The 115,343-nt window shown below is 40.0% G+C and carries 119 protein-coding genes, 2 tRNA genes, 1 other RNA gene, 3 pseudogenes and 1 riboswitch (1 of these 126 running past the window's edge); of the genes and pseudogenes, 71 read left to right on the top strand and 54 right to left on the bottom strand.

Features of this window, described 5'->3' with window-relative positions; translation table 11 throughout:
- Positions 1–735, top strand: the 3' portion of a protein-coding gene (locus tag L655_RS1000000126355) for a hypothetical protein (protein WP_024606397.1). Its footprint begins 621 nt before the window's first position; only the last 735 of its 1,356 coding nucleotides appear in the window; its start codon lies off the left edge, out of view; the stop codon is at positions 733–735.
- Between the two features lie 251 nt (positions 736–986).
- Here the strand turns inward: L655_RS1000000126355 and cadR are convergent, their stop codons facing one another.
- Positions 987–1,376 (bottom strand): Cd(II)/Pb(II)-responsive transcriptional regulator, encoded by a 390-nt coding sequence (cadR, locus tag L655_RS0123025; RefSeq protein ID WP_024606396.1) that lies wholly within the window; start codon positions 1,374–1,376, stop codon positions 987–989.
- Between the two features lie 79 nt (positions 1,377–1,455).
- Between cadR and L655_RS0123020 the strand changes: the two genes are divergently transcribed.
- The 4 genes from L655_RS0123020 to L655_RS0123005 all read left to right on the top strand — a co-directional run bounded on the left by L655_RS0123020 (position 1,456) and on the right by L655_RS0123005 (position 5,819).
- Positions 1,456–2,073: a cation transporter gene (locus L655_RS0123020; protein ID WP_010554767.1), complete on the top strand. Its 618-nt coding sequence runs from the start codon at positions 1,456–1,458 to the stop codon at positions 2,071–2,073.
- Positions 2,039–2,455 (top strand): hypothetical protein, encoded by a 417-nt coding sequence (locus L655_RS0123015; protein WP_225741067.1) that lies wholly within the window; start codon positions 2,039–2,041, stop codon positions 2,453–2,455. The genes L655_RS0123020 and L655_RS0123015 overlap by 35 nt, the downstream gene beginning before the upstream one ends.
- Positions 2,456–3,256: 801 nt before the next feature.
- Positions 3,257–4,423, top strand: coding sequence for a nucleotide sugar dehydrogenase (locus tag L655_RS0123010; RefSeq protein WP_024606394.1), 1,167 nt, complete (start codon positions 3,257–3,259; stop codon positions 4,421–4,423).
- A 391-nt stretch (positions 4,424–4,814) separates the two neighbouring features.
- Entirely contained in the window at positions 4,815–5,819 is a 1,005-nt protein-coding gene (locus L655_RS0123005) for an NAD-dependent epimerase (protein ID WP_024606393.1), read from the top strand.
- A gap of 280 nt (positions 5,820–6,099) precedes the next feature.
- Here the strand turns inward: L655_RS0123005 and L655_RS1000000128290 are convergent, their stop codons facing one another.
- From L655_RS1000000128290 to lptD, 9 genes are all read right to left on the bottom strand, one after another.
- Entirely contained in the window at positions 6,100–7,005 is a 906-nt protein-coding gene (locus L655_RS1000000128290; RefSeq protein ID WP_241764545.1) for a capsule assembly Wzi family protein, read from the bottom strand.
- A 47-nt stretch (positions 7,006–7,052) separates the two neighbouring features.
- A complete protein-coding gene (locus L655_RS1000000128285; protein ID WP_241764544.1) occupies positions 7,053–7,541 on the bottom strand; it encodes a hypothetical protein in 489 nt (162 codons plus the stop codon).
- A gap of 299 nt (positions 7,542–7,840) precedes the next feature.
- Positions 7,841–9,856: a methyl-accepting chemotaxis protein gene (locus L655_RS0122990; RefSeq protein ID WP_024606392.1), complete on the bottom strand. Its 2,016-nt coding sequence runs from the start codon at positions 9,854–9,856 to the stop codon at positions 7,841–7,843.
- Positions 9,857–9,992: 136 nt separating this feature from the next.
- A complete protein-coding gene (locus tag L655_RS0122985) occupies positions 9,993–10,811 on the bottom strand; it encodes a symmetrical bis(5'-nucleosyl)-tetraphosphatase (protein ID WP_024606391.1) in 819 nt (272 codons plus the stop codon).
- Between the two features lie 8 nt (positions 10,812–10,819).
- Positions 10,820–11,209 carry a Co2+/Mg2+ efflux protein ApaG gene (gene apaG / locus L655_RS0122980; RefSeq protein WP_002960839.1) on the bottom strand — a complete coding sequence of 130 codons (390 nt, stop codon included), beginning with the start codon at positions 11,207–11,209 and terminating at the stop codon, positions 10,820–10,822.
- Positions 11,193–11,999 carry a 16S rRNA (adenine(1518)-N(6)/adenine(1519)-N(6))-dimethyltransferase RsmA gene (gene rsmA, locus L655_RS0122975; RefSeq protein WP_002960838.1) on the bottom strand — a complete coding sequence of 269 codons (807 nt, stop codon included), beginning with the start codon at positions 11,997–11,999 and terminating at the stop codon, positions 11,193–11,195. The genes apaG and rsmA overlap by 17 nt, the downstream gene beginning before the upstream one ends.
- Complete coding sequence (pdxA, locus tag L655_RS0122970; RefSeq protein WP_024589800.1) at positions 11,996–12,988, bottom strand: 4-hydroxythreonine-4-phosphate dehydrogenase PdxA; 993 nt, start codon at positions 12,986–12,988, stop codon at positions 11,996–11,998. Before pdxA ends, rsmA begins: the two co-directional genes overlap by 4 nt.
- A 2-nt stretch (positions 12,989–12,990) precedes the next feature.
- Entirely contained in the window at positions 12,991–14,286 is a 1,296-nt protein-coding gene (gene surA, locus L655_RS0122965) for a peptidylprolyl isomerase SurA (protein WP_002960833.1), read from the bottom strand.
- A 30-nt stretch (positions 14,287–14,316) separates the two neighbouring features.
- Positions 14,317–16,569 carry an LPS assembly protein LptD gene (gene lptD / locus L655_RS0122960; protein ID WP_024606390.1) on the bottom strand — a complete coding sequence of 751 codons (2,253 nt, stop codon included), beginning with the start codon at positions 16,567–16,569 and terminating at the stop codon, positions 14,317–14,319.
- Positions 16,570–16,669: 100 nt separating this feature from the next.
- Here lptD and L655_RS0122955 point away from each other — a divergent pair, with 100 nt between their 5' ends.
- The 3 genes from L655_RS0122955 to djlA are packed head-to-tail and all read left to right on the top strand — an operon-like array spanning position 16,670 to position 19,222.
- Entirely contained in the window at positions 16,670–17,671 is a 1,002-nt protein-coding gene (locus L655_RS0122955; protein WP_024606389.1) for a phosphotransferase, read from the top strand.
- The gene (gene murU / locus L655_RS0122950) at positions 17,668–18,324 is read left to right on the top strand and encodes an N-acetylmuramate alpha-1-phosphate uridylyltransferase MurU (protein WP_024606388.1); all 657 of its coding nucleotides are present in this window, start codon (positions 17,668–17,670) and stop codon (positions 18,322–18,324) included. The genes L655_RS0122955 and murU overlap by 4 nt, the downstream gene beginning before the upstream one ends.
- Positions 18,325–18,355: 31 nt before the next feature.
- Positions 18,356–19,222: a co-chaperone DjlA gene (gene djlA / locus L655_RS0122945; RefSeq protein ID WP_024600316.1), complete on the top strand. Its 867-nt coding sequence runs from the start codon at positions 18,356–18,358 to the stop codon at positions 19,220–19,222.
- On the opposite strand, the gene L655_RS0122940 is transcribed toward djlA, so the two are convergent.
- From L655_RS0122940 to rsuA, 3 genes are all read right to left on the bottom strand, one after another.
- Positions 19,205–20,155, bottom strand: coding sequence for a DUF3530 family protein (locus L655_RS0122940; RefSeq protein WP_024606387.1), 951 nt, complete (start codon positions 20,153–20,155; stop codon positions 19,205–19,207). The two genes, djlA and L655_RS0122940, sit on opposite strands and share 18 nt — an antisense overlap.
- 81 nt (positions 20,156–20,236) lie before the next feature.
- Positions 20,237–20,890, bottom strand: a complete 654-nt coding sequence (rluA, locus tag L655_RS0122935; RefSeq protein ID WP_024606386.1) for a bifunctional tRNA pseudouridine(32) synthase/23S rRNA pseudouridine(746) synthase RluA — start codon at positions 20,888–20,890, stop codon at positions 20,237–20,239.
- A 119-nt stretch (positions 20,891–21,009) separates the two neighbouring features.
- A complete protein-coding gene (gene rsuA, locus L655_RS0122930; RefSeq protein WP_024596710.1) occupies positions 21,010–21,708 on the bottom strand; it encodes a 16S rRNA pseudouridine(516) synthase RsuA in 699 nt (232 codons plus the stop codon).
- Between the two features lie 59 nt (positions 21,709–21,767).
- Between rsuA and zapE (L655_RS0122925) the strand changes: the two genes are divergently transcribed.
- Entirely contained in the window at positions 21,768–22,877 is a 1,110-nt protein-coding gene (gene zapE, locus L655_RS0122925; RefSeq protein ID WP_024606385.1) for a cell division protein ZapE, read from the top strand.
- A 340-nt stretch (positions 22,878–23,217) separates the two neighbouring features.
- Here the strand turns inward: zapE (L655_RS0122925) and L655_RS0122920 are convergent, their stop codons facing one another.
- From L655_RS0122920 to L655_RS0122910, 3 genes and pseudogenes are all read right to left on the bottom strand, one after another.
- Positions 23,218–24,645, bottom strand: coding sequence for a tetratricopeptide repeat protein (locus tag L655_RS0122920; protein WP_024596708.1), 1,428 nt, complete (start codon positions 24,643–24,645; stop codon positions 23,218–23,220).
- Positions 24,646–24,664: 19 nt separating this feature from the next.
- Positions 24,665–25,321: an energy transducer TonB gene (locus tag L655_RS0122915; RefSeq protein WP_024606384.1), complete on the bottom strand. Its 657-nt coding sequence runs from the start codon at positions 25,319–25,321 to the stop codon at positions 24,665–24,667.
- 1 nt (position 25,322) lies between these two features.
- Positions 25,323–25,475 (bottom strand): annotated as a pseudogene (locus L655_RS0122910) (biopolymer transporter ExbD); the annotation flags it as partial.
- 3 nt (positions 25,476–25,478) lie between these two features.
- Here L655_RS0122910 and L655_RS0122905 point away from each other — a divergent pair.
- On the top strand, positions 25,479–25,736 hold the full coding sequence (locus tag L655_RS0122905) for a TonB-dependent receptor (RefSeq protein ID WP_241764543.1): 258 nt from the start codon (positions 25,479–25,481) through the stop codon (positions 25,734–25,736).
- Between the two features lie 89 nt (positions 25,737–25,825).
- Positions 25,826–26,503, top strand: a complete 678-nt coding sequence (locus L655_RS0122900; RefSeq protein WP_024606382.1) for a Fe2+-dependent dioxygenase — start codon at positions 25,826–25,828, stop codon at positions 26,501–26,503.
- 175 nt (positions 26,504–26,678) lie between these two features.
- On the opposite strand, the gene L655_RS0122895 is transcribed toward L655_RS0122900, so the two are convergent.
- Both L655_RS0122895 and galE read right to left on the bottom strand, forming a co-directional pair.
- Complete coding sequence (locus tag L655_RS0122895) at positions 26,679–27,662, bottom strand: IS110 family transposase (RefSeq protein ID WP_024599096.1); 984 nt, start codon at positions 27,660–27,662, stop codon at positions 26,679–26,681.
- Between the two features lie 254 nt (positions 27,663–27,916).
- On the bottom strand, positions 27,917–28,933 hold the full coding sequence (gene galE / locus L655_RS0122890; RefSeq protein WP_007585049.1) for a UDP-glucose 4-epimerase GalE: 1,017 nt from the start codon (positions 28,931–28,933) through the stop codon (positions 27,917–27,919).
- 275 nt (positions 28,934–29,208) lie between these two features.
- Here galE and L655_RS0122885 point away from each other — a divergent pair, with 275 nt between their 5' ends.
- Entirely contained in the window at positions 29,209–29,700 is a 492-nt protein-coding gene (locus L655_RS0122885) for a DUF3016 domain-containing protein (RefSeq protein WP_024606381.1), read from the top strand.
- A gap of 47 nt (positions 29,701–29,747) precedes the next feature.
- On the opposite strand, the gene L655_RS0122880 is transcribed toward L655_RS0122885, so the two are convergent.
- Positions 29,748–30,038 carry a hypothetical protein gene (locus tag L655_RS0122880; protein WP_002960798.1) on the bottom strand — a complete coding sequence of 97 codons (291 nt, stop codon included), beginning with the start codon at positions 30,036–30,038 and terminating at the stop codon, positions 29,748–29,750.
- A 71-nt stretch (positions 30,039–30,109) separates the two neighbouring features.
- Between L655_RS0122880 and L655_RS0122875 the strand changes: the two genes are divergently transcribed.
- Complete coding sequence (locus L655_RS0122875) at positions 30,110–30,319, top strand: hypothetical protein (protein ID WP_002960797.1); 210 nt, start codon at positions 30,110–30,112, stop codon at positions 30,317–30,319.
- Here the strand turns inward: L655_RS0122875 and epmB are convergent.
- Entirely contained in the window at positions 30,316–31,329 is a 1,014-nt protein-coding gene (gene epmB / locus L655_RS0122870; RefSeq protein ID WP_024606380.1) for an EF-P beta-lysylation protein EpmB, read from the bottom strand. The genes L655_RS0122875 and epmB overlap by 4 nt on opposite strands.
- A 41-nt stretch (positions 31,330–31,370) precedes the next feature.
- Here epmB and efp point away from each other — a divergent pair, with 41 nt between their 5' ends.
- Both efp and epmA read left to right on the top strand, forming a co-directional pair.
- Complete coding sequence (efp, locus tag L655_RS0122865; RefSeq protein ID WP_024596699.1) at positions 31,371–31,937, top strand: elongation factor P; 567 nt, start codon at positions 31,371–31,373, stop codon at positions 31,935–31,937.
- Between the two features lie 56 nt (positions 31,938–31,993).
- The gene (epmA, locus tag L655_RS0122860) at positions 31,994–32,968 is read left to right on the top strand and encodes an elongation factor P--(R)-beta-lysine ligase (protein ID WP_024606379.1); all 975 of its coding nucleotides are present in this window, start codon (positions 31,994–31,996) and stop codon (positions 32,966–32,968) included.
- Between the two features lie 387 nt (positions 32,969–33,355).
- Here the strand turns inward: epmA and L655_RS0122855 are convergent, their stop codons facing one another.
- On the bottom strand, positions 33,356–35,473 hold the full coding sequence (locus L655_RS0122855) for a TonB-dependent receptor (protein WP_024606378.1): 2,118 nt from the start codon (positions 35,471–35,473) through the stop codon (positions 33,356–33,358).
- An 84-nt stretch (positions 35,474–35,557) separates the two neighbouring features.
- Here L655_RS0122855 and L655_RS0122850 point away from each other — a divergent pair, with 84 nt between their 5' ends.
- The 8 genes from L655_RS0122850 to L655_RS0122815 all read left to right on the top strand — a co-directional run bounded on the left by L655_RS0122850 (position 35,558) and on the right by L655_RS0122815 (position 43,267).
- Positions 35,558–35,956, top strand: coding sequence for an acyl-CoA thioesterase (locus L655_RS0122850; protein ID WP_010555268.1), 399 nt, complete (start codon positions 35,558–35,560; stop codon positions 35,954–35,956).
- Between the two features lie 126 nt (positions 35,957–36,082).
- Entirely contained in the window at positions 36,083–36,481 is a 399-nt protein-coding gene (locus L655_RS0122845) for an META domain-containing protein (RefSeq protein ID WP_010555269.1), read from the top strand.
- A gap of 107 nt (positions 36,482–36,588) precedes the next feature.
- A riboswitch (TPP riboswitch) is annotated at positions 36,589–36,703 on the top strand.
- A 142-nt stretch (positions 36,704–36,845) separates the two neighbouring features.
- Entirely contained in the window at positions 36,846–38,798 is a 1,953-nt protein-coding gene (gene thiC, locus L655_RS0122840; protein WP_024606377.1) for a phosphomethylpyrimidine synthase ThiC, read from the top strand.
- A gap of 128 nt (positions 38,799–38,926) precedes the next feature.
- Complete coding sequence (locus L655_RS0122835) at positions 38,927–39,937, top strand: FAD-dependent oxidoreductase (RefSeq protein WP_024606376.1); 1,011 nt, start codon at positions 38,927–38,929, stop codon at positions 39,935–39,937.
- Positions 39,938–39,944: 7 nt separating this feature from the next.
- Positions 39,945–40,139 carry a sulfur carrier protein ThiS gene (gene thiS / locus L655_RS0122830; RefSeq protein ID WP_024606375.1) on the top strand — a complete coding sequence of 65 codons (195 nt, stop codon included), beginning with the start codon at positions 39,945–39,947 and terminating at the stop codon, positions 40,137–40,139.
- 5 nt (positions 40,140–40,144) lie between these two features.
- Positions 40,145–40,936, top strand: a complete 792-nt coding sequence (locus L655_RS0122825; protein ID WP_024606374.1) for a thiazole synthase — start codon at positions 40,145–40,147, stop codon at positions 40,934–40,936.
- A gap of 10 nt (positions 40,937–40,946) precedes the next feature.
- Positions 40,947–42,482 carry a thiamine phosphate synthase gene (thiE, locus tag L655_RS0122820; protein ID WP_024606373.1) on the top strand — a complete coding sequence of 512 codons (1,536 nt, stop codon included), beginning with the start codon at positions 40,947–40,949 and terminating at the stop codon, positions 42,480–42,482.
- Between the two features lie 35 nt (positions 42,483–42,517).
- A complete protein-coding gene (locus tag L655_RS0122815; RefSeq protein WP_024606372.1) occupies positions 42,518–43,267 on the top strand; it encodes a HesA/MoeB/ThiF family protein in 750 nt (249 codons plus the stop codon).
- Between the two features lie 147 nt (positions 43,268–43,414).
- On the opposite strand, the gene asd is transcribed toward L655_RS0122815, so the two are convergent.
- Positions 43,415–44,281: an archaetidylserine decarboxylase gene (gene asd / locus L655_RS0122810; protein WP_024606371.1), complete on the bottom strand. Its 867-nt coding sequence runs from the start codon at positions 44,279–44,281 to the stop codon at positions 43,415–43,417.
- A 15-nt stretch (positions 44,282–44,296) separates the two neighbouring features.
- Positions 44,297–45,355, bottom strand: a complete 1,059-nt coding sequence (gene rsgA, locus L655_RS0122805) for a small ribosomal subunit biogenesis GTPase RsgA (protein WP_024606370.1) — start codon at positions 45,353–45,355, stop codon at positions 44,297–44,299.
- 121 nt (positions 45,356–45,476) lie between these two features.
- On the opposite strand from rsgA, the gene orn reads away from it, so the two are divergent.
- The 3 genes from orn to L655_RS0122790 all read left to right on the top strand — a co-directional run bounded on the left by orn (position 45,477) and on the right by L655_RS0122790 (position 46,399).
- Positions 45,477–46,022, top strand: coding sequence for an oligoribonuclease (orn, locus tag L655_RS0122800; RefSeq protein ID WP_024606369.1), 546 nt, complete (start codon positions 45,477–45,479; stop codon positions 46,020–46,022).
- 105 nt (positions 46,023–46,127) lie between these two features.
- A tRNA-Gly gene (locus L655_RS0122795) sits at positions 46,128–46,203 on the top strand.
- Positions 46,204–46,323: 120 nt separating this feature from the next.
- Positions 46,324–46,399 (top strand) — tRNA-Gly (locus tag L655_RS0122790).
- A 223-nt stretch (positions 46,400–46,622) separates the two neighbouring features.
- On the opposite strand, the gene L655_RS0122785 is transcribed toward L655_RS0122790, so the two are convergent.
- The 3 genes from L655_RS0122785 to L655_RS0122775 all read right to left on the bottom strand — a co-directional run bounded on the left by L655_RS0122785 (position 46,623) and on the right by L655_RS0122775 (position 48,028).
- Positions 46,623–47,051 carry a secondary thiamine-phosphate synthase enzyme YjbQ gene (locus tag L655_RS0122785; RefSeq protein ID WP_024606368.1) on the bottom strand — a complete coding sequence of 143 codons (429 nt, stop codon included), beginning with the start codon at positions 47,049–47,051 and terminating at the stop codon, positions 46,623–46,625.
- Positions 47,048–47,515, bottom strand: coding sequence for a chemotaxis protein CheX (locus L655_RS0122780; protein WP_007580265.1), 468 nt, complete (start codon positions 47,513–47,515; stop codon positions 47,048–47,050). Before L655_RS0122780 ends, L655_RS0122785 begins: the two co-directional genes overlap by 4 nt.
- A gap of 75 nt (positions 47,516–47,590) precedes the next feature.
- Positions 47,591–48,028: a transcriptional repressor gene (locus tag L655_RS0122775; RefSeq protein WP_024599240.1), complete on the bottom strand. Its 438-nt coding sequence runs from the start codon at positions 48,026–48,028 to the stop codon at positions 47,591–47,593.
- Between the two features lie 95 nt (positions 48,029–48,123).
- Between L655_RS0122775 and L655_RS0122770 the strand changes: the two genes are divergently transcribed.
- From L655_RS0122770 to L655_RS0122730, 8 genes and pseudogenes are all read left to right on the top strand, one after another.
- Positions 48,124–48,744 carry a MarC family protein gene (locus L655_RS0122770; RefSeq protein WP_024589771.1) on the top strand — a complete coding sequence of 207 codons (621 nt, stop codon included), beginning with the start codon at positions 48,124–48,126 and terminating at the stop codon, positions 48,742–48,744.
- Between the two features lie 123 nt (positions 48,745–48,867).
- Complete coding sequence (gene dusA, locus L655_RS0122760; RefSeq protein WP_024606367.1) at positions 48,868–49,800, top strand: tRNA dihydrouridine(20/20a) synthase DusA; 933 nt, start codon at positions 48,868–48,870, stop codon at positions 49,798–49,800.
- Positions 49,801–50,041: 241 nt separating this feature from the next.
- A complete protein-coding gene (locus L655_RS0122755) occupies positions 50,042–50,722 on the top strand; it encodes a PspA/IM30 family protein (protein WP_024606366.1) in 681 nt (226 codons plus the stop codon).
- Between the two features lie 10 nt (positions 50,723–50,732).
- A pseudogene (locus L655_RS01000000126100) lies at positions 50,733–50,938 on the top strand (PspC domain-containing protein).
- 171 nt (positions 50,939–51,109) lie between these two features.
- Positions 51,110–51,436, top strand: coding sequence for a hypothetical protein (locus L655_RS0122745; RefSeq protein WP_024595804.1), 327 nt, complete (start codon positions 51,110–51,112; stop codon positions 51,434–51,436).
- Between the two features lie 76 nt (positions 51,437–51,512).
- A complete protein-coding gene (locus L655_RS0122740; protein WP_029752334.1) occupies positions 51,513–52,025 on the top strand; it encodes a copper chaperone PCu(A)C in 513 nt (170 codons plus the stop codon).
- An 8-nt stretch (positions 52,026–52,033) separates the two neighbouring features.
- Entirely contained in the window at positions 52,034–53,020 is a 987-nt protein-coding gene (locus L655_RS0122735) for a DUF2333 family protein (RefSeq protein WP_024603343.1), read from the top strand.
- Positions 53,021–53,023: 3 nt separating this feature from the next.
- A complete protein-coding gene (locus L655_RS0122730) occupies positions 53,024–53,794 on the top strand; it encodes a TIGR04219 family outer membrane beta-barrel protein (protein WP_024606364.1) in 771 nt (256 codons plus the stop codon).
- A gap of 33 nt (positions 53,795–53,827) precedes the next feature.
- Here L655_RS0122730 and L655_RS0122725 read toward each other — a convergent pair whose 3' ends face one another.
- Positions 53,828–54,715 (bottom strand): TIGR03899 family protein, encoded by an 888-nt coding sequence (locus L655_RS0122725; RefSeq protein ID WP_024606363.1) that lies wholly within the window; start codon positions 54,713–54,715, stop codon positions 53,828–53,830.
- Positions 54,684–55,265: an SRPBCC family protein gene (locus L655_RS0122720; protein WP_024606362.1), complete on the bottom strand. Its 582-nt coding sequence runs from the start codon at positions 55,263–55,265 to the stop codon at positions 54,684–54,686. The genes L655_RS0122725 and L655_RS0122720 overlap by 32 nt, the downstream gene beginning before the upstream one ends.
- Positions 55,266–55,376: 111 nt before the next feature.
- On the opposite strand from L655_RS0122720, the gene L655_RS0122715 reads away from it, so the two are divergent.
- On the top strand, positions 55,377–57,566 hold the full coding sequence (locus L655_RS0122715; RefSeq protein ID WP_024606361.1) for an EAL domain-containing protein: 2,190 nt from the start codon (positions 55,377–55,379) through the stop codon (positions 57,564–57,566).
- Positions 57,567–57,966: 400 nt separating this feature from the next.
- On the top strand, positions 57,967–60,144 hold the full coding sequence (locus L655_RS0122705; RefSeq protein ID WP_002957933.1) for a YgiQ family radical SAM protein: 2,178 nt from the start codon (positions 57,967–57,969) through the stop codon (positions 60,142–60,144).
- A 168-nt stretch (positions 60,145–60,312) separates the two neighbouring features.
- Here L655_RS0122705 and L655_RS0122700 read toward each other — a convergent pair whose 3' ends face one another.
- The 13 genes from L655_RS0122700 to L655_RS0122640 form a co-directional block, all read right to left on the bottom strand.
- Complete coding sequence (locus L655_RS0122700; RefSeq protein ID WP_024606360.1) at positions 60,313–60,864, bottom strand: protein disulfide oxidoreductase; 552 nt, start codon at positions 60,862–60,864, stop codon at positions 60,313–60,315.
- A gap of 57 nt (positions 60,865–60,921) precedes the next feature.
- The gene (mgtE, locus tag L655_RS0122695; protein WP_002957935.1) at positions 60,922–62,280 is read right to left on the bottom strand and encodes a magnesium transporter; all 1,359 of its coding nucleotides are present in this window, start codon (positions 62,278–62,280) and stop codon (positions 60,922–60,924) included.
- A 132-nt stretch (positions 62,281–62,412) separates the two neighbouring features.
- Positions 62,413–62,685: an HPr family phosphocarrier protein gene (locus tag L655_RS0122690; RefSeq protein WP_002957937.1), complete on the bottom strand. Its 273-nt coding sequence runs from the start codon at positions 62,683–62,685 to the stop codon at positions 62,413–62,415.
- Positions 62,686–62,727: 42 nt separating this feature from the next.
- Complete coding sequence (rapZ, locus tag L655_RS0122685) at positions 62,728–63,573, bottom strand: RNase adapter RapZ (protein ID WP_024606359.1); 846 nt, start codon at positions 63,571–63,573, stop codon at positions 62,728–62,730.
- Between the two features lie 18 nt (positions 63,574–63,591).
- Positions 63,592–64,044, bottom strand: a complete 453-nt coding sequence (gene ptsN / locus L655_RS0122680; RefSeq protein ID WP_024595797.1) for a PTS IIA-like nitrogen regulatory protein PtsN — start codon at positions 64,042–64,044, stop codon at positions 63,592–63,594.
- 4 nt (positions 64,045–64,048) lie between these two features.
- On the bottom strand, positions 64,049–64,336 hold the full coding sequence (hpf, locus tag L655_RS0122675; RefSeq protein WP_024606358.1) for a ribosome hibernation promoting factor: 288 nt from the start codon (positions 64,334–64,336) through the stop codon (positions 64,049–64,051).
- Positions 64,337–64,362: 26 nt separating this feature from the next.
- Positions 64,363–65,862: an RNA polymerase factor sigma-54 gene (locus L655_RS0122670; RefSeq protein WP_002957941.1), complete on the bottom strand. Its 1,500-nt coding sequence runs from the start codon at positions 65,860–65,862 to the stop codon at positions 64,363–64,365.
- A gap of 69 nt (positions 65,863–65,931) precedes the next feature.
- Entirely contained in the window at positions 65,932–66,657 is a 726-nt protein-coding gene (gene lptB / locus L655_RS0122665; RefSeq protein WP_002957942.1) for an LPS export ABC transporter ATP-binding protein, read from the bottom strand.
- Entirely contained in the window at positions 66,654–67,199 is a 546-nt protein-coding gene (lptA, locus tag L655_RS0122660; protein ID WP_002957943.1) for a lipopolysaccharide transport periplasmic protein LptA, read from the bottom strand. Before lptA ends, lptB begins: the two co-directional genes overlap by 4 nt.
- Positions 67,189–67,743 (bottom strand): LPS export ABC transporter periplasmic protein LptC, encoded by a 555-nt coding sequence (lptC, locus tag L655_RS0122655; protein ID WP_024606357.1) that lies wholly within the window; start codon positions 67,741–67,743, stop codon positions 67,189–67,191. Before lptC ends, lptA begins: the two co-directional genes overlap by 11 nt.
- Complete coding sequence (gene kdsC / locus L655_RS0122650) at positions 67,740–68,291, bottom strand: 3-deoxy-manno-octulosonate-8-phosphatase KdsC (protein ID WP_007580311.1); 552 nt, start codon at positions 68,289–68,291, stop codon at positions 67,740–67,742. Before kdsC ends, lptC begins: the two co-directional genes overlap by 4 nt.
- Complete coding sequence (locus L655_RS0122645; protein WP_024606356.1) at positions 68,292–69,263, bottom strand: KpsF/GutQ family sugar-phosphate isomerase; 972 nt, start codon at positions 69,261–69,263, stop codon at positions 68,292–68,294. It abuts the gene before it with no gap.
- Positions 69,264–69,266: 3 nt separating this feature from the next.
- On the bottom strand, positions 69,267–70,235 hold the full coding sequence (locus L655_RS0122640; protein ID WP_024606355.1) for a calcium/sodium antiporter: 969 nt from the start codon (positions 70,233–70,235) through the stop codon (positions 69,267–69,269).
- A 255-nt stretch (positions 70,236–70,490) separates the two neighbouring features.
- Here L655_RS0122640 and L655_RS0122635 point away from each other — a divergent pair, with 255 nt between their 5' ends.
- The 7 genes from L655_RS0122635 to murA are packed head-to-tail and all read left to right on the top strand — an operon-like array spanning position 70,491 to position 75,155.
- Positions 70,491–71,306 (top strand): ATP-binding cassette domain-containing protein, encoded by an 816-nt coding sequence (locus tag L655_RS0122635; protein ID WP_076915323.1) that lies wholly within the window; start codon positions 70,491–70,493, stop codon positions 71,304–71,306.
- On the top strand, positions 71,306–72,085 hold the full coding sequence (gene mlaE, locus L655_RS0122630; protein ID WP_002957949.1) for a lipid asymmetry maintenance ABC transporter permease subunit MlaE: 780 nt from the start codon (positions 71,306–71,308) through the stop codon (positions 72,083–72,085). Before L655_RS0122635 ends, mlaE begins: the two co-directional genes overlap by 1 nt.
- 13 nt (positions 72,086–72,098) lie before the next feature.
- Positions 72,099–72,647, top strand: coding sequence for an outer membrane lipid asymmetry maintenance protein MlaD (mlaD, locus tag L655_RS0122625; protein ID WP_002957950.1), 549 nt, complete (start codon positions 72,099–72,101; stop codon positions 72,645–72,647).
- A 5-nt stretch (positions 72,648–72,652) separates the two neighbouring features.
- Positions 72,653–73,333: an ABC transporter substrate-binding protein gene (locus tag L655_RS0122620; protein ID WP_024606353.1), complete on the top strand. Its 681-nt coding sequence runs from the start codon at positions 72,653–72,655 to the stop codon at positions 73,331–73,333.
- Positions 73,326–73,619 (top strand): STAS domain-containing protein, encoded by a 294-nt coding sequence (locus tag L655_RS0122615; RefSeq protein ID WP_002957952.1) that lies wholly within the window; start codon positions 73,326–73,328, stop codon positions 73,617–73,619. The genes L655_RS0122620 and L655_RS0122615 overlap by 8 nt, the downstream gene beginning before the upstream one ends.
- Positions 73,620–73,624: 5 nt before the next feature.
- Complete coding sequence (locus L655_RS0122610) at positions 73,625–73,882, top strand: BolA family protein (RefSeq protein ID WP_002957953.1); 258 nt, start codon at positions 73,625–73,627, stop codon at positions 73,880–73,882.
- A gap of 13 nt (positions 73,883–73,895) precedes the next feature.
- Entirely contained in the window at positions 73,896–75,155 is a 1,260-nt protein-coding gene (gene murA, locus L655_RS0122605) for a UDP-N-acetylglucosamine 1-carboxyvinyltransferase (protein ID WP_024606352.1), read from the top strand.
- 86 nt (positions 75,156–75,241) lie between these two features.
- Here murA and L655_RS0122600 read toward each other — a convergent pair whose 3' ends face one another.
- The 3 genes from L655_RS0122600 to L655_RS0122590 all read right to left on the bottom strand — a co-directional run bounded on the left by L655_RS0122600 (position 75,242) and on the right by L655_RS0122590 (position 78,352).
- Positions 75,242–76,324: a trypsin-like peptidase domain-containing protein gene (locus L655_RS0122600; RefSeq protein ID WP_024606351.1), complete on the bottom strand. Its 1,083-nt coding sequence runs from the start codon at positions 76,322–76,324 to the stop codon at positions 75,242–75,244.
- 102 nt (positions 76,325–76,426) lie between these two features.
- Positions 76,427–77,779, bottom strand: coding sequence for a Do family serine endopeptidase (locus L655_RS0122595; protein ID WP_024606350.1), 1,353 nt, complete (start codon positions 77,777–77,779; stop codon positions 76,427–76,429).
- A 129-nt stretch (positions 77,780–77,908) separates the two neighbouring features.
- Positions 77,909–78,352 (bottom strand): YhcB family protein, encoded by a 444-nt coding sequence (locus tag L655_RS0122590; protein ID WP_024606349.1) that lies wholly within the window; start codon positions 78,350–78,352, stop codon positions 77,909–77,911.
- Positions 78,353–78,486: 134 nt separating this feature from the next.
- Between L655_RS0122590 and zapE (L655_RS0122585) the strand changes: the two genes are divergently transcribed.
- The 8 genes from zapE (L655_RS0122585) (at position 78,487) to L655_RS0122550 (ending at position 85,002) form a co-directional block, all read left to right on the top strand.
- Entirely contained in the window at positions 78,487–79,575 is a 1,089-nt protein-coding gene (zapE, locus tag L655_RS0122585; protein WP_024606348.1) for a cell division protein ZapE, read from the top strand.
- 282 nt (positions 79,576–79,857) lie between these two features.
- Positions 79,858–80,286, top strand: a complete 429-nt coding sequence (rplM, locus tag L655_RS0122580) for a 50S ribosomal protein L13 (RefSeq protein WP_002957960.1) — start codon at positions 79,858–79,860, stop codon at positions 80,284–80,286.
- Positions 80,287–80,294: 8 nt separating this feature from the next.
- Complete coding sequence (gene rpsI / locus L655_RS0122575; protein ID WP_024595789.1) at positions 80,295–80,687, top strand: 30S ribosomal protein S9; 393 nt, start codon at positions 80,295–80,297, stop codon at positions 80,685–80,687.
- Positions 80,688–81,268: 581 nt separating this feature from the next.
- Positions 81,269–81,847 (top strand): ubiquinol-cytochrome c reductase iron-sulfur subunit, encoded by a 579-nt coding sequence (gene petA, locus L655_RS0122570; protein WP_024606347.1) that lies wholly within the window; start codon positions 81,269–81,271, stop codon positions 81,845–81,847.
- Positions 81,847–83,112 (top strand): cytochrome b N-terminal domain-containing protein, encoded by a 1,266-nt coding sequence (locus L655_RS0122565; protein ID WP_002957963.1) that lies wholly within the window; start codon positions 81,847–81,849, stop codon positions 83,110–83,112. The genes petA and L655_RS0122565 overlap by 1 nt, the downstream gene beginning before the upstream one ends.
- Complete coding sequence (locus L655_RS0122560; RefSeq protein WP_002957964.1) at positions 83,109–83,858, top strand: cytochrome c1; 750 nt, start codon at positions 83,109–83,111, stop codon at positions 83,856–83,858. The genes L655_RS0122565 and L655_RS0122560 overlap by 4 nt, the downstream gene beginning before the upstream one ends.
- An 80-nt stretch (positions 83,859–83,938) precedes the next feature.
- On the top strand, positions 83,939–84,565 hold the full coding sequence (gene sspA, locus L655_RS0122555; RefSeq protein ID WP_002957965.1) for a stringent starvation protein SspA: 627 nt from the start codon (positions 83,939–83,941) through the stop codon (positions 84,563–84,565).
- Positions 84,565–85,002 carry a ClpXP protease specificity-enhancing factor gene (locus L655_RS0122550; RefSeq protein WP_024606346.1) on the top strand — a complete coding sequence of 146 codons (438 nt, stop codon included), beginning with the start codon at positions 84,565–84,567 and terminating at the stop codon, positions 85,000–85,002. The genes sspA and L655_RS0122550 overlap by 1 nt, the downstream gene beginning before the upstream one ends.
- A gap of 57 nt (positions 85,003–85,059) precedes the next feature.
- On the opposite strand, the gene dolP is transcribed toward L655_RS0122550, so the two are convergent.
- The 4 genes from dolP to L655_RS0122530 are packed head-to-tail and all read right to left on the bottom strand — an operon-like array spanning position 85,060 to position 88,518.
- Positions 85,060–85,626 carry a division/outer membrane stress-associated lipid-binding lipoprotein gene (dolP, locus tag L655_RS0122545; RefSeq protein WP_024606345.1) on the bottom strand — a complete coding sequence of 189 codons (567 nt, stop codon included), beginning with the start codon at positions 85,624–85,626 and terminating at the stop codon, positions 85,060–85,062.
- On the bottom strand, positions 85,619–86,212 hold the full coding sequence (locus tag L655_RS0122540) for an SIS domain-containing protein (RefSeq protein ID WP_002957968.1): 594 nt from the start codon (positions 86,210–86,212) through the stop codon (positions 85,619–85,621). The genes dolP and L655_RS0122540 overlap by 8 nt, the downstream gene beginning before the upstream one ends.
- A 32-nt stretch (positions 86,213–86,244) precedes the next feature.
- A complete protein-coding gene (locus L655_RS0122535; RefSeq protein WP_002957970.1) occupies positions 86,245–86,616 on the bottom strand; it encodes a YraN family protein in 372 nt (123 codons plus the stop codon).
- A 24-nt stretch (positions 86,617–86,640) separates the two neighbouring features.
- The gene (locus L655_RS0122530) at positions 86,641–88,518 is read right to left on the bottom strand and encodes a penicillin-binding protein activator (RefSeq protein WP_024606344.1); all 1,878 of its coding nucleotides are present in this window, start codon (positions 88,516–88,518) and stop codon (positions 86,641–86,643) included.
- 61 nt (positions 88,519–88,579) lie between these two features.
- Between L655_RS0122530 and rsmI the strand changes: the two genes are divergently transcribed.
- Both rsmI and rnpB read left to right on the top strand, forming a co-directional pair.
- Positions 88,580–89,437 (top strand): 16S rRNA (cytidine(1402)-2'-O)-methyltransferase, encoded by an 858-nt coding sequence (gene rsmI, locus L655_RS0122525; protein ID WP_024595588.1) that lies wholly within the window; start codon positions 88,580–88,582, stop codon positions 89,435–89,437.
- Positions 89,438–89,478: 41 nt separating this feature from the next.
- Positions 89,479–89,824: RNase P RNA component class A (rnpB, locus tag L655_RS1000000126360), an RNA gene on the top strand.
- Positions 89,825–89,898: 74 nt separating this feature from the next.
- Here the strand turns inward: rnpB and L655_RS0122520 are convergent.
- Positions 89,899–90,978, bottom strand: a complete 1,080-nt coding sequence (locus tag L655_RS0122520; protein WP_024606343.1) for a mechanosensitive ion channel family protein — start codon at positions 90,976–90,978, stop codon at positions 89,899–89,901.
- 127 nt (positions 90,979–91,105) lie between these two features.
- Here L655_RS0122520 and L655_RS0122515 point away from each other — a divergent pair, with 127 nt between their 5' ends.
- Complete coding sequence (locus tag L655_RS0122515) at positions 91,106–92,059, top strand: YihY/virulence factor BrkB family protein (protein ID WP_024595416.1); 954 nt, start codon at positions 91,106–91,108, stop codon at positions 92,057–92,059.
- Between the two features lie 3 nt (positions 92,060–92,062).
- On the opposite strand, the gene L655_RS0122510 is transcribed toward L655_RS0122515, so the two are convergent.
- Entirely contained in the window at positions 92,063–92,947 is an 885-nt protein-coding gene (locus L655_RS0122510; protein ID WP_024603535.1) for a LysR family transcriptional regulator, read from the bottom strand.
- A gap of 88 nt (positions 92,948–93,035) precedes the next feature.
- Positions 93,036–96,140: an EAL domain-containing protein gene (locus L655_RS0122505; RefSeq protein ID WP_024606342.1), complete on the bottom strand. Its 3,105-nt coding sequence runs from the start codon at positions 96,138–96,140 to the stop codon at positions 93,036–93,038.
- A 201-nt stretch (positions 96,141–96,341) separates the two neighbouring features.
- On the opposite strand from L655_RS0122505, the gene L655_RS0122500 reads away from it, so the two are divergent.
- Both L655_RS0122500 and L655_RS0122495 read left to right on the top strand, forming a co-directional pair.
- Entirely contained in the window at positions 96,342–97,184 is an 843-nt protein-coding gene (locus tag L655_RS0122500; RefSeq protein WP_024606341.1) for a pirin family protein, read from the top strand.
- A gap of 20 nt (positions 97,185–97,204) precedes the next feature.
- The gene (locus tag L655_RS0122495; protein ID WP_024606340.1) at positions 97,205–98,179 is read left to right on the top strand and encodes a glutathione S-transferase family protein; all 975 of its coding nucleotides are present in this window, start codon (positions 97,205–97,207) and stop codon (positions 98,177–98,179) included.
- Positions 98,180–98,182: 3 nt separating this feature from the next.
- Here the strand turns inward: L655_RS0122495 and L655_RS0122490 are convergent, their stop codons facing one another.
- Genes L655_RS0122490 through L655_RS0122480 form a run of 3 tightly spaced genes read right to left on the bottom strand, consistent with a single transcriptional unit; the run spans position 98,183 to position 99,227 of the window.
- Entirely contained in the window at positions 98,183–98,425 is a 243-nt protein-coding gene (locus tag L655_RS0122490) for a hypothetical protein (RefSeq protein WP_024606339.1), read from the bottom strand.
- Position 98,426: 1 nt separating this feature from the next.
- The gene (locus tag L655_RS0122485) at positions 98,427–98,882 is read right to left on the bottom strand and encodes a hypothetical protein (RefSeq protein ID WP_024596382.1); all 456 of its coding nucleotides are present in this window, start codon (positions 98,880–98,882) and stop codon (positions 98,427–98,429) included.
- Between the two features lie 6 nt (positions 98,883–98,888).
- A complete protein-coding gene (locus tag L655_RS0122480) occupies positions 98,889–99,227 on the bottom strand; it encodes a hypothetical protein (RefSeq protein WP_002957982.1) in 339 nt (112 codons plus the stop codon).
- A 496-nt stretch (positions 99,228–99,723) separates the two neighbouring features.
- Here L655_RS0122480 and mraZ point away from each other — a divergent pair, with 496 nt between their 5' ends.
- From mraZ to L655_RS1000000127335, 15 genes and pseudogenes are all read left to right on the top strand, one after another.
- Complete coding sequence (mraZ, locus tag L655_RS0122475; protein ID WP_007582904.1) at positions 99,724–100,182, top strand: division/cell wall cluster transcriptional repressor MraZ; 459 nt, start codon at positions 99,724–99,726, stop codon at positions 100,180–100,182.
- A gap of 28 nt (positions 100,183–100,210) precedes the next feature.
- Positions 100,211–101,149 carry a 16S rRNA (cytosine(1402)-N(4))-methyltransferase RsmH gene (gene rsmH, locus L655_RS0122470; RefSeq protein WP_024606338.1) on the top strand — a complete coding sequence of 313 codons (939 nt, stop codon included), beginning with the start codon at positions 100,211–100,213 and terminating at the stop codon, positions 101,147–101,149.
- Positions 101,146–101,472, top strand: a complete 327-nt coding sequence (gene ftsL / locus L655_RS0122465; protein ID WP_002957986.1) for a cell division protein FtsL — start codon at positions 101,146–101,148, stop codon at positions 101,470–101,472. The genes rsmH and ftsL overlap by 4 nt, the downstream gene beginning before the upstream one ends.
- A complete protein-coding gene (locus L655_RS0122460) occupies positions 101,469–103,286 on the top strand; it encodes a penicillin-binding transpeptidase domain-containing protein (protein WP_024606337.1) in 1,818 nt (605 codons plus the stop codon). Before ftsL ends, L655_RS0122460 begins: the two co-directional genes overlap by 4 nt.
- Positions 103,279–104,757 carry a UDP-N-acetylmuramoyl-L-alanyl-D-glutamate--2,6-diaminopimelate ligase gene (murE, locus tag L655_RS0122455; RefSeq protein WP_024606336.1) on the top strand — a complete coding sequence of 493 codons (1,479 nt, stop codon included), beginning with the start codon at positions 103,279–103,281 and terminating at the stop codon, positions 104,755–104,757. Before L655_RS0122460 ends, murE begins: the two co-directional genes overlap by 8 nt.
- Positions 104,754–106,136, top strand: a complete 1,383-nt coding sequence (gene murF, locus L655_RS0122450; protein ID WP_024606335.1) for a UDP-N-acetylmuramoyl-tripeptide--D-alanyl-D-alanine ligase — start codon at positions 104,754–104,756, stop codon at positions 106,134–106,136. The genes murE and murF overlap by 4 nt, the downstream gene beginning before the upstream one ends.
- Complete coding sequence (gene mraY / locus L655_RS0122445; protein ID WP_024606334.1) at positions 106,136–107,218, top strand: phospho-N-acetylmuramoyl-pentapeptide-transferase; 1,083 nt, start codon at positions 106,136–106,138, stop codon at positions 107,216–107,218. Before murF ends, mraY begins: the two co-directional genes overlap by 1 nt.
- On the top strand, positions 107,219–108,553 hold the full coding sequence (murD, locus tag L655_RS0122440) for a UDP-N-acetylmuramoyl-L-alanine--D-glutamate ligase (protein ID WP_024606333.1): 1,335 nt from the start codon (positions 107,219–107,221) through the stop codon (positions 108,551–108,553).
- Positions 108,550–109,725 (top strand): cell division protein FtsW, encoded by a 1,176-nt coding sequence (ftsW, locus tag L655_RS0122435; protein ID WP_024606332.1) that lies wholly within the window; start codon positions 108,550–108,552, stop codon positions 109,723–109,725. The genes murD and ftsW overlap by 4 nt, the downstream gene beginning before the upstream one ends.
- Positions 109,722–110,798, top strand: a complete 1,077-nt coding sequence (gene murG, locus L655_RS0122430; protein ID WP_024596376.1) for an undecaprenyldiphospho-muramoylpentapeptide beta-N-acetylglucosaminyltransferase — start codon at positions 109,722–109,724, stop codon at positions 110,796–110,798. Before ftsW ends, murG begins: the two co-directional genes overlap by 4 nt.
- Positions 110,799–112,250 (top strand): UDP-N-acetylmuramate--L-alanine ligase, encoded by a 1,452-nt coding sequence (gene murC, locus L655_RS0122425; RefSeq protein ID WP_024606331.1) that lies wholly within the window; start codon positions 110,799–110,801, stop codon positions 112,248–112,250.
- A complete protein-coding gene (locus L655_RS0122420; RefSeq protein WP_024606330.1) occupies positions 112,247–113,167 on the top strand; it encodes a D-alanine--D-alanine ligase in 921 nt (306 codons plus the stop codon). The genes murC and L655_RS0122420 overlap by 4 nt, the downstream gene beginning before the upstream one ends.
- A 1-nt stretch (position 113,168) precedes the next feature.
- Positions 113,169–113,954, top strand: coding sequence for a cell division protein FtsQ/DivIB (locus tag L655_RS0122415; RefSeq protein WP_002957996.1), 786 nt, complete (start codon positions 113,169–113,171; stop codon positions 113,952–113,954).
- Positions 113,951–115,183 carry a cell division protein FtsA gene (ftsA, locus tag L655_RS0122410; protein ID WP_024606329.1) on the top strand — a complete coding sequence of 411 codons (1,233 nt, stop codon included), beginning with the start codon at positions 113,951–113,953 and terminating at the stop codon, positions 115,181–115,183. Before L655_RS0122415 ends, ftsA begins: the two co-directional genes overlap by 4 nt.
- Positions 115,184–115,204: 21 nt before the next feature.
- Positions 115,205–115,343, top strand: a pseudogene (locus tag L655_RS1000000127335) (cell division protein FtsZ); the annotation flags it as partial.

Genomic DNA, 115,343 nt, shown 5'->3' with positions numbered 1-115,343 from the left:
CCTGATTTCACCTTAAATACGCTTAACGGAAACCTAATTAACGTTGAGGCGGTTACTGCTAACCATGCTCATGATTCTATACCAGAGTGGGATGGATATGGGGCAAATCTACTTGAGGATAAAGAGTTCCTTAATTTTTCGTGTGTACGATTGTTGAACGCAATTGACTTTAAAAGTAAAAAATATTTCGAAACCTACGAAAAACACGATCATGTTAAATCCAACCCTTACGTAATAGCCGTTGCACCGTATGAGCAGCCATTGTTCTTCATCCAAAATAATGAGGCTATTATCCGAGTTCTATATGCACAGGGTGTAGATAAAAATAATGGGTTTTCTGAAGTTGAAGTGAATCTAGCGATAAAAAATGGCAAAACTCCATTGGAACTGGGGCTCTTCACAACGGATAAGTTTAAACATATTAGTGCAGTTATTTTCTCAACTACAGCTACTCTTGGAAAAGCGATCACTCAAAGCAACCTTAAACGTGAAATTCGTTCCAGTTGGTATCATCCATCTCAAGGTCTAGTGATGGAAATGAAAAGTAATGAAATTCACTTTGAAACTCATTTAGATGGGCTTCAAATTCACCATAATCCTTTCGCCGAAAAACCCTTATCATTAGATGAGTTTAGAAATTACGAAATCACTCACTACTTCTATGATCCAGAAACTAAAACTATAGACAATCAGCAGAAGCCGTATACTTTGATTTCTCGAAACATTTGGGGCTAAGCTGCTACAATTGTTTAAGGTCTCCAAGATATTTTTACTAATCTATTAAGGTTGAGTTAGTGCCATTGCACTAACCAACTTTTGTCCAGAGGCGGGTTATGTATTTAACTCGCCTTTGCCCCAAAGTGAGTTAACATAAATACCCTAAGGGCAGGTTTAATATTAAATAGCTCTATACAAATGACGAATGTTAGCCGATAGATACAAGTTAAGGTGAGCGCGCACAGTGAAATTGTGTTCTTCTTACAATTTTAAGTGTGTAAATAATTTAAAATACCACAGTCCCTAATGGTTTTGTCTTGGTCACACGATGACGCCATATTTTCGAGTGATGACTTTAATACGTTTAGCTCTTCAATGCGAATAATGACGTCTGATAAATGCTTAGCTATTAACGTATTGATATTTGAACAGCTCTGATCTGGCCTCGAACGACTGTCCATTAGCGTTTTTACTTCCATGATAGACATATCTAATGAACGACACTGTTTGATAAACAGGAGTTGTTCAATAGTCCCCTTGTCGTAGACACGATAATTTCCACTTGAGCGCTTAAGCTCAGGCAAGAGCCCCTTCTTTTCATAAAAACGAATGGTCTGAATACTACAACCTGTCGTCTTTGCGACATCACCAATTTTCATTTTTTTCTCCTAACCGTTGACTCTATACCAAGTATAGACTTTATACTCATACTATTCATCAGTAAAGAGTGTGTTTCTAATGAGCGGATGTGGGTGCGAAGTTGAAATAAAAGACCAGTCTCAACGACAGGTTTTGTATTGGCTTTTGGGAATAAACGCGACAATGTTTGTTATAGAAATGGGGATCGGGTTGCTTGCTAATTCAACCGCATTAATAGCCGATTCACTTGATATGCTCGCCGACGCAGTTGTCTATGGTGTTGCCCTTTATGCTATTGGTAAATCGCTATTGCACAAAGCCAATGCGGCTAGAATTAGCGGCTTTTTTCAGATGGCACTGGGTGTGTTGATTATCATTGATATTGTAAGACGGTCAATTTACGGTAGCGAACCTGTATCGGGACTAATGATGGCTATGGGGGCAGTTGCACTGGTTGCTAATGTCATTTGTCTTGTGATCATACGCAAACAAAGAAATGAAGAAGTGCATATGCGGGCAAGCTGGATATTTTCAGCCAACGATGTGATTGCCAACTTAGGTGTTATCTCTGCTGGCGTTTTGGTGTTTTGGCTCGATTCTCGATGGCCTGATCTGGTTATCGGTGTGATAGTTTCGTGCGTTGTGTTGCGCGGGGCAAAAATGATCCTCGAAGATGCTGGAAATGAAAGACAGCGAGCGCTTAATGCGCAAAGTTGATAAGAAAATGCCAATTTTTAATTGCACATCAAAACTGCGTAGGTTGGCATGGCTACTTATTACTTTGCTCATGTGTCAATCGGGCTTTTCGTTCGCCGCTCAATGCGATGACTACCCTGCGGAGGTATCGTCAGTCCCTGAACAATCAAAGTCGATAGGCACTTATGATGTTCCCGAAAAAAATGTAAATGCTGGTGATAATACGTCGAGTGAAGAGTCTAAGTCTTTCCATTGTGTACTGTGTCAATGTGGACAGATTAAGTTTCTGGCACAACACCCAATAAATGACGTATCTAAACCGTTATATACCAATCAATACAGTTATTCCCGCAACGTCACTGACGGCCTAGTCGAAGGCCTTTTGCGCCCACCTCAACATTAATCCATTCCCTCCTATATGTTTGCATGGGTGCTTTCCATGTATGTCGTGATACAGAATGGGGATAGGGTAGCAAAAAGTGAATTTTTTCACATTTTCATCTCAGCTTTTTAGCTGCTAAGACTCTATGAAATAGCCACATTGAGACACGGTGAATCCTTTTTTATGGGCATTAATTGATACGTTGGTATATTAAAAAGTGAATTTTTACACTTTTTTATCTCAGACTTTTAGTGTGTTAGCGTGTCGTAAATGGCCAGATTGAGACACTTTTTACTCGCATTTTGCCCGATTAAAACTGTCTCAAATGTTAAAAATTAGACGTTTTCCTGTCTCATTTAAAAAGGTAAATCGCGCGCAAGGCCTTGCTGTGTAAGGGTTTGAGGGGAGGGGAGTGTTTTCTTCTAATAGAGGGAACTATTAGATAAAGAACTTACATAACTAAATTGAGGTATTGACTTCATGAGGAATGGCTTTGTTTTTCACTTTGACTATTTAGGTGCTTTTACAGCCTCTTATATTTAGACCGATATTTATAAAATTTTGAAGTTGGTAACTTGTTTTTCCTACAAAACACGTCAATAAATAAGCTACTAGTTTGTTACTGCCCAATCAATTTTTGCCAGTCATTAAGGGGTCTTTGTGTGCATAATACCTACAGTAAAAAACTGAGAGCATTTTCACTTGATTGAATTCACTCTGCTAGGTGTGGTTGCTCGGATGTTTACGAAAATAATAAACTTTTCGTTTTCTCTGCTCCCTCTGGTAAAATAATAAAAATATTTTTAAATATAAAGGATTAATATGAAAATTGCTGTGGTCGGTACAGGCTATGTAGGCCTTTCTAACGCTATGTTGCTAGCACAACACAATGAAGTGGTCGCATTTGATATAGACGAACACAAAATAGCACTGTTGAATGATAAAAAATCACCAATTGTTGATACCGAAATTAATGAATTTTTAACACGTAGTGACTTAAACTTTACAGCAACTACCGACAAAGTAGCAGCGTACAAAAACGCTGATTTTGTAATTATTGCTACACCCACTGATTACGATGTAGAAAACAATTACTTTAATACAAGTTCTGTAGAAGCGGTAATTAAAGATGTGACAGCGCATAACCCAAATGCAGTTATGGTTATTAAGTCGACTATACCCGTTGGTTTTACGCAAGGTATTAAAGAGACGTTAGGCGTTAGTAACTTAATATTTTCGCCAGAGTTTTTACGTGAAGGTAAAGCACTACACGATAACCTATACCCATCGCGTATTGTTGTTGGTGAGCAAAGTGAGCGCGCGAGTGTATTTGCAAGCTTACTTAAGCAAGGCGCTATCAAAGAAGATATTGAAGTACTGTTTACTGACTCAACTGAAGCCGAAGCTATTAAGTTGTTCTCAAACACTTATTTAGCAATGCGTGTAGCTTACTTCAATGAGCTTGACAGCTACGCTGAAGCGCATGGCTTAAACTCTAAGCAAATTATACAGGGCGTTAGCTTAGACCCTCGCATAGGTGATCATTACAATAATCCATCGTTTGGATATGGCGGCTACTGTTTACCAAAAGACACTAAGCAATTACGTGCAAATTATGCAAATGTACCAAACAACATTATTGGTGCGATTGTTGATGCTAATACTACACGTAAAGACTTTATTGCCGACTCAATAATAAAGCGTAGCCCTAAAGTGGTTGGTGTATATCGTTTAGTAATGAAAACAGGGTCTGATAACTTTAGAGCCTCTGCTATACAAGGCATAATGAAGCGTATTAAAGCGAAAGGTATTGAGGTTGTAGTTTACGAACCCGTGCTTGAAGAAAGTGAGTTTTATCATTCTCGTGTCATTAAAGACTTAAATGAGTTTAAGCAAATATCTGATGTTGTTGTATCTAACCGTATGGTTGAAGAGCTCAGTGATATTGCTGACAAAGTTTATACTCGCGATTTGTTTGGTAGTGATTAATAAACAAAGTTTAAAGACTAAAAGTTAAAGGTTACAGGTTAAAGGCTAAAGGCTAAAGGCTAAAGGTTAAAGGCTAAAGGTTAAAGGCTAAAGGTTAAAGGCTTATAGTTGAAATTAGTGTTTTTTGTGCGTGAGCAAGCTTCACGCCTCAGCCGTATAATTGCGATGTTATTGTTGTAGGCGCCTTGCTTGCTGGCGCGTTAGCAAATAAGCATAGCTTTAAAAAGTTAAAGGCATTGAGGTAAAAGTACGGACCTGAATAGAAGAGTCTAGGCAGTTATCAAAAATGATATCTGCCTTAATGAAAACTATTGAAACTTGGGATTAGGCTTTTAGTCTTCAACTTTCAACTTTCAACTTTCAACTTTATTAGCTTAAAGATTAGGAAATTATGAAATATTTAGTAACGGGTGCTGCTGGTTTTATTGGCGCGGCAACATGCCAAAAATTATTAGCGGCTGGCCATGTAGTAGTCGGTATTGATAACCTTAACGATTATTACGATGTAAATTTAAAACTAGCTCGTTTAGCGCAGTTTGAAAGCCATGAAGCGTTTACATTTATTAAGCTTGATATAAGTGAACGCCCAGCAATGAGCGAGTTATTTAAAACACAGCAGTTTGATAAAGTAATACATTTAGCGGCGCAAGCCGGTGTTAGGTATTCAATAGAAAACCCTGATGCTTATGCAGACTCTAATTTAGTAGGGCACTTAAATGTGCTTGAAGGGTGTCGTAATAATAAAGTTAAACACTTGGTTTATGCTTCATCTAGCTCTGTATATGGCTTAAACGAAAAAACACCGTTTGAAACAACCGATAGTGTTGATCACCCAGTGTCGTTTTATGCTGCAACTAAAAAAGCGAATGAGCTAATGGCGCATAGCTATTCTCATTTATATAGTTTACCTACAACAGGCTTACGCTTTTTTACTGTATATGGGCCATGGGGTCGCCCAGATATGGCCCCGTATATTTTTACTAAAAAAATACTTGCCGGCGACACTATTGATATAAACAACAATGGCGATATGTGGCGTGACTTTACTTACATAGATGACATAGTCGAAGGTGTTGTTCGTGCTGCCGATGTTATACCTGTTGCAAACCCAGATTGGAAAGTTGAAACAGGTTCACCAGCTTCTAGCTCTGCTCCGTATGCGGTTTATAATATTGGCCACGGTAGCCCAATAAACCTAATGAAGTTTATTGAAGCCATTGAAGCTGAACTAGGTACTGAAGCTAAAAAGAACTTCCGTGAAATGCAAGCTGGCGATGTTTATAAAACTTATGCTGATACTACAGATTTATTTAATGCAACAGGCTATAAAGCGCAAGTTGGTGTTAAGCAAGGCGTGAGTGAGCTTATTAAGTGGTATAAAGACTTTTATAAATAAAGGTTACAATTTGTAAGTCATTTAAAACACTGTTTTAAATTTAAGACAGTGCTTTTTTTTGCTTTTAATAAAGTTAATTTAGATGAGCGCGAAGTAAATTTGCGCCTACAGGGTGTGTGTATTGTAGGTGAGGTTTTATACCTCGCTTTTGGTAAAGTTAAATCACATGAGCGCGAAGTAAATTCGCATCGATAGGGTGTATATTGTAGGTGAGGTTTTATACCTCGCTTTAGTAAAGTTAAATTACATTAGCGCGAAATAAATTCGCCCCTACAGGGTGTTAAAAATTGGCAAATACACCTAACCTAGCAAATGCTTCCCCGTATACATCCTTTCCTTGATACAGCTCAGCTCCCCAACTTTTAGTACCCATTATTGGTTTACTTAATTTCCGCGTATAGGCTGTTTGTAACTCATAACTAGTTTTATAACCATCACGTTTATTTTCAAGCATGCGAATGGTGGTATTTAAACTTTCTATTTTACTCAATTGCCAATGCCAGTTTACGCTCATTGATTTAGCAGGAGTGTAGTCGCTGTAGTCGTGTTCATCACCCGCCCAGTGGCCAATTACATTGCCTGAATTACGATTCCCGTCTAAGTATAAGTGATTACCATACCAACTAGGCTGCCAATTACTGTGCTCAAAACGTAGACTATGGTTATTAGCAATAAAAGGTAAGTAGAGTCCAAAACTGTAGGCATTATTACGTGAGCCTCCCAATGTATCTTCAAGCGCAATCTCGCCATAAAACTCAAACGGTAGCGCATAAATACTATTGTTGTAGGCGAATGTTATGGATCCTAGTTGATCCCCAAGCTCGTATTCATCACCAAGTTCGTTAGCATCATCAGTTGTTATATTGTCTTTAGCCCCTGGAGTAAAAAAACCCTCTGCAAAGTCTTTTAAGGTAACTGTTCGAGGGCCGCCTCCGAACTGCATTAAACGACTTAAGCCTATTGTTAGATTATCAGTTGCTGCAAAACTCGTGTGTAAACCAAATAAATAGGGCTTACCTGGTTCATAAACCCTATCAACACCTGTTTGTTGACCTTCTTTTAAAATGCCACGTTGCTCGGTCATTTTGCTAATAAACATATCATAACGAATATTAAAGCTGGTTATTGGCTCTACATTACTAAGCGTTATAGAAGGCGTTGTTTTAGCTTGTGTGCTTAATAGCATGGCGCTGTCGTTAAAAGGTGAGTACCAATGCTCTCGGTAACCTACATCTAACTGCGCGTACTTATTACCAAGGTAAAAAAGCTTTGTGTAGGTAATATTTCATCTTCGTTGGCTATGCCAGCAACACTTACACCAAAGTAACGCCCGAAGTTTGCGTAAGCGCCACCTTCAACAATTAAGTTGGTTTTAGTGGTTTGGCCGCGTTGGTTTGGCAGTGTTTTATCTTTTGTGCCAGCAGCAAGCGTTACTTTTGCAAATGTGCCCGCATCGCTTTGAATGTAAGGACTAAGTTGGTACGAAAGTGTTTGATATAGTTCTGGGTAAGTATGCCTTACTGTTTGCAGCACTCTATAAATATCGTGCGCTTTATAAGGCTTGCTCATAATATGTGTGTTTTTACTTACGGCTAAAAGTCGTTGTACTTGGTGCTCAAGTTCTGGGGCTTGATTTAAAGGTAAGTAAGGAGACAGGCCACCTTTAGCAATAGCACTTGCACTGATTGCCATCCCTATAAACAGTGATATTTTTTTGAGCATAATTATTCCGTTAGCAAAAATTTGTTTAAGTAAAAACGTTAACGCGAGGTTAGCAATAAACGCCTAAGTAAGGAAGAAAAAAGCGATATATTAGTAGTTATTAGTTGGTGTATATAAGTTGTAGGTGAGGTTTTATACCCCGCTTTGGTAAAGTTAAATTAGATGAGCGCGAAGTAAATGCGTACCTACAGGGGCGTATATTATAGGTGAGGTTTTACATCTCATTTCTAAAGGTCTTATAAACAAAAACCCCGATGGTACATAGTACCATCGGGGGTTTTTTTATCGTTTTAGTTAACCTAAACTTTAAATTCGTCTACCGACAAGCGAAGCTCTTCAGCAAGTTTTGCTACTTCTGAACTTGAAATATTAGTTTGGTTTGCGCCTTCGGCTGTTTGCTCTGCGATGGCTACAATCGACTCAAGGCGTTCGCTAATTTCTTGTGCTACTTGTTGTTGCTCAAGTGCGGCAGTCGAAATTTCTTCGCTTACGTCGTGTGCTTGCGAAACTGCAAATGTAATCGAATCAAGTGCGCTACTTGCTAGGTCGGTTTGTTCAACACACGATACAGCACGTTGCTTACCTTTGCTCATTGCCGTTACTGCAGCTTCAGCGCCTGTTTGTAGCGACTCAATCATTGATTGTATCTCTTGGGTGGACTCTTGAGTTTTACTCGCTAGAGAGCGCACTTCGTCAGCTACAACAGCAAAGCCTCGGCCGTATTCACCAGCTCGCGCAGCTTCAATTGCGGCATTTAGTGCAAGTAGGTTAGTTTGATCCGCTATTCCGCGTATTACATCTAATATGCTGCCAATTGATGCGCTATCTTGATGCAGTTTATTAATAACTTGTGAGGCGTCGTCTACTTCACGCGCTAGTTGTTCAATCGTTGCTTTATTGTTATTCGAAATACCTTTAACGCGTTCAGCTTCTTTATCAGCATTTTTAATTTCGCTAAGTGCCTGTTGAGCGCTGTTACTAACTGTTTGCGATGTACTGCTCATTTCGGTTGTTGCCGTTGCGGCTTGTTCAACTTGTGCTTGCTGGTTACGAATTGCTTGGCTTGATTCTGAGGTAATGGCTGATGTTTGCTCTGATGCTGCTGCAAGCTGAGTAGAGCGCGAAATAATACCTTTAATTAGGCTGCGTAGGCTGTCAATTAGCGTGTTACAGCTTTTAGATAGTTCGCCAAATTCGTCTTTAGCGCTGTCGTCTAATCGTTGTGTCATGTCGCCACTGGCAACAATATCTAAAATACGGTTAACTTCAGCAAGAGGCTTAGTAATGCGGCTAACAGTAATAATAGCAATCGCGATAGCTAATAGAGTGGCTATAATCATACCAACCCAGGTCCACAAATTAGCTGAATCTACGTCGCTACGTACACCTTGCTGTAATTTGAACGCAACGTCACTTGCTTGTTTAACAAGCTCATCAATTTGGTTAAGTGCCATTTGGGTTGCTTGTTCTGACTGGGCAAGCTCTGATTGCGTAAGCGTAATCGAATCAATTAAACGCTTTTTGTTTGCAGCTAAACCATTACTACCTTTTATATTACTGTCTAGGGTATCAACATATTCTTTTAAGCTTGTGTATAAATCGCTGTGCGTTTGCTCTATAGCGGGCTGAATTAACGCAACGGTACGTATTACTTCTTCTAAGTAATACGTTTGCTCGTTTTTAACGATGTCGAGTGTATTAAGCGTTTTAACAGTCAGCATGTCGGTGCTGTTACTAACTACCGACATAAAGTTGTTTTCTAAATTATTTGCAGCTTGATAAGCACGTGGATAGTTTTGCTCAAACCCATCTATATCAATAATATCAAGTACGACTGAATTGGCATCTTCAGCTGAAAGCTCAATGTTTTCGAGTTGTGCATTTAGAGATTTATTAAGCGCAAGTTGTTTGCTTTTGTCTTCTAATAAATTTTCAACAGTACTTAAAAAACTTAAATAGGTTTTTTCTACGTTTTGGCTGCTTTGATTTAGTGCCGTATCGTTTTTTACTACGTCTTGAAGTTCACGGTGCAGAGTGTTGAATAACTGTTTTTGCTCAAGGACCTGTGATTTTATTGGTGCGAGCTCACTTGCCGATGAGGTATAAAGGCTCGCTTGAGCGGCTTTACTCATTAAAATAAATTCGGCTTGTAGTTCAGAGCTTTTATTTAGTGCAGGAAGTGATAGTTGGTTCACTTTTTGAGTAGAGCGATCGATGTTTGCTATTTTTATTAAGGAGTTACCACCAATTATTAATAATAATAAGGTGATAAATATAAAACCACCCCAAATACGTTGGCTTACTGTCAGGTTCATAAGATTTCCACTCAAAAGTACTTCGATTAAGACTTATCGGCTTTAATTCAGATAAGTTAAGTAATTAAAATCAATTACTTTAACTAATTTTAACTATTAATTGATAAATCTAACAGATGTATTAGTTTTTTTCAGTTTATTTAGATGAAAGGAGGGATTTTTCTACAATTATTTTTTTAGTACTTAGCTCCATTAGGGTCATGGTGTTACCCCATACACAGCCTGTATCTAAGGCATGCACCCGTGGATTACCCGTTTTACCTTCAAGTGCTGCCCAGTGGCCAAAAATAATATTGTGTTTAGTTTTTGCAATATTAGGATGGTTAAACCAAGGAGTTAATGTTTGGCTATCGGTTACGGCGCCCTTTGCATTAAGCTCAAGTTTGTTGGCACTCGTTAAAAAACGCATACGGGTAAAATAGTTAACTATGTATCTAAATTTTTCAAAGTCATCAAGATTGCTTGACCACTCTGCAGGGTGAGGTTGATACATGTGTTCAAAAAATGCTTTAGCGTTATTTGATTGATAACAGCTTTGTGCAAATTGCGCGTGCTTTAGTGCATTTTCAATAGACCAATCGGGGTTTAATCCTGCATGAGATATAAAACAGTCATGTTTCATAAGCTCTAAGGCCAATGGTTGAGTTTGTAAAAAAGCGATGTAATGCGCTAACTTTGGGCTTTCAAATATCGGGTTTAGTTTATCTTTTGGGTTGGTAGGTTTATTAAGAAAGTAGCAGGCAACCATGTGAAGGTCGTGATTGCCTAAAGTGATGGTCATGCTATTTTGATGTTGGTAAATATAGTCTAAGCAGGCTAGGGAGTCTGGCCCGCGAGCAACTATGTCGCCAACTAAATATAGGTGATCTTTACTTGGGTTAAAATCAACCCGTTGTAAAAGGGTGTTAAATTCACTAAAACACCCTTGTAAATCACCTATCGCATAATCTGCCATCTAAGTGCTTAATGCAAAATGTTAGGGCAAGCCAAACGAAACACATTAATAGGCGCCTGAAACTCAGAGCCAAACTCGTTGCGTAACGTGTAATGGCCTTGCATAGTGCCTACAGGTGTATCTAAAATTGCACCGCTGGTGTATTTATAGCTTTCGCCTGGGCCAATATCTGGCATTTCGCCAACAACGCCTTCGCCTTCAACTTCTACTTGTTTGCCATTTGCATCGGTAATTAACCAATAGCGGCTCAGTAATTTTGCACTGCATAAACTATGGTTTTTAATTGTTACCGAGTAAGCAAATACGTATTTTTCAAGCTCAGGTTGAGATTGGCCTTCTACGTAAAATGTTTCTACAGATACCTTTACAGGCGATCCAATGTTACTGCTTGTTGTCATAAATCCAGTTAGCTATATCAATAAATTGTTGTAAAGATAAGCGCTCAGCACGCAGCGTTATATCAATGCCAATGCTAGTTAGTTCTTCTGCGGTAAGTAAGTTACCTAAACTATTTCGTAGCGTTTTACGGCGCTGGTTAAATGCTTCTAAACACACGGTGTTTAAAATTTTAACGCTTTTTGCTGTACGTTGCTCTGGCTTTTTAGGTATTAAACGAATAACAGCAGAGTCAACTTTTGGCGCTGGTTTAAAGCACTCAGGTGGTACTTCAACAACCGGCATTGCATTACAGTAGTATTGAGTCATTACGCTTAAGCGACCAAATGTTTTACTACCTGGGCCTGCTACCATGCGTTTTACTACTTCTTTTTGAAGCATAAAGTGCATGTGCTCAATATGATCTGAAAATTCAAAAAGGTGAAACAATAACGGTGTCGAAATATTGTAAGGTAAGTTACCAAACACTTTTAATTTTTTGTCATCGCGAACCAAGCTTGCAAAGTCAAACGTCATTGCATCGCCTTGGTTAACGGTTAATTTAGGACCCAAAAATGGGTGTTCAATTAATCGTTGTGCTAAGTCTTTATCTAATTCAACAACCGTTAAATGGCCGCTTAAGTCGGCTACTGGCTCAGTAATTGCGCCAAGGCCTGGGCCAATTTCTACTAAGTTGTCTTCTGGTTTAGGATCAATCGCAGAGACTATTTTATCGATGATAGATTCATCAAATAAAAAGTTTTGCCCAAAACGCTTACGGGCGCGGTGTCCTAAATGTACTTTATCGGTCATTGATTTTGTGCTTTTTCTTGGGCGAGCTTAATTGCTTCGCGGATCGCTAATTCAAAACTGCCAACGTCAGCTGTACCAGTCCCTGCTAAATCGAGAGCAGTACCGTGGTCAACTGAGGTGCGGATAAATGGTAAGCCAAGGGTAATATTTACCGATTTACCAAATCCTTTGTATTTTAGCACAGGTAATCCCTGATCGTGATACATAGCAAGTACTGCATCTGCTTCAGATAGGTATTTATGTTGAAATAAGGTATCGGCCGGTAGTGGGCCAATTAAATTCATCCCTTCGCTTCTAAGTATTTCAAGCGTTGGGGTGATTGTTTCTATTTCTTCACGGCCTAAATGGCCATCTTCACCTGCATGTGGGTTTAAGCCACACACTAAAATACGTGGTTTTTCTATCCCAAACTTAGTTTGTAAGTCGTGATTTAAAATACCCGCGACTTTAGTTAAGCGCTCAGGAGTAATGGCACGCGACACATACGCAAGTGGAATATGCGTGGTTACAAGTGCAACGCGTAAACCTTCAGTTGCAAGCATCATAACCACATCTGCAGTATTTGATTGCTGCGCAAAATACTCAGTGTGTCCGCTAAATGAAATGCCCGCTTTGTTAATAATGCCTTTGTGAACAGGGCCCGTAACAACCGCATCGAACGTGCCATCCATGTTTTTTTCGCTTGCTATACGCAAGGTATCTAACACGTATTGGCCGTTACCGTCGTTTAGTACGCCAAGCTCTACATCCGCACCTAAATCAACCTGATGAATATACAAACTGCCCGCAGGTGCTGCTATGGCGGGGGCATTATCATCAAATTCAATTAAATTTATTGTTAAGCCTAAATGCTTTGCACGCTCTTTTAATAGTTTGCCATCAGCAATCGCTATAAGTTGAGCGTCCCACGCTTGCTGAGCAAGCGTGAGTAGCAAATCTGGGCCAATACCGGCTGGTTCACCCGGTGTAATAGCAATTCTTAGAGTCATATTTATTGGTCTATAGGGAAAATTTCAACGTGAGCTTGCTCGCGCATTTCTTGCTGCCAGTTAAAACTTTCTTCCTTAAATTTACGGTTAAACAACATACCGTGAGCACGGTTACGTTTAGCTAGTTCAGTTTTATCAGCTACACGTTTGCCAAGTAACTGCACAATATGCCAACCAAACTGTGTTCTAAACGGTTCGCTTATTTCATTTTCTTTAAGAGAAAGTAATGTATCTTTAAACGCAGGTACGTAGGTAGTTGGATCTGTCCAATCGTACTCGCCACCTTTAAGTGCAGAGCCAGGATCTTCTGAGTACTCTTTAGCAAGTTCACCAAAGTCGGCTGTTCCTGCACGTAAGTCTTTTGCAAAGCCTGCAAGCATTGAGCGTGCTTTTTCTTCACTTAAAATAATTGAAGGTTTAATAAGTATATGGCGTGAACGTACTTCAGTTGTTTCTACAACTTGTAGACCACGAACGTCTTGTACTTTTATGATATGAAAACCAGCACCAGAGCGAAGTGGGCCAACAATAGCGCCTTTCTTTTGCCCTTTTACTGCTTCAGCAAAAAGCGATGGCATTTCGTTAATGCCCATGTAACCAAGTTGTCCACCTTCAAGTGCTTTAGAGCCGCTTGATGATGAAATAGCAATACGCTTAAACTCTTGGCCATCGTTTAATAGCTCAATAACCTTATCTGCACGTGTTTTTGCATCAGCAATTTCGTCAGCTGTCGCATCGTTAGGGATATCTATTAAAATATGACCAATGTCGTACTCTTCAGCACTTTGACCTTGGGTTTCCATAATTTTTAAAAGGTTATCAACTTCTTGTTCGCTAATATAAATACGACGATCAACGCTTGCACGTGTTACTTGCTGCGTTGTGATTTCTTTACGAATTTCTTCACGGTAAGCTTGAAAGCTTTCGCCCGAACCTTCAATAGTGCGGCGTAAGTCGGCGATTGTTCCGCCTTGCTCTTTTGCCATGTTAGCGAGAGTTTGATCGAGTTGGCTGTCTGAGATTTGTAACCCCATACGCTCAGCCATTTGCATCATAAGCGCTTGATTAACTAAACGCTCTACAGCTTGTACACGAAGTGTTTCATCTTTTGGTAATTGCTGGCCTTGTTCTTGTGCTTGCTTTTTAACACGATCAATTATGGTGTCTACTTCGCTTTTTAAAATTACGCCTTGGTTTACAACGCCAATAACTTTATCTATTTCTACTGGTGCAGCCATTACACTTTGACAAAGGCTGGCACTTAAAACTGCTGATGTTAATAATTTTTTTAAATTCATATTCTTTTTACTACTCTTGCTGATAGTACTCTAGTTACTAAGAAAATACGGTCTACGATAGCCAAAAATACCTTGTTGTAATAATTTTTGTGCATCATAACGGCTTTTACTGCCAAGTCCTTTTAATACAAAATTCAAACTAATACCTGAATCAAAAGTTGCTTGTTCTTGTCCTATTGACTGATTTAAATCAGTTTCAATTTGGCGATAGCCAGTAATTTGGATAGCCCAACAGCATGATTCATACTGTAATCCGCTCAATACTTCGATACTTCTGTTGTTTTCAAGATCTCGATGATAACTCGCAATAAATTGCCATTCGTCGCTAATAGGAATACTTGTAAATACACCTGCTTGCTCGATTGTATTTCCTGAGACATCATTTGCATAGCGATGGTTCAATTGTACTAGCTGATTATTATCACCTTTATAATCTAGCGTTACATTTGACTGTACCATTTGCTTGCCATCTGTATCATATTGAATACCTCCAGCGAGGTACCAACGGCGGTGCCAATGTAACATGGTTTGAGCTGCAAATAGTGCATTATAATTAGTGTCTGAGTTTAAGCCTTGCTCTGTTGGCTTGGCATCGTCACTTAAATAAAATATTTGGCCCGCACTAAAGTTAAACACTTCTTCTTGTTTTTTATCAAATAAGCGCGTTGTAGCACCTAAAGTAAACTGATTAGCAGCTGCTATACGGTCAACACCCGAAAAGCGCACGTCTCTAAATAAACCATAATAATCATCTTGCAGTTTGGTTGTATCAAACAAGCCAATATCTGACTGCTCTTTATTAGGTGTATATAAATACTGAATTTGCGGTTCTAGTGTTTGTATACCATCTTCAAAAAAGTAAGATGCGTCACGCTCAAAATTAAGCTGAGAGTACAAACGTACTTTTGGGATAGTACGCGATACAGTATCGCTGTATTGCGTGCCGGTTAAGTTTCCGCTTTGCTTATAATTAGTTTGTAATAAGCTTACTTCAGACAAAAATGACCACGCATGCGTAGCGTAGTTGTAGCGTGCTTTTGGCTCTACGTGTACACGAGTTGCGCTGTCTATGGCCACTTCTGATGAATCATTAGTAAAATGGCTAATCTCGCCCGACACACTAAAGTCAAAATTATCAAAACGCCAAGGCGCTGTTTGCGTAAAATTAACTTGTGGTATTGCAGTGTATGACTCTAAGTGATCGCCGAGTACTTCAAAGTTTTGCACTTTAATATCAGTGCGCCATGTATCACCTAAATGGGTCAGTGAACCAGTACGATACAATTGAGTATCGGTTTTACTTGCGTAGTTTGAAGTTAAGTCGGTGATGTAATTATCATCGCTCACATTGGTTACATCAACGTTTGCGCGCCAGTTTTCACCTAGGTAGCTTTGCTGTTGCCAATGAAACATGTAGCGTTCATTCAAATCAGGCTCAGAATCATCACTATCTAAGTATTCAATCCCTACTAAGCCTTCGTGTTGCTCTGTTAGGTATCTAAACTCTGTCTGTAATTGCAGCCCTTTGTTAGACATATAACGAGGCGTAATTGTGGCATCAAAATTAGGTGCAATATTTAAATAATAAGGCGTAATTGTTTCAAGGCCGTATTTGTCAGAACTTGAAATAGTCGGGGTAAGTAAGCCCGATTTACGGCGTTCATCTAGCGGGAATGTAAAATAAGGTAAATATAAAACCGGTGTATCTAAAATACGCAATACGGCGTTATATGTTTCGCCCCAGCCTTCTTCGCGTGAAAGGTTTATTTCGTCAGCTTCAATTTCCCATGCTGGGGTGTCACTTGGGCAAGCAGTAAAGCTTGCATTCATGAGTAATAGGCCAGACTGATTAACAGTGAGCTTTTCAGCGCCGCCTTTACCTTGTTGTTCGGTTAGGCTGTAGTCGGCGCCTAACAAACTGACTTCTGAATTATTTAAATCGGCATTTAATCCGGTGCTGTTAACTTTGCTTACGTAGTCTTGATAAGTGATTGGCCCCGTTGCATTTAATAAACCACGCTGTTTGTCTATCAACGCAGTTTGTGCGGACAAACTCATCTTAAGGGTGTTAATATCAACATTGCCGGTAAATTCAGCGCTTTGAGTGCCAAGTAGCTCAACATCATCAGCTTGAATATCAACTTCACCAAGGTTAAGGCCTTCAAGTGGTTGCCAAGCTCTGGTTTGCATTGAAATGCCACAAAGGTTGTGTGCCAGTTCAGTTTCGGCAAGCGATGGTGCGCTAACTACGCTTAGCATCAATATGCCCCAGGTTTTGCTCATTTATCGACCTTAATACTTTGTGTTTAATATAATATACACATAATAAAGGAAAATAATGGCAATTACAGTAATTGACCTATAAAAATAGATATCTAATAAAATGACACGCTTTGAGAATTTACAACAATTTATAAACACACACCTTAATGCCAAGTCGCATACTTTAAACGCGATCACGGGGGATGCTAGCTTTCGCCGTTATTATCGTTTAAATCACGATAATAAACATTTAATAGTGATGGACTCAGATCCAAAAAAAGTGAATAACGAACCTTACACTTCGCTAAACCAGGTGTTTGTTGAGCAAGGTTTTTTACTTCCCACTATTATTGCAAGCGATGAAAAACAGGGCTTTTTTATCCTCAGTGATTTAGGCAGTACGCACTTAGCTGACATGCTTGATGATGCAAATCGCACCGAGCATTACCAAGCATTAATTAGTTTAAGTGCTCAGTGGGCAAAAACGCCCACAGCTTCTGCTATGCAAGCGTATAACGAAGATTTTATAAAGCTAGAGCTTGATATATTTAGCCAGTGGTTAGTAAGCGACTTTATTAATGAGTCACTCAGTGCCGAACAAAAAATAATGTGGCAAACAAGTTCAGAGCTATTAATAAAGGCGATGCTTGAGCAACCAACGGTTACCGTTCATCGTGATTACCATAGCCGTAATATTATGAATAGTAACGGCCAGTGGGCAATTATAGATTATCAAGATGCTGTACGCGGGCCGCTTTGCTACGATTTAGTATCGCTGCTGCGCGATTGCTACTTTAAATTGCCAGAGCAAGAATTAACAAGTTTGCTTGATTTTGCTTATCAAGAGTTTACAGCTCAAAATTTAATGGCTAACACTTCATTCGATGAGTTTAAATATTGGTTTGATTTAACCGGATTACAGCGCCACTTAAAGGCTGCGGGTATATTTTGTCGATTGTATTTACGCGATGGTAAAACAGGTTATTTAGATAATATTTTACCGACGCTTGATTACATTATTGAAGTGGCAGCAATTTATCCAGAGCTTAAAGCATTGAGTGAGTGGACAAAAAATACCATAGTGCCAAAAGTGACTGAAAAGTTGGCAAAGGAGCGCTCATGAAAGCGATGATTTTAGCTGCAGGGCGCGGGCAAAGAATGATGCCGCTAACGCAAAATATGCCAAAGCCAATGTTAAAAGTGGCAGAAAAACCACTTATTGAGCACCATATAAATAACCTTAAAGCAGCCGGCATTACCGATATTGTAATAAACCTTGCGTGGCAGGGTGATAAAATAAAAGACTACTTTAAAGATGGCAGTCAATTGGGCGTAAATATACTTTATAGCCAAGAAGTTGAAGGTGGCCTTGAAACTGCCGGCGGTATTATTGAAGCGTTACCGTTGTTGGGCGACTCGTTCATTGTAATAAATGGCGATGTATACACCGACTATGATGTAAGTGCGCTAATGCAACTTCATTTGCAACCCGGTGAGGCGCACATAGTGCTTATAGAAAACCCGCCACACAATCCAGATGGCGACTTTGCGTTGAGCCATTTGTCGCCTGATAGTCAAAAATATACATTTTCGGGGATTGGCCGCTATCAGGCTGATTTTTTTAAAGGATTAACGCAAGGTATTCGCCCCCTAGGGCCTATTTTACGTGAAAAGCTAAATGAACATTTAGTCTCTACTGAGCTCTATATAGGGCAGTGGGATGATATTGGTACACCAGAGCGTTTAAACCAATTAAACACGCGCCTTGAGGCGTAACAACTCAATTTTTAAGAAGGCAGTATTATAGATGTGGGGAAAAATTCTCGGTTTTTGTTTTGGCTTTATGTTTGGCAAAATATTTGGTGCCATTTTAGGTTTATACCTAGGTCATTTATTTGATAAAAGCTTAAAAAATAACTTTGATAAAGCAGGTGGTTTTTCTAGCTTATTTAGTGGTGACGACGTAAATGAGCGCCAAGCTTTATTCTTTTCAAGCTGCTTTGCTGTTATGGGGCATATTGCGAAGTCGAATGGTCGTGTTAGCGAAGTACATATAAAAGCGGCTAACTTGTTTATGGATGAAATGGGCTTAAAAGGTGAAGAACGCCGCGAAGCACAACATGCATTTCAGTCAGGTAAAGAGAGCGACTTTTCACTTAAAGAAACAGTACACGATTTTAAAGAACGCTTTGCTAAACGAAACGATCTAATACAGTTGTTTTTAGAAATACAAATTCAAATGGCATTTTCTGATGGGGTATTAGCCGAACAAGAAAAGCAGCTATTAGCAGAAGTAAGTAAACAGTTAGGTATTTCTAAAACACGTTTTGCATTTGTATTAAAGCGCTACCAAGCAGAGTTTAACTTTAGAAAGCAACAGCAGCAATTTAATCAGCAGCAACAAAACCAAGGTCAAAGTAGTAGTTACCGTGAAGGTTCTGGGCACCATGTACCGCCAAATAATAACATGAACCGTGCGCAAGCATTGGCGTTATTAGGTTTAAATAGCGATGCAACGCAGCGTGATATAAAAGTAGCGTATCGTAAACTTATGTCGCAACACCACCCTGATAAGTTAGTGTCGCAAGGCCTACCAAAACACATGATGGAACTGGCTGTTAAAAAGAGCCAAGATATTCAAGCTGCTTATGAGTATTTAAAAAAATCGGCGTAAAAACCCGTCTATTTCTTTTGTTAGGCGTGCGTGTTGACCGGGTTGATCGCGCAGGCCAAACAATTGGCGTTGGCGGTAATCAAATTTTGCATTTCGCTCAACCCAGCGCTGACGACTTTTAAGGCTCATTAAAATGTCTGTGCTGTCATTTGCGTAGTAAATATCAAGCAAGGCGGGTGTAACAAGTGACGCTGTTTGGCTCAAACTTTCGTTACGCTTAGTATTAGGTAAGTAACTGCTCAAACTTATAAACGCATCTAGTCTCTCATCTGGAAAATCTGCATAGTACTCCAACAACACACCCGCACTAGTACCTTGTGCAATAACCACTATATTACTCGAATCTTCCATAGCGGTTTGATACAGCGCATTAAACCGAGAAATGAGATTTATTTTATAGTTATCAAGTATGTCGTCAGTTACTTTTTCAATTGCATTAACGTAATGAGGTTCTTCTTTTATTTTTACAGGCTGTGATTGTGAGTTTGCTGCTGTGTCGGGTGATGCAGGCTCATCGGCTTTACTAGGCGCTGTTTCTGCTTCATTAGGCGTTGCTTCGGCCATTTTACTTGCTTGCCAATCAATGTCGGGTACTGTCATTGCGTAGGTGCTGTAGCCTAAATTATTAAGCTCTTTGCGCAAGTAACTCATACCTGAATTATTGGTAGGTGAAGAGTGCCAATCGGGTATAAGTATTACGATACCTCTAAAATTACTACTCATATATTCGCTATAAAGGCTTAAAAATTCCGTTTCACCCGCTAATATTGGCTTTATTTCATCACTTGGCAGTAGTCGCTCAATGTCGCTATTTTTAATACTTGATAAACTAGGTGGGGCAATATGTTCAGCCGCGTAGGCGGGGTTAGCTAAAAGTAGCGCACAGCTGAGCTGTATATAAAAAGCTGCTTTTAAAAACCGTGAAAATAGCATAACGCACCTAACTAATGACAATTAGTTAGGTATCGGCAAGGTTATCTAAAAGTTTAATAATTTACGAAGTATTTGCGCCGGTTAAAATTCTGGCTCAGCTTCAAAAGTAAGTACTTGCTCAGTTTTAGGGTGCTTTAACTTCAGCATTTGAGCATGTAATTGTAAGCGAGGAGCGGCAGCAAGTGCCTCTTTGTGGGCGTAAAGTCTATCACCTAAAATAGGGTGACCCAAGCTTAACATATGCACACGTAACTGATGCGAGCGACCAGTGATGGGGGTTAGTTCTACACGGGTTGCATTTTCTTCACGCTCAAGTATTTTAAAATGCGTAAGCGAAGGTTTACCTCTGTCGTGATCAACCATTTGTTTAGGGCGATTAAGCCAGTCACAAATAAGGGGTAAATCTACTGATCCTGTTTCAGCTTCAAGGTGTCCGTATATACGTGCTATGTAACGTTTCGCTGTTTCGCGCTCTTGAAACTGCATACTTAAATGTCTGTGCGCTGCTTTATTCATGGCAAGGCACAGTATGCCAGAAGTCGCCATATCTAAGCGGTGCACTATTCTTGCTGTTGGAAAAACACGATTAACACGATTAATTAAGCTGTCGGCATGTTTAGGATCTTTACCTGGGACAGTTAATAACTCACTTGGTTTATTAACTATCAGTAAGTCGTCATCCTGAAATAGTATCGTTAAATACGGATTCATAGGGGGATTGTAGTTAACTAACACGGCCGACCTTAGTAATTTTGAAGGGCGCTATTTTAGTAGAGCAAGCCAACAGGCTCAAGTAAAAGTTTGGCTATATTGTTTTAACTAATAGTCCAATCCTTAGCTCCTTTAAAGCGCTTTTATAACTTAATTTCTTCGGGTGTTAATAATCGATATTCACCACTGGCCAAGTTTTCATCTAGGGTAATTCCCGCAATCTGCTCGCGATGTAACTCAACCACTTTGTTATCTACCGCGTAAAGCATACGCTTAACTTGATGATACTTACCTTCACTTATTGATAAACGCAGTCCGTAATTAGCAAGTCGTTCGGCAATAGCTGGGCGGGTTAATTCTTTTTCGTTATGCAGCATGACACCTGTACGTAATTGCTCAAGTGCTTCATCGGTAATAGGCTCTTGAGTTTCGACTAGGTAGGTTTTAAATTTATTGCTTTTAGGCGACGTAATTTTATGTGACCAATCGCCATCATTAGTAATAATAACTAACCCGGTGGTATCTATATCAAGACGACCTGCCACGTGAAAATCGCTCATATTTGGCTCATCAAGTAAGTCAAAAACGGTTTTATGAAGCTCATCGCTGTTAGCGCATACATAGCCAACAGGTTTATTTAGCATGTAATAGCGCTTACCTAAAAATACCAAAGGCGTACCTTGGTGCAGAACTTCATCTTGCTGGGCTAGCTGAAAATTATGTGATGTGATTACTTCGCCATTCACGCTTACTTCTTTTCGCTTAATACTAGCGCGAGCTTGCGTGCGCGGTATTTCAGCTAAGTGGCTAATAAATTTATCTAAGCGGCAAGGGAATTTCATTTTGGTTCACATTTTTAGTCGGCTACAATGGGCGCGATTATAGCCGATAGTGAAATACCATGACAGTGCACAGCACACAAATTTTAAGCCTTTACCAAGGAAAAATAGACACGGGAGAACTGTGTTTTGATGCAGCGCAGCAAAATGCGGTGGAAGCTTTAAATACGCTAAGCGAGCAACTTCAAGCTCACACATCATGGTGGCAAAAAGCGCCCTTAATAAAAGGCATTTATTTATATGGACCTGTAGGGCGTGGTAAATCCATGTTAATGGATTTATTTTATAAAAACCTATCTATTGAGCAAAAGCAGCGACTGCATTTTCATCATTTTATAGCACAAGTGCATACCCAACTTTCGCAGCTACAAGGTCAAAAAAATCCACTTATTCTAATTGCAAAACAGTGGGCTAAAAATATTCGAATACTGTGTTTTGACGAGTTTTTTGTGAGCGACATTGGCGATGCCATGATTATGGCCAGATTGTTCAATGCGTTGTTTGAACAAGGTGTTGTGCTGGTGGCCACATCGAACGCAAAGCCAGAGCAGCTTTACTACAACGGCCTGCAACGGGCGCGATTTTTACCTACTATCGATTTAATTAATAACCATTGCCATATAATTAACGTGGCAGGGGAGGACGATCACCGCTTTAGATATGGTAAAAACAGTCGTCACTATTTTATTAATTTATCAAATCACGATTTTGAAAGTAAGTTTTTAGCTTCGTATCCGGTTGTAACATGTAGCAATACAATTACTGTGCATGGGCGTGACTTACCCTATTTATTAAGAGCCAATAATGCCTTGATGATTGATTTTATGGCGCTATGCTCAGGCCCTCGTAGTGCTAACGACTATATGTTTTTAGCAACGCAATTTGATGTGTTATATGTATCGAACGTGCCGCAAATGGGTGTTAAAGCAACGGGTAAAGTTATTGTTCACGGTATAGAAGATAGTTACCAACGCGAAAAACAAACGCTTGATGAGCACACTTTTGACGACGAAGCACGGCGCTTCATTGCCTTAGTCGATGAGTTTTACGATTGCCATAAATTGCTGGTGATAAATGCGCAAACCGACATTGAACATTTGTATAAAGGTAAAAAGTTGAGCTTTGAATATGCGCGCACGCAATCACGTATAGTCGAAATGCAAAATTGGTAACGCTTTAATATATATTGTAAACAAGCTTGCTCACGCGAAAAGCGAAGCGCCCTCTAAACCTCTTTGTGAATAAATCACTTAAGATCTTATTGCACAAAGAGAAGTAAAAGAGGAGTAAATGAGAAGACATAAAACAATAGTAATTTGTATTAGTTCAGACAAGATCTGACACAGGGGGAAAGCGCAGCGCCCTCTAAACCTCTTTGTGAATAAATTACTTAAAACCTTATTGCACAAAGAGGGGTAAATGAGAAAACATCAAAGCATAGAAATTACGAGCTTTGCTCGTCACAGCCAGCAAGCTGTGCTTATACAAGTAAATTTAACCACGGTGTTAAACTTACCCTTCTTGGCGCACTATATTCTCAAGGGCGCGAATATTAGTAATTAAGTCCTGGCGTTGTGGGTTGGCTTGTAATGCTTTTCTAAGATGCTTTAGCGCACTCGGGTAGTCTTTAGAATCAATCGCTATTTGCGATAATCCAAGCCACGCCGATAGTTGGTAATCAGGTAGAGCTTGTGCACGAACATACATAAGTTTAGCTTGGGTAAGTTGGCCTTTACTACGATATATACTCGCTAAACTAAGTAGGGCATCACCTAAATTCGGATTTATTTTAAGTGCATTATTTAAGCTTTTAAGAGCACGTTTAGTATTACCTTGTTGCATAGAAATTTGTGCGCTGTATACAGAAAACTGCGCTTGTTCATCACGGGGTAGCTGCTTAGTTAATCTTTTTGCGCTGCCTATTAGCTCTTTAGCTAAATCCCATTTTTGTTGAGATACAAGCCAGCCTAAAGTTTGCATCGTGGTATTAATAACCTCAACTTGCTGCTGTTTAGTGGCGTGTTTTAAACCTTGCTTTAATAAACTCACTGCGCGTTCAGTGCTGCCTTCAGTTAAATGCAGCTGGGCTGCTAAAAGCTGATTACTGGCATCTTTAGGGTTGAGTTTTAGGGCTACTTCAATAGCAGCTAGCGCTTGCTTTTTTTGATCAAGTTGTAACGCTATTTGCGCACGTTGCAGCCAAAGTTCAGCTTTATCAGGGCTTTTATTAAGTAATTCTTTTAGTAATGCACTTGCCTGACTTAAATCACCCGATTCAATTAACGCAAACAATAGACCTTGTTGATATTGGCTTGTTTCTGGCGCTAGCATAAGCGCCTGGCGGTACGCCGCTACTGCGCTCCAAGGTTGGCTATGCTGCACGTGTATATAAGCAAGTTGCGCATAACTTTGTGCGTCAGCTTGGCCTAGTTCAATACTGTGAACTAGGTGTGTTTGTGCTTTGTCATACTTTGCTTGTTGCATATATAAAAGGCTCAAACCTTGGTGTGCTTTTACTAAATCAGGTGAAGCTTTTAAACACGCTAGGTAAGCTAGTTCAGCGTTATTAAAGTCTTTTGTTGAAAGCAGTACTTGTGCACGTAATAAGTTTAAAGCAGTGCTATCTTGGCTTATATCTCGGCCTTTAAATAGCGCCGCAACTTCACTGTAATTACCGGCTTGTAATAGTGGTTGTACTTGGCGAGCAAAACCGCGCTCGGTCGGCTCAATAAGAACCTCTGTAGGGCCTAGTAATTTATTATTTATAGCCAACTGCCATGTTGGATCGCTAGGTGATAAGGTTACTTTTAGTGGCGCACTTTTCAATGGCGTACTAGCAGCGCTTGCATGCACGCTACTTACACCTAATAAAGGGAGTGAGCACATTAAAGTAGTGATAACTGCGCGAGTTAATGGTTTTAGCGTTTTAAATATATTCATATTTTTCATTTTAATAGGCTTAAGGTTTAAATTCGATTGGCCAAATAAAGCGAGCGCGTACGGTTTCACCTTCTTTTTTAGGTGCACTAAAGCGGCTTTGTTTAATAATTTTGTCGATAGCTGGTTTAAGTTCAGGGTATGGGTTTTGTACTACCTCAATTAAACTTAACTTGCCACTTTCATCAATAAATACATCGAGTTTTACAGTAAATACATCAACACCTCGGCGGGTTAAGCTTTTTGGTAAAACGGCCTTGACAGGAGTAAGTAAAGTGGGGAGACCATCGAGTTGATTTAAGCTAAATGCATCCCAATTTACACTCATTGATTGCCATTGTGGCGCGCTTACTTTTACGTTGGGTGTATCGGGTTTTACAATACTTAAATCACTCTTTATCTTAATTTTTACGGCTTGAATTGACGCGCCTGCACCTTCTACCGCTAAGCTTTGCATTGGCTCACTTGTTTGCTGTTGTGATATTGATGGAGGAGGGGGAGGTGGCAGTGCCACCATGGCAATCTCACGAACAACCACTTTGTCTTGCATATGATGTTCTGCAAGTTGCCCAAGCCATAAAAGCAGTAATGCAGCACTAAGTACAATGAGGCTAAGGCCAAATGCAAACAGCGGATGGCGATTATTCTTTGTTTTTTGAAGCGGGTTAATCGTCTGCATATTATTGTTTCGTAGCTAAGTTAACTTGCGCTGCGCCTGCCAGCTTTGCTTCGTCAATTACTTGAACAAGTAACTCAGTAGGTACTGTTTTATCAGCTTGAATAACCACAGGGCGTTGTTGCTGTTTTAACATTTGCTCGACACTACTACGTACGATATGTCGGATAAGTTATCGTTTGGTTTAGGTGCGCAGTATGTAGGTGAGCGTTACAACGGCACTACGTCAACACGCTCTCGTGCGCCAGGTTATACTATTTTTGACCTGATGGTTGCGTATGACATATCAAAAGATTTGAGCCTGCAGCTTAATGGTGAAAACCTAGGTGATAAAGATTACGTTGATCAGTTAGGTGGTGGACACTTTGTACCAGGTGATGGTCGTAAGTTTAGTTTAACAGCGAGCTACTCTTTTTAATTTTAAAACAAATTAAAAAATAAAAGTAAGCATAAGGGCAGGCCTATTACCTGCCCTTAATTATTTGATGAAAATGTGAGAGGGCGCACATGATAGTTAAAATTCCAGAGCTATTAACGAAAGAAGAAGTGGCGTATTGCCATGAGGTTTTGCTTAAAGCGCAGTGGGCCGATGGCAGTATTACCGCAGGTCATCAATCAACCAAAGCAAAAAATAACTTACAGCTACCTGAAAATAGTCCTGAATGCCAAGAGCTTGGCGATATTATTATGGCAGCACTTGCGCGTAGTAATTTGTTTATGTCCGCTGCGCTTCCTGCAAAAATTTTTCCTCCGTTATTTAATTGCTATCAAGGCGGGCAATCGTTTGGTGTGCATGTAGATAATGCAATTAGACAAGTGCCGGGTACGCCAGTAAAAATTCGTACAGATGTATCAATGACGTTATTTATTAATGACCCTGAAGACTATGAGGGTGAGCTTGTTATTGAAGACACTTATGGCTCACATAGCGTAAAGCTCCCAGCAGGCAGTATGGTGTTGTACCCTTCAACGAGTTTACATCGTGTAATGCCTGTAACGAGTGGGCGCAGATTAGCCTCATTTTTTTGGCTGCAAAGCATGGTAAACAGCGACGAAAAACGTGGTTTGTTATTTGATTTAGATATGTCGATTCAAAGTTTGCGCAGCAAAGTAGAAGATAGCCCAGAGATTATTCAATTAACAGGTGTGTACCATAACTTACTAAGACAGTGGGCACAGACATAACGAATATACTCGTTATTAAATACTGGATATAAGTATTTAAATATAAGTATTTAAATATAAGTAATTAAAAGCTGCGCTTTTCGCGTGAGCAAGCTCAACGCCTACAGTCAAAACTTAACGCTGTGGTTAAATTACCTGTAGATACCATCTCTCATTTTAAGCTTCAAGGTCGTATTTAACTTTCTTGGAGCTTAAACGCTTCTTGGTTTTTTATTACACCAAAACATATATGAATGAGCTTTCGCATATTTGCACACACAGCTTGCATCGGTGTTTTACCATTATTTATTAACGTTAACTTATGTCGTTTTATTGTTTTATTCCATTGCCCTGCAACAATGGCCGCCATATAAAGTTTACATCGAATTCTGGCTGGCCCAAGTTTACTGATTGATGTTCGCCCTTTTAATTTACCCGATTCATTATGCCGTGGAATTAATCCACAATAAGCCGCCGCTTCTTTGGCTTTATTAAATTTTTTAGCCGCAAATAAATACGTCAGCTCTCTCGATAATACGGGCCCTATGCCAGGGATAGACTCAAGTAGTTTCCTGTTTCTTTTTAAATCAGGTTCATTATCTATGTGGTTATCAATGTCAGATTTAAGCTGTTTAATTTCGTCATCTAAAAACGCGATAGTTACTTTTATCGATTGGCAAACACGCGCGGAAACGTTGCTGAATTCACTTGCTTCTAATCGGTTAGCTTCTCGTTGTCGGTTACTCTCAAGCGCATCTAAACGACGGATAAGGGCTTTAAGCTCTCTAACTTCTAATGCATCAGGTTGCCAATAACTAACGACTGCGTGCTTAGCACAGCCGTAATGAGCAAGCATCGTTGCATCAGATTTGTCTGTTTTATGAATTATGTTTAAAGCGTCTGCATACTTTTTAGCTTTACCGGGATTCGCTAAAATAATATTAAAGCCTTGCTCGTGTAAAAAATACATCAGTGCTTCATGATAAACACCCGTTGGTTCGAGGGTGATAACGAGCTCATTAGCAGCGCTTTTAGTTGTATTTAAAAGCCATTTTTCTATTGCTAAAAAGTCTTGATGCTTGTTTTTAAAGACTTTTGTTTTAATTTTGTTTGTAAGCTGGTCTCTCAACCACGATAAATCAATCTTCTCTTTACTAATATCAATGCCGATAAACATCATCTCTACTTACTCCCCTTGTACATACAGCATCTACTTAAAAAAAGTGTGCTTGGATACCATTCAGTTTCTGAGAATAGAAAGTCAGGGCCTTATCTACGGAGCAGTATTAAATACAAGACGCACAGGCAAGCTCACTGACTTCGATGTGATAAATGATAGCTAATCATTTATCAATGAGAGATACAAGACGCGCAGCTTGCTGGCGTAACGAGCGAAGCTCGTAATTTCTATATTTGCTCACTTGCCGTTTTTGCTTAACCTTTATAACCGTTAGGGTTATTTGACTGCCAGCGCCAGGTATCTTGCATCATTTCATCAATACCGCGCACTGCTTCCCAGCCAAGTTCATTAAGTGCTTTTTCTGGCGCTGCATAACACGCTGCAATATCACCAGGGCGGCGAGGTGAAACCTGATAGGGTACAGCCTGATCGCTTGCTTTAATAAATGCATTAACCATTTGTAGTACAGAGTAACCATTACCAGTACCTAGGTTATAAACTAATGCACCCGTACTGCTGGCAATTTTATCAAGCGCTTTTAAATGGCCAATCGCTAAATCTACAACATGTATATAGTCGCGCACACCAGTGCCATCAACTGTGTCGTAGTCATCTCCAAATACAGCGAGTTGCTTTAATTTACCTACCGCTACTTGTGCGATAAACGGTAAAAGATTGTTTGGAATACCATTAGGATCTTCACCAATTAAGCCCGACTCATGTGCACCCACTGGGTTAAAGTAACGCAAAATAGCAAACGCAAAGCGCTCATCTGATTTAGCGATATCTTGTAGCATCATCTCAACCATCAGCTTAGATGTGCCGTAAGGGTTAGTAGTACCGCCTACAGGGAAATCTTCTTTAATTGGTAAGCTAGCAGGGTCGCCGTATACCGTAGCTGACGAGCTAAATACTAATTTAAATACACCTGCGTCGCGCATTGCATCAACAAGCGTAAGCGTACCTTGTACATTGTTTTGATAGTACTCAATGGGCTTTGCAACCGACTCGCCTACTGATTTTAAGCCCGCAAAATGTATAACACTATCAACCGTGTGTTTTGCAAATACTGAATCTAAAAAGAATTTATCGAGAATATCGCCTTGGTAAAAAGTGGCCTCTTTGCCTGTAATATTCTTTACGCGCGCAAGTGATTCTTGTGATGAGTTACTTAAATTATCAATAACAACAACATCGTTACCTTGCTGTAAAAGTTCTAAAACAGTGTGCGAGCCAATATAGCCAGCGCCACCGGTTACTAAAATAGTCATGAAAGCTCCGTGGGTACCTTTTATCAATTGAGTTAATTTCACCATAAATAGAGGTGATTTACATGCTTTATCTGTAATTTATATGATTTTAATCGTATTTTTTTGATATCAGCACATAAAATATTTTTGATTACATTTTGTGCAAAACAAGTAACACTTGATTCGTAAGATTAAGTTATAGTTAATAAACAAGTGCTAAAATAGCTCTAGTAATAGCTATTTTAGGTTTACTCCAATCCACACTTTTGTGATTGGTTACCTCTTTGGAGAAAGATATGAATTTAGTTAAAAAAATAGCAACAACAATGTGTATCGCATTACCTGCGCTTGCCCATGCTGGTGAGTCTGTTGTTAAATGGAATGACTTTAATGATTATCGTGATGTGCGAGCGTCTAACCAAGCTAAGGGCTCGTATCACAAAAGTATTGCGGCAAGTTTTGAAAAACATATGTCTAAATTAGCTGAGCAACTACCAAAAGATTATAAGTTAAACGTAGAGTTTACTGATTTAGATTTAGCGGGAGATGTGCGTTATGGTGGTATGGAGGAAATTCGTGTAGTAAAACCAATATACTTTCCACGCATTAAGCTTAATTATTCGTTAACCGATAACGACGGTACCGTGCTTAGTAAAGATACTGATGTGGAGCTCAAAGATATGGGCTTTATGGATAAAATTAAAATGGGCCGCGACGAATCACTATATTACGAAAAACGCTTATTAACAGAATGGTTTGGTGAGCAAATATTACCAAGTTTAGATTAACTTAAAATAAAAATGCCGCTAAATAGCGGCATTTTTATTTTTAAGCTTTACTTAAAAGTAGCTAACAGCGTGAGTATTTGTTGTAACTTAATAACGGTTGTTTTAAGTTTTTCTTCATCAAAACCATCGTTAGATAAGCTTTCAACGTCAGCGGCTACGTCGAGTACGTAAGGCTTAAAACGTTTAGCTTCAAAGCTAAAACCAGCATCTTGTGCAAATAAGGCTTTAAATTTGCCATGGCCTTGCTGTTGTAGTTCATCGAGTTTTTTGTCGGCATCAAGCGCCTGACGATAAACAATTTTTAAATTAGTATTGAGTTGTTCAATAATTGAATCCATGGTTTTCCTAAAGCTTTGTACTGCATGGCCGACATAATACTTGGATTACATTTAAAAGTCAGGTTTGTTATATGAATATATCAGGCACAAGTTTACCCGCTGTTTCTGGCTCAGGCCAAGGCAGTGAGCTTTATAGCGCTGCTTTATCTAAAAAGCAGCAACTAGCAGATGGCGCAGCAGCACTTGCACTTATTGAAGGTGCTGCACAATCGTCAAGTGCACAAACACCGGCTAAGTCGGTAACTGCATCATTGGGTAACAACGTAAATATATATGTTTAAATTAGCTTAAGATCGATAGGTGTTTTGCTTTTTTGACCACCTATTTCTCTCACTAATTTAGGCACTAAAAATCCAGGCAGGGCTTTTAATAGCTCTGCCATTATTTTTATAGCGTCTTCTTCGTTAATATCAAAGTGGCTGGCCCCTTCAACTTTATCGAGCAAATACAAATAATACGGTAATACGTCTGCGTCAAATAACGCTTCGCTTAAATTTATTTGCGCATTGAGCGTATCGTTCACATCTTTTAAAATTACAGCTTGGTTTAAAAGCGTTACGTTTGCTTGTTTAAGCTTTTGCATAGCTGCTTTAAAGTCAGCGTCTATTTCGTTGGCGTGGTTTATGTGATTAATAAAAATAATTTTTAATGGCGATTTTGCTAATCGCTCACATAGCTCATCGGTTACCCGCGTGGGTATAACTACTGGTAAACGACTATGAATTCGCATTCGTTTAATTTGTGGTAATTGCTCAAGCTCATCTAAAAACCAACTTATTGCATCGTCTTTGGCCATGAGCGGATCGCCACCACTTAAAATCACTTCGTTTATATTGGCATCAGATTTTATGTAGCTTAGTGTTTCAAGCAGGCTTTTTTTATTAAGCTGGTTTTCTTGATACGGAAAATGCCTTCTAAAGCAGTAACGACAATTTACAGCACAGCCGGTTTTAAACATCACCAAAACACGCGATTTGTACTTATGTAAAAGGCCTGGTTGGTCGTTATCTTGCTCAAGTAGGGGATCTTTATTAAAACCCGATTTAGTCAAAAATTCTTGATGGCGTGGCATAACTTGTAGCAAAAGAGGATCGTTTGGATCGCCTTTGCGTATTTTTTTTATAAAAGGGATAGGCACACGTACTGGAAATAAACTACGGGCTTTTAGGTCGTTTTCATGGACTTGGCTCGATAAACCGACCATTTCAAGCAAGGTTTTTGGGCAGGTAACTACATTTGCTAATTCTTTTTGCCAGTTTTTATGCAAATTTGCTTCATTTCTTTGTATCATTGGCATGTAGATTACTCGAAAAAATATAAATAGAGGAAACGATGGCGAATTATAGCACCAACGAGTTCAAGGGCGGCCTAAAAATTATGATGGACGGCGAGCCTTGCAGTATCTTAGAAAATGAAATGGTAAAACCTGGTAAAGGCCAGGCGTTTAACCGTGTTCGTATCCGTAAACTTATCTCTGGTAAGGTGCTTGAAAAAACCTTTAAATCGGGTGAATCAGTTGAAGGTGCTGATGTAATGGATACTGATTTAGCGTATCTATACACAGACGGCGAATTTTGGCATTTCATGAACAACGAAACATTTGAGCAAATTGCTGCTGACGAAAAAGCACTAGGCGATGCAGTAAAATGGTTAGTTGAAAATGATTTATGCACAATTACATTATGGAACGGCAGCCCTATTGCTGTTACACCACCTAACTTTGTTGAGCTTGAGATCACTGAAACAGATCCTGGCCTTAAAGGCGATACAGCGGGTACTGGTGGTAAACCAGCAACGCTTAGCACAGGTGCTGTAGTACGAGTTCCATTATTCGTACAAATTGGCGAAGTAATTAAAGTAGACACTCGTAACGGTGAATACGTAAGCCGTGTTAAGTAAGCTTTAACATTGTTTATAAAATCCCAGCTTACGCTGGGATTTTTTTTGGAGAAAATATGTCAGCAGATCTTTGGGCCCCAAGCGCAAGCATTGAAACACTAAAGCAACGCGCAGCGATATTACGTAGCATTCGTGAATTTTTTTATACACGTGATGTTTTAGAAGTAGAAACGCCAAGCTTAAGTGCTGCCAGTGTAACCGATGTGCACTTAGCTAGTTTTAATACCACATTTGTAGGTCCAGGGCATGCTGGTGGGCTTCCTTTATTTTTACAAACTTCTCCAGAGTTTGCCATGAAACGTTTGTTAGCAGGAGGCTCAGGCGCTATTTTTCAGCTTTGTAAAGCATTTAGAAATGAAGAAGCGGGTAGTCATCACAATCCTGAATTTACTATGCTGGAATGGTATCGCCCAGGCTTTGATGAATTTGCACTTATGGATGAAATGGATGAGCTTATGCAGCTTGTTTTAGGTGTCGAGCCTGCAACTAGACTTACCTATCAGCAAGCGTTTGAACAAGCACTCGGACTTGACCCGCTAACCGCAAATATAGAGCAATTAAGGCAGCTTGCTTGTGAGCAGGGGTTTGCTGATATAGCCCAAAATGAAACGCATAAAGATACCTTACTGCAATTATTATTTTGTATGAAAGTAGAGCCAACAATAGGGCAGGCTAAGCCATGTTTTGTGTATCATTTTCCAGCTTCTCAAGCGGCACTTGCTCAAATTTGTGAACACGATGAGCGAGTAGCAGGGCGCTTTGAGCTTTATTACAAAAATATGGAATTGGCTAACGGCTTCAACGAATTGACAAATGCTAGTGAGCAAGCTAAACGTTTTAATGAAGATAACACATACCGCGCTGAAAACGGTTTAAAGCAAGTACCAATGGATACACGTTTAATTAAAGCGCTGGAGCATGGATTACCACAGTGCGCAGGGGTTGCTTTGGGGATTGATAGGTTGGTAATGCTCGCAACAAACAAAGAGAAAATTAAAGACGTAATTGCGTTTGATGTGCAAAGAGCGTAATGCTTAGCCTGTAGGCGTGCAGCTTGCTGGCGCGTTAAAGCGAAGCTTTAAGGTCTTTTTATTTGGTTAGTTTAAAGCAATCATAAGCTTCGCTTCTCACGTGAGCAAGCTCTACGTCTACAACACAGCCATAAAATTGAACTCGGTGTTTTAAATACCCTGTAGGCGTGCAGCTTGCTGACGCGTTAAAGCGAAGCTTTAAAAAGTTGTTCGATTATATGTCGTTTATGCTTAACTTAAAGTAATTAGAAGCTTCGCTTCTCACGTGAGCAAGCTCTACGTCTACAACAAATTTTTACTTCTTATATAAAAACACCGCGTTTAATTTAAACGCGGTGTTTTTTATTGCTTACTGAAAGCTTTTAGTTGAAAGCCAATTATTATGCCTTACAGATTAAGCGTAAACGTAACACCTGCTACACGAGGCTCACCGAGTTGTGTATAGGTATGCGTTTGGTAACCATCTTGCGGATCGTTACCAAACTCAAAGCCACGTGTAGGGAGCGTTTCATCAAACACGTTACGAGCCCATGCGCGAACTGCCCACATGTCTGCTTCGTAGCCAAAGCTTAAATTAACTAAGTTGCTGCTTGGTGCTTGTGAGTTGTGGCTATCAGAGAAGTAGTAATCGTCTTTACCTTCAATACCCACCATGCCGTAAAATGCGTTAGTAAAGTTGTAACGTGCAGTAAACGCATACTGGTATTTAGGTGACTGTGCTTGCTCACGACCGTCTTGATTTAAGCCTGATTGTGTTACAAAGTCGTCTATTTCAGTATTTAAGTAACCAGCACTACCCGTTAAAAATAGATTATCAGTTAGTTGGTAACTACCCTCAATTTCTAGTCCGTAGTTGCTACCAGAACTTGCGTTATCAACATAACCGGTAAATTGCTGACCTTCTACTTGCCATGCTTTTAACTGAATATCGTCGCGGTGCATGTAAAATGCAGCTAAGCGAAGTGTAAATTTGTCATCAAGCGATGAGCCTTTAACACCAAATTCGCCGCTCCATAAATATTCAGGGTCAAAACTGGTGTGTTGCTGGAAAAAATCAGCGCTTAGGTTCAAGCCTTCATCTTTCGCTTTAGCTAGTGCTTCTGAGTTAATACCGCCAGCTTTGTAGCCACGCGTGATACTGGTGTAGATCATCGTACGGTCAATTACCTGATACTCTAGCGCTATTTTACCGCCAACCATTACGTCGTCAGTATCTTGTATAAAGCCATTGCTATCGGTGTAGTCGCCTTGGTATTGCTCAACACGTAAACCTGTAATTAATGTTGTTTTAGGACCAATTGGAGTAGCTACTTGACCATATACTGCAACGTTACTCGTTTCGTAAGTTGAAGAAAATGGGCTTGCTAGCCATGTGTATTGGCGCTCTAAGTCAACGTCACGGTTTTGGTAATAAATACCCGCAACCCAGTTACCTGTTTTAGAGTTAAACTGTAAATCTACAGACTGATCGTCGCGATCGCGGCTGTAAAGATCGGTTGAGCTGTATCCATCAGGGTGTAAGCCTGCAGCACATAACTTTGGCTCACTTGTATCGTTACATACCCAGTCTTCGTCAAAGCTGTAAAGTAATTCGGTATCGATAGCCGAGAGGTTTAGATTTACATCAAAAGCGTCAAAACCCGTGTAAGTATTATTAACACCGATTGCGTAGCTTTCTTGATTATCTTGCCCTGGCTCATCGGCAACACTATTGCGGCTGTTATCAAGCGTAAATGCATCGTAACCGTTGTTTATATCAATATAGTGAAGGTTTAACTCAGTATTTAAATGCTTTGTAAGCTGACTGTTTATTTTAAAGCGGGCTACTTGTTCGTCTTGATTTTGTGTTTCGTCATTTAAATACAAGTTATCTACGTAACCGTCTGACTTTCTGCGAAAGTAGCTAACGCGTGCGCTAGTGTCATCTGTTAAGCCTGTGCTTGCTGCAATGCCTGCTTCACGTGTGTTGTATGTGCCAGCACCTACTTGTAATTTTAAACTTGGATCGCTCGTGGCTTTAGCTGAACCCATTTGGATCATACCCGCCATGCCGTCTGCGCCAAAGCGTGTACCTTGTGGGCCACGATAAATTTCTACTTGGTCTATATCAAATAATAATGAGCTGCCACCAAGACCAGAATAGTTAATGCCATCAATTACTAAGCCTACAGATGGATTAATAGGGTCTACAAATTGTGAGCGAAGTCCCACGCCACGAATTTGGATGTAACGACCACGCGACGCACCAGATGCAAAATTTACATTGGCGGCACTGCCTAACATTTCGTCTAAGTAACTTGCACCACGTTGATTAATTTCATCTTCGCTGAATAAGCTCGCACTCGCGCTTAAAGTTTGAATGCTTTCGCGCTGAAAATCGCCGGTTACAACAATTCTTTCTAGGTCGCTATCATCAGCGTTAGCTGCAATTGGTGCACCAAGCAGCGGTAAAAGTGCGGCAGTAATTAAAGACAAACGTAAGTTCATTGGGTTACTTAACTCCATTTTAGGGACTCGTATGGTAGCAATTATTTAAACACATGTGCTATAAACGCGGCAATTATACGTTAAATAATCAGGATTACTAATATGACCTTTAAAGTTGACTTCAAAGTACGTGATTACGAATGTGACTTACAAGGTATCGTAAATAACAGTGTTTATTTTAATTATTTAGAGCATGCTCGCCATGAATTTTTGTACGCACACGGTATTGATTTTGCTCAATTAGCGAAAGATAAAATTAACCTAGTCGTGATGCGCAGCGAAATGGACTATAAACATTCACTATTACCTGGGGATGAATTTTATGTGGCTGTAGAGCCGCAGCGTATTAGTCGTTTAAAATTTGCGTTTAAGCAAACGGTTATACGTAAAAGCGATGAAAAAGTAATGCTCAATGCACTGGTTATAGGAACGTCCGTTAATGAAAAAGGTAGGCCGTTTTTACCAGAGCAAATAGATAACGTATTCAAAACTACAACTTAGTGCTTAATTGTATAACTTTTAAACTATCATAGAACAAAAATTTACATTTAAAACATGCATTTTTAACGGATAAAGGGCATAAATATTGTTACAATTATATTAATTAGACAATTAGTTAGTAGTAGCATGAAATTAGCAGCAATACCGATGCTTATAGTCGGTTTATGTGTTGGTTGCGCATCAACAGGGACGGTTACCAGTGAGCAGCTTAAATACACCCAATGGCAATTATCACGTGTTGATGGTTTAGCAATTCCACCTTCGTTTAATGCATCAATGAGCTTTATTGAGGCACTGCAAGTAAACGGTTTTGCTGGCTGTAACAAATTTTTTGGTGAGGGCTCGCTTGAAGAAAGTAACCTTACCGTAAGTAAATTAGGAATGACGCGCAAGTCGTGCGGCGAAGACCTTGATGAGTTTGAGCAGCAGTTATTACAAGCCTTAAAGCAAGGTGCCGAGCTTAAAATGCAAGACCAGCAATTAGTCATGCAAGGCGAGCAAACATTTGTGTTTATCCCTAAATAATTTTAAGTTTTTGAAAAACAGCCCCTTGCGGGCAGTTTTTAACTGACGTACACTCAGTGCAGATTTGTTGGGTAATACCTTCAAATCAATGAACAGAATTTATATATCAATACTTGTCGGAGTGCCAAAGCTAAGTAATTAGTTTGTGGCTGAGATCGCGAAAGCGGGATCCGTGAACCTGATCAGGTTAATACCTGCGTAGGGAACAAGCTGCCTAAATCAGGACGCTTGTGCGTCTTTTTTTATGCGCACAATAAAGTGATTTTGTTTTTTTAGGCTGCAAAGTAGCATGTACGCTACTTTACGATCTTTCTCTATTCCTCGGAATATCTGACAAGACAACCCTTAAGCAATGAGGCAAGTCATGTCAAATACTACAAATAAAGCGTCACGCCGAGAAACTCGTGCTGCCGCGTCTGAATATATTTATAACTTAACGGGTCAACCGTTCCCAAATTCTCATAAAGTATACGTTGAAGGTACTCAACCAGGCGTGCGCGTTGGTATGCGTGAAATCACGTTAAGTGATACGTTTATTGGCGGCACAGATGAAAACCCTGTTTATGAGTCAAACGATCCGCTTCGTGTTTACGATACGTCGGGCCCGTATACCGATCCTAATTTTGAACTAGACGTGCGTAAAGGCTTACCAAAATTTCGTGAACAGTGGATTGAAAGCCGTAGTGACACTGAGGTTTTAGAATCAGTGACGTCGCAGTTTTCGCAGCAACGCATGGCGGATGAAGGGCTGGATCATATTCGCTTTGATCACCTTCCAAAAATTCGCCGTGGTATCGCGGGTAAAAACGTAACGCAAATGCACTACGCACGCCAAGGAATTATTACTCCTGAAATGGAATACGTAGCCGTTCGCGAAAATATGGGACGTGCAGAAATTCGTAAAGAATTACTAGCCGCTCAGCATAAAGGCGAGTCGTTTGGTGCGAGTATTCCTGAATTTATTACCCCAGAGTTTGTACGCGACGAAATAGCCCGTGGTCGCGCTATTTTACCAAATAATATAAACCACCCAGAAACCGAACCTATGATTGTAGGGCGTAACTTTTTAGTTAAAGTTAACGCCAACATTGGTAACTCATCGGTTAGCTCATCTATTGAAGAAGAAGTAGAAAAAATGGTGTGGTCTACCCGCTGGGGTGCAGACACCGTGATGGACTTATCAACGGGACGCTACATTCACGAAACGCGCGAATGGGTTGTACGTAACTCGCCTGTCCCTATTGGCACAGTACCGATTTATCAAGCGCTTGAAAAAGTAAACGGTGTGGCTGAGGATTTAACGTGGGAAATTTTCCGCGATACGCTTATAGAGCAAGCCGAGCAGGGCGTTGATTACTTTACTATTCACGCCGGTGTATTACTTCGTTATGTACCAATGACGGCTAAACGCGTGACCGGCATTGTGTCGCGCGGTGGCTCAATTATGGCTAAGTGGTGTTTGGCGCATCATAAAGAAAATTTTTTATACACGCACTTTGAAGACATTTGCGAAATTTTAAAACAATACGATGTGTGTTTTTCACTTGGTGATGGACTTCGCCCTGGTTCGATTGCTGATGCTAACGATGAAGCGCAGTTTAGTGAGCTACGCACATTAGGTGAACTGACTAAAATTGCGTGGAAGCACGATGTACAGGTATTTATTGAAGGCCCAGGTCATGTGCCAATGCACATGATTAAAGCCAATATGGATGAGCAATTAAAGCATTGCGACGAAGCGCCATTTTATACATTAGGTCCGTTAACCACCGATATTGCACCAGGGTACGACCATATTACCTCGGGTATTGGGGCGGCTCAAATAGCATGGTACGGCTGTGCAATGCTTTGTTATGTAACACCTAAAGAGCATTTAGGTCTGCCAAATAAAGAAGATGTTAAAGAAGGCTTAATTACCTACAAAATTGCAGCGCATGCCGCTGATTTAGCAAAAGGTCACCCTGGCGCGCAAGAGCGCGATAACGCCTTATCAAAAGCGCGCTTTGAGTTTAGATGGCATGATCAATTTAATATTGGTTTAGATCCAGAGCGTGCTCGCGAATATCACGATGAAACCTTGCCGCAAGAATCAGGCAAAGTGGCTCACTTTTGCTCTATGTGTGGTCCTAAATTTTGCTCTATGAAAATTAGCCAAGAAGTGCGTGATTACGCTAAAGATTTAGAAACACGAGGTATTGATCCAAATGATGCTGGCGAGGCTATTGAAATTAAAATGGTTGATGTAGAAGCCGAAATGAAAGCTAAGTCAGCTGAGTTTAAGCAAACAGGCTCAGAGATTTACCATAAAGCGGTATAAAGTAATTATCGCTAGAAGTTAGATATAAATGATAGATGAGATTTTATGCCTCGCTTTTTAATTGATTTTAGAGGCGCGAAGTAAATTCTCATCTACTTATATTACTAATAACTGCTTTGGAGGTTTTCGTGTCTTATAACATTGCGGTGGTTGGGTTTGGTTTAGCGGGCAGGTTAGCTGCCCTTACGCTGAGCAAACAGCACCATGTAACTGTTTTTGAAGCAGATGACGAGCATACTCAAAATAGCGCAGGTAAAGTGGCAGCAGCAATGCTTGCCCCGCTTGCAGAGTCGGTATTGTGCGAGGCTGATTTAGCTTTAATGGGCCTTGATTCAATGAAGCGCTGGCCGGGTATTATTGCTGAACTTGAAAGTGAGGTTTTTTTTCAGCAGCAAGGCACTTTGGTCATTGCGCACCAACAGGACAAAGGCGATTTACAAAGCTTTGCACAGCGTATAAAACCGCTAGCTGATCACACTGCCGAGCATATAAATGCTCAACAAATTACAAAGCTTGAACCTGAACTTGCAGGGCGCTTTAATCAAGGTTTATTTTTACCCTGCGAGGGGCAAATAGATAACCAAGCATTTTATAAAGCCAGCTTTGCACAGCTCAACAAACGCAAAGTAAAGTTTGTATTTAATCAGCGCGTAACCATTAGCGACAACAAAATAAATAATCGACCATTCGATTACATTATTGATTGCCGTGGGCTTGGTGCTAAAAATACTCAAGTTGATAAACCGCTTAGAGGTGTGCGCGGCGAAGTAGCAAGGTTATACGCACCAGAGGTAAGTTTAATCAGGCCCGTGCGTTTAATGCATCCGCGTTATCCAATTTATATAGCGCCTAAACCCAATAATGAATATGTAATTGGTGCGACCGAAATCGAATCGCAAGACAGCGGCGCGGCAACAGTGCGCTCAACCCTTGAATTACTTTCAGCCGCTTATACCGTACATAGCGGGTTTGCCGAAGCACGACTACTTAATATTCAAGCTGGATTACGCCCCGCATTTAGCGATAACCGCCCAGAAGTATCACAAGTTGGTAATGTAATTAGCATTAACGGCTTATATCGACATGGTTATATGTTGGCGCCGGCATTAGTGGCGCAAGCAGTTTCACGAATAGAGTGAGAATAAAATGAACATTACAATTAATGGCGAGCTACTTAATGTTAATAGCAAAGCGCTCGTTGAGGTACTTCAAAGTTTTGGTGCAGCCGCGCCTTTTGCTGTTGCTGTTAATAGCGAATTTATTCCACAAAGTCAGCACAGTAACTATGTACTTAATGAAGGCGACAGTGTTGAGTTGCTATCGCCCATTCAAGGCGGATAAAGCTCATGCAAACTAAAGGCTGTTTAACTATTTATGGAGAGCAAATAAAGAGTCGTTTATTGATAGGCTCTGCGCTTTATCCGTCGCCCGATATTATGACCCAATCGATAGTTGCCTCTGGGGCTGAAATAGTAACTGTGTCGCTAAGACGCCAACAAAGTGCAGCAGCGGGTGATGACTTTTGGCAGTTAATAAAAAATACAGGTTTAAAAATACTGCCTAATACCGCAGGGTGCCACAGTGTTAAAGAAGCGATAACGCTTGCAAAAATGTGCCGAGAGGTATTTGCCACCGATTGGATAAAGCTAGAGCTGATTGGCGATGATTACAATTTACAACCAGATCCTTTTGCGCTACTTGAAGCGACAAAAATATTGATTAATGATGGCTTTAAGGTACTGCCTTATTGCACCGATGACTTAGTACTTTGCCAGCGTTTAAATGAGCTAGGGTGTGAGGTTCTTATGCCGTGGGGAGCACCAATAGGTACAGGCAAAGGCTTGTTAAATAGCTATAATTTAAAAACTATTCGAGAGCGCTTACCCGATACCACATTAATAGTCGATGCAGGTTTAGGTTTGCCATCGCATGCCTGCCAAGCACTCGAAATGGGGTATGATGCGGTATTATTAAATTCAGCCATTGCAGGGGCGGGTTGCCCAATTACTATGAGCCGCGCATTTAAAGCCGCAGTTGAAGCGGGGCGCTTTGCATACAAAGCAAAAGCGATGCCGGAAAAAGACGTAGCAGCCCCATCAACCCCTACAATGGGGATGCCATTTTGGCATCAGCAGTGAAGGAAAAAATATGAATAACGTAGTATGGACAATTGCCGGCTCTGACTCTGGCGGCGGTGCAGGCATTCAAGCTGATATAAAAGCAATGCAAAGTTTTGGTGTGCATGGCTGCACGGCAATTACAGCGCTTACTGCGCAAAATAGTTTAGGTGTGGAGGCTATTAATGCAGTGTCTACGGATATTATTGAATCGCAGTTACTAGCGCTTGAAAAAGACATGAAAGCCAAAGTGATAAAAATTGGTATGTTAGCTAACGTGCAGCAAATTCAGTTAATCAGTGAACATATAAGTCATTATAAAGCTAAGTGGCCAGTGCCTCCCATTATTGTATATGACCCTGTTGCGATTGCCTCAAGCGGTGACTTACTAACAGAAGAAGATACGGTAAGCGCAATTAAAGAATGTTTACTGCCGCTGGTGGATGTAATAACCCCAAACACCCACGAAACACAGTTATTAACCGGTGTGTATTTAATTGGCCCTGCGGCAATAAAAGAAGCGGCTAATAAGCTATTAAGCTGGGGTGCAAAAGCCGTTGTTATTAAAGGCGGGCATTGGGATTACCCAAGTGGTTATTGCATTGATTATTGTGTAAATAATTTTACGCAAAATGGTGAAGAGTATTGGCTTGGTAATCAAAAAATACAAACACCGCATAACCACGGCACCGGATGTAGCATGGCTTCGGTAATAGCTGCGTGTTTAGCTAAAGACTACCCATTAAAAGACGCCTTTATTTTAGCTAAAGCATATATAAACCAAGGGCTAAAACAGTCTGTACGCTACGGCGAGGGAATTGGACCGGTTGCTCAGACTTCATTTCCCACTAATTTAGCAGATTACCCACAAGTGATTGAGCCAGGTAGCTGGCTTGGTGATGAACTCGATTTTGATGTGCCGCTTGATTTTAATATGGCTGCTGATTTTGCAACGTGCGAAAGTAAGTCGCTTGGCTTATATGCAGTTGTAGATAGTACCGATTGGTTAGAAAAGTGCCTACAACAAGGCATTAAAACAGCGCAGTTACGTGTTAAAAATAAAACGCAAGACGAGCTTGATGGGCTCATTAAGCAAGCTGTTGAGCTGGGCAAGCAATACAACGCACAGGTATTTATAAACGACTACTGGCAGTTAGCTATTAAACATGGTGCGTATGGTGTGCATTTAGGGCAAGAGGATTTAGAGATTGCTAATTTGGCAGCAATTAAAGACGCTGGGTTAAGGCTTGGGCTTTCGACTCATGGTTTTTATGAAATGCTGCGTGCGCATAATTATCGCCCTAGTTACATGGCATTTGGTGCTATTTACCCAACCACAACAAAAGACATGACAGGTCAAATACAAGGTCTTGAAAAGCTCATTAAGTTTGTACCACTTATGCAAAGTTACCCAACAGTAGCAATAGGTGGTATAGATTTAAGCCGTGCTGAGCAGGTAACTAAAACCGGCGTAGGCAGTGTTGCCGTAGTGCGTGCGATTACCGAGGCTGATAATTACGTAGAGGCTATAAGCGCTCTGCAAGTGGCCATAAGCAGTGCACATTAATACTAACAAGGCTAATCTTAATATGGTCAGTAAAAGTGAATGAGCTAAGCGATAAAGAAACCCTACGATACAGCCGCCATTTATTGCTTGAAGAAGTAGGGCTTGAAGGGCAATTAACGCTTAAAACTTCAACGGTTGCGGTTGTTGGGGCAGGCGGGTTAGGTAGCCCAGCACTTTTGTATTTAGCTGCGGCGGGTATTGGAACGCTTATTTTAATTGACGATGACGAGGTTGAGCTTTCAAATTTACAGCGCCAAGTGCTTTATAAAATAAATCACTTAGGGCAAAACAAGGTCGCCGCCGCAGGTAAAGTATTAGCGAGTCTTAATAATCAAATAGAAATAGTAACGCATTGTAAAAAATTAGATGAGAGTAATGCAGCCTACATGCTAAAAGGGGCTGACATAGTACTTGATTGCTCTGATAACTTTAGCACTCGCTATTGTGTTAATCGTTATTGTATTGCTAATAAAACACCGTTAATTTCTGGTGCTGCACTCGCAACTAAAGGGCAGTTAATGGGCTTTGACTTTAGGCAAAGTAATAGCCCGTGTTATGGCTGTGTTTTTCCACAAAGCGAAGCTACACCCGTTATAAATTGCAGTAACGCAGGGGTTATCAGCCCGCTACTTGGTGTAATAGGCTCTATGCAGGCGCAACTTACGCTCAATTTATTGCTGGGGCATGCAGAGGGGGGTGTGTTTATAACCTTTAATGCGCTTACTTTAAAACAACAGCACTTTAAAGTGATTAAAGATTTAGAGTGTAAAGAGTGTGGTAAATAGGTTTTTGAGGGGCTTGTGCCTGTTATTACATGTGGCGTTAAGAAACCAAAAGCTGACGCTTTTAACGTGAGCAAGCTCTAGGTCTACAAAATTAAAAAACCGCGTTTAAATAAACGCGGTTTTTTGATTTCTAATTAACGATTGACTTTAGTCGTTAATTTTTGCAAACGCAGTACCTAAGCGAGTAACCACTTCAGGTAATTGATCGTCCAGTATTTCCGCTTTATCAGCACCCCATGCAAGTACCACAGTAGAGCCTAATTTAAAGCGGCCCATTTCTTCACCCTTTTTAAGCGTGATGGCATTATCGCCAGTGGTTGGGTATTTCCAACTAAATACATCGCTACCTGCTGGTGGCGTGACAGTACCGGCCCAAATAGTTTCTATGCTGGCTACAATTGTTGCGCCAACAAGTACCATTGCAAGCGGACCAATTTCAGTTTCAAAAATTGCTACCACACGTTCGTTACGTGCAAACAAGTTAGGCACGTTTTGCGCTGTAAGTGGATTTACTGAAAATAAGTCTCCTGGCACGTAAACCATTTTGCTTAGGGTGCCATCAATTGGCATATGAATACGGTGGTAATCTTTAGGCGCTAAATAAATAGTGGCAAACTTACCGCCTAAAAATGGTGTTGTGTCATCTTGTGAGCCGCCTAGTAGCGCTTGTAAGCTGTAATCGTGACCTTTAGCTTGTATTAGCTGTCCGTCAACAATATCGCCTAGCTGGCTGATTGCGCCATCCACTGGCTGAGTGATGATATTGCTATCTTCTACCATTGGGCGCATGCCGTCTTTTAAAGGACGAGTAAAAAATTCATTAAAGCTTTTATAATGAGCCGGATCTGGGTATTGCGCTTCGCTCATGTCTACTTTGTATTGCTTAATAAATAGTTTAATTAAAGTAGTTGTTAAAGCGCCCGCTTTTGCAGCAGCTAATTTACCTACTACGCGTGAAATAAAATGTTTTGGCATTGCGTACTGCATTGCGATTTTAAATTTGTCTAAACTCACAGTATTTATCCTAAATTATACGCGAGGCGCACGGGCGCCTGCACGGCCATCGGCCATTGTTTCTAAAATTCGGTGGTAGCTGTCAAAGCGCAATTGAGAAATTCTGCCATCGGCTACAGCTTCTTTAACTATGCAACCCGGATCGTTTAAATGTTTACAGTCTCTAAAGCGGCACCCGCCTATAAATTCTCTAAACTCTTTAAAACACCACGTTACACGCTCAACATCTAAATGCCATAATCCAAATTCACGAATTCCTGGCGAGTCGATTAGGTTACCGCCACTTGGTAAATGGTGTAGTCGCGAAACTGTTGTTGTGTGCTGGCCTAAGCCGCTGTTTTCAGATACTTCTTTAGTTAATATTTCAGCGTTAGGCAATACAGTATTAACGAGGGTTGATTTCCCCACACCACTTTGGCCAACAAAAATATTATTTTTATCAACAAGTACTTCTTTTAATTTATCAATACCATCGCCTGATATATTACTAACAAGGAGTACTTGGTAATCAAGTTTACGATAGATATCGAGAACTTTTTGTATTTCGCTAAGGCCTGCTTCGTCAATTAAATCGGTTTTATTGAGCACTAAAATTGGCTCAATACCCATATCTTCACAGGCTATTAAATAACGGTCGATAATACTAGGGGTAAACTCGGGTAATACAGCTGATACCATTAATATTTGGTCAATGTTTGCTGCAATAACTTTTACACCGTCGTAAAAGTCAGGGCGGGTAAGTTGCGAACGACGCTCTTGCGTGGCTTCAATTACACCGGCTAAATCGCCTTCACTTACTTTGGCACGGCGAAACAATACTTCATCACCACATACTAAATTAGACACGGTACGGCGTATATTACAGCGAAGTACATCGCCATTTTCAGTTTCTACATCGGCGTGCTGGCCAAAACGACTGATCACAATTGCGCTCTCGACCTGACCTAAGTTATCGGTTTGCCATTCTTGCGCCCCTTTTTTAGCCGGTCTTGAGTCTGCGCTATTAATGCGCTTTTGGTGATTGGCCTTGATCTGACGCGATTGGCCTTTACTTAATTTTTTTTGTTTTGCCACTGGAGGCCTATAACCTTAATTAAATGTCGCTTTTCCTAAAAAAAGCTTTAGCTCGACGGTTGATGCTAATATGATATATCGAAATGCGTTGGATCTAAAGGAAAGCACCGCTTAGGTAATTATGACTATTAATAAATCAAATTTAATTTGGCTCGATCTTGAAATGACAGGGCTCGAACCAGAGACCGATAAAATACTCGAAATTGCGACGGTTGTCACTGACGCAGACTTGAATATATTAGCCGAAGGGCCAACTATCGCTATTCATCAAAGTGATGAATTACTAAATGGTATGGACGAGTGGTGTACTACTCAGCATGGAAAGTCAGGTTTAACAGCGCGCTGTAAAGCAAGTACTTTCGATGAAGAGTATGCCGTTGCACAAACTTTAGATTTTTTAAAGCAGTGGGTGCCTGCGGGTGTATCACCAATGTGTGGTAATTCAATTGGGCAAGATCGCCGCTTTATGAATAAATATATGCGCGAGCTTGAAGATTTTTTCCATTACCGAAATCTTGACGTAAGTACTATTAAAGAATTAGCACGTCGCTGGAAACCAGAAGTTCTTGCAAAAGTGAACAAAAAAGGCTCGCATCTTGCTCTGGATGATATTAAAGATTCGATTATGGAATTAAAAGTCTATAGAGAAATTTTCTTTAATTTGTAAAAAACACTTGCAAACACATCGGATTATTGTAGAATCCTGCCCCGCTCAAGACGATAACCCACGCGGGGTTAGTGTGTTTGAGTGATTGAATTACCATCAATCAATGCGGTACTAGCTCAGTTGGTAGAGCGCGACCTTGCCAAGGTCGAGGTCACGAGTTCGAGCCTCGTGTACCGCTCCAATTTCTAACCAAAAGAAATTGTAGTGTTGAATGAAAATATAATGCGGTACTAGTTCAGTTGCTAGAATGTTGAACGCGACCTGTCGCGCTTAAGCGTAAAATAACTGAAGAAGTAAAAATGCGGTACTAGCTCAGTTGGTAGAGCGCGACCTTGCCAAGGTCGAGGTCACGAGTTCGAGCCTCGTGTACCGCTCCAATCATTTTATATCCTTTCAAAATTATCTGTATTAAAAAATCATAATTTAAAATATCTCTCATCTACTTTATTCTATGTGTAATATTCAGCATTGAAGTTTTGATTATTAGAAATTATTACTTCGCGCGCCTAAGATTTACGTCTATAGAGTGGCGTATTTTGAATCTATGAGGGTATGACTGAAGAAAAACAGAGGTTAACATTTTAAACCGAGAAGCTTGTGTTAAAACAGCTCCCCTTGAATAGTCGCTATAATTCGCCTTGAGCCACCAGAGTCACGATGCTCCCCCAAGTAAACTCCTTGCCATGTACCTAACGCTAAATAACCATTTGAAATAGGAATACTTAACTCACAGCCTAACGTACTGGTTTTAATATGTGCGGGCATGTCGTCATCACCTTCATAATCGTGACGATAATAAGGTTGACGTTCAGGAATTAATTTATTGAAATGACTCTCCATATCCATACGAACAGTGGGGTCTGCATTCTCGTTTATGGTAAGACTTGCTGAGGTATGCTGAATAAATAAATGTAACAAGCCTATTTTGTAATTTGCCAGTTCAGGAAGTTGAGACAATATTTCGTCATCAATTATATGAAAACCTCGCGGGCGAGGTTTTAATGTAATTTGCTTTTGCTGCCAACTCATAGTTTATCGAAGCTAACTTCAATGTTTGCATTACCAGCGTCACAGCTAAATGGCATGATAATCTTTTTACCTTGGCTTTTATGAGTAATTGTATGACCCTTACCCGACACCACAATAGGCGTTGCCATATCAAAGTCGAAGCCTTTTTCGCCTAGTAAGTTTTTAGCACCGCCGGTTACCATGTTGGTTATCTCGCCAACCATGTCAGTTACTTCTTCATCTATAGTATCTGGCCTTTCGCCAAGCATACGTTCCATAATGGTTAATGCTAGCCCTTCATCAAACGTAATTGAAAATGATCCGCGAGTTTGCGGGCCAACCATACCAATCAAACCTGATACATCACCACAGGCAATCTCATCAGTTTTAATGCGAGGTTTACCCGGTTTTAATTGAGTTTGAGCCATAGTGCTCAAAACATTAATTAAAGATGATAAAAACGGATTGATGAACTCTACATTCATAGTGGGTACTCTTAAATTGGGGCTAATAAATGGCTATATAGTATGAGTATAGCCACTAAGGATAATTTTGGGGGATTATGATGCTCTACAAGACTCACATTTGCCATGTGCTTCGATTGTTTGTCCAGAAACAACGAAGCCACCTTCAGCGGCTAAATTATTTAACTCATGAGAGATAACGGTTGAGTGCAACTCTTTAACAAATCCACAGGTATCGCAAATTAATAACTGTACAGGATGAATATGATCAAAATGATGGCACAGCATAAATGCATTTGTGCTTTCAATTTTATGAATAAAACCTAGTTCAGCTAAAAAGTCTAATGCACGATAAATAGTTGCAGGTTTAGCACCTGTTTCAGTTACTTTTAATTGCTCAAGCAAATCGTATGCACCAACACCACCTTGTGCACTGGCTAATAGACGAAATACTTTCTCGCGGATAGGCGTAAAACGCGCACCACGGTTGTCACAAACTTGTTTTGCTTTACTTACGAGTGATTCTATATTCATCATTACTCTTATCCTTATGCTACCGTGGTATACTAACATACTGTGTTGTAGTTGCAGCGTTTTTATTAAGCGCTTTTTACCTAGGAAACCCAGTAATGCACGAACTATTGGCTATATTTATTTTCTTTTTTGCGGTTATTGACCCCATTGGCACTGTCCCTGTATTTATTGCAGTCACACGTGGTGATGATGAGAAATTTAAACGTAAAGTTATATTTAAAGCGGTAGGTGTATCTGCATTAGTGCTCTTATTTTTTGTTCTCGCAGGTGAGCAATTACTTAACGCAATTGAAATCCCACTTTCGGCTTTTCAAATAGCCGGCGGAATCATATTACTTATTTTTGCGCTTTCAATGATATTTGGTGAAAGTAAACCTGAAGCCGAAATTAAAAGTGTACGCGACAGCACTGAAACAGCTATTTTTCCGTTAGCGATTCCATCTATTGCAAGCCCGGGCGCTATGTTAGGCGCCGTATTAATGACTCGCAACGAAGAATATACATGGGTTGAGCAGTTACTGACGTCTTCAATGATGCTTGCTGTATTAGCGGTTGTACTGGTTTTGTTATTGCTTGCAACGCATGTACATAAATTAATTGGTGACAGTGGTGCAAGTATAATAAGTAGAATTATGGGGCTTATTTTAAGTTCGGTTGCGGTTACCAATATTTTAAATGGCATAGCCCATTATTTTGGCTTGCAGGTGTTCTCTTAACATTGATGCCCGTTAGGCTTTTGTGTAAAATGCAGCGCCTTTTAAGCTGTGCTTAATAACTTTAATACCCTGAGGTTTGCTTTGAATAAATGTACTTTGGATAGACGCTTTTCTGTGGCACCAATGCTTGATTGGACTGATCGCCATTGTCGTACTTTTCATCGCAAAATGACTAAACATACTGTGCTTTATACTGAAATGATAACCACAGGAGCTATCTTATTTGGTCGAGGCGACTACTTACATTTTAATAAACACGAAGGCCCAGTGGCGTTGCAGCTTGGTGGCTCTGATCCTAAAGCGCTTGCGCAATGTGCAAAATTAGCCGGTGAGCGTGGTTATGACGAAATAAATTTAAATGTAGGTTGCCCGTCAGACAGAGTTCAAAATGGTCGATTTGGCGCATGTTTAATGGCTGAACCTCAATTAGTTGCGGACTGTGTTGCAGCAATGAAAAACGAAGTAAACATTCCTGTTACCGTTAAAACGCGCATTGGCATTGATGAGCAAGATTCGTATGAGTTTTTATGTGCGCTAATTGAAGCGTCCCATAAAGTAGGGTGTGATGACTTTATTATTCATGCTCGTAAAGCATGGCTGAATGGTTTAAGCCCAAAAGAAAATCGTGAAGTTCCACCGCTTGATTACCCACGTGTTTATCAACTTAAAAAAGATTATCCGCAACTCGATTTAAGCTTAAATGGCGGTGTTAAAACAATTGAGCAAAGTTTAGATCATTTACAACATATCGATGGTGTAATGATTGGGCGTGAAGCATACAGTAACCCATTTATGCTCAATGACGTTGATGAGAAAATTTATGGTGATGCTGCAAACACACAATCACGCCACGACGTAGTGCGCTCAATGTACAGTTACATTGAAGAAGAAATGCGTTTGGGTGCTAATTTTTGGCATATTGCACGTCATATGCTCGGTATTTTTCAGGGGCAGCCTGGTGCGCGAGGCTTTAGACGCCACATTTCTGAAAGTGGTCATGGGAAGCAAGCTGATTTATCGGTAATGGATAAAGCATTAAGCTTTGTACCAGAATAAAGCTAAGCTTTAAAAATTCTAAATTTAAGCCACTTTCGAGTGGCTTTTTTGATCCTAAAAATTAGTCAAAATCATAATTTATTGGCCAATTACACTCTATGCTGTTCAGCTTGAAGTCACTAAAATTCAGATGGTTTGTTTATCACTTTGATTTTAAACGTTTTACTTCTTTTTTGATGGACTTGGCACAACTCTTGGAATCTTCTTGTTGAAATTAATTAAAAATCAACAGGAGAATACCATGGCAATATTTAACCGCGTAAATGACGTTATTCAATCAAACATTGTGGCTATGCTTGATAAAGCAGAAGACCCTGAAAAACTTTTAAACCTAATGCTTAACGACATGCAAGATGCGTTGAATGAGTGTCGTAGTACAGCTGCTGCTTTATTGTCTGAAGAAAAAATAATTAATCGTCAAATTGATACTAAAAAAACAGAATTAGCAGCTTGGCAAGTTAAGGCTGAACATGCGGTTGAAAAAGGCAGTGATAACCTTGCTAAATCTGCTTTACTTGAAAAGCAACGTGTTAGTGAAAGCATTGTAAATAAGCAAACTCAGTTAGAAACTTTGCAAGAGTCTATCGCAAAAATTAAAGTTGATTGTGAGCGCCTGCAGCAAAAAATAGTAGAAGCTAAAACGAAGCAAGCACAATTAGTTAAACGCCATGATGTAGCAGCTGCAAGAAAAAAGATAAGTACAACGTTACAAAGCGACAAAGTAGCTAATGCATTATCTCGGTTTGAGCAAGTTGAGCAACGTGTAGAAAGTATTGAAGCCCAAATAGAAGCGTATGAGTTAACCGACTCTGCAAATACGACAGCTGCACAAATTGAAGCCTTAGTTAAAAATGAAAAAATAGATGCTGAGCTAGCTCAGTTGAAAACAAGTTTAAAAACTGATTTAAAACAGACTGCTTAAGGAGAAGATTATGAACAGCTTTAATCGCCAACGTGGTTGGTATAAAGATACGTTAAATAAAAAATATCAGGTGTATGTAGTGGTTTGGCGCATCGATTAGATTTTCCGGTGTGGGCAACGCGCTTAGTAACTATTTTATTATTTTTAAGCTTTCCGTTTGCAGTTGCTCTTGGTTATTTTATTGCGCATTGCTGCCTTGAAAATAAAGAGTATTAATACCAATAGGCATAAATATTTGAACAATTTAACGAATTAAATCACTCTATAACGTTGTTAAAATTTATATGTATAACAACTAGATATAAAAACTTTTGCCTAATTATAGCGCAATTTGCTTATCGTTAAATAAACCCCGTATATAAGCCGGTTGGTATAAGGAGAATTACTATGAAAGCTTTGGCAGTATGTGTATTTATCTATTTATTACTGTTTACTGATTTAATAACGTTTGTGCAGATTGATTCTTGGCAGTTGCCGTTATGGATTGCTGACATTAGTTGGGCTGGGCTCGAGCTTGTAGGTGCTTTGGCCGCAATTATTGCTGTAGTTGCGGTAGTGGCTTTAATTACTATGGGATTAGTTGGTGCGGGTGTAGTGGCATTAGCAGGGACTGTTTTAGCGCTTTTATTCGGATCTATAATGATTGCATGGCCGTTACTATTTGTTGCAGTGTTGTGTTGGCTTGTTGCCGATAACAAAAAAGTAGCCTCTTAATCCTTAATTTGACTGACTATTATAGGTTAACTATGTTAAATTTAGCCTGTAATTTAAAGTTTTCATAAGGATAAGAATGATTACGAAACTATGTTTTTCGATGGCTTCTGCATTAATATTTAGTTTTTTTTCGTCATCGTTGGCGGCGCACTCAGGGCATGATCATGGTTCTGATGTGGCTGTGCTCGAAGTAACTAACGCGCAAGTAAGAGAGTTTTTACCTGGCAGTACTTCAACTGTAGGTTATTTAACCCTTATTAATCACAGTGGAGCCGCAGCAACTTTAACTAAGGCAACTATTGATGGCTTAGGGCGTGTTGAAATACACGAGCATTCACATGTAGACGGCATGATGAAAATGCAACAAGTTGAATCGGTTGAAATTAAGGCGCACGAAAGCGTCAGCTTTCAGCCTGGCGGTTATCATTTAATGGCATTTGAACCACAAGAGCCATTAAAAGTAGGACAAGATCGTAAACTCACACTATATTTTAGTGACGGTAATCGCTTATTTACTAATGCTCAAGTCGTGTCGCTTGAAGCGCAAGCTAAGCAGTCAAAACCATCTACTCAACACGCTCATCATTAGGAGTACACATGTCGCAACATAAAGGAAAAATAGCAGGAATAATTGTTTTACTGCTTATCATTTTTTACGCAATTGCTGTTTATTGGAGCACAGAACCTTCACGTTTTGACGTTGTTGCAAACGCGAAAGAGCAAGCGCAGCTTCGTAATGAAAAAATAGTAACGGGTTATGTAACTACTTCTACATTAATTACGGTAGCCAATACCTTACTAGATAAACCGGGTGGCTACTTATCAAATGATGTAATACCACCAAGTATTATTATGGATGATATGCCAGCGTGGGAATATGGCGCACTAGAAATGGTACGTGATTTATCGCTTTCTATGCGAAAAGATTTTAGCCGTTCTCAATCACAATCAACGGAACATGAAGCCCTTAAAAAGGCGCAGCCGCAGTTTAATATAAGCTCTGAGGCATGGGCATGGCCAAGTGCTGAAGGTGAGTACCAAAAAGGTATTGACTACTTAATGGTATATCGTGGACAAATTGCTAACGAGCATGAGCGCGATAGCCAATTTTACGCACGAGCAGATAACTTACGTAGTTGGCTTAAAGAAGCTGAAAAACGTTTAGGTAGTTTAAGCCAGCGTTTAAGTGCCAGTGTAGGCCAGGAAAAAGTGAACACCGATTTAGCGGGTAATTCATCTAATAAACAAGCAACTCTTGCGCCACTGCAGCAGCAAGTAAGAACACCGTGGTTAGAAATTGACGATGTATTTTACGAGTCGCGCGGAGCTACTTGGGCATTACTGCATTTTTTACAAGCGATAGAGTATGACTTTAATGATGTGCTTGAAAAGAAAAATGCACGTGTAAGCTTACAACAAATTATACGTGAACTTGAGGCAACTCAAGAAACAGTGTGGAGCCCACTTATTTTAAACGGGAATGGTTTTGGCTATGTAGCTAACCACTCCCTAGTTATGGCAAATTATATTTCTAGAGCCAATGCGGCTTTAATCGAACTTAGCGAGCTATTAGCTCAAGGATAAAAAATGAAAAAGTATTGTTTAGCAGCAGCCCTTTCAATGGCATGTTTAGCACCCGCAGCGCAAGCTGACACCCTACTAGGTTTATACGTAGGTGTTGATGGGTGGAAGTCAGATAACGATGGTCAATTTTCTTATAAAGATAAATCGTCTCAAGATTTTGATTTTGAAGATGAGACATTTGTAAGTTACTACGCGGCACTTGAGCACCCAGTGCCGTTAGTACCAAATATCAAATTAAAGTATACAGAGCTTGAGTTAAATGGTTCTGCGCTACTTACAGATACATTTAGCTTTAATGGCTCTGATTATGTTGTAGGCTCTACGGTAAATACGGTAAGTGATTTAACACACATCGATTACATTTTTTATTATGAGATTTTTGATAACGATTTAATCTCAATTGACTTAGGTTTAAATGCTAAGCAGTTTGATGGTGATATTGTTGTAAATGGTACTACTCAAAATGGTGGTACTAACTTTACCGAAACAAAAGATTTCTCTGGTTTTGTTCCTCTTGCATATGGCCGTGCCGAAGCCGGCTTACCATTTACTGGTTTAAGTGTATTTTTTGAAGGTAGCTTTTTGGCTATTGACGATAGCAAAGTACAAGATTACCAAGTAGGCGTAGCGTGGGAACTTATTGATAACCTAGCAGTAGATGTTGCTGTTAAAGCAGGTTACCGCTCTATGGTATTAGAACTTGATGATGTAGATGATATTACGACTGATATTGATGCATCTGGCCCATTTGCGGGTATTCAGGTTCACTTTTAATTAGTATTTTCTAATTAAACAAAGCGTGGCATATTATTTTATTGCGTGCCACGCTAAATCAAACTCTCCCTCCAGCGCATTATTAATTAACTGCTTATAAATTTTATTTACAGGAAAATTAATGAGTTTAGATAACTCATCACCTGTTTGCGTGAATTTATAATAGCTCAATACCAAATCACTACTTTTTGCTTTTAACGTTACTTTTTGCGATAAAAATGAAAGGGTAAGTTCTTGCCCCGCTTTAAGCACTGCAGATTCAATTTCTTTTCTATACAGTAAATTAAGATCCATGAGCGTTAAAATATCAGGAAAGCTAATACCCGTTTTTCCTAAATTTAAAGATACTTTATTGCCTTTTCGTAGCAAATCAAACAATGACGGTTTTTTGTAAAAGCCGAGTAATATAAAGTGGCTGTCGTCTTTTTCGTTATAGCCTGAGAGCGACACACATTTTTGTAAAGAGTCAGCTTCTCGCTGTGTCATATGCTTTAATGTTTGCAGACTTTTAATTGAAAACGTACCAGGGTTGAGTGTTTCTCCCGTTAAAATTTTGGCCCATAAAGTTTGCATTGACGCATTTGAAGTATCCTCGCACAGTGCGATAAAATGCTCTACCCAGTCAGCATCGGGTTGTTTAGTACTTGCTACATCGGGGCAAAACCCCATAGCCATTGCTAAAATTGACTCTATATTTTGTTGTTGTTTTATTAGTAATAAATCTTGGCGCTTTTGGGCACGAGCTAAAACAGAGTTTTCACTGTTGATATGATAAAGCGGCTTAACTTGGCCTTTAATATCGTAATTTTGTTCGGGGGTAGGCAGTACTCCGTTACTGCCTATTTTTGTTATAGGGTAACCAAGTAAGGATTCGATAATGTTAGCAAGGTTAATTCTCGCTTGTGCTGTCTTGACTGTCATGGCTGTGCATTGTCCTTTGTGAATGACTAAGCTGAGCAACAGTTTTAAGGTTATTTAACCCCATTGAAACTGTATTACGGAGCACATATTCGCTCAAAATTGCGGTGTAACCCGATATTAAAGGGGCGGTTGTTTGTCCGTTAATCTTACATATTAAAGTGACGATACCGTTTTGCTCACTAAAATTAAAAGTCCCCCTAATAATATGCTCAGCATTTAAAAGTATATTAAAGCTGACCTTATTTTGATTCACCGAAGTTATGATCATTTCACCATACCCCCATTTTCCTTTCCAAGACTGATGAGCACCTAGGCCAGAGCTAGGTTCGCCCAAGGTAAAACGTATACTTGGGTCTACTTTTTCCCATGGAGACCATTTTTGCCATTGATTAAAGTCAGTAATAAGCGGTTTTACTGCGTCAATATTTGCATTGATTTCTATTGTTTTATTTACACTATAACTTTGAGGAAGTATTAGCCCTACCAGTACTAATACCAATAGCAATAACAGTACGCCTTTGATCAATATTTTTAATGGTTTAATAAGCACACCTTTTATTAGTTTTTTGAGTTGAAATACAACAACTTTTTATTAATCGACTATAGTATGAATTAGATTATAAACCAAAAATAATTTATAAATTGCTACCTAGGAGAGCGAATGTCGTCAGATCAAAACGATTTTTTATTTTTTGAACAAGACTATGAAGATGATGCAGTAATTGAGCCGACTAAGTTTTGGGATATTTTAATTGTTGATGACGAACCTGAGATCCACTCTGTAACAAAGTTAGCTTTGTCTGGGGTTGAGTTTTTGGGGGCAGGCTTGCGATTTCATGATGCCTATTCGGGAGCTGAAGCAATAGAGATTTTAGCTGAAAATAACGATATTTCAGTTATTTTTTTAGACGTTATTATGGAAACTGACGATGCTGGCTTGCAGGTTGTAAAAAGGGTGCGTGACGAATTAAATAATCAACATGTGAGAATTATTTTAAGAACAGGGCAAGCTGGTAATATACCAGAAGAAAAAGTAATACGTGAATACGATATAAATGATTATAAAACTAAAACAGAACTCACTCGCTCTAAATTAGTAACATCGCTCATAACCGCTATTCGCTCTTACGAGCAGGTATGCCAGCTTGAATATCAAAGTGATGCAATGAACACGATTGTTTCTGCATCAAAGTCTATTTTAGGGCTTACTGATATTAAGCAACTATGCAAAGAAATCATCAAGCACATGAGTATTATTTTAAAGTGTTCACCTCGAGGGCTTGTGTGCAGCAAATTAGACGGCGATGACTTTATTCAAGTATTAGGTGGTTGTGGGCATTACGAAGACTACTTTGGTGAAAAATTAATTAATGTTGATAGCAAAGTATTTAAACAAGTTGAGTTGTGTTTTGATTTATTAAAGCATCAACATACAGACTCAAGTGCAACATTTGTATTAAAAAGTAAGCATAGAAAAGCGGCTTTATATATAGAATGTGACCATGTTCCTTTGCAAGCACAATTGCAGTTTGCTGAAATCTTCTTAACAAATGTGAGTGTTGCCCTGGATAATATAAGGCTGTTTGTAAAGTTAAGAGATGCAGCTTATAAAGATGTGCTTACAGGTATTTCAAATCGCACCAATTTTATTGAACGGGTAGAGCGTTATCAAAAGCCGCACGTGAATGATTATGTATTTGTACTACTTGATATAGTTAATTTTGCAGATATTAATAATGGCTTAGGGCAAGAGGTCGGCAATAAAGTATTAATTGGCATTGTGCAAAGGTTAAAAGAAAACTACCCAACAGCTAAGTTACTATCTCGTATTGGTGCTGATGTTTTTGGTTTTATTATTCGCCGTGATGAACTCGACTTAAAAAAATTGAATGAGCAGTTAGGTGTTCCATTTTGCGCAGAAGAGCATACATTGCCTATCGATTTTAGATTGGGTTTATGCCAACAGCAAGACTTTCAAAGTAGCGGGATTGATACACTTAAAGTTGCTTATATTGCACTTAATCAAGCTAAAAAAACAAAACACAAAGAGGGAATTTATTACAGTGTAGACATGCAAGATAAAATGGCTTGGCGCATAGGAATTATTAGGCAATTACGTCATGATTTTGCTCGAAACAAGTTAGAGGTATGGTATCAACCTCAACTTTCATTAGATGACTTGTCTTTAATTGGGTGTGAGGCATTACTTAGGTGGCCTACCGGTAATGGGTCATATATATCGCCAGCGGTATTTGTTCCACTTGCAGAAGATGCGGGCTTGATTGTTGATATAGGGCAGTGGGTTTTAGAGCAAGTTTGCCAACAACAAAAGCGCCTAGAAAATATGGGCACCGAAATTTGTATTGCGGTTAATGTGTCTGTTCCGCAGTTTAAAGTAAAAGGTTATGCTCAAAACGTTAAAAATACATTATTAAAATATGGTGTTAAGCCAAAAAACATAGAGTTAGAAGTCACAGAAAGCGTAGTAATGGATGAACTCGAAACTGTTATTAATACACTTAGAGAGCTTCAAGAGTTAGGGATTGAGGTTGCTATTGATGACTTTGGGACTGGCTTTTCATCGCTTAGTTATATACAAAGTTTACCCTTGGATAGATTGAAAATAGATCGTGCATTTATTAAAGATCTGCCAAATGATGACACTGGCGCTATTGCTGCCTTAGTTATTTCTCTTGGTGCTAAGTTGGGTTTAAAAACGATTGCTGAAGGCGTTGAAACACAAGAACAAGCTCAGTTCTTAAAAAATTTAGGCTGTGATGAGGTACAAGGTTTTATGTATGCTAAACCCATGCCTGAGCATGAATTGATAGAATTTATAAATAAACGCTAAAAAAGATTAACTTATTATTATTTAAGTTAGGGCGTGTTGAACTTTTGTGATTAATTGTGCAGCAGATTGTTTGGTATTTAGGCAAGTCAGAGCCTATGTAGTGTGGTTGTTCCCCATAAATAGGCGATAACGCAGCATAAATGCCAAACATGCGCTGCCCTTTGGGTTCTTTCTAGGGACGATTAACTCTTTGTTGCTCGGTTTTTACTTAGCCCGCTAGGTTACAAACCTCGCGCCGCGATTAAATCGCCCCTAGATTGAACAAATTTCAATCCACAAAGATCAACACGCCCTAATGAACGATTTAGAATTTAAAGCGCGATATGCTTTGACTACTTTGTATATATAAAGAATTTAGTAGGGTATAATTCGCGCCTTTTGTTATTCTACGGCCACAATTATGAGCACACTCAAAGCTAAGCGCGCCTTATTTTCATACCCTAAATACTGGGCTGAATGTTATGGCACCGCGCCATTTTTACCAACTACACGTGAAGAAATGGATGCACTTGGCTGGGATAGTTGCGACATAATAATAATTAGTGGTGATGCGTATGTTGATCATCCTAGTTTTGGGATGGCGGTAATTGGCCGTGTACTTGAAGCGCAAGGCTTTAGAGTGGGGATTATTGCCCAACCTGCATGGGACTCTAAAGATGCATTTATGGAGCTCGGCAGACCGAATTTATTTTTTGGTGTAACAGCCGGCAACATGGATTCGATGATCAACCGCTATACAGCGGAAAAACGCATGCGCCACGATGATGCTTACACGCCTAATAACGTTGGCGGTAAGCGCCCTGATCGCGCCGTGATGATTTACTCGCAAAAATGCCGTGAAGCATACAAAGGTATCCCAATTGTTATTGGCGGTATTGAAGCCAGCCTTCGCCGTATTGCTCATTACGACTATTGGCAGGAAAAAGTACGCCGTAGTATTTTGTTTGATGCAAAAGCCGATATTTTAATTTACGGTAACGCAGAGCGCCCGCTAGTTGAAGTTGCACACCGTATTGCGGCGGGTGAAACGATGGATACGATTCAGGATATTCGCGGCACGGCTGTTATTCGAAAAGAGCCTCTACCTGGTTGGCGTGGCAGTGATTCTACCGCTATTGATAAAATTGGTAAAATCGACCCTATTCCAAACCCATATGGCGCGGATGATGTTGGCTGTAGTAAATCAGAATTTAAACAAGCCGGTATTGATTTAAAAGCAGAAGCAGCAAAACCAATCATGGTTCAGCCTGCACGTCCTAAGCCGTGGGAAAAAACCTATGTTAAGTTACCTGCTTATGAGCAAGTAAGTGTTAACAAACCTCTATACGCCCATGCCTCGCGCATTTTACACCAAGAAACAAACCCTGGTTGTGCAAGGGCGCTTTACCAGCGACATGGCGATCGCTCTATTTGGGTAAACCCGCCAGCATATCCATTAGAAACACATGAAATGGATGCTGTATTTGGTTTGCCGTATCAGCGTATTCCTCACCCAAGTTATGGTGATGCTAAAATACCTGCTTACGATATGATTAAAACGTCAGTTAATATTATGCGTGGCTGTTTTGGTGGTTGTTCGTTTTGCTCAATTACAGAGCATGAGGGGCGCATCATTCAAAGTCGTTCGCAAGAATCTATTATTGAAGAAATTGAACAAATTAGAGATAAAGTTCCCGGCTTTACTGGTGTTATTTCTGATTTAGGTGGCCCAACGGCGAATATGTATAAACTACGTTGTACGAGTAAAAAGGCCGAGAGTACCTGTAGACGCTTATCATGTGTGTATCCAGATATTTGTAAACACATGGATACAGATCATACGCCAACAATAGATTTGTATAAAAAAGCACGTGAAGTTAAGGGTATTAAAAAGGTATTGATTGCTTCAGGTGTACGTTACGATTTAGCTGTACGCGACCCGCGTTACGTTAAAGAATTAGTAACGCACCATGTAGGCGGTTACTTAAAAATAGCGCCAGAGCATACAGAGGATGGTCCATTATCAAAAATGATGAAACCAGGTATGGGAGCGTACGATCAATTTAAAGAACTATTTGATAAGTACTCTAAAGAAGCCGGTAAAAAGCAGTATTTAATTCCTTACTTTATATCTGCTCACCCAGGTACAAAAGATGAAGACATGGTAAACATGGCTTTATGGCTTAAATCAAACGACTTTAAGCTTGATCAGGTACAAAATTTTTACCCATCACCTATGGCGAATGCGACGACTATTTACCATACAGAGATGAACTCTTTACGTAATATAAAAAACAACTCAGAAGTTGTTCCAGTACCTAAAGGCGCACGCCAACGTAGATTACATAAAGCTATTTTACGCTACCACGATGCAGCTGGTTGGCCAATGATACGTGAAGCTCTACGTAAAATGGGTAAAGCTAATTTAATTGGTAAAGGGCCTAACTGTTTAGTGCCAGAAGAAGGGCGCGATGAAAAAGCAGGTAAAGGTGGTAAAAAAGGTGGGCGTCCAGCACTAACGCGACATACCGGTTTTAGCCAATTTAAAAAGGCAAACACTAAGCCAAAAGTAGGCGGTAATCGACAAAGCACACGTTAGTAATTTTATTTGCTAATAGATAAGGCTAATTGCGGCACGCGTTTTTTAGCTTTTGTATACGTAAATTAAGTCAGCCTTGCTCTTTATTATCTATATTATTGTAGGTGATATAGGGTGAGGTTTTAGAGCCCCTCTCCTTAGATATCCTGTGCTAAGTTTAGCTTTTTTTTAAAGCATTGATGATAACCACAAACGCAATTTAAGTGACCATAACGGCTGAATGCCGGTGAGTCCTTGCGTCATTTTATTATCTTTTAAGATTATATAAGATGGCGTGACTTGTCCCTGCCAATCGGAAAATATCTCGCCGTGTCGATCGTTAACAGTACTGAAGCTGTAGCCCTGCTCATTTAAATAATCATGCAGCTCTTGATCAGAGCCTGATTTTATCGCGATGCTCACAACGGGGTATTTATTCTCGTTTGCGAGTTCGTTTATGGCAGGGGAGGTAATACTACAAATAGGACACCAAGTTCCCCAAAAATACACAAGCGTGGGTTTATCTTGGCTCATTGCTGCTAAATCAATGTTTTGCCCTTTATAATCGATTAATTGTAATTGAGGATTTGCTGGCATGACAGGTTGCCGCCACCAATTGACGGCGGTATAAAGGACGAAAAATATAGAGCCATATACCAGTACACTTTTTAATATGGATACGCTTTTTTGTTTTAGCGTTTTTTTAGGTATGTCATTTTTATGTTTGGTATCCGTTGCCATAGCTACTGATTTACCCTAAGTATTTTTGCTGTAGTTTTTACATTTAAAGCGTTTAATTTATATCAGCAACCATGTAGCAGTACCTAAAAAGGCGAATATACCAACAATATCAGTCACCGTGGTTAGCACCACACTCCCTGCAAGAGCAGGGTCTATATTCATTCTTTTAAGAATTATTGGAATACTTGCACCAGCAACACCTGCCACCACTAAGTTCATAAACATAGCGAAGGCGAGTACGCCACCAAGCATAAAATCCCATTGCCATAGCGCAATAACACCCGCAATTAATAGTGACCACAAAATACCGTTTAGCGCGCCAATGGCCAGTTCTTTCATCATCAGGAAACGTTGGTTTGTTTGGTTTATATGACCTACTGCAATACCACGGATAACAAGCGTTAATGATTGGCTACCAGCAACACCACCCATAGAAGGGACAATACCGTTAAGCACAGCCAAAATAGGGAGCACATCTAAAGTGCCTTCAAAAAAGCTAGCTACAAAAGCAGCTGCAAGTGCGGTTAGTAAATTAACTCCTAGCCAAACTGAGCGTTTTTTAGAGCTTTTTAGTACAGGCGCGAATGTATCCTCTTCATCATCAAGACCGGCTAGGCTTAATAAGCTATGCTCGGCATCTTCTCGGATTACATCAACGATGTCATCGATAGTAACACGACCGAGGAGTTGGTCGTTATCGTCCACCACAGGGGCCGATATCCAATTATGGCGCTCAAATAATTGCGCTACTTCACTTTCATCCATTGAGATTGGGATAGACTCACAATCTTCATCCATTAAATCGCGCACAATTTTTTCTGGCGGATTAGTTAATAATGTACTCAGCGATAAAGCGCCTATAAAGCAGTTATGTTTATCAACAACATATAAATCATCTGTACCCTCTGGTAACTCACCACGCAGTCTAATATAACGAAGTACAACATCGAGTGTTACATCAGGGCGAATGGTCACCGTATCGGTGTTCATTAGCGCACCTGCTGAACGCTCTTGATATGACAGTGCTTGCGTGGCACGTTCACGGTCTTGAATGTCCATCGCGCTAACAACGTCTTTATAGACGGTATCTGGCAGGCTACGTAATACTTCACCTAAGTCATCGTGGCCCATGTCTTCAGTTGCGGCGGCAATGTGCTTAGGTTCCATTTGGGCAATAATGCCTAAACGAACATCTTCAGATAATTCTTCAAGAACATCACCCTGCACATCAGGATCGACCAATTGCCAAAGCAGTCGGCGAATTTTATGCGGTGATGATTCTAATAATAATGCGGTATCACAAGGAGCCGTTTTTGCGAGCATGCGCCTAACTTGAACAAATTGACCACTATTGAGTGACTTCGTCACCTGTTTAAGTTGCTGTAGTGGGTAATCTTGTTCAAAAGCTTCAGGCATTGGCGTCCTTTATAAATTGTTATATTACTTTATGGGGGGGAGGTGAGTTAACTGGCGTTACTAACCTATCTATTTTATATATCTGTTTTAATTGAAGCATTAGTAATGCGAATATTGTTTTTATAAAACAGGTTATTCTTGTTCATTAAAGCGTTGTGCTATTAATTCTCCAACAGCGTGTAAAGCTTGCTCAGAATCAGGGCCTTTACAAACAACTTTAACTTCTTTCCCTTGGCTACTTTCAAGTAACATTAGTGCAAGTACGCTATCGCCTGCTGCTTCTTTGTCATCTTGGAATAATGTGATTGTCGCATCAAATTGTACTGCTAATTGCGCAAGCACAGTAGCTGCTCTGGCGTGTAAGCCTAATTTGTTTTTTATTAAAAAGGTATCTTCACAATGCATAACTTACTCTACCTAAGCTGAACAGGTGATTATTCAGCTATATTATTTTTCTTGCTCGCGATGGCGAATTTTTACATTGGGATGTGTCATTGCGAAACTTTCACCGATAGTTTGCGCTAAATACACAGAGCGATGTTGCCCGCCTGTACACCCAATAGCAATGGTTAAATAACTGCGGTTATTTCGTTCTAAATGTGGTAACCACGTTTGTACAAATGTTTGAATTTGCCATGTGAATTTTTGCACTATGCTGTGATTAGCTAAATAGTCTTTAACCGGTTGATCTAACCCATTTAAAGGCTTTAACTCTGGTTCCCAGTGTGGATTTGGTAAAAAGCGTGCATCAAATACGTAGTCTGCTTCTTTTGGTATACCGTGTTTAAAACCAAATGATTCAAATGTGACAATCAGTTGCTTATCTTTTTTACCTAAAATCTTTTCACGAATAGATTCAGCGAGTTGATGAACACTTAAATCAGTCGTATCTATCATAAAGTTGGCGCGAGTGGTTAATACATCAAGTAATTCTTTTTCTTTTTTGATGGCTAAATCAAGGGGCAACGAGTCTATTGATAGTGGGTGTAATCTGCGTGTTTCAGAAAAGCGTTTGATCAATGTCTGATCGTCGCTATCTAAATAAAACAACGTAGGGTTTGCAAAGCCAGGCAAGTATTCAAGAATATCGTTAAATTCATCTTGTTCTTTAGGGATGTTGCGCACATCTATGCTAACAGCAATTTTATCGTAGCTATCAGACACACTGCGAACTAATGAAGGTAGTAGGTTTACTGGAATATTATCTACGCAATAATAACCTAAATCTTCTACAACGCGCAAAGCAACCGACTTTCCAGAACCAGAACGGCCGCTTATGATAATTAACTCCATTTAACACCCTTTATAAAACTATGATTGATCGACAATAACTTGGTAAAGCTCAGTATCAGATTTTGCACTGCGTAACTGTTTACAAAAATCTTTGTTGTTTAGTTTATCAGCAATGGTTGCTAGAGTCTTTAAGTGCTGCTGGTTATCGCCATCTGGTACGATGAGTGCGACAAAAATATCAACAGGGCGATTATCGATTGCATCAAAGTTTATTGGAGTTTCGCTAACGAGCACTAAAGCCAAAGGCTCTTCTGCACCGCTCATTCTTCCATGAGGAATAGCAATGCCACGCCCTATACCTGTACTACCTAATTTCTCTCTGCTCATTAAAGCATTAAGAATATCTTGTTGCGGTAAATACGGAAGTTTGTCGTGAGCAAGTTCGCTAATGAACTCTAAAATTCTTTTTTTGCTATTAAAAAGGACCGCAGCTTTGCTGCAGTCCTGGCATATAAGTGAACTTAATTTCATCATATTAGTGTCGAGCAAGCTTCTCTTTGTGTTTGATTACTTGGCGATCGAGCTTGTCGATCAACGAGTCAATAGCGGCATACATATCTTGATGTTCTGTAGAGGCAAATAGCTCAGCACCGCTTACGTGTATTGTGGCTTCTGCTTTTTGATTTAATTTTTCTACATCGAGAATGACATGAACATTATTAATATGATCAGAGTGTCTTTCAAGCTTCGCAAATTTAGTATTAATATAGTCTATTAGTGAATCGGTTAATTCTACGTGACGACCAGTTAAGTTTAGTTGCATAAGCATTACCCTCTTAGTTTAGCGTCTTAAATCAGACTTTTACGCTGATTTGACGGTGGAATAGCAAGAGATTCACGGTATTTTGCGATTGTACGTCTTGCTACTTTAATTCCTTGCTCAGCCAATATATCCGCTATTTTGCTATCACTCAATGGTTTTGCTGAGTTTTCTGCTGCGATTAATTTTCGGATAAGCGCACGTATTGCTGTAGATGAACATTCACCACCGTTTTCAGTACTTACATGGCTTGAGAAAAAATATTTAAGCTCAAATATACCACGGGGTGTATGCATGTACTTTTGAGTAGTCACACGCGAAATTGTCGATTCGTGCATTTCTACCATTTCAGCGACATCATTTAAAACCATTGGTTTCATGGCTTCAGGGCCATGTTCAAAAAAGCCTTGTTGTTGCTTAACAATACAATTAGTAACTTTTAATAGCGTGTCGTTTCTACTTTCTAAGCTTTTAATAAACCATTTAGCTTCTTGTAAATGTGAGCGAATAAACTGGCTGTCGCCACTTGATTTTACAGTGCGAGACATTGCCGCGTATTGGCTATTAACACGAATTTTAGGCATGCTATCTGGGTTTAATTCGACAACCCAGCGGCCTTTAATTTTTTTAACTGACACATCAGGAATAACATACTCAGATTCTTCCCTTACAATAGTATCTGCAGGTTTTGGGTTGAGAGTATGTATTAGTGTCATCACTTCTTTAAGCTCTTCTTCTTTGAGCTTAGTTTTTTTCATTAATGTACGATAGTCGCGAGCTGCTAATAGATCAATATGCTCGGTTAAAATCATTTTCGTTTCATTAATGTAAGGTGTTTCTTTATCAAATTGATTAAGCTGAATACACAAACACTCTTGTAAACTACGTGCAGCAATACCAACAGGATCAAACAGTTGAATGCGTTTTAATACGGCTTCAATTTCATCAAGTTCGACTTCGTTATCATCTTCGTTTTCTTGATTAAAGCTTTCTAAAATCTCTTCGCAGCTTAATGTTAAAATACCTGAATCATCGACGGCCTCTACAATCGCAATAGCGATGGCTTCATCGGTAGGGCTAAATGGCGTTAGTTGTAATTGCCACATTAAATACTCATGGAGCGTTTCAGTAGAGGCGCCTTGGTATATTGATTCGTCTTCAGGCATTGGACCTGATGAGGCTGCAGGAGCGGCACTCATGTACTCATCCCAACTAACATCCATAGCCATGTCGTCACTTAGCGTGTCTTTTGCAAGTGCTTCACCAGTATCTTGTTCATATTCGCTCGGAGCATCATCAGCAGATGCGCTAACAGTTATGTCATCGGTATCAGCTTTTTGCTCGTTTTTACCAGCAGCGTCTTCAGAATAGTCTGCCTCTTCAACCTCTAATAGTGGATTACTGTCGAGAGCTTCTTGTATTTCTTGCTGGAGATCCAATGTACTGAGTTGCAACAAACGAATAGCTTGTTGCAACTGTGGAGTCATTGTAAGTTGCTGGCCCATGCGCAGCTGTAGTGATTGCCTCATGTATCTCTAACAATCCTTTTATGTTGTTATAATTAATACTAGCAGATGCTTAAAGACATGGCGTAAATGTTACAGCCTAAATTGCTCGCCTAAGTAAACATCGCGTACTGTTTTATCATTTAATACGTGCTCTGGAGTACCTGATGCAATCAGCTCCCCATGAGAAACAATGTAGGCTTTTTCACAAACATCAAGGGTCTCTCTTACGTTATGGTCGGTAATTAATACTCCAATCCCACGATTTTTAAGATGTTCTATTATTTTCTTTATATCTAATACCGAAATAGGGTCAACACCGGCAAACGGTTCATCCAGTAATATAAATTTAGGATCTGCTGCCAGTGCTCGTGCTATTTCTACACGACGACGCTCTCCACCCGATAATGCCATACCTTGGCTATCACGAATGTGTTGTATGCTAAATTCATCTAATAAGTTATTGAGCGTGTCTTCTCTGGCTTGTTTATTTAGTTCTTTGCGCGTTTCTAAAATGGCCATTAAGTTTTGATAAACAGTCAGCTTTCTAAAAATCGATGACTCTTGTGGTAAGTAGCCTATGCCTAATCTAGCACGACTATGCATAGGTAAAAGAGTAATATCGTTATCATCAATAGATATTTTACCTTTGTCGCTAGGAACAAGCCCTACAATCATATAAAAAGTCGTTGTTTTACCAGCACCGTTAGGGCCAAGTAAGCCAACTATACTGCCAGCTTGTACTTCAAGGCCGACGTTTTTTACAACTTCACGACCTTTATAGCTTTTTGCCAATAGTTCTGCTTTTAATGTGCTCATGGTTGACCTTTATCGCCTTTTTTACTTTTTTTAGTTTCGATCGGTACTAAAATTGTGTGAACGCGGTCAGTTGAGTTTTCATCTTTTTCGGCACTGATGAGCTGCTGCTCTATGTCGTAGGTAATGCTTTTAGCATTTATTTTTTGTCCGGCTTGCGATACTTGTGCATTACCAACAAGCGTTAAAAAACGCTTAGATACATCATAACGTACTTCGTCAGCACTGGCGCTCATAGTCGTGCCATCTGATTGCTTTTCTTCAAAGTGCGCAGGGCTACCTGTAGCAATTAATAATTGTTTATTATCACCAAGTTCATCGCGTTTATGTACTTCTAAGCGGTCGGCTGTGATACGGCGGTTACCGTGAATAATTTCAACGTTTTTCTCAAAAATTCCGACATTAGCTTTTAATTGACCTTCTTGCTTATCGGCGCTTATTGAAATTTGATTGGCAGCAGGTTGCGTGTTTTGCTCTGCTGCACTACTATTAAACGCTAGTATAAGTGTAGGAATAATAAGTGATTTTAATATTTTATTGGTCATAATATATGGTTCGCGTATGGTTAATTAGTTTTATCACTTCGGTTTTTAAGTCGGCTTCTAGGCCTTTACCGGTGATTTTTAAATTGGGTCCAGTGATAATGACGGGTTGCTCCGAACGCATTGTTAATAACTTTATATCAACCTGAATATTATCAGCATTGATTTTGTCTATCATGGCGTTATCGGTTAAGTTTTTGGCAACCACATTACCTTCTAAAATTAATTGTTTATCTTCGTATAATGTTGCTTCGTCTGCATTTATTTGCCACGTTTGTTGTTCGTTATATAAAGTAAAAATGGGTTTTTCGAAAAACGTGAAACCTAATTGCTGGTATAGCTCCATTTTAGCCGCAGTGACTTTGTGGCTAATTTTACCTTGCTCATCATAGGCTGTCTGTTTGAGCTCAATAGCTATGTAATCAGGCTTAGCAATAACTTCAGGCTCAGCCTGAGGCACAATATTTGTTTGTGTAAAATAAGGGTACCAAAGCCAAACCATACAGCTAATGAATAAAACGCTTAATATTATGCGCGCTGCATTCATGAACTAGTGCCTTGTGTAGTCAATGCTTTACCATTTTCAAGCATGAGCAAATCGGTGAGTTCTCTCACAGCACCAAAACCACCAGGCATTTGCGTTACATAGTGTGACAAACGCTTAATAAGTGGGTGGGCATCATTTACTGCAACGGCAAAGCCTACTAACTCCATAACAGGCATGTCAGGACCGTCATCACCAATATAAGCAATTTGTTCATCGCTAAGGTTGAGTTTATCTTTTAATTCTTGATAGGCAATGAGCTTATTTTCTTGGCCTTGATAAATATGCTGTACGGTTAAGCTGCTCATACGTTGTTGTACTATCTGTGAATGACGACCAGTAATAACAGCTACTTCAAAGCCACTGTTTATAAGTGCTTTAATGCCAAAACCATCTTTTGTATTAAATGCTTTTAGCTCTTCACCTTGATTGCCAAGGTAAATACGGCCATCAGAAAATACACCATCAATATCGCATATAAGTAGTTTTACTTTTTTAGCGCGTGCTTTTGCATCATCGCTCAGCGGTTGATAGAGTTCTTCAAATTGCATTTATAACACTCCTGCTTTCAATAGGTCTTGCATATTTAATGCGCCAATAGGTTGGTTTTTCTCATTGACGACGATTAGGCCATTTATACGTTTACGTTCCATAATATTGAGCGCTTCAGCGGCTAAAATATCTTGCGTAGCTGTAGTGCATGACTTAGTCATAACAACATCTATTTGTGTTGTATGAATATCAATTCTTTGTTCTAAAATGCGACGTAAGTCACCATCGGTAAATAACCCTACGAGTTGCTGATTTTCATCAACAATGGCTGTCATACCTAATCCTTTAGCTGACATTTCTATTAGAGCATCTTTAACTGTTTGTGAAACATCAATAATAGGTGTATTTGCGCCGCTGTGCATAACATCTTTTATAGTAAGTAATAAGCGCTTGCCTAAACTACCACCTGGGTGAGATAGCGCGAAGTCATCAGCTGTAAAGCCGCGAGCTTCTAATAATGCAACTGCCATGGCATCGCCCATCGCAAGCGTTGCAGTGGTACTTGATGTAGGGGCTAAACCCAATGAACAAGCTTCTTTTTCTACTTTAATGCACACATGTACATTAGCAAGGGTTGCCATTGTTGATTGTGTATTGCCAGTCATCGCTATCATTTTGGCACCAAGTCGTTTTAAAACCGGAATGATATTTAAAACTTCGCTGGTTTCCCCTGAATTAGAAATAAGCATAACCACGTCATTTTTAGTGATCATACCTAAATCACCATGACTTGCTTCACCAGGGTGAACAAAAAACGCAGGGCTGCCAGTGCTTGCAAGGGTTGCCGCTATTTTATTGCCAATATGGCCTGATTTTCCCATGCCAATAACAATAATACGGCCTTCACAGTCGTACATTAATTGGCACGCGTTATGAAAATTTTCATCTACATATTGTGCAATATCACTAAGTGCTTGGCGCTCAACATCTAAAACGCGAAGGCCTTGTTCAATAAAGTTTAGCGTTGCCATCATTTACCCTACTTGACTAAAAATATACCCTTGGTAACCCAAAAACGCTATTAGCAATAAGCCGCCTTCTACCCTATTGATACGCTGGGTGCCTCTAAAGTTCAATGACATAATAATAAGAGCAAGTGTTGCACCAATCATAATTAATATATCTCGGCTTACTAACGATGGATCAATTGCTGAAGGATTAATAATACCTGCTAGAGGTAATACAGCTAAAATATTAAATATGTTTGAGCCAACAATATTACCTAGTGCTAAATCATCTTCATTTTTAAGTACGCCTGCAACCGAGGCGGCAAGTTCAGGCAAGCTAGTACCAATGGCAATAATTGTTAAACCAATGACTAAGTCGCTTAAGCCGAAGTATTTAGCAATATCAACAGCTGAGCCGATTAAAAAATGAGAACTAACCGGCAGGAGTATCATGCCGACAATTAACCAAAATACCGCTTTTTTAGTAGGTACATCGTTTGGTACATCGTCGCAGGCTTCTGAGACAAAAGGGTCATCTTGGTTTTTTGCACGCATAGATACAATGATTAACCCACCGATGAATACGATAAAGCCAACTAAAAGCGCAACACCTTCACTAAATGAAAAGTAGTTATCTGAGAACACATACCAAGTAGCTAAAGATACGAGCATCACTAATGGCATTTCACGTTTTAACGTACTAGATGAAACTGAAAGAGGGCGAAATAGAGCAGTGATACCTAACACAAGTAAAATGTTTGTAATATTAGAGCCAACAGCATTGCCAACGGCTGTGTCGGTTTTGTTAGCCAAAGCGGCAGAGGCTGAAACCATCATTTCAGGGGCTGAAGAGCCCATGGCTACAACGGTCAAACCAACAATAAGTGTAGGTACACCAAAGTTTTTAGCAAGAGCCGCAGCCCCATAAACAAACTTATCGGCACTCCAAACAAGAGCTGCAAAACCAAGAATTAAAATAACAAACGAGGTAACCATTGTGTTAAGCCAGTTATACAAAATACGGATGGCGCGAATAGTAACAAAAGCTAAGATGAAAGTATAAATAAAAGAGTAAGGTCAACTGCGTAACAATGCTGCTTTTAAACAGCTAATTTAAAAATTTAAGCCGGGGTTAAGCTGTTTTGAGCGAGTCTTATAATCCTTTTCATGGGTGTATTACAAAATCTTACGAATTGTTTTTTCCATCTTTGACAAAAAAGCTTTAAAATAGGTGCACTAGTGAACATTTTTATGGAGAGCGACTTGTCGCAATCAATAGTAGAAGTCAAGGATGTTAGCTTTTCGAGAGGCAATAGAATCATATATAAAAATATGAGTTTTAGCGTTCCTAAAGGTAAAATTACTGCGATCATGGGGCCAAGCGGAATTGGCAAAACCACTATGTTGCGTTTAATTGGTGGTCAGCTTAAACCAGATTCAGGTGATATTTTATTTGAAGGTGGCAGCATTCCTAAAATGTCTCGTAAAGAGTTATACGAAGCACGTACTAAAATGAGCATGCTTTTTCAAAGTGGTGCGCTGTTTACTGATATGTCGGTATTTGACAATATCGCGTTTCCTATAAGAGAGCACACAAAGCTAAGTGAAGACCTGATTCGATTAGTTGTGTTAATGAAATTGCAAGCTATTGGACTACGTGGCGCTAAAGATTTAATGCCCTCTGAGTTATCCGGCGGTATGGCAAGGCGTGCTGCGCTTGCACGCGCTATAGCACTTGATCCAGAGCTAATCATGTACGATGAACCATTTGCAGGGCAAGATCCTATTTCGATGGGCGTATTGGTTAAGCTAATTAAGTCGCTCAACGAAGTATTAGGTTTATCGTCTTTAATCGTGACGCACGATGTAACAGAGGTAATGAGTATTGCCGAACACGTTATAATTATCGCCGACCAAGGGGTAATTGGTTCTGGTACTCCAGATGAAATGCGTAATCATGAATCTCCTTTAGTTCAACAGTTTTTAAAAGGCTTGTCGGATGGTCCAGTACCATTTCATTTTCCGGCTCAGGCTTATGCAGACGAACTACTTGGAGAAAAAGCATAATGTTGGATTTATTTCAAAAGCTAGGGCATAAAACGCTAGGACGTTTTGCGGCCCTTGGTCGTTCTGCTTATATGCTGTTTAGTGCATTAGCGCATGTTCCTAATTTTAAAAAAGGCACACCTTTACTTGTTCGCCAGCTTTATATGGTTGGTTCGCAATCGTTACTCATTATTATGGTGTCAGGTTTGTTTATCGGCATGGTGTTGGCTCTACAAGGTTACACCGTATTGGTTGGTTATGGTGCTGAAGATAGTTTAGGGCCGTTAGTGGCACTGAGCTTATTGCGAGAACTAGGCCCGGTTGTTACTGCATTATTATTTGCAGGACGCGCAGGTAGCGCTTTGACAGCGGAAATTGGCTTAATGAAAGCAACAGAGCAACTTTCATCACTTGAGATGATGGCAATCGATCCGCTAAAACGTATTATTGCACCGCGCTTTTGGGCGGGTTTTATAAGCATGCCATTGCTTGCATTGATATTTTCAGCTGTAGCAATTATAGGCGCTCATTTAGTGGGGGTAGATTGGCTGGGGGTTGATACAGGTAGTTTTTGGTCAATCATGCAATCGCAAGTGTCGTTTCAGCAAGACATACTAAACGGTATTATTAAAAGCTTTGTATTTGCCATAGTGGTGACCTGGATTGCGCTTTATAAAGGATATGACTGTGTGCCGACCTCAGAAGGGATCAGCAAAGCAACCACCGAAACGGTTGTTCATTCGTCATTAGCAGTTTTAGGTTTTGACTTTATTTTGACAGCGGTAATGTTTACCAGCTAATAGGGTATAGATAATGAATTCACGGAAATTAGAAATTTTAGTTGGTTTTTTTGTAGCACTTGGCATTTTAGCTTTTGCGATGCTTGCACTTAAAGTTGCCAATTCAGGTATTAGTGGCTCTGGCGAAACATATACGCTTAATGCCAAGTTTGAAAACATCGGCTCGTTAAAAGCGCGTGCGCCGGTAAAAGTAGGTGGTGTTGTAATTGGTCGTGTTGAATCAATTTATGTTCACCCACAAGAATTTTTACCAGTCGTTAATATGACCATTGACGCACAGTACTTATGTCGTTTTTCAGACACAAGCTCAATCTCTATTTTAACGTCGGGTATTTTAGGTGAGCAGTACTTAGGTATTCACCCTGTAATTTCTCCAGATTCTGCTAAGCAACGTTGTTTAGGCGAAACAGTGACAGAAAACAAGCAAGATGAAGCAATTGACGATTTATTTGGTGTGGAAAGTAAAGCACTAGGTGATGGCGATTCAATCACTGATACTAAGTCTGCCATTGTACTTGAAGAATTAATCGGGCAGTTTTTATTCAACCAAGGTAGTGAGTAATTATTATGTTGAAAAAGTTTTTAGCTATTGTAGCAATTGGCACAATGACGCTAACTCAAAGCGTAAGTGCAGCAGATGTGAAATTAGTCGATCCTAATAAAATGGTACGCCAAGTTGCCGATAATACATTTGCGCGCATTAAAAAAGATCAGCCATTAATTGTTAAAGATCAAGAATACCTTCGCGTAATAGTCGAAGAAGAATTAATGCCTTATATCGACTATAAATATGCAGCACTTCGTGTACTTGGCAGTGAAGTATCTAAAGTTCGTGCAATTACCGACGAGGCTGAAAAGGCCAAAGCAATTAAAGAAATTCAACGCTTTATTGGTGTATTTAGAGAGTACTTAGTTGCTACTTATGCAGGTGTATTTACTCAATACACAAACCAGAAATTTGAGTTTGGTGCAGAGCAAGCGTTTAAAGGTAAAGACGTCGTTGTTATTAAGACTAAAATTATTGAAGACGGTAAACCTGATATCAGAATCGATTTTAAAGTACGCGAAGACCGCGACGGTGAATGGCGCGCGTACGATATGATTGCCGAAGGTATTAGTTTACTGGATGCAAAGCAAAGCGAGCTGCAAGGTATTTTGCGTCAGCAAGGTATTGATAATGTAAGTAACCTTTTAGAGCAAAAGAGTCAGCTACCAGTTCAGTTTAGAGGCAGTAACTCGAATGACTAAATTGGCAATAAGCCAAGTTGATGGACAACATTTTGGAGTAAGCGGTGAGCTTACTCGAAATTCAATTGGCGATGAACAGCTTCTGAACAATAAGTTATTAACTAAGCATAAAATCATCTATTTCGACCTAAGTGGAGTATCAAGGGTTGACACAGCAGGCTTAGCTTGGTTAATTCACTCTTTTGCAGAATTAAAGCAGCAAGGCATTCGCCTTGAATTGCAAAACCTACCTGAGCAATTGCAAAATTTAATGCAATTGGGTCAGGTTACAACCCTATTTGAGTGAGAGTTATGGAAACTAGCCAAGTCGAAACATTATTACGCGAAGAACTTCAATTAGCTGAAGTACATGTAAAAGCCAATGGTAGTCATTATGAAGTTGTTGCAGTAGGCGAATGCTTTGACGGTTTAAGCCGAGTTAAAAAGCAGCAGCTAGTTTATGGTCCATTAATGAATACAATTTCAGATGGGACAATTCACGCAGTATCTATTCGTGCATTTACTCCTGTAGAGTGGAAGCGTGAACAAAAATTCATTTTACCGCAATAACTAGGGCCTCCTAATGGATCAATTTGTAATTCAAGGTGGCACTTCACTTGCTGGTGAAGTGACTATTTCGGGCGCTAAAAATGCCGCACTGCCTATTTTATTTGCTTCACTATTAGCTGATGGCAAAAGTATATTTACTAATGTACCGCGTCTTCGCGACATAGTGACCACTGAAGCCTTATTAAAAACTTTAGGTGCAGATGTTAATTGGCAGGGCGATACCCTAGTAATTGACGGTGCAACGGTTAATAAAACATTAGCGCCTTACGACTTAGTAAAGCAAATGCGTGCCTCTGTGCTTGCATTAGGACCTCTAGTTGCACGTTTTGGTGAAGCTCAAGTGTCTTTACCTGGTGGGTGCGCCATTGGCGCTCGCCCAGTTGATATTCATATTCAAGGTTTGGAGCGCATGGGCGCACAAATAAACGTTGAAAATGGTTATATTAATGCCAAGGTAAATGGTCGCTTAAAAGGCGCTGAAATTTTTATGGAAATGGTAAGTGTAGGCGCTACCGAAAACCTATTAATGGCAGCGGCCCTCGCTGATGGTAAAACCATACTTGATAATGCGGCACGCGAGCCTGAAATAATTGATTTAGCTAATTGCTTAATTGCAATGGGCGCTAAAATCACAGGTGCAGGAACCAGCCGCATTGAAGTTGAAGGCGTTGAGCGTTTAGCAGGATGCGAGCACAGTATTTTACCAGATAGAATTGAGACTGGTACGTTTTTAGTCGCTGCAGCAATGGCAGGCGGTGAAGTACTTTGTAAAAACACCGACTTTCACTCCCTTGAGCCTGTAATTGAAAAATTACGCGCAACCAATGCACACCTAGAGGTGAATAACGACAGTATTTATCTTGATATGCGCGGCCGAGAACTAAGAGCCGTTAATATTAAAACAGCCCCACACCCAGGTTTTCCTACGGATATGCAAGCTCAGTTTACAGCATTGAATGTAGTAGCGAATGGTAGTGCGACTATTACAGAAACAATTTTTGAAAACCGTTTCATGCATGTACCAGAGTTACAGCGTATGGGCGCTAATATTCGTTTGGAAGGACATACCGCAATTTGTGGTGAGACTGAAAGCTTAACGGGCGCGCAAGTGATGGCAACCGATTTACGCGCTTCAGCTAGCTTAATCTTAACGGGTATAGTGGCACAGGGTGAAACGGTTGTTGACCGTATTTATCACGTTGATAGAGGTTATCAGCGCATTGAAGATAAGCTAAGTGCGTTGGGTGCAAACATTAAACGTAGAAGTAGCTAAGTAGATAACTAGTTAAGCTATTTTAAAAAGGTCGGATACGCAAATTGCTATCCGACTTTTTTATTGACGATTGGTATTACTATTTATTAAAGCTTTGTTTCAAGCTCAGCTACCACCACCATGATTTTTTCTATTTTCCCATCTCTGTATAGCTCAAATTCTATTTCTTTACCGGGCTCCGTATTACCTATTTTTTCAAGCACTTTTTGTGGGTTTGCTACCGAAAGCCCTGCAATTTTAATGACGATATCTTGCTCTTCAATACCCGCTTGCCATGCTGGCCCCAAAGGGTCTAAATTAGTAATGCGCATGCCGGTAACCGGCGTTAGGCTGTCGTTTACTTCTTTACCTGTACTATCTACTGCTGTGCCTTCAAAGCCTAAATAGCCGCGTACAACGCGACCATGACGAATGAGTTTACCCATCACTTTTTTAGCAAGTGAGTAAGGAACCGCAAAAAATATTCCTTGAATATTCAAGTTCTCACGCGTTTTAAACTGCGCAGAAGTAATGCCGACTAAATCACCATTGGAGTTAACTAATGCGCCGCCGGAGTTGCCCACGTTAATAGCTGCATCCATTTGCAATAAGTTATTGTAAGGGCTATCTGTAATTTTTTGCTTACCCGTTGCACTAATAATGCCTTGAGTGATTGTTTGCCCTAAGTTAAGCGGGTTGCCTATAGCAAGTACAACATCGCCTACATTTGATACATAGCTATCGTTTACGGGAATCACCGGGAGGTGATCTGCATTGATTTTAAGTAAGGCTAAATCAGTAATGGTATCAAAACCAATTAGTTGCACATCAAAAAAGCGTCGGCCATCGGTTAAGATAACCATAATTTGGTCTGCATTATTCACAACATGGTAGTTAGTAAGAATATAACCGTCTTGCGACATAATGACGCCAGAGCCTAGCTCTTGTACCGTGTTTTTTCTTTTATAACGAGGTTCTTTGGAAATGCTTTCTGAAAAAATAGTAACTACAGAAGGAGCTGCTCGTTTAACTGCATCAGAAAAACTCAGGTGACTCGCACTCATCGCGCTTGGAAGGAGAACATTAGGGAGTAAGGCGGCTCGCATATTAGGGCTGAAAAAAACCACTAAAAAAGCAATACTTAGACCTGCAAATAAAGGGGGGAGAATAAATTTTATTAATTTCAGCACAGTTTTCTTATTATGTAAGTGAGCAATCTCTTTATGATGACATAAAAAAAATAACAGCGGCAAGTGCCACTGTTATTTTTATTACATTAATAGTGCTATTTATTACTGAATTAAAATAAATATAGACTCACGACCACGTTGTACGCCAAGTACGATATTACCTTTAGTGTTTTCGATAATCTTATTCATATCACGAATAGTCTCTACTCGTTGGCGATTCACTTGCATAATAATATCACCTTCTTCAAGGCCAACACGGGCAGAAGGTGAGCGAGGGTCTACAGACGTAACCTCAACACCTTTATTACTATTTTTTTGCACGTTTTCAAGTGTCGCGCCTTGGAACGCAGGATGCAGCTCTTCGCCAGTCGCTGTAACACCTGATGCACCATCAAGAGTTACTTTTACCGTTTTAATTTTACCATCGCGGTAAATACCAAGTTTTATTTCGCGGCCTTCACCTAGCGTAGCAATTTTGCTGCGTAGTTCATGGAAACCACTAATATCACCGCCATTAATGCTAACAATTACGTCACCTGCTTTTATACCTGCTTTACTTGCGGCAGTGTCGTCCATTACTTGCATTACATAAGCACCTTGTTTAACGTCAAGTTGCTGCGCCTTAGCAAGGCCTGCATCAAGTGGGCGGCCAGAGATACCCAGCGACCCTCGGCGTACTTCACCGTGTTCAACAATTTGATCAACTAAGTTTTTCATCATGTTTGATGGAATGGCAAAACCAATACCCACGTTACCGCCAGAAGCACCTAAAATAGCAGTGTTAATACCAATCAATTCACCGTTTAAGTTAACTAGTGCACCACCAGAGTTGCCTTGGTTGATAGCAGCATCGGTTTGAATGAAATCTTCGTAGCCCTCAATATTTAAACCACTACGGCCAAGAGCGCTAACAATACCAGATGTAACTGTGTGGCTAAGTCCAAATGGGTTACCAATAGCGACGGCAAAGTCGCCCACTCGTAAACTATCTGAATTTGCGAGTTTTATTTCAGTTAAGTCATCAGCGTCTATTTGTAAAAGAGCGATGTCTGATTCTGTATCAGTACCAATTTTAGTTGCTTCAAATTCACGGCCATCTTCGAGGGTTACTACCATTTTTTCGGCATCTTGGATTACGTGATTATTAGTGACTACATAACCCTCATCAGCATCAATAATTACCCCAGAGCCTAACCCACTAAATTGACGCTTTTGACTGCGAGGCTGTTGCTGTCCAAAAAAGTATTCAAGCGGATCTGCACGGCGGCGTACTTCTTTTGAGCCTGAAACTTGGATACTTACAACACCTGGAGATATTTTCTCTAGCATGGGGGCAAGAGTTGGTAGTTGTTGACCATTTACTGCAATTGGCATTTTTGCATAAGATGCTACAGGGCTCATTAATAAGCTTGTAGATAGAATAGCTGCGCTGATAAGTGATAATTTCATTTTCATAGTCAGGGGTAACTCCACTTAAGATAAAGCAAAACAAAAAGGGCTACTTTACAGCAGCCCTTTTCGGTTTATTAAGATAAAACAACAAAGCTGTTATATCTAAAGACTATGGGGTCAAAAAAAAGTTCATCAAGATGCTTTAGAATGTTCTGAAACTTTATTTTGACCAGCAAATAAACCTGATTCACCTGATACATAATCAGCGGGTTGCGCTGCAGCAGATGAGCGATCTGAACTACGTTCTTTTAAAGACGCCTGCAATTGCTCAGTGGTTTCTTTAGAAAAGAATGGTTCAGCTGGTGCTTTATTTCTATCTTCTAGAAGAAGCTGGTTTGTTTCTTCAACGTGACTAAGCAGTTGATCATAGTTTTCTTTCATTTTATTTACGAGCTTACCAGTATTCGCTAAATGATCAGCGACATCTTGGCGATACTGCTCAAGCGCACTTTGTGCTTGTTCCGCTTGCTCTTTTAGTTCATCTTGTTTGAACTGTTTTTTAGTTACAAATGCACCAATAAAAAATGCTACAACAGCAACAATAACAATCAAACCTACCCACATAACTGTGCCCATAAAAACTACCCCTTTGGGAAAATAACTAACGAATGCCGATTCAATTATAAATCATACTAAGTGTAATATACCCCGAGTTATGATGCGTGTTAATATGCTTTGCAAATTAAACTGTGTTTTAACTGTAAATAGATATGACTCCTTGGCAAACATACCAACAAGACTTAAAGCGAGATGACTTTGTACACGACGCAGCACAAGAAAATGCTGTGCGCCATTTACAACGTCTATACGATGACCTAACTCAGACAAAGCCAAAACAAAAAGGCTTTTTTGCTAAGCTATTTAGTAAAGAAGAACCTGCGCCTGTAAAAGGTTTGTACTTTTGGGGGGGAGTAGGGCGTGGTAAAACTTATTTAGTTGACACTTTTTACGAATCATTACCGGGCACACGTAAAATGCGTGTGCACTTTCATCGATTTATGCACCGAGTGCATAACGAGCTTAAAAAGCTAAATAATACGGCTAATCCATTAGAAAAAATTGCTGACACTTTTAAAGCAGAAACAGACATTATTTGCTTTGATGAGTTTTTTGTACAAGACATTACTGATGCCATGCTATTAGGTGGCTTAATGGAAGCGCTATTTGCACGGGGCATAGTACTTGTAGCAACCTCTAATATAGTGCCTGATGAACTTTACAGAAATGGCTTACAGCGAGCGCGTTTTATGCCAGCAATTGAGCTTGTTAAAAAAAATACCGAGATAGTTAATGTAGATTCAGGTATTGATTATCGGTTGCGTACCTTAGAGCAAGCCGAAATTTTTCATAGTCCATTAGATAAAGAAGCGGATAAAAACCTATTTGAATACTTCGATAAGCTATCGTCAGAGCCTGGACAATTAGATGAGCCGATAGAGATAGAAGGGCGAAAAATCAAAACGCGTAAAGTAGCTAAATGCGTTGTGATGTTTGAGTTTAGTGAATTGTGCGAAACAGCACGTAGCCAGGTCGATTACATGGAGATTAGCCGCTTATACAATACGGTGATTATTTCTAACGTAAAACAGCTAGGGCAAACTAATGATGATGCTGCTAGACGCTTTATTGCTTTAGTGGATGAATTTTATGAGCGCCATGTAACTTTAATTATATCGGCTGAAAAACCTATTACCGAACTTTATACCCAAGGTAATTTAAACTTTGAATTTAAGCGTTGTATTAGTCGTTTACAAGAAATGCAATCCTTAGAATATTTAGCTAGAGAGCATTTAGTTTAAATAAGTAAGTAAATGTGTAATAGGGCAACTATAAAAAAGAGGTACATATATAGTACTTCTTATTTCTGAAATTTCTTGTGGAAAAAACAACCGGCGAGTAGCAATGTGTTTTAAGTGCTGGTATACTCCCGCGTCTGCCACGTTGCGTTCTATGTCCTCATATAGTCTAGCCACTTGTGAGCGGCGCAAAAGTCTAAAACTCGAAGGGGTTATAGCAAACTTAGAGCAGTAGTTAATATTAACTACTTGTGGTTTTAATTGAAAAACATTGGATTTTTATAAATGAAAACGTTTGTTGCTAAACCAGAAACAGTAAAACGTGACTGGTACGTAGTTGACGCTGAAGGTAAAACTTTAGGTCGCATCGCTACTGAAATCGCTCACCGCCTACGCGGTAAGCATAAAGCTGAATACACTCCTCACGTAGATACTGGTGATTACATCATCGTTATCAACGCTGAAAAAGTTACTGTAACTGGTAACAAATTCAAAGATAAAGTGTACTACGCTCACTCTGGTTTTCCAGGTGGCCTTAAGTCTACTACTTTTGATAAACTTCAAGCTGCAAAGCCTGAAATGATCATCGAGAAAGCTGTAAAAGGCATGTTGCCACGTGGTCCTTTAGGCCGCGCTATGTACCGTAAACTTAAAGTTTACGCAGGTACTGAGCATAACCATGCTGCACAACAGCCTCAGGTTCTAGACATTTAAGGAGCACCATCATGGCAAATCAATACTACGGTACAGGTCGTCGTAAAAGTTCAAGTGCTCGCGTATTCTTACGCCCAGGCACTGGTAACATCGTAATCAACAAACGCTCTCTAGAAGAGTATTTTGGTCGCGAAACAGCACGCATGGTTGTTCATCAAGCTCTTGAGCTAGTTGATATGACTGAAAAATTTGACCTTTACATCACCGTTTCTGGTGGTGGTACAACTGGTCAAGCTGGTGCTATCCGTCACGGTATCACTCGTGCACTTATGGAGTTTGACGAGTCACTACGTCCACAACTTCGTAAAGCAGGTTTTGTTACACGTGATGCACGTAAAGTTGAACGTAAGAAAGTGGGTCTTAAGAAAGCGCGTAAGCGTCCACAGTTCTCAAAACGTTAATCTATACGTTATCAAGAATTCAAAAACCCAGCTTATGCTGGGTTTTTTGTTTTCAAATCAAAAAGTTTACATTTGCTACTTAATTTAAATTTGTTTATAGCGGTCGCCATACTTGGTATTGCTGTAATTAATGATGATCAAATTTATTAATAACTGCGTATTAATCGAACGAAAGTTAAAAAACACTCAGATAGCTGCAAAAAAGTTAAATAATTATCGTAATTAGTTTAAATCCATCAGTTAATTGGTGGAATTTTTTGCTACAATTGGCGTGGAAGTAAAATGAGTGAGTTTAACGACACTATGTACAGTTTTTACTGTTTCCTCTTAGTGGTGTTGATCTCGGTCAGTATATTGTTTTTACAGAAGCGTTATTATAGTCGTTCGGCTTTATTCTCGAGCTAGCTTAATCAAATTTTTGATCAAGTTAGGTTTATTCGAGCATGGGGCTTTGAATAACCTTGTTTTAATCAAGGGTTTTAATTATGATCGCTTCTATTTTAAAAATTTCGAATAATTAACCTGCTGTAACTGATGTTCTCAATATAGCAAGTGTTGAGAATCATAGTGGAGATAAGTGGATGAGCAATGCGCCTGTAGACAATGGCCGACGTCGCTTTTTAACCATAGCTACCTCTGTTGTAGGNGCTGGGGCTGCTGTTCCTTTTATTGCGTCTTGGAATCCAAGTGAGCGAGCTAAATCTGCGGGTGCGCCTGTAGAAGTAGATATCAGCAAACTTGAGCCTGGACAATTAATACGTGTCGAGTGGCGTGGTAAACCTGTATGGGTTGTATCACGTACCCCAAAAATGCTTGAGCAGATGAAAGAACATGAAGGTCAACTTCGTGATCCGCAATCGCAAGAGCCACAACAATTAGAATCATCAACAAATGATTACCGTTCATTACGTCCAGAAATATTTTTGGCTGTAGGTATTTGTACGCATTTAGGATGTTCACCAGGCTTTTTACAAGGTAATTTTGGTGAGAAAGTAGAAGGGACTGATGACGGTTTCTACTGCCCGTGCCACGGTTCTAAATTTGATATGGCTGGTCGAGTATTTCAATCGGTACCTGCACCATTAAACTTAGAAATACCACCTTATACTTTTCTAGATGACACCACTATTTTAGTGGGCGAAGAAAGAGGGGTAGCCTAATGTTTGGTAAGATTATTGGTTGGATAGACGACCGAATCCCAATGACACGTGTTTGGAACATGCACATTGCACAGTATCCAGCACCTAAAAACTTTAACTTCTGGTACTTTTTTGGCTCACTAGCCATGTTAGTACTAGTAAACCAAATCCTAACAGGTATTTGGTTGACGATGAACTTTGTTCCGTCTGCTGAAGGTGCTTTTGCCTCGGTAGAGTACATCATGCGTGATGTAGAATATGGCTGGTTACTACGTTACTTGCACTCAACAGGTGCATCAGCGTTTTTCATCGTTGTATATATGCATATGTTCCGTGGCATGATCTACGGTTCTTACCAAAAACCGCGTGAATTACTGTGGTTATTTGGTATGTTCATTTTCTTAGCGCTAATGGCTGAAGCATTCATGGGATACTTATTACCATGGGGCCAAATGTCGTTCTGGGGCGCACAAGTAATCATTTCATTATTCGGTGCTATTCCGGTTATTGGTGATGACTTAACACTTTGGATCCGTGGTGACTACGTAATATCAGGTGCAACGCTTAATCGCTTCTTTGCATTACATGTAATTGCACTACCACTGGTTATTGTAATCTTAGTTTTCTTACACATTGTTGCTCTACACGAAGTGGGTTCAAATAACCCTGAAGGTATTGAGATTAAACGTAAGAAAGGCTCAGTAGCTGAAGAAGATAAGCCTAAATTTAAATTCCATGAGTATTACACTAACAAAAAAGACATTGTTGATGCGATACCGTTCCACCCTTACTACACAGTTAAAGATATTGTGGGTGTGGTTGGTTTCTTAATACTGTTTTGTTGGGTTGTGTTCTTTATGCCGGCGATGAATGGCTTCTTTTTAGAAGGTCCAAACTTCGAGGCAGCTAACCCACTTAAGACACCTGAGCATATTTTCCCGGTTTGGTACTTTACGCCATTCTATGCAATCTTACGTGCAATCCCTGATAAGCTAATCGGTGTTGCGGCGATGGGTGCATCGATTGTAGTACTTGCATTACTACCTTGGATTGACCGTGGTAGAGTTAAATCGGTTCGTTACCGTTGTGGTTTCCATAAATGGAACATTGCAGGCTTTGTTGTAACTTTCGTTCTTCTTGGTTGGGTTGGTGCAACTCCACAAACTGATATGAAAACGATTATTTCTCAAATCTGTACTGTGACTTACTTTATGTTCTTCGTACTGTTGTTTGTATACAGTAAGAACGAAAAAACTAAGCCATTGCCAGAGAGGTTAACGAAATGATGAAGAAGCTTATTATTGGTTTATTTGCTTTATCAGTAAACTTGTTGCCTAACATGGTTATGGCAGCAGGTCCGTCGGTTCCTTTAATGGAAGCGAATAACGACCTTACTGATCAACCATCTTTACAACGCGGTGCAAAGTTGTTCATGAACTACTGTCTTGGTTGTCACCAAATGCAGTATCAACGTTATGAGCGTACTTTTCGTGATATCGGTATCCCAACAGAAGTTGGTTTAGAGCAGTTAATTTTTGACGGCTCTAAAGTCGGTAGCCATATCACAAACGCAATTACAAAAGATGATGCAGCAAAATGGTTTGGTGCGGCTCCGCCGGATTTAACTCTTATTGCACGTGTAAAATCACCAGATTATATTTACACGTACCTAAAATCGTTTTATAAAGATGAATCTCGCCCGTTTGGAGTTAACAATATTGTTTTTCCATCGGTAGGTATGCCTCATGTTCTTCAAGAACTACAAGGTTTACCAACGCCTATCACTAAAGAAGTAGAAGAACATGGCCACACTGTGACCAAAGTTATTGCTACTGAAACTGATGGTACGGGTGAATTAAGCGTAGATGAATACGACCAAGCGGCTCGTGATTTAACAAACTTCCTTGAGTACGTGGGTGAACCTTCACGTCTTGAATCGGAAGCGCTAGGTATTAAGGTAATAGGATTCTTAATAATTCTATTTATCTTGGCATTTATGCTTAAGAAAGAATACTGGAGAGATGTTCATTAAGTTGAACATTTTTAAAGGTAATTTTGCAATAGGGGCTTAAGCCCCTTTTGCTGTTTTAGTTATTTAATGGAGGTATAGGCATGGCCGTAGCTGCCAATAAGCGCCCTGTAATGACCCTTTTTTCTGGTGCTAACTGTATGTATAGCCACCAAGTACGTATTGTACTTGCGGAAAAAGGTGTAAGTGTAGATATTCATTTGGCTGAAAAAGATAACTTGCCAGAAGCACTTCACGAAATTAACCCTTACGGCACAGTGCCAACACTGATTGACCGTGAGCTTGGTTTATACCAGGCAAACATCATCATGGAATACCTTGATGAGCGTTTTCCTCATCCTCCACTAATGCCTGTTTACCCGGTAATGCGTGGTCGTAGCCGCTTAATGATGCATCGTATTGATACTGATTGGTACAGCCTAGCTGACAAAATCAGTAACAACACGTCAGATGCTGCTCAAGCTCGTAAAGAGCTAACAGAAGCATTACTTGCTGTAGCACCTATTTTTAGCGAAGCACCTTACTTTATGAGTGAAGAGTTTAGCTTAGTAGATTGTTATTTAGCTCCACTATTATGGCGTTTACCAGAGTTTGGTATTGAGCTGAATGGTGCAGGTTCTAAAGAGCTTAAAGAGTATATGATCCGTTTATTTGAACGTGAGTCATTCCAAGCCTCTTTAACTGAAGCTGAGCGTGAGATCCGTTTATAATGACGCCTAATCGTCCTTATTTATTACGTGCTTTTTTTGATTGGATAGTCGATAACGAGTGTACACCGCATTTAGTGGTAGACGCTGGGTTTGCAAATGTACAAGTGCCAACACAGTTTGTTCAAGACGGACAAATTGTTTTAAACATAAGTCCATCAGCGGTCACACAGTTTTCGTTAGACTTAACTCAACTTAGCTTCAATGCGCGCTTTGGTGGTCAGCCAATGCAAGTGTATGTGCCTCTAGGTGCTGTGCTTGCAATATACGCGCGTGAAAATGGCGAAGGAACAGTCTTTACTACAGATGAGTTTTTAGAGGACGAAGACGATTTTGTGCCTGAGCTTGAAAGTGTTGATTCATCAGCTGAATTTATTGATGAAACACCACCAGAAAAGCCACAGAAGAAAAAAGGCTCTCATTTACGCGTTATTAAATAATAAGTAAATGCAAAAAAAACCGCTTAATAAGCGGTTTTTTTATGTCTGTGTTTAACTTTACATATATTCAAACACTTTAATTACACGCTCTACGCCTGATACATTACGGGCTATATTTACCGCCTGGGTAGATTCAGAGTCAGACACTAAACCCATTAAAAATACTTCAGCGTTTTCTGTAACCACTTTAATATTATTACTGCTAATGTCTTTTGCGGTGAGTAGCTGGCCTTTTACTTTAGAAGTAAGCCAAGAGTCGTGAGTTTGTGTAGTAATGCCAATATTTGAACCAATACGAATTTGGTTATGTATCTTACGAATACCTGAAACGCCCTCAATGGTACGCTGTGCTTCGTTTCTCATTTCTTCATTAGATACTTGGCCTACAAGTAAAACAATACCGTTAACGCTTACAGCGCTTATATTGGCAAACTTTTCAAGGCGTTCTACTTCGCTAAGTGCAATACTCGCTTTTATTTCAATATTGTTATCGTCAATTTGAGAGCCAATGGTACGGCGATCGTTCGCTGCAGTTACTGCACTGGCTGTACCTGCAACAACAGCAGCTGCGCAGCCTTGTAGTAATACAACAGTACCTAAAACAATAAGAGAGCGTTTAAACATAATTTTCATCCTGAGGGAAAAGCGTTAAATCAACAAGTTCGCTTAAACAATGTAAGTTAACTAAATGGGATTCGATAATGCGGCTAGGGCGTTTAGATGGGGATCTAATTTCAACATCGTTAGGGCCAAGTAGGCCAACCAACTCGCCACCATCATCACCAACCATAACTATGACCTTCATATCTTTAGTTAGTGCAGCTTCAACGGCAGAAATAACATGTTTTTCGTTACCGTTAATAGCCAGTACAAGCAATAAATCACCTTGCTGGGCAAAAGCGCGGACTTGACGAGCAAATGTATCGTGATCGTCTACCTGAGTACTTTGTCCAAGGTTAACGTTTTCTTGCGATAGAGCAATTGCCGGCAAACAAGGACGCTCGGTTTCATAGTGATTAACCAATACACCCGCCATGTGCTGGGCGAGCATGTGGCAATTAGCAGTACCGCAGCAAATGAGTTTATTTCCGTTGATCAGACTTTGTGCAATAGTAAATGCAGCTGACTCAAGCGCACTAGGTAGCACTTCACCAGCAGCGATTTGAACTTGAATGCTTTCTGTAAAAATTTCTTTAATTGTGTCTTGCATAGCCTACCAATAATTTATCTTTGTATTTGCGTTTAAAATACATTTTTAAGCCAATTAATATTAGGAGATGCTTCTCCTGTAATGGCTACATAATCAATTCTTAGTGCTTGGTTAGTTAAATTTTTAGCTGCTAAGTAATGATAAATACTACGTTTTAATCGAGCTTGTTTTTGTGGGCTAAGTGCATAGTTGGCACCGCCACGGGCATTATTTTTGCGAAACTTGACCTCAATGAATACAAGGGTGTCGCCTTCTTTCATAATGACATCAAGCTCGCCAAAGGGGCAGTAATAATTACGTTCAATGGGTGTTAAGCCCTGAGTAACTAAGTATTTTTGCGCTTCAAGCTCATAATACTGGCCTTTTTCGCGACTATTGTGCCACAGCTCTTTAAACCACGACATGCCGCCCCCTTAACTTAATAAAGTTTAATTTATAGTTTGTATATCACCCGCTGATTGCATAAACAATGGTACCGGGCGTTGTGTTTCTAATTGCACAGGCTTAATGCGACGGTTTGTATATTGAGCCCAGTCGAGCATACGTTCTATATGGCCGCTGGTATTAACAGATAGCTTACCGCTTAAACCACTATATTGGTTGCCAGGCATTACGCTTAACTGTCTAATGTCATGTAATATTGATACTGCATCGTACGCCATTGCAAATAAGCGTTGGCTAATATCAATTTGCTCAGGCCATAGAGAGTTGTACTGCTGGCGTAAATTATGTTGTTTAATTTGTGAATCAAGCATCCACGGTAATTCAGTGAAGTATAGGCCGTCTAAGTCGCCTTTGTCTGTACTGTCAATTTGCTTACTATGACTTTTAGAGCTTGCATAAAGTGGGATACGATCAGCAAATGTACTGACGTTTACATCAAGGTAAGGTTTAATTAAGCGAGTTTCTATTGCATCACCCAAAATATAAATAACGTCTATATCACTGCGTGAACGCGTTTCGTTTTCTACTTCTTGCCTAAATAATGCTTTAACTGTTTGTATGCGATCTTTTGACTTATCAACTTCTAATAAGCTGGTAATTGTGTTCGGCATATCTTTTTTATCGTTATAAAAACCTATTTGTGGCTTGGTTTCGCTGTAGCGTTGCCACTGTAGGTTAAAATAATCAACTAAACGTTGGCCATTTGCATTATTTGGCGCAAGCAGCATAGGCTTTTGATAGCCCTTAGTTAAAAAGTGTTCCAGAGCTTGTTGTACTTCGTGCTCAGGGTTCAATGCAAAGTAATAATGCTGAAGCGAAATGCGCTCACCATCAAAGGTGTTTAAATGCAGTACCGGAGTATCAATAAGAGTTTGTGCATTGGCTAGTTTATCAATATTTGCTTTAAGTAGAGGACCAATTACAAAATCAGGCTTTATTTCTTCAAGTTGCGCTGCGATTTCCTCAGTGCTTAGGTTTTCATCAATAAAAATAGTGTCGTTGATAGTTCGCGTATCAAGTGCAGCTAACACACCGGCTTTAAGGGCATCACCTAAGCGTTCGTTAGGGCCTGATTGTGGAAACAACACAACTAAACGCTCTATATTGATAGGGGCGAGCTCAGTAAGCATTTCATCCTGTTCAGGTAATACAGAAAAAGCCGGATGCCCAATATAGCGTCTGCGCCAATTATTAATTGCTTGGTCTAGCTCCACGCCGCTACTTGCATATACTTGATAGTATAGACCAAGGTTTACCCAGCCTTGCTGGATAACCGAACCACGGTTAAAACGTTCAAGCGCATATGAAGAGAGCTGTTTTAAGTTATCCCACAAATTTTGATTGAGCTGAGAGATTTCTATATTGTTTTTTGTGGCTGTTTCAGAGGCTCTAAAGAAATAGGGGGCAGCTTTTTTTGGAAAATTTTGCGATGCATAAATACTGGCCGTTAAAAACTGATGCCATGCAAAATGCTCGGGTTGAGTAAGTTGTCCGTCTAGCGATTGCAAAATCACCAAAGCTTGATCATTCTTATTCTGTTGTTTTTGTGCAAATGCAATATAAAGACGGTTTTGGATTTGATCAACACTTGCGGTTAATTCAAGCTCATTACCGATTTTCTCTAACAAAGGCCAGTTTTGCTCACTAATTGCAGCATCGCGGGCGCTATACAATAACTGTATTTTATCGGCACCTTGGCGGTTTTGCGCCAATTGGTAGATAGATTGCGCACTGGTTGCCTGATTTTGCAGTGCATTAGTGCGGTTACTTACGTTATCGCTGTTTTTAGTTGGTTTTTCGGTTGTGCTACACGCCGATAACCCTGACAATATAATTAATAGACTAACTAGTTTAAGTCGCACAATGATTTCCCAATACGTTAACGCGATTTGCTTATATTACTGACTGACGCAGGAGACCTCAATGTTAAATGAGGAGAATTCACAGAAAATTGGCACTCTTTACATTGTTGCCACCCCAATTGGCAATTATGACGACTTAAGTCACCGTGCCATTGCGACATTATCGCAAGTTGACTTAATAGCTGCTGAAGACACTCGCCATACCGGCAAGCTACTTAGCCACTTTGGAATTAAGGCAAAAACGTTTGCATTACACGACCACAACGAAAAGCAAAAAGCACAGCAAATTATTGATCAACTTAATCAAGGTTTAAATATTGCTTTAGTATCTGACGCTGGTACACCGCTAATTAGTGATCCAGGCTACGCTGTGGTAAATCTATGTCGCGAACAAGGCGCTCATGTTACACCTGTTCCAGGTGCATGTGCTGCAATTACAGCCGTATGTTGTTCAGGCTTACCAACTGACCGCTTTCAGTTTATTGGTTTCACGCCAGCTAAAAGCAAAGCTCGCCAAGACTTTTTTACCGAAGCTGTTAACTCAGGCATTACCAGCATAATGTACGAAAGTACGCACCGTATTATGGCAAGCCTTGATGATTTAGCACTAGCCCTTGGAGATGAGCAGCAAGTCGTGTTTGCTAAAGAGCTAACCAAAACCTTTGAAACATTTTTTAATGGTAGTGTAAGTGAGCTTAAACAATTTTTAACTGATGATCCTACCAAGCAGCGCGGCGAAATAGTGCTTATGCTTGCGGGTAAACCAAAGCAAATAGACGATGTTCCGCCAGAAGCGCGCAAAATGCTGGCACTTCTTGAGAGTGAAATGCCAATGAAAAAAGCCTGTGGCGTTGTAGCCGAATACTTTGGTATGAAGAAAAACGCTTTATATAAAACAATTATTGAAGAAAAAGAGTAAATTTTACTGCGCTTAGTATTAGCCTCATGTATACTGCGCGCCGAGTCAGCCAAGATGATCGCTGCCTGTGACGAAAATGATCAGGGGGAGGAAAGTCCGGGCTCCATAGGGCAGAGTGCCAGCTAACGGCTGGGGGGNCCGCCAATCTCGATTGGTAAGGGTGAAAGGGTGCGGTAAGAGCGCACCGGGCCGCTAGTAATAGTCGGTTGCAAGGTAAACTCCACTCGGAGCAAGACCAAATAGGGTTCTATCATTTTAAATAATGAACGCGTGGCCCACGTGAGAACCGGGTAGGTTGCTTGAGCCATAGAGCGATTTATGGCCTAGACGAATGATTATCACTTTCTTCGGAAAGGACAAAACCCGGCTTATAGGCTGACTCACTCATTCAATAAAAAGCCCGCAGTTAATACTGCGGGCTTTTTTGTGTCTAAATTTTAGTTAATACAACTTCAGCATCTTTAAATAATATTTTTACCTTGTTCTGGATCGCGAGATTGCTCTGCTTGTTCACGTATTTCGTCGGTATCACTGCTTACATCATCAAGTGTTTTAGTTTGATCAACTGTTTCATTCTTTTCGTTTTGTATTTGCGATGGTTGTTCTTCCCCGAAACTAGAAACATTTTCATTAGGGTCGGTGAGTATAATTCTCTCTCGTGCGTCATCAGGCATACTGATGCTTTGTTTTGTGAATTCATTGACTAATTCGCGCATAAGCTGGGAAGCTACTTTTAATGGACTGTGTTGCTCGCTATTAACCCAAAAATACAAAACGAAGTTAATAGTAGATGAGCCTAAGTTTTTTATTAAAACTTGCGCGGGTGGATCGCTAAGCACCGCATTTTGTTGATTGGCAATATCTAGGGCGAGGGTTTGTGTGCTGCGTATATCGTTATCATAGCCAATACCAATTTCTACTTTTCCGCGCATTTTTGGATTGGCAGTCAGGTTTTTAATAGTATTTTTATATACCGTCGCATTGGGTATTTGAATATGATTGCCATCGTAATCAACAAGTGTGGTTGCTCTTGCGGTTACTTTTTTAACAACACCTAAACGATTGTCTACTTCAATTACATCGTCGATTTTAAAAGGCCTTTGTATGCTCAGTAATAAACTAGCGATAAAGTTCTCAGCTATGTCTCTAAAGGCAAAACCTAATATAAGTCCTATTAGTCCCGTTCCACTCATAATGGCAACAGCAAACTCGGTAAGCCCTGCTAAGCGCAGGAATAAGTACACGCCAAATAAAATAATTAAAGTGCTTATACTGCGCCTAACAACTAGATGAACTAGTTTACTGTCAGTCATGTAGTCAATAGGCTTTATAAGCAATCGAGAAAGTGGCCCTGCAATTAAATAGCTTAATGCTAAAAGTATTATACCGAGTAATAGTGTGGGTAATATTTGCGCTGTTGCATGAAGTAATTGCACAGCTTGTTCATGAAAAAACTGCCACGTAAACACATCGCCTTGAAAACTTTGTGTGCTGGGAAGCGTATTGATTAAAGCTATAATGTTTGATTGGCTACTAGGCATGGCTTATCGTCCGTGTTTGGTTTTTATAATCGTTAATATTAGGTAACAGCAAGTTTAGTACCAAATACTTTATTTAACTTGGCAAACATTTTGCTGTAGTAATGTAATACAAATATTGAGGTTTAGAATGAAAGAAGCTAAACGAGGACAGCAAGCTGAGCAGCCTGGTCATATCCCTTTTATAGGTTGGTGGGATATTGTTAAGCGCATTTTTAAGCAAATGAGTGAAGATAACTTATCTATAGTGGCAGCGGGTGTGGCATTTTATGCGTTACTTGCTATTTTTCCGGCCATTGCGGCGATGGTATCTGTGTATGCATACTTTTCATCCCCTGCAGATATTAGTGATCATTTAAGTAAAATAGTTACTTTGCTCCCACCAAGTACCAGTGAACTAATCTTATCTCAGGTTTCTAGCCTTGCAAAAACATCAAGTGCCAGCTTGAGCTTAAGTGCAATTGGTACGCTTATACTTACCATTTGGAGTAGTTCTAAGGGCAGCCAAGCACTTATTACTGCGTGTAATATTAGTTATCGTGAATATGATAAACGTTCATTTTTTAAAGCTCAATTAGTACGCTTTTTATTTTCGGTAGGGGCGATTGTTGTCGCAATTTTTGCGTTATTAATTATTGGTATTTTACCTATTGTGCTTAATTTAGTGGGGCTAAAAGAAAGTATAGATTTATTAATTAAACTCATCTCTTGGCCATTATTAGCTTTTACCTTTAATTTTGCATTGGTACTTTTATATCGTTATGCCCCACACCGTAAACCGGCCAAATGGCGTTGGATCACGATGGGTTCGTCTATTGCTACTGTACTTTGGATTTTGGCATCTATAGGTTTTTCTTTTTATGTGTCGCGTTTTTCTAGTTACAACGAAACTTACGGCTCACTAGGTGGTGTAGTGATCATGTTGATGTGGTTGTATATCAGCGCTTATATAATCACATTAGGTGCTGTTATTAATGCAGCTACTGAGCAGCAAACAGGTAAAGACAGTACTATAGGCCCAGCTAAAGAGCGTGGGCAGCGAGGCGCCTATGTGGCAGATCACCTCGATGTAAAAAACGAATAGCTATTAGCTAAAGTTAGTGAGAGCTATAAGCTGCTCTTTAAACTCTTGTGCTGCAGGACCAAGCCTGTCGTTGTCGTTGCACATTAAATATAAATTAAGGGTACGGGTTGTACCTTGGTCTAAATTAAGTGGGATGAGCGTTTTATCTTCAATTAAATGTGCTATTTGTGTTTTTGGCAGCCAAGCGTAACCCAAATTTTGATTAACCATATCAATAGAGTTGCGTAAATGGCTGACTGTCCAGCGCATATCAGCACCTAACCAGCCATCATTGTGACTGGTGTGGGTTGCTGAGTCGCGAACTACTATTTGCCGGTGTAGCTTTAAATCGCGAAAGTTGAGTTGTTCAGTTTGTTGGTGTAATACATGGTCTTTATGCGCAACGGCTATAAACTCTATATCGCATAACGTACTGCAACTAATTCCATAGATAGGAATTGATGAAATGGCTAAATCAACCACTGAGTTATGTAGTAATTCGTTTGCACCGGTTAGCACGCTTTCTACTAAATCAATCTTTAAAAGCGGGTAAAGTTCACTCGTTTTAGCAAGTGCCTGGTATAAAATGGTGTGTGGAAAAACTTCATCAACAGCTATTTTTAATGTGCTTTCTACGCCTTCGCTTAGTGTACTTGCTACCGATTCTATTTTAGTTGCTTCTTCAATTAAAAATTCAGCTCTGCGTAAAATTAGTTTACCGCTATCGGTTAAAAATGCTTTACGACCTTTTACTTCAAGCAACTTAATTTGCAAGGCGGCTTCAAGTTTTTGAACAGCATGGTGTACGGTTGACTGACTTTTATGTACAGCCGCACTTGCGCCTGCAAATCCGCCGTGATCCACAACCGCTTTAAACATTCGCCATTGCTCTAATGTTGCTTTTGCCATTTTTAAATCCTGTTACTACTTATATCTGATTGCTTAACTTGACCGCGCAGACGCATTATTTATTGCGTAACAGTAATTTTTTGTTTATTTATTTTAATAAAGCGACTTTTTTATCAGATAGAAGTGCCGTAAAGCTGCTTTTATTTAAAGGTCTTGAAAATAAATAACCTTGTCCGTAATCACATCCGGCTTCAAGTAATAGCTGCATTTGTAATTTAGTTTCAATTCCTTCGGCGATTACTTTTAAGCCCAGTTGATGCGCCATAACAATTATTGCTTCACACAGTGCAAGTTCTTGACTGCCTACTTGGATATTATCAACAAAACGTTTATCTATTTTTAAATAATCGGTATCCATTTCTTGTAAGTAAGCGAGTGACGAATATCCTGTACCAAAATCATCAAGGGCAAGCTGCATACCTGATTTTACTATTTCTTTTAAGCGACGTTGCGTTAATGCTTCGGGGTTAATCATTAGGCCTTCAGTTATTTCTGCCACAATTGAGGATGCAGGTAATTTTGCAGCTTTTAGCATATCGTACCATTCATCTATACCACTCTCTGGCGTGGATAACTGCACTGGCGACACGTTTACACTTATTTGAAAAGTATCATCAGTTAGGGTTTTTATATCGTTAAGCGTTTGCAAGGTTTGAGCAAATACAAATTGGCCAATTGCATTTATTTGCCTGGTCTCTTCAGCAAGTGAAATAAATGCGACAGGGCTAATTAGGCCTTTTTCGGGATGTTGCCAACGAATAAGTGCTTCAGCTTTATGAATATGTAAATCATTCAAAGCAACAATGGGCTGATAAAACAATTCAAATTGTTCAAGTTCAATGGCACTTCGTAAGTCTTTTAATAGCACCATGCGCGCGTGTGCATATTCGCGCATGTCAGCAGAGAAAAACTCAAAACAGTTACGACCATTACTTTTTGCTTTATACATAGCCTGATCGGCTGCTTTTAAAAGCTGTTCAGTATTTTCACCATCATTAGGGGCGCATGCTATGCCCATGCTGGCGCTAATAAATAACTCTTCGTTTTCAAGATGCAAAGCCGACGATAGGTTAAGCAAAATATTACTGGCAATTTGATTAATATGACGCGTACTTTTTATACGATTAAACACAATAACAAACTCATCACCACCAATACGTGCCACAAACTCAGCATTTTTTGCCGACTGAACTATGCGTTGCGATACGAGTTTTAATAAGTTATCGCCATAGTGATGGCCTAATGTGTCATTAATATCTTTAAAGTGATCTATATCTAAAAGCATGACAACCAATTGATTGTCGGGAGTAACAATGCTTGAAAATCGTTGATTTAATCGCTCCTTTAACTCTAAACGATTTGGTAAGTCAGTTAGGTGATCATAGTGAGCTTGTCGCCAAATTGTTTCATCGGCTTGTTTTTTCTCAGTAAGGTCTGTAAATATCGCGATTCGACGAATAGGTGCGTTGTTTGTATCATAAACCGTATCGATTGTGAGCCACTCAGAGTAAAGCTGCCCGTTCTTTTTACGGTTAATAACCTCGCCTTGCCAGCGGCCTGTTTGCTGTAATTCAGACCACATTTTATTGTAAAAATTCTTATCATGTTTTCCTGATGAAAGAATTGAAGAGGAGCGCCCAATAACTTCTTCTTTACTATATAAAGTCGTTTTGCAAAACGCAGGGTTTACATCAAATATTATACCCGCTGGATCGGTGATTATCATGCCTTCACTACTGTTGTTATACACTAGCAAGGCAAGGTGGAGTGCTTCTTCATTTATTTTTCGTTGTGTTATATCCCTTAGCACAACAACGTATTCATTTTTACTTTGCATTGCACTAATACGTGCTTCAAAGCTACGTTTAGGATCTGATTTTTCGAGTGTAAATTCTAAATTACTCGAAACATCAAGCTTAGATAACTGCGATAACAAAAGCTGCACATTGTTGTGAGAAAGTATTGATGATAAATGAGGTGCTGCAGTGCTGTTTGGGTTTACTTGAGGCTTAAATTGCCCCGTTATGTTGAGAATATCGCCATGGATGTTAATTCTAACGTAACTGTCGGGTAGAGTATTAAGCAAGCTGGTAAGCTCATCGTGCTTGTTTTTTAAATTAGCCTCGGCTGTTAACCTGGTTTGCGCCATTGATTTAAAGCGCTGATAGAGAGTATTTAGCTCTGGATTATTTGGCTGTATTTTTTGTGACGGCATTTCGCCCTTAGCCAACACGTTTGTTGCATTTGTTAGATTATTAATTGGGTCGATAATGCTGGTTTTAAGCAGCTTACGTGCAATTAAACATAGCACTAGCAGTGATAAAATAAACATACCAATCGCTATAAAAAAATTATTATTTATTTGCTTTAAAGCATGTGTAATAGGAAGTGCAATATGTATATTTAAGCTGTTATTACTCGGATCTTTATAAATAATAGAGTGATGAAGCATTCGATCTTCACCCTTAATAGATTTTATTTTTGTTGATGCCTCATTATCAATCGAAGAATCAGTTGCTAATAAAGTCTTTGCAATATTATCGCCAAGGGCTGCAGTTGTTGGTGGGTAACGCGCTAAAATTTTTCCATTAGAATCAGCGATTGCAGCAATAGAGCCAGGTGGCAGTTCAATATTATTAAAAGCATTGTTCCACCAGTCAAGCGCAACAACGATAACTACAACGCCCTGAATTACATTTTTTTTATTAATGATAGGTAACGCAAAGCTAAGGGTGTTTTTTTGCAAGTTTCTATCGTGCTGAAAATAACCTACTGACAATTGGTTACTTTTTAAGGCATTTTGAAAATACGCACGATCTGCAATACTTATTGTTTTGGTTAATCCGCTTGTTGTACACATAACAATGCCATTTGGATCTATAATCCCGATATTGGCAACATGGGCATAAATAGCTCTAAATTGATTAAAATAATTAGGGCATGACGTAGCTAGATCTTCTTTCTTACTTTCCTCTTTAGCCAAATAACGCGCTAAACGGTCAATATCATCGACTAAGTGCTTTTGCTGTAAAATTAATTGCTTAGCAATGTTTTCTACTTTTTTTTCACTTTGCTCAATAGAGTGGTGGCGTTCAAGCAGCAGAGTAAAAATAATTACAGCGGTGCCCGGAATACTTAGCAATATAAGCAAACGATAAAGCTGATGTTTGAGAGAATAAGTAAAAATAACCATTCCTTAGTTTCGTATTTTGCAATAACAATTGTAGCCAAATTCACTCCAAATAACCATAGTAATTATAAGGTTGAAAATGTAACAAATGAATCAATGTCGTTCTATTTTATAGAACCTTAAGCTCGATTTAAAGACATAGTTATTTTGTTTAATGAATGATTTAATAGCCTCATAAACTTATTCTTTAGAGTGAATTAAAAAATGAAAATATCAAAAATACTTACAGCTTATGCAACTCAAGATGGCGATGGCGTGAGCATTAGCCGTATACCTGGGTTTGATGGTAAATATTTAGATCCGTTTTTGATGATTGATGAACTTAAGTCAGACGACAAAAAAGATTATATGGGAGGCTTTCCAGAGCATCCGCACCGAGGAATTGAAACGTTTACTTATATTCTAAAAGGTGGCTTTGAACATCGTGACCAAATGGGTAACAAAGAAGCAATTAAAGCAGGCGATGTGCAATGGATGAGCACAGGGCGCGGCGTCATGCACAGTGAAATGCCACTCGCTGATGCTATAGATGGTCTGCATGGCTTTCAAATTTGGATAAACATGCCAAGCGCAGAAAAAATGCGTGATTCACGTTATCAAGATACGACTAAAAACCCAGCTCCTAGTTTTACAAATACGCAAGGCGTGACGTTAAAAGCACTTGCGGGATCGTGGCAGTTCGAAAGTGAAACGCTTGCAAGCGAGCTGCAAAGTTTAGCTGCTAATGCGGCGCTCGCTGATATTACATTACCTGCTGGTAAAAGCACTTATTTAGAGCCTCTTAGCCAACAAAAAGTAATGCTTTATATTCATAGCGGCTCACTAATAATGAGCGACAATCAAGCAATACCAGCGGGTAAGTTACTTATTTTAGAACCAGGCAGTGATATTAATATTAGCTCTGAGCACGGCGCTGGTGTTTTGGTTTTAGCAGGCGATCCACTTAATCAACCTATTGCTCATATGGGGCCGTTTGTAATGACGACGCAAGCAGAAGTACAGCAAGCAGTGCGTGATTATCAAAACGGTGAGTTTGGCAAAATATAACGGTATTTTAGGAGAGTTTTATGGGATTATTAGTTAACGGCCAATGGCAAGATAAATGGTACGACACAGATTCAAGTAACGGTAAGTTTGAACGCGAAACGGCGCAGTTACGTCACTGGGTAACTGTTGATGGTAGCGCTGGAATAACGGGCGAGGCCGGATTTAAAGCACAAGCGAACAGGTATCATTTATATGTGTCACTTGCGTGTCCTTGGGCGCATCGAACGCTTATATTTAGAGCGTTAAAAGGGTTGCAAGATTTAATTACGGTGTCGGTTGTTAGCCCTGATATGCTTGATAGTGGTTGGGCTTTTGATACGCAAAACCACAGTACTGGTGATGCTTTATTTAATAGTAACTACTTACATCAAGTGTATATAAAAAATAATCCTAAGTATTCCGGGCGAGTTACCGTACCCGTATTGTGGGATAAAAAGCTAAATAAAATTGTCAGTAATGAGTCTGCCGATATTATACGTATGTTCAATAGTGCATTTAATGAATTAACAGGTAATAATGATGATTACTACCCAGAGGCACTACGACCAAAAATTGATGAATTAAATGCGTTGATTTATCCAAATATAAATAATGGTGTTTATCGTACGGGATTCGCAACAACTCAAGATGCATACGAAGAGGCGTTTAACGATTTATTCAAAGCACTCGATAAAGTAGAAGGGATACTGAGCAAGCAGCGTTATTTAACAGGTAATAGGCTCACCGAGGCAGATTGGCGACTATTCACTACACTCATTCGGTTTGATAGTGTGTACGTTGGCCATTTTAAATGTAATTTACGCACAATTGAAAGCTATCCTGCATTAAGTGGATACCTTAGGGAGCTATATCAAGTTAAAGGAGTGGCTCAAACAGTTGATTTTTATCATATTAAGCGTCATTACTATTTTAGTCACACAATGATCAACCCAACACAAGTTGTGCCAAGTGGTCCAAGTATTGATTACTTATCTGATCACGGTAGAAATGTTTAGCGCTTAAGCTATTAAGTTCACTAGCCAGCCGTATTTTCTTACGAAGCTGGTTTCGCTTTTACCCGCTTGTACTGCTGCACCTGCGATAAAGGCACTTGAAAGCCCAACTTTGGTTACGGCAAAACGCTTTAGTCTATATTGGAACGCTGCATGATGTTGGCGTTTCAATTCACTGCGCGTATCCATTTGCTTACATAGAGCATCAACGTTTTCATTAGGTGCTTTAATTAAGTAGTTAACTAACATACTAATTTCCTTGTAGGTTAAATAGCTGCTTTAAACTTTTAAGCGTTTTACTAAAGCCAATTTTATTGCTTAAGTAAACTGTATTTTTCCAAAGCCATATTAAACAAGCAACTTGTAGCAAAGTAGCTGTTGCAATACTTAGCCATACCGACCCAAAAACATCGTATACACCGTATCCAACAGCACCTAGAAATCCTGCCCACAACAAAACCAAACCACTGGCAAAGCATCCTAAAAATATAGTGATCAATGCAAGCGATCTAAGCGATAACCGCCATTCGGCTTTAGCAAGCTGGTGGGTGATCTTTCCTTGAGTTTGGTAATCATCCTTGAGCTGCTTAGAATACTCTAAAAGCATTGCAACATGATCTTGCCAATCGTCCTTTTGGCTATGTTGCTCAGTAGTTTGGTCTTGCGCATTACCATCCTTGGTTGCTGTTGTTTGTGGGTTATTCATCACTAATTACTTACGACGAAGTAGTGATGTGATTAGCATACCCGCAGCAAAAGCAATACCCGCAGTTGCTAATGGATTTTCAGAAGCAAAAGCACGAGTTTTTGCAGTACATTCGCTTAGTTTTTCACGTGCGATAAGTTGTTTTTCGCTCAATGCATCTGCTGAGCTAGAAGCTCCTTTACGCACACTGCTTTCAGCTGTTGCAGCTTTGCTAGAAAGTGCATCTACAGCATCGTGCGCCGCTGATGTTGCTTTCTCTGTAAGAGGAGACTCAGTATTTGTTAGTTTAACGTCAGGCTTAACATCTGAAGTTGTATTTGGTTTAGTATTCGTTGCAGTAGCCATAATCAATCCTTAATAAGTTAAAAATTTAAATAGTGATTTAGATGATGCAATGATTAAACCAAACTTGTTATTTATTTTAACTGACTGAATTTGATAGGTTTTGTTTGTGTTTTTTAATTTTTGATAATTAGTATTTTAAAATAAACAGTAACTATTACTACACGGCTAGGTAAATTTTACAAAGAGGATAAAAACGCCTTAAAAATTGTAAATATTCATTGGTTATTCAGTAAGCAAAGCATGTAAACAGAAAGTTATAAAAGCAAAGCTGATATTTTTCTTTACCTCAATCCCACTTTTTCCCACGTAATTCAAACGCTTCGCTTGAGCCCTTATTTTTTCTAGCTTTGGGACTCACTAAAGCTGGTCAGCTTACTTGACAAAATGGCTTGTCAAGCCCTAAACTGGAGCACTGTGGTAAAAAGTGGTTTTTAGTGGATCTCATTGGATAAAATAAACAAGAAATTGAATAAAACAATTTCAAAGTAGGTTTTTTATGTTTCGTGGCGCGAGTTCACTGAGTTTGGATGATAAGGGGCGTTTTGCGGTACCGACAAAGTACCGAGAATCTCTGTTGTCTGAAGATCAGGGGACAGTTATTTGTACCGTCGCATTAAATGAACCATGTTTATGGTTATATCCATTGGCTGAGTGGCTCGAAATAGAAAGCCGTTTAGCGAAAATATCTAATATGAATCCACGAGCTCGACGAATGCAACGTATGTTGCTAGGTAACGCTACAGAGTATCAACTTGATAAAAATGGTCGAATTTTGCTTGCGCCGTCATTACGTGCCCATGCATCTCTTGGCAAAAAAATCATGCTGGTTGGTTTGATGAATAAGTTTGAAATTTGGGACGAGGCGCGTTGGCACGAGCAAATGCAGCAAGATACTGAGCTTGAAAGGCTTGGTGATTTTGAACCTAACCAAGATTTAGATAATTTTACACTCTAACGGCACAAAAAAAGGCACACAATAGCTAATGACAGCGCAATTTGAACACGTATCCGTATTAATGGATGAGACCATCGATGCTCTTGCAATTAAGCCAGACGGTATATACATGGATGGTACATTTGGACGTGGTGGCCACTCTGGGCAAATTTTAGCACGCCTTGGTGATGAAGGTCGCCTGCAAGCAATTGACCAAGATCCACAAGCAATACAATCAGCTGAAAAATTTGCTGATGACCCACGTTTTGCAATTGCACACACTCGCTTTTCAAACTTATACGAAGTAGCACAGCAAAACGATCTAATTGGTAAAGTCGATGGCATTTTATTAGACATTGGTGTTTCGTCACCACAACTAGATGACGCTGAGCGTGGCTTTAGTTTTATGAAAGACGGCCCACTCGATATGCGTATGGACCCTACAACAGGTCGCAGTGCAGCACAGTGGTTAGCAGAGGCTGAGTTGGATGATATTACCCACGTAATTAAAAAATTGGGCGAAGAAAAGTTTGGTAAACGCATTGCACACAAAGTACTTGAAGTTCGTGAGCACACGCCAATCACAACTACCAAGCAGCTTGCTGACCTTGTTGATGAAGCTGTACCGGTAAAAGATAAGTTTAAACACCCAGCTACCCGTACTTTTCAGGCTATTCGTATTTACATTAATAGTGAGCTTGAAGAAATTCAAACTGCGCTTCAGTCTGCAGTTAAAGTGCTAAAGCCAGGCGGACGTTTAGTGGTGATTTCGTTTCATTCTTTAGAAGACCGTATTGTAAAACAGTTTATTAGAAAACAGAGTAAGGGAGAAGCATTACCCAGAGGTCTGCCTTTAACTGATGCACAAATAAATAAAAATCTGACGTTAAAAGCAGTGGGTAAAGCTATTAAGCCAAGTGCTGCAGAAGTAGAGCGTAATCCACGTTCTCGTAGTTCTGTACTTAGGATTGCACAGAGGTTGGGATGAGTAAAAAAGCGAGCTATCGGCAACCTAATTTATTCTTTGAAATATTAAAAGGCCTAGGAGCTAATAAGCTAACCTCGGCCTTGTTGGTTGTGATATTCGCTTCTAGTTTAGCTGTTGTGCAAACAACCCACTTAGCTCGTGGCCAACTTATACAGCAAGATCAATTATTACAAGAACGCGATGAGCTCGATTTAGAGTGGCGCTACTTACTTGTTGAAGAAGAATTTTATTCGCAACATGCACGCATTGAAGAAGTAGCTACATCACAATTGAAAATGAAAAGACCTACGAGTCAAGATGAGCAGGTAATAATAGTACAATGAGAAATAGAGGCAAAAAACCAGTCACTAATTTAATCACATGGCGCTTTATGCTGGTGTGTGCAGTTGTGTTTATGGTGTTTGTAACACTCGTATCTCGCGCTGCTTATTTACAAGTAATAGAACCTGATAAAGCACGTTCAGAAAGTGACAAACGTACCGTGCGCGTTGAAAAACTACATGTGCAACGCGGGATGATTTTTGACCGTAATGGTAAAGAGTTAGCGGTAAGTGTGCCTGTTGTAAGTGTATATGCTGATCCTAAAGCATTGCACAAGTCGATAGTCTCTAAAGTAATTAAACAAGCACGTAAAAGCGGCGAAGATCATTTATCTTTAGCTGAAAATACCGCTGAGCTTGATAAGCGTACTGCACTTTATTATAAAAACGATTTACGCTGGCGTGAGCTTGCTGATGTATTGCGCATTGATCCTAAGAAGATTAACTCTCGACTATTAAACGATCCCTCGCGTCGCTTTGTTTATTTAAAGCGCCAAGTTACTCCTGCTGTAGCAAATTATATTGGCGATTTACGCCTACCAGGTATTCATTTACTAGATGAATCTAAACGCTATTACCCCGCCGGTGAGGTTAGCGCGCATGTTATTGGTTTTACTAATATAGACGGTAAAGGCATTGAAGGTATTGAAAAGCTATACGAAAACGCTTTAACGGGCGAGGAAGGCCGCCGCACTATACGTAAAGACGCACAAGGGCGTGAAGTAGAAGTGCTTGACGAGCGTGAGCGCGTAGAGCCAGAAAGTATAGAACTAAGTATTGACCAACGAATTCAAGCTATTGCCTACAAAGCTGTAAAATCAGCTGTACTGACTTACAAAGCCACATCGGGCTCAGCTATGGTAGTTGATGTTAAAACCGGTGAAGTGCTGGCAATGGTAAATAGTCCTTCATTTAATCCAAATAACTTAAGCGATGCTGCACCTCATAAGCGTCGTAATCGCGCAATTACAGATTTGTTTGAACCAGGCTCAACTGTTAAGCCTCTAGCCATTTTGGCTGGGCTAGACTACGGCGCCATTCAGGCAGATGACACGATTGATACCTACCCAGGTTGGATGCGTTTAGGTGGTAGTTTAGTTAGAGATACTCGTAATCATGGCGAACTAACACTGCGCGAAATACTAAAGTACTCCTCAAATATGGGGGTTGCGAAGGTTACTCAGTTAGTGCCTAAAGATTACCTTGTTGGCTTATATCAAAAAGTAGGCTTTGGCAGTGACACCGGTACTGGAATGGTAGGTGAAAGCAGCGGTTTGTTTTATCCAAATCGTCGTTGGTCTGACTTTGAAATTGCAACTTTATCATTTGGTTATGCAATTTCGGTAAGTACTGCGCAAATGGCGCGCTTTTATACCATGTTAGGCGCTGGTGGAGTTAATCGACCACTGACTATTTTAAAGCAAGATAATATACCTGAAGGCGAACGTATTTTTAAACAAAAAGACGTAGAAGCCGTAGTCCACATGATGGAAAGTGTATTTGAAAAAGACGGTACTGCTCGCAACATAAAAGTTGATGGGTATCGTGCTGCCGGTAAAACAGGTACATCTAAAAAAGCCGTAGCAGGTGGTTATGGTGATGAATATGTAGGTTACTTTGCAGGTGTAGCACCGGCAAGTAATCCTCGTTTAGCCGTGGTAGTTATGATTAATGAACCAGGTGGTGATGTGTACTATGGAGGTGCCACCGCTGGCCCTGCATTTGCAGAAATCATCTCTAACGCATTAAGAATATTAAACGTAGCGCCTGACAAGGAAGAGGTTGCGTACGTACAAGGTAAAGATAACGATGCGTGATTTAAAGGATATTTTAAAATACATCGAAATAGATGCGCCCTCGCAACTGGTTAAGCATTTACGCCTTGATAGCCGTGAAGTAACGCCAGGTGATGTATTTGTTGCTATTAAAGGCCATACACTTGATGGCGGACAATTTATTAATAAAGCAATTGAAAATGGCGCAATAGCTATCATTGCTGACAGATTATGTGAATTTGAAAGCAGTTTTGAGCCACTGTATTTAGTCTCAGAGCTTGATAAAAAGCTTCCAGAATTAGCTAGTCGCTTTTATAGCCAACCAAGTCAGACTCTTGATTTAATTGGTGTGACAGGTACAAATGGTAAATCGACCACCACAGCAATGATTGCCCACTTAGCACAGTTTTGTAGTACTGAGTCGGCTATTATAGGTACTTTAGGTTATGGCCATCCTGATAACTTAATTCCACTGATAAACACAACGCCTTCAACAGTTGATTTACAGCATATTTTGAGCGATTTAAATTCGCAGCATAAAAAGCTGGTAGCCATGGAAGTATCATCTCATGGGTTAGTGCAACAACGCGTTGCTAAATGTCAGTTTAAAGCGGCTGTGTTTACTAATCTTTCGCGCGATCACTTAGATTACCATGGTGATATGGCAAGTTACGGTGATGCGAAATTAATGCTTTTCCGTGATTTTGAGCCGCAAGTTGTAGTGCTCAATCAAGATGACTTTCAAGCTGAGCAATGGCTTGAAAAGTATGATTTTAATAACCTAATTTGTTATGGCCGCAAAAACTTAGCTCCTAAGAATGCCCGATACGTTTATTTTTCTGATGTTGAATATTCAAGTGAAGGTATTTCGGCGCAGCTGTCGACAAGTTGGGGTGATATTTCAATTAAATCGCCTCTGTTTGGCGAATTCAACTTATATAACTTAACGGCAGCGCTCGCTACATTACTAGGGCTAGGTTATCCGCTTGAGCAACTAGTTGCTGGTTGTGCGCAGTTACAGCCAGTTGCTGGTCGAATGCAAGCTTTTAGTCAAGCTGGCATGCCAACGTGTGTTGTTGATTACGCCCATACACCCGATGCACTTGCACTTGCATTACAAGCATTGCAGTTGCATGTGCCAGGTGGTGTAAGTTGTGTATTTGGTTGCGGTGGCGACAGAGACAAAGGTAAGCGCGCATTAATGGCGCAAGCTGCAGAGCAAAACGCTAATAAAGTGATTATTACCAGCGATAACCCTCGATCTGAAAATCCTGATGACATTATTGCAGATGTAGCAGGCGGTCTAACCCATCCTCAAAATGCACATTTAGAGGCTGATAGAGCAACTGCAATTCGTTTTGCTATAGAAAATGCTACAGCTGATGATGTTATTTTGATTGCAGGTAAAGGCCACGAAGATTATCAAATTATAGGCGATAAGCGCATCGACTTTTGCGATCGCCGCTATGTACAAGAACAACTAAAAAAAGCAGTAAGAGGGATAACACAATGATCCCAATGGATTTTGATTGGTTAGCTAATGTGCTAACAACTGATTATCAAGGTGATAATCAACACGTGCTAAATATAAATACTGATACTCGCACAGTGTGCGATGGCGAAGTGTTTTTAGCACTGAAAGGGCCAAATTTTGATGGCCATAAATTTATAGCTGAGGCTAAACAAAAAGGCGCTATAGGCGTTATTGTTCAGCACAAAGTTGATGTAGATATTCCACAATTTATAGTAAGCGATACACGTATTGCACTAGGTACAATTGGCACCGCTGTTATGGCCCAAGTGGCGCCTAAAACAATTGCAATTACAGGGAGTGTAGGCAAAACCACCGTAAAAGAAATGTGTGCGGCAATTTTGTCGGTTCACGGTGATGTATTAGCTACTAAAGGTAATTTTAACAACGATATTGGCGTCCCTCTTACGTTATTGCGCTTAGAGCCTCAACATCGTTTTGCGGTTATTGAACTAGGTGCAAATCACTTAGGTGAAATTGCTTACACTACTGCAATGACAAAACCAGATGTAGCCGTTGTATGTAATGTTGCAGCAGCCCACTTAGAAGGTTTTGGTAGCTTAATGGGCGTTGCAAAAGCTAAAGGTGAGATTTTTGATGGCCTAAAAGATGACGGCGTTGCCATTGTTAATTGCGATAGTGAATTTAGCCAGTATTGGTTAGATAAACTTGAAGGGCGTAATGTTAAACGCTTTTCTACAATCGAAAAACTAGACATTTGGGCAGAGAACATCACGCTTGATGCCAATGCACGTGCAAGCTTTACGCTTTGCACTAAAAACAAGCAAGTGCCTGTTACTTTGGCACTACCTGGTAAGCATAATATTAGTAATGCACTTATCGCTGCGGCGCTGACCAGTGAATTTGATGTAACCCTTGAAGAAATAGCCAATGCACTTGCCACAATGGGTGATGTAAAAGGGCGCGTTAATTTAATTGAAGTATCTGATTTACTTACCGTGGTTGATGATACCTATAATGCCAATGTTAAGTCGGTAAAGGCTGCGATTGACTTGTTAAGTGATATGCAAGGTCACCGCATTTTAGCACTCGGAGATATGGGTGAGCTTGGTGAAGATGCACGTAAGTATCATCAAGAAGTTGGCGAGTATGCACTTGAACAAGGGATTGATGAGTTATTTACATTAGGCGTGTTAAGTAAATACGCAAGTGATGTGTTTGAACTTCCTAATCGCCACTTTTCGAGCCGCGAACAGATGCAGCAAAAAATTCAAGAAAGTATTAATAAAGTGAATAAAAAAACAACAATAGTAGTGAAAGGATCGCGCAGTTCTCGCATGGAATTATTAGTAACCGATTTAGTTAATGGCCAGCAACAAGCCATCAATGGAGTATCATAATGTTAGTTTGGCTGGCAGAGTATTTAACACAGTATTTTAGTGGTTTTCATGTTTTTTCGTATTTAACGCTACGTGCCATTTTAGGTATTTTAACTGCGTTAATTATGTCTCTTTATTTAGGGCCTAAGTTAATTCGTGGTTTGCAACGTATGCAAATAGGTCAAACAGTTCGCGACGATGGTCCGCAATCGCATTTGTCTAAGTCGGGTACACCGACAATGGGTGGCTTACTTATTTTGGCGGCTATTTTTACCAGCACGCTACTTTGGGCCGAATTATCAAATAAATATGTATGGGCAACACTGTTTGTAATTGGCTCGTTAGGTATTGTCGGCTTTGTTGATGATTACCGTAAAGTTATTCGTAAAGACCCAAAAGGTTTAATTGCTAAGTGGAAGTACTTTTGGCAATCGGTCATTGCATTAGTTGTAGCTACTGCTTTGTACTTTACCAGTGCACAAGCATCTGAGACATCACTTGTTGTTCCATTTTTTAAAGACGTGTTACCGCAATTAGGTTTGTTTTATATCGTGCTTACGTATTTTGCCATAGTAGGTACATCAAACGCGGTAAACCTGACCGATGGCTTAGATGGTTTGGCGATTGTGCCAATTATTTTGGTGGCTGCGGCATTGGCAATTATTGCTTATTTAACAGGTAATATTAACTTTTCGGCTTACTTACATATTCCACATTTACCGCTAGCGAGTGAGCTTGTCGTTGTGTGTACTGCCATTGTGGGCGCAGGGCTTGGCTTTTTATGGTTTAACACTTACCCAGCACAAGTATTTATGGGCGATGTTGGCTCATTAGCACTTGGTGGTGCATTAGGTATTATTGCTGTTTTAGTACGCCAAGAATTACTGCTTATTATTATGGGCGGTGTATTTGTAATGGAAGCACTATCGGTAATATTACAAGTGGGTTCGTATAAATTGCGCGGACAACGCATTTTTAGAATGGCGCCGATTCATCATCATTATGAATTAAAAGGTTGGCCAGAGCCTCGCGTTATTGTGCGCTTTTGGATTATTTCTGTTGTGCTAGTGCTTGCTGGCTTAGCTACTTTAAAGATTCGATAAATGCAGTATTTAAACGAGATAAAAAACAAACAAATAACAGTGCTCGGACTCGGTGTAACCGGTCTGGGCATTGTGCGTTTTCTATTATCTCATGGCCTCACACCAAAGGTCGTTGATAGCCGAGTAACCCCACCGGGGATTGATTGGTTAAAAGAGCACGCGTCAAATCTAGATACCCACTTTGGTAATTTGGATGACGCTGAGCTTTGTTCAAACGATATGATTATTATAAGCCCTGGGCTTAGCTTAAAAATACCAGCTGTTGAAAATGCAATTAACGCAGGTGTTGAAGTGATTGGCGACGTTGAGTTGTTTGCTCGTATTAATACAAAACCGGTTGTTGCTGTAACAGGCTCTAACGGCAAATCAACCGTGGTTACGCTTGCTTATGAAGTATTAAAAGAAGCCGGCTATAAAGTTGCTTTGGGTGGGAATATTGGCACCGCGGTGCTTGATTTGCTCAATGATGATTTTGATGTGTATGTACTTGAGTTATCTAGTTTTCAGCTAGACACCACAACGAGTTTAAAACCTGTGAGTGCAACGGTATTAAATGTGTCAGAAGATCATCTTGATCGATACGACAGTTACCAAGCTTATATAGACTCAAAGCTAAGTATTTATGACTGTGCAGAGCTGATAGTTGTCAATGCAGACGATATTCAAACTCATCCAGTTGAGCGCGGTACAACCCCCCTAATCAGCTTTGGTGCTCAACAAGGTGATTACCATTTAGCACAGCATAATGGCGAAACTCATTTTATGCTTAAAGGCGATGCATTTTTACCTGTTGATACCCTTGCGGTAGTGGGTAAGCACAATTATTTAAATACGCTTGCAGTAATGGCGCTTTTGAGTCCGTTTGAAGTAAGTAAAGCGCAATATAAGAACGCGTTAGGTCAATTTAATGGGTTGGCTCATCGCTGCCAATTTGTAGCTGAGCTTAACGGTGTAAAGTATTTTAACGATTCAAAGGCAACGAATGTTGGAGCGACCATTGCTGCAATAGATAGCTTGGCTTGTGATGGTGAAAACCTGATTGTTATTGCAGGTGGCGATGCTAAAGGCGCTGATTTAAACGCACTTAAACCCTACATAGAACAGCATGTAAAAGCATTAATTTGTTTTGGTAAAGATGCAAGTGACTTAGCTGCGATTACCAATAAGAGCTATTTAACTAACAACATGGAAGAAGCCGTTGCTTTGGCCAACGTACTTAGTAGTACAGGCAATATTGTTTTGTTAGCACCTGCATGTGCCAGCATTGATATGTATAACAACTATATGCAACGTGGTGATGACTTTATTCAATGTGTTATGGCAGGGCAACTATGATTGCTTTTGCCGATATAAGAGATGCATTAACACCAAAACCTTCAGGTCAGTTGTATGATGTACCGCTGTTGTACTGCGTAATTATGTTAATTGGTGTTGGTTTTATCATGGTAACCAGCGCTTCAATGCCGACTGCTGAGCGGTTATTTGATGACCCATACCATATTACTATTCGCCACAGCATGTTTTTGGCAATGTCTTTTGTGCTTTTTTGGATAAGTGTTTGTGTGCCAATGGATTGGTGGAAACGATCCAACCCTTATTTATTAATACTAGGCATGGTGCTGTTAATAGCTGTATTGATTGTTGGGCGTGAAGTGAATGGTGCTAAACGATGGATACCTATTGGTCCTGTTGGTTTTCAGGTGGCTGAGGCCGCTAAATTATACTTTTTTAGTTATATTGCGGGTTATTTGGTAAGAAAACGCGAAGAAGTACAAGAAAATATTAAAGGCTTTGCAAAGCCAATAGCTGTATTTGCAGTGTATGCGCTGCTTATTTTACTGCAACCTGATTTAGGCACAGTGGTTGTTATGTTTGTAACAACGGTTGGTTTACTGTTTTTAGCTGGCGCTAAATTATGGCAGTTTTTTGTACTTATTCTAACTGGCGTCGGTTTGGTTGTATTACTGATTATTGTTGAACCATATCGAATGGCGCGTGTTGTTGGCTTTTTAGACCCTTGGGATGATCCTTTTGGTAAAGGTTATCAGTTGGTTCAATCGCTAATGGCTTATAGCCAAGGTGGTTGGTTTGGCCAAGGCTTAGGTAACAGTGTACAAAAACTGCAATATTTACCTGAAGCGCATAACGATTTTATTTTTGCTGTAATAGGTGAAGAACTTGGTTTAATAGGCGTTGTAAGTATTTTAATGGTATTAGCTACTTTAGTATTTAGAGCGTTATTAATAGGCCAACAAGCGCTTAAGTGTGGCAAAGAATACGAAGGCTATTTTTCGTTTGCCATTGGTATTTGGTTTGCATTTCAAACCATGGTGAATGTAGGTGCGAGCGCGGGTATTTTGCCAACTAAGGGTTTAACCCTGCCATTTATTTCTTATGGTGGTTCAAGCTTGTTAATTATGACCATTGCCACGGGCATTTTATTGCGCGTTGATTTTGAAACCAAAATGGCAACCAAACAAGCCACCTCACGTGGAGGCAAGCGATGAGTAAAAAATTAGTAGTAGTGGCTGGTGGAACTGGCGGACACATTTTTCCTGGTATTGCAGTGGCTGATTATTTAAAACAGCAGGGCTGGCAAGTTAGCTGGATTGGCACACCAGATCGAATGGAAGCAAGCGTTGTACCTAAGCATAATATAGATATTGATTTTATTAATGTAAAAGGTGTTCGTGGTAACGGATTAAAACGTCTTATTAAAGCCCCATTCATGGTAGTTAATGCAGTATTGCAAGCGCGTAAGGTATTGAAAGAACAGCGCCCTGATGTAGTACTTGCAATGGGCGGTTATGTTACGGGACCCACGGGAATTGCCGCAAAGAGTTTAGGTATTCCGTTAGTTATTCACGAGCAAAACGCTGTAGCGGGTATGAGCAATAAACTGCTAGCTAAGGTGGCTACACGTGTATTAGCAGCATTTCCAAGTGCTTTTGCACAGGGTCAAGCCGAGCTAGTAGGTAACCCAGTTCGCCAAAGCGTTATGAATATAGCCAAACGCGATGTATCAAGCCCTATTAATATTTTAGTGGTAGGGGGCTCGCTCGGTGCACAAGTGCTTAATCAAACATTACCAGAAGCATTTAAAGTACTAAATAATACAGCTCCTATAAGCGTATGGCATCAAACAGGTAAAGGTCATTTATCTACTGTAGAAACAGCTTATAAAATGCATGGCTTTGCGGATGGTAATACAAAAATAGCTGAATTTATTGATGATATGGACGCGGCGTATAGCTGGGCTGATATTGTTGTTTGCCGCGCTGGTGCATTAACTGTTAGCGAAATTGCAGCAGCAGGTAAAATGGCTGTTTTTGTTCCCTTTCCACATGCCGTGGATGACCATCAAACAGCAAACGCACAATATTTAGTGATGGCTAATGGCGCATTATTAATGCCACAAGGGCAGTTTAATAAACAATCAATTGTTGAACTATTAAGCCCATATTTAGCCCAACCTTCATTAATTACTGAAATGGCTACAAATGCAAAAAAACAAGCCATTTTAGATGCCACAGCAAGCGTAGCAACGCACTGTGAGCAAGTAACAAATAAGAGAAAATAAGTGAAAGAAACGTCAGTACAAGAAAAACACACGCGCCCAGCAATGCGCCGAATAGAAACCATTCACTTTATTGGTATTGGTGGAGCCGGTATGGGCGGTATTGCTGAAGTACTCGCTTTTGAAGGCTACCGTATTACAGGTTCTGACATTGCTCATAGCGCTATGACAGATCGCTTAATTAAAGCCGGTGCTGAGGTATTTATTGGCCATCATGAAAATAACGTGAAAGATGCCAATGTAGTGGTTGTTTCAAGCGCGATTGATGAAACAAACCCTGAAATTATTGCAGCTAAGGCCGCAAGAATCCCTGTTGTGCGCCGCGCAGAAATGCTCGCAGAACTAATGCGTTTTCGCCACGGTATAGCAATTGCGGGTACGCATGGTAAAACAACGACAACAAGCCTAATTGCAAGTATTTATGGACAAGCAGGGCTCGATCCAACTTTTATTATTGGTGGCTTGTTAAATAGCGCAGGTAGTAACGCAAAAGTAGGCAAAAGTGATTTTTTAATAGCAGAAGCTGATGAAAGCGATGCGTCGTTTTTACACTTACAGCCAATGGTCTCGGTGATCACAAATATCGAAGAAGATCACATGGATACTTATGGCGGCAGTCTTGAAAAAATGAAAGACACGTATGTCGATTTTATTCATAACTTGCCGTTTTATGGTTTAGCTGTTGTATGTATTGATTCTGAAGTTGCAGCTGAGCTTATCCCGCGCTTTGGTCGCCCAGTTATTACGTATGGCGAATCGAAAGATGCTGATTATCGCATGAGCGACTTTAGCCAATCAGCTAATACGTGCACATTTACAGTAACTAACAAACAAGGTGAGTGTTTAACTGCCACATTGAATATGCCAGGTAGACACAACGCACTTAACGCAACCGCTGCGATTGCTGTTGCAAAAGATCAAAACATTGCGAATCATGCAATTTTAGAAGCGCTGCAGAAGTTTGAAGGCATTGGTCGTCGTTTTCAGCACTATGGTGAATTTGAAAACGAGCGGGGCAATGTGATGTTAGTTGATGATTACGGGCATCACCCTTCAGAGGTTGCAGCAACAATTGCAGCAGTGCGTGAAGGTTGGCCTGATAAGCGTTTAGTAATGGTATATCAACCTCATAGGTTTTCTCGCACACGCGACTTATACGAAGATTTTGTAAAAATTCTTGCTGATGTAGATCAGTTACTATTGCTTGATGTGTATAGCGCTGGTGAAGATCCTATTGCAGGGGCCGACAGCAAAAGTTTATGTCGTAGCCTCCGCCAACGTGGCAAAGAGCCGCTGCACGTAGCAACAAATGCTGAGCTTGCAGGTGTTTTGGCCGCAAATTTACAAAACAATGATTTAGTATTAACCCAAGGCGCTGGTAATATAGGTCAGTTAGTTAAAACATTAGCTGCAACGGGTATGTCGATAGAAAAACTTAAGCAAGGTGAAGTATGACTCAGGTAAACACACAATTTGGTAAAGTAGCGGTACTGCTAGGTGGTAACTCAGCAGAGCGTGAAGTGTCTTTACGATCGGGTCAGGCTGTTTTAAATGCGCTGCAAAATTGTGGTATTGATGCAATTGCATTTGACCCACAAAGTCGTTCTTTGTGGGAGTTAAAAGAATTAAATGTAGATCGCGTTTTTATCGCTTTGCATGGCCGTGGTGGCGAAGACGGCACAGTGCAGGGGGCACTTGAATTTATGAACTTGCCTTACACGGGCAGTAATGTACTCGGTTCAGCACTTGCTATGGATAAAGTACGTTGTAAGCACTTATTTAAATCAGCGGGTTTAAGTACTGCACCTTATACCGTAGTTGATGCTAAAAAAGGTTTTGATGCTAAAGCCATTATGGATGAATTTAAAAAGGTAATGGTTAAGCCATCGCATGAAGGTTCAAGCATAGGTATGGCGCAAGCAAGTACAACACAAGAGCTTGAAGATGCACTAGCTAATGCATTTAAGTTTGATAACCAAGTACTTGTAGAGCAGTGGATCACTGGTCGTGAGTTTACAATCACGGTACTTGGCGACGATGTACAACCAGTCATTGAGATGACGACACCTAATGGCTTTTACGATTACCAAGCTAAGTATCAATCAAATACAACCCAGTATCATTGCCCTGCAGATTTATCAGAGCAAGATACTAAGTACTTACAAGCCATATCGCTAGATGCGTTTGATTTAGTGGGTGCAAGTGGTTGGGGTCGTGTTGATGCTATGCAAGACGAGCAAGGGAATTTTTACCTGCTTGAAGTAAATACAGTACCAGGCATGACTGAAAAGTCACTAGTACCGATGGCTGCAAAAGCGAACGGGGCAAATTTTGAACAATTAGTTGTTCGCATTTTAGAGCAAACGCTTTAATATGCATCCCCTTTTAGAAAAAGCTCAACAACTAAAACAGCAACTTAACTTTAATTGGTCGCTGATTTTTGGAGTGAGTTTTTTTCTGGTTGTGGTTATAGGCTTAGTACAAATAACCACCGGTGTATCTGATTGGTTAGTTGAAAATAAAGATGCTCAAATTAAGCACCTTACAGTGCAAGGGCATCCCAAATACACAGATGAAACGGCAATTATAAAAGCAATTAAAAAAGCCGATTTAAGCAGTTTTTTTGAACTTGATGTTAAGCACGTGCAGCAGCTAGTTCAAGACTTGCCTTGGGTTGCTACCGCTTCGGTACGTAAACAATGGCCTGATACTATACAGGTGTATGTAGTTGAACATGAAGTAGTTGCCCACTGGAATAGCGACTTGTTGCTCAACCAAAGTGGCCAAGCATTTCAAGCCAGCAGCGATAAGTTAGATGATAACTTACCGCAGTTATATGGCCCAGAAGGTAGCGAAGAAGAGGCGTGGGTTGCTTTTAAGCAATTTGATGAAATGCTCAGAGTTAATGGTTTAACATTAACAAGTTTGGCATTATCGGAGCGTTTTTCGTGGCAACTTTGGCTAGATAACGGGATTCGCTTAAATTTAGGGCGTAAAGATAAAGCCAAGCGTGTACAACGTTTTATAGACGTTTATCCACGAATGGAACAACGTGCAGATGCACAAGTAGATACAATCGATTTACGGTATGATACCGGCCTTGCAGTAAGCTTTAAGCCAATGCAAGAAGAACAATTACAAAATAAGAGTAAGGCATGACTAAGTCAGCAGAAAGAAACCTAGTAATAGGATTAGACGTTGGCACCTCGAAAGTGGTTGCCACGGTAGGTGAAATCACCGCAGATAACAAGCTCAGCATTGTTGGTGTGGGCAGCCAAGTATCTCATGGTATGGATAAAGGCGGCGTTAACGATTTAAACTTAGTGTCTGAGTCTATTCGACGAGCAATAGACGAGGCCGAGTTAATGGCTGATTGTCGTATAAGCTCTGTGTATTTGGGTATTTCTGGCAAACATATACAGTGCCAAAACGAAAGTGGTGTGGTGGCAATCAATAACACCGAAGTCACTGACGAAGATATTGAAAACGTAATACATATTGCGCGTTCTGTGCCTATTTCAGCAGAGCGTAAAATGCTACATGCATTGCCACAAGAATACAGCATTGATATGCAAGAGGGCATTAAAAACCCACTAGGCATGAGCGGCGTTCGTATGGAAGCGCGTGCACATATCATTACGTGCTCAAACGATATGGCAAAAAATATCGAAAAATGTGTAGAACGCTGTGGTCTTGAAGTCGATCAACTTATCTTTACTGCACTTGCGTCTTGCTATTCTGTACTAACAGATGACGAAAAAGAGCTAGGTGTTGCAGTACTTGATATTGGTGGCGGTACTATGGATATCACCATTTATATCAATGGCGCACTTCGTCACTCTGCGGTTATTCCAGTGGCGGGTAACCAAGTTACTGGTGATATTGCAAAAATATTTCGCACACCTATATCACATGCCGAGTCACTCAAAGTACAATACGCATGTGCTAGTAGCCAAATGGCAAGTAGCGAAGACACAATTGAAGTACCAAGTGTAGGCGGACGACCAGCAAGGCTAATGTCGCGCCATACATTATCTGAGGTGGTAGAGCCTCGTTTTAGAGAATTATTTGAGCTTGCGATGGAAGAAATTCGTCGTTCAGGCTTAGAAGACCAAATTGCGGCAGGTCTCGTTATTACAGGCGGAACCGCTAAAATGACTGGCGCGATGGAAGTGGCAGAAGACATCTTCCAAATGCCAGTAAGAATAGGCAAACCAATCGGGATGGTTGGTTTGACAGACTATGTAGATGATCCTTCGTACGCAACCGCTGTTGGTTTGTTACAATACGGGCGTACCATGCAATCGATGAATGCACAAAAGTCGAAAGCAGAGGATAACACTAATTGGTGGAACCGCATTACTAAATGGTTCCAAGGCGAGTTTTAAGACTCAAGTCGGAGAGTAAACATGTTTGATATAATGGAACAACACAGCGAAGAAGCTGTAATAAAAGTAATCGGCGTGGGCGGTGGTGGCGGTAACGCTGTTGAGCACATGGTTAAACAACAAATAGAAGGCGTGCGTTTTATAGCCGCTAATACGGATG

This window comes from Pseudoalteromonas sp. TAE79, from assembly GCF_000498015.1.
Classification (GTDB): Bacteria; Pseudomonadota; Gammaproteobacteria; order Enterobacterales; family Alteromonadaceae; genus Pseudoalteromonas.
The sequence above is the reverse complement of the archived record's forward strand: the minus strand, read 5'-3'. Positions and strand labels throughout refer to the sequence as shown.

Excerpts from the sequence above, each read along its gene's own strand:
- cadR (WP_024606396.1), bottom strand. The coding sequence starts at position 1,376 with ATGAAAATTGGTGATGTCGCAAAGACGACAGGTTGTAGTATTCAGACC.
- L655_RS0123020 (WP_010554767.1), top strand. The coding sequence starts at position 1,456 with ATGAGCGGATGTGGGTGCGAAGTTGAAATAAAAGACCAGTCTCAACGA.
- L655_RS0123015 (WP_225741067.1), top strand. The coding sequence starts at position 2,039 with ATGAAAGACAGCGAGCGCTTAATGCGCAAAGTTGATAAGAAAATGCCA.
- L655_RS0123010 (WP_024606394.1), top strand. The coding sequence starts at position 3,257 with ATGAAAATTGCTGTGGTCGGTACAGGCTATGTAGGCCTTTCTAACGCT.
- L655_RS0123005 (WP_024606393.1), top strand. The coding sequence starts at position 4,815 with ATGAAATATTTAGTAACGGGTGCTGCTGGTTTTATTGGCGCGGCAACA.
- L655_RS1000000128290 (WP_241764545.1), bottom strand. The coding sequence starts at position 7,005 with ATGCTATTAAGCACACAAGCTAAAACAACGCCTTCTATAACGCTTAGT.
- L655_RS1000000128285 (WP_241764544.1), bottom strand. The coding sequence starts at position 7,541 with ATGCTCAAAAAAATATCACTGTTTATAGGGATGGCAATCAGTGCAAGT.
- L655_RS0122990 (WP_024606392.1), bottom strand. The coding sequence starts at position 9,856 with ATGAACCTGACAGTAAGCCAACGTATTTGGGGTGGTTTTATATTTATC.
- L655_RS0122985 (WP_024606391.1), bottom strand. The coding sequence starts at position 10,811 with ATGGCAGATTATGCGATAGGTGATTTACAAGGGTGTTTTAGTGAATTT.
- apaG (WP_002960839.1), bottom strand. The coding sequence starts at position 11,209 with ATGACAACAAGCAGTAACATTGGATCGCCTGTAAAGGTATCTGTAGAA.
- rsmA (WP_002960838.1), bottom strand. The coding sequence starts at position 11,999 with ATGACCGATAAAGTACATTTAGGACACCGCGCCCGTAAGCGTTTTGGG.
- pdxA (WP_024589800.1), bottom strand. The coding sequence starts at position 12,988 with ATGACTCTAAGAATTGCTATTACACCGGGTGAACCAGCCGGTATTGGC.
- surA (WP_002960833.1), bottom strand. The coding sequence starts at position 14,286 with ATGAATTTAAAAAAATTATTAACATCAGCAGTTTTAAGTGCCAGCCTT.
- lptD (WP_024606390.1), bottom strand. The coding sequence starts at position 16,569 with ATGAGCAAAACCTGGGGCATATTGATGCTAAGCGTAGTTAGCGCACCA.
- L655_RS0122955 (WP_024606389.1), top strand. The coding sequence starts at position 16,670 with ATGACACGCTTTGAGAATTTACAACAATTTATAAACACACACCTTAAT.
- murU (WP_024606388.1), top strand. The coding sequence starts at position 17,668 with ATGAAAGCGATGATTTTAGCTGCAGGGCGCGGGCAAAGAATGATGCCG.
- djlA (WP_024600316.1), top strand. The coding sequence starts at position 18,356 with ATGTGGGGAAAAATTCTCGGTTTTTGTTTTGGCTTTATGTTTGGCAAA.
- L655_RS0122940 (WP_024606387.1), bottom strand. The coding sequence starts at position 20,155 with ATGCTATTTTCACGGTTTTTAAAAGCAGCTTTTTATATACAGCTCAGC.
- rsuA (WP_024596710.1), bottom strand. The coding sequence starts at position 21,708 with ATGAAATTCCCTTGCCGCTTAGATAAATTTATTAGCCACTTAGCTGAA.
- zapE (WP_024606385.1), top strand. The coding sequence starts at position 21,768 with ATGACAGTGCACAGCACACAAATTTTAAGCCTTTACCAAGGAAAAATA.
- L655_RS0122920 (WP_024596708.1), bottom strand. The coding sequence starts at position 24,645 with ATGAATATATTTAAAACGCTAAAACCATTAACTCGCGCAGTTATCACT.
- L655_RS0122915 (WP_024606384.1), bottom strand. The coding sequence starts at position 25,321 with ATGCAGACGATTAACCCGCTTCAAAAAACAAAGAATAATCGCCATCCG.
- L655_RS0122905 (WP_241764543.1), top strand. The coding sequence starts at position 25,479 with ATGTCGGATAAGTTATCGTTTGGTTTAGGTGCGCAGTATGTAGGTGAG.
- L655_RS0122900 (WP_024606382.1), top strand. The coding sequence starts at position 25,826 with ATGATAGTTAAAATTCCAGAGCTATTAACGAAAGAAGAAGTGGCGTAT.
- L655_RS0122895 (WP_024599096.1), bottom strand. The coding sequence starts at position 27,662 with ATGATGTTTATCGGCATTGATATTAGTAAAGAGAAGATTGATTTATCG.
- galE (WP_007585049.1), bottom strand. The coding sequence starts at position 28,933 with ATGACTATTTTAGTAACCGGTGGCGCTGGCTATATTGGCTCGCACACT.
- L655_RS0122885 (WP_024606381.1), top strand. The coding sequence starts at position 29,209 with ATGAATTTAGTTAAAAAAATAGCAACAACAATGTGTATCGCATTACCT.
- L655_RS0122880 (WP_002960798.1), bottom strand. The coding sequence starts at position 30,038 with ATGGATTCAATTATTGAACAACTCAATACTAATTTAAAAATTGTTTAT.
- L655_RS0122875 (WP_002960797.1), top strand. The coding sequence starts at position 30,110 with ATGAATATATCAGGCACAAGTTTACCCGCTGTTTCTGGCTCAGGCCAA.
- epmB (WP_024606380.1), bottom strand. The coding sequence starts at position 31,329 with ATGATACAAAGAAATGAAGCAAATTTGCATAAAAACTGGCAAAAAGAA.
- efp (WP_024596699.1), top strand. The coding sequence starts at position 31,371 with ATGGCGAATTATAGCACCAACGAGTTCAAGGGCGGCCTAAAAATTATG.
- epmA (WP_024606379.1), top strand. The coding sequence starts at position 31,994 with ATGTCAGCAGATCTTTGGGCCCCAAGCGCAAGCATTGAAACACTAAAG.
- L655_RS0122855 (WP_024606378.1), bottom strand. The coding sequence starts at position 35,473 with ATGGAGTTAAGTAACCCAATGAACTTACGTTTGTCTTTAATTACTGCC.
- L655_RS0122850 (WP_010555268.1), top strand. The coding sequence starts at position 35,558 with ATGACCTTTAAAGTTGACTTCAAAGTACGTGATTACGAATGTGACTTA.
- L655_RS0122845 (WP_010555269.1), top strand. The coding sequence starts at position 36,083 with ATGAAATTAGCAGCAATACCGATGCTTATAGTCGGTTTATGTGTTGGT.
- thiC (WP_024606377.1), top strand. The coding sequence starts at position 36,846 with ATGTCAAATACTACAAATAAAGCGTCACGCCGAGAAACTCGTGCTGCC.
- thiS (WP_024606375.1), top strand. The coding sequence starts at position 39,945 with ATGAACATTACAATTAATGGCGAGCTACTTAATGTTAATAGCAAAGCG.
- L655_RS0122825 (WP_024606374.1), top strand. The coding sequence starts at position 40,145 with ATGCAAACTAAAGGCTGTTTAACTATTTATGGAGAGCAAATAAAGAGT.
- thiE (WP_024606373.1), top strand. The coding sequence starts at position 40,947 with ATGAATAACGTAGTATGGACAATTGCCGGCTCTGACTCTGGCGGCGGT.
- orn (WP_024606369.1), top strand. The coding sequence starts at position 45,477 with ATGACTATTAATAAATCAAATTTAATTTGGCTCGATCTTGAAATGACA.
- L655_RS0122785 (WP_024606368.1), bottom strand. The coding sequence starts at position 47,051 with ATGAGTTGGCAGCAAAAGCAAATTACATTAAAACCTCGCCCGCGAGGT.
- L655_RS0122780 (WP_007580265.1), bottom strand. The coding sequence starts at position 47,515 with ATGAATGTAGAGTTCATCAATCCGTTTTTATCATCTTTAATTAATGTT.
- L655_RS0122775 (WP_024599240.1), bottom strand. The coding sequence starts at position 48,028 with ATGAATATAGAATCACTCGTAAGTAAAGCAAAACAAGTTTGTGACAAC.
- L655_RS0122770 (WP_024589771.1), top strand. The coding sequence starts at position 48,124 with ATGCACGAACTATTGGCTATATTTATTTTCTTTTTTGCGGTTATTGAC.
- dusA (WP_024606367.1), top strand. The coding sequence starts at position 48,868 with ATGCTTGATTGGACTGATCGCCATTGTCGTACTTTTCATCGCAAAATG.
- L655_RS0122755 (WP_024606366.1), top strand. The coding sequence starts at position 50,042 with ATGGCAATATTTAACCGCGTAAATGACGTTATTCAATCAAACATTGTG.
- L655_RS0122745 (WP_024595804.1), top strand. The coding sequence starts at position 51,110 with ATGAAAGCTTTGGCAGTATGTGTATTTATCTATTTATTACTGTTTACT.
- L655_RS0122740 (WP_029752334.1), top strand. The coding sequence starts at position 51,513 with ATGATTACGAAACTATGTTTTTCGATGGCTTCTGCATTAATATTTAGT.
- L655_RS0122735 (WP_024603343.1), top strand. The coding sequence starts at position 52,034 with ATGTCGCAACATAAAGGAAAAATAGCAGGAATAATTGTTTTACTGCTT.
- L655_RS0122730 (WP_024606364.1), top strand. The coding sequence starts at position 53,024 with ATGAAAAAGTATTGTTTAGCAGCAGCCCTTTCAATGGCATGTTTAGCA.
- L655_RS0122725 (WP_024606363.1), bottom strand. The coding sequence starts at position 54,715 with ATGACAGTCAAGACAGCACAAGCGAGAATTAACCTTGCTAACATTATC.
- L655_RS0122715 (WP_024606361.1), top strand. The coding sequence starts at position 55,377 with ATGTCGTCAGATCAAAACGATTTTTTATTTTTTGAACAAGACTATGAA.
- L655_RS0122705 (WP_002957933.1), top strand. The coding sequence starts at position 57,967 with ATGAGCACACTCAAAGCTAAGCGCGCCTTATTTTCATACCCTAAATAC.
- L655_RS0122700 (WP_024606360.1), bottom strand. The coding sequence starts at position 60,864 with ATGGCAACGGATACCAAACATAAAAATGACATACCTAAAAAAACGCTA.
- mgtE (WP_002957935.1), bottom strand. The coding sequence starts at position 62,280 with ATGCCTGAAGCTTTTGAACAAGATTACCCACTACAGCAACTTAAACAG.
- L655_RS0122690 (WP_002957937.1), bottom strand. The coding sequence starts at position 62,685 with ATGCATTGTGAAGATACCTTTTTAATAAAAAACAAATTAGGCTTACAC.
- rapZ (WP_024606359.1), bottom strand. The coding sequence starts at position 63,573 with ATGGAGTTAATTATCATAAGCGGCCGTTCTGGTTCTGGAAAGTCGGTT.
- ptsN (WP_024595797.1), bottom strand. The coding sequence starts at position 64,044 with ATGAAATTAAGTTCACTTATATGCCAGGACTGCAGCAAAGCTGCGGTC.
- hpf (WP_024606358.1), bottom strand. The coding sequence starts at position 64,336 with ATGCAACTAAACTTAACTGGTCGTCACGTAGAATTAACCGATTCACTA.
- L655_RS0122670 (WP_002957941.1), bottom strand. The coding sequence starts at position 65,862 with ATGAGGCAATCACTACAGCTGCGCATGGGCCAGCAACTTACAATGACT.
- lptB (WP_002957942.1), bottom strand. The coding sequence starts at position 66,657 with ATGAGCACATTAAAAGCAGAACTATTGGCAAAAAGCTATAAAGGTCGT.
- lptA (WP_002957943.1), bottom strand. The coding sequence starts at position 67,199 with ATGACCAATAAAATATTAAAATCACTTATTATTCCTACACTTATACTA.
- lptC (WP_024606357.1), bottom strand. The coding sequence starts at position 67,743 with ATGAATGCAGCGCGCATAATATTAAGCGTTTTATTCATTAGCTGTATG.
- kdsC (WP_007580311.1), bottom strand. The coding sequence starts at position 68,291 with ATGCAATTTGAAGAACTCTATCAACCGCTGAGCGATGATGCAAAAGCA.
- L655_RS0122645 (WP_024606356.1), bottom strand. The coding sequence starts at position 69,263 with ATGGCAACGCTAAACTTTATTGAACAAGGCCTTCGCGTTTTAGATGTT.
- L655_RS0122640 (WP_024606355.1), bottom strand. The coding sequence starts at position 70,235 with ATGGTTACCTCGTTTGTTATTTTAATTCTTGGTTTTGCAGCTCTTGTT.
- L655_RS0122635 (WP_076915323.1), top strand. The coding sequence starts at position 70,491 with ATGGAGAGCGACTTGTCGCAATCAATAGTAGAAGTCAAGGATGTTAGC.
- mlaE (WP_002957949.1), top strand. The coding sequence starts at position 71,306 with ATGTTGGATTTATTTCAAAAGCTAGGGCATAAAACGCTAGGACGTTTT.
- mlaD (WP_002957950.1), top strand. The coding sequence starts at position 72,099 with ATGAATTCACGGAAATTAGAAATTTTAGTTGGTTTTTTTGTAGCACTT.
- L655_RS0122620 (WP_024606353.1), top strand. The coding sequence starts at position 72,653 with ATGTTGAAAAAGTTTTTAGCTATTGTAGCAATTGGCACAATGACGCTA.
- L655_RS0122615 (WP_002957952.1), top strand. The coding sequence starts at position 73,326 with ATGACTAAATTGGCAATAAGCCAAGTTGATGGACAACATTTTGGAGTA.
- L655_RS0122610 (WP_002957953.1), top strand. The coding sequence starts at position 73,625 with ATGGAAACTAGCCAAGTCGAAACATTATTACGCGAAGAACTTCAATTA.
- murA (WP_024606352.1), top strand. The coding sequence starts at position 73,896 with ATGGATCAATTTGTAATTCAAGGTGGCACTTCACTTGCTGGTGAAGTG.
- L655_RS0122595 (WP_024606350.1), bottom strand. The coding sequence starts at position 77,779 with ATGAAAATGAAATTATCACTTATCAGCGCAGCTATTCTATCTACAAGC.
- L655_RS0122590 (WP_024606349.1), bottom strand. The coding sequence starts at position 78,352 with ATGGGCACAGTTATGTGGGTAGGTTTGATTGTTATTGTTGCTGTTGTA.
- zapE (WP_024606348.1), top strand. The coding sequence starts at position 78,487 with ATGACTCCTTGGCAAACATACCAACAAGACTTAAAGCGAGATGACTTT.
- rplM (WP_002957960.1), top strand. The coding sequence starts at position 79,858 with ATGAAAACGTTTGTTGCTAAACCAGAAACAGTAAAACGTGACTGGTAC.
- L655_RS0122565 (WP_002957963.1), top strand. The coding sequence starts at position 81,847 with ATGTTTGGTAAGATTATTGGTTGGATAGACGACCGAATCCCAATGACA.
- L655_RS0122560 (WP_002957964.1), top strand. The coding sequence starts at position 83,109 with ATGATGAAGAAGCTTATTATTGGTTTATTTGCTTTATCAGTAAACTTG.
- sspA (WP_002957965.1), top strand. The coding sequence starts at position 83,939 with ATGGCCGTAGCTGCCAATAAGCGCCCTGTAATGACCCTTTTTTCTGGT.
- L655_RS0122550 (WP_024606346.1), top strand. The coding sequence starts at position 84,565 with ATGACGCCTAATCGTCCTTATTTATTACGTGCTTTTTTTGATTGGATA.
- dolP (WP_024606345.1), bottom strand. The coding sequence starts at position 85,626 with ATGTTTAAACGCTCTCTTATTGTTTTAGGTACTGTTGTATTACTACAA.
- L655_RS0122540 (WP_002957968.1), bottom strand. The coding sequence starts at position 86,212 with ATGCAAGACACAATTAAAGAAATTTTTACAGAAAGCATTCAAGTTCAA.
- L655_RS0122535 (WP_002957970.1), bottom strand. The coding sequence starts at position 86,616 with ATGTCGTGGTTTAAAGAGCTGTGGCACAATAGTCGCGAAAAAGGCCAG.
- rsmI (WP_024595588.1), top strand. The coding sequence starts at position 88,580 with ATGTTAAATGAGGAGAATTCACAGAAAATTGGCACTCTTTACATTGTT.
- L655_RS0122520 (WP_024606343.1), bottom strand. The coding sequence starts at position 90,978 with ATGCCTAGTAGCCAATCAAACATTATAGCTTTAATCAATACGCTTCCC.
- L655_RS0122515 (WP_024595416.1), top strand. The coding sequence starts at position 91,106 with ATGAAAGAAGCTAAACGAGGACAGCAAGCTGAGCAGCCTGGTCATATC.
- L655_RS0122510 (WP_024603535.1), bottom strand. The coding sequence starts at position 92,947 with ATGGCAAAAGCAACATTAGAGCAATGGCGAATGTTTAAAGCGGTTGTG.
- L655_RS0122505 (WP_024606342.1), bottom strand. The coding sequence starts at position 96,140 with ATGGTTATTTTTACTTATTCTCTCAAACATCAGCTTTATCGTTTGCTT.
- L655_RS0122500 (WP_024606341.1), top strand. The coding sequence starts at position 96,342 with ATGAAAATATCAAAAATACTTACAGCTTATGCAACTCAAGATGGCGAT.
- L655_RS0122495 (WP_024606340.1), top strand. The coding sequence starts at position 97,205 with ATGGGATTATTAGTTAACGGCCAATGGCAAGATAAATGGTACGACACA.
- L655_RS0122490 (WP_024606339.1), bottom strand. The coding sequence starts at position 98,425 with ATGTTAGTTAACTACTTAATTAAAGCACCTAATGAAAACGTTGATGCT.
- L655_RS0122485 (WP_024596382.1), bottom strand. The coding sequence starts at position 98,882 with ATGAATAACCCACAAACAACAGCAACCAAGGATGGTAATGCGCAAGAC.
- L655_RS0122480 (WP_002957982.1), bottom strand. The coding sequence starts at position 99,227 with ATGGCTACTGCAACGAATACTAAACCAAATACAACTTCAGATGTTAAG.
- mraZ (WP_007582904.1), top strand. The coding sequence starts at position 99,724 with ATGTTTCGTGGCGCGAGTTCACTGAGTTTGGATGATAAGGGGCGTTTT.
- rsmH (WP_024606338.1), top strand. The coding sequence starts at position 100,211 with ATGACAGCGCAATTTGAACACGTATCCGTATTAATGGATGAGACCATC.
- ftsL (WP_002957986.1), top strand. The coding sequence starts at position 101,146 with ATGAGTAAAAAAGCGAGCTATCGGCAACCTAATTTATTCTTTGAAATA.
- L655_RS0122460 (WP_024606337.1), top strand. The coding sequence starts at position 101,469 with ATGAGAAATAGAGGCAAAAAACCAGTCACTAATTTAATCACATGGCGC.
- murE (WP_024606336.1), top strand. The coding sequence starts at position 103,279 with ATGCGTGATTTAAAGGATATTTTAAAATACATCGAAATAGATGCGCCC.
- murF (WP_024606335.1), top strand. The coding sequence starts at position 104,754 with ATGATCCCAATGGATTTTGATTGGTTAGCTAATGTGCTAACAACTGAT.
- mraY (WP_024606334.1), top strand. The coding sequence starts at position 106,136 with ATGTTAGTTTGGCTGGCAGAGTATTTAACACAGTATTTTAGTGGTTTT.
- murD (WP_024606333.1), top strand. The coding sequence starts at position 107,219 with ATGCAGTATTTAAACGAGATAAAAAACAAACAAATAACAGTGCTCGGA.
- ftsW (WP_024606332.1), top strand. The coding sequence starts at position 108,550 with ATGATTGCTTTTGCCGATATAAGAGATGCATTAACACCAAAACCTTCA.
- murG (WP_024596376.1), top strand. The coding sequence starts at position 109,722 with ATGAGTAAAAAATTAGTAGTAGTGGCTGGTGGAACTGGCGGACACATT.
- L655_RS0122420 (WP_024606330.1), top strand. The coding sequence starts at position 112,247 with ATGACTCAGGTAAACACACAATTTGGTAAAGTAGCGGTACTGCTAGGT.
- L655_RS0122415 (WP_002957996.1), top strand. The coding sequence starts at position 113,169 with ATGCATCCCCTTTTAGAAAAAGCTCAACAACTAAAACAGCAACTTAAC.
- ftsA (WP_024606329.1), top strand. The coding sequence starts at position 113,951 with ATGACTAAGTCAGCAGAAAGAAACCTAGTAATAGGATTAGACGTTGGC.